118 protein-coding genes, 1 tRNA gene, 4 pseudogenes and 1 riboswitch (2 of these 124 cut by a window edge) are annotated in these 113,648 nt (G+C 52.0%); of the genes and pseudogenes, 68 read left to right on the forward strand and 55 right to left on the reverse strand.

Features of this window, described 5'->3' with window-relative positions; translation table 11 throughout:
- Positions 1-86, forward strand: the final stretch of a protein-coding gene (locus KKH3_RS06900) for a hypothetical protein (RefSeq protein ID WP_039357356.1). Its footprint begins 340 nt before the window's first position; 86 of the gene's 426 nt are visible here — the last part of the coding sequence; its start codon lies off the left edge, out of view; it ends in the stop codon at positions 84-86.
- On the opposite strand, the gene KKH3_RS22215 is transcribed toward KKH3_RS06900, so the two are convergent.
- Positions 72-254 carry a hypothetical protein gene (locus KKH3_RS22215; protein ID WP_139338626.1) on the reverse strand — a complete coding sequence of 61 codons (183 nt, stop codon included), beginning with the start codon at positions 252-254 and terminating at the stop codon, positions 72-74. The two genes, KKH3_RS06900 and KKH3_RS22215, sit on opposite strands and share 15 nt — an antisense overlap.
- Before the next feature lie 596 nt (positions 255-850).
- Between KKH3_RS22215 and uvrB the strand changes: the two genes are divergently transcribed.
- From uvrB to KKH3_RS06915, 3 genes are all read left to right on the forward strand, one after another.
- A complete protein-coding gene (gene uvrB, locus KKH3_RS06905; RefSeq protein ID WP_039357360.1) occupies positions 851-2,863 on the forward strand; it encodes an excinuclease ABC subunit UvrB in 2,013 nt (670 codons plus the stop codon).
- A 28-nt stretch (positions 2,864-2,891) separates the two neighbouring features.
- On the forward strand, positions 2,892-3,335 hold the full coding sequence (locus KKH3_RS06910; RefSeq protein ID WP_039357363.1) for a VOC family protein: 444 nt from the start codon (positions 2,892-2,894) through the stop codon (positions 3,333-3,335).
- Between the two features lie 107 nt (positions 3,336-3,442).
- Positions 3,443-4,018, forward strand: a complete 576-nt coding sequence (locus KKH3_RS06915; protein WP_039357366.1) for a hypothetical protein — start codon at positions 3,443-3,445, stop codon at positions 4,016-4,018.
- A 4-nt stretch (positions 4,019-4,022) separates the two neighbouring features.
- Here KKH3_RS06915 and yvcK read toward each other — a convergent pair whose 3' ends face one another.
- Positions 4,023-4,931 (reverse strand): uridine diphosphate-N-acetylglucosamine-binding protein YvcK, encoded by a 909-nt coding sequence (yvcK, locus tag KKH3_RS06920; RefSeq protein ID WP_039357368.1) that lies wholly within the window; start codon positions 4,929-4,931, stop codon positions 4,023-4,025.
- A 286-nt stretch (positions 4,932-5,217) separates the two neighbouring features.
- A riboswitch (molybdenum cofactor riboswitch) is annotated at positions 5,218-5,366 on the forward strand.
- Here yvcK and moaA point away from each other — a divergent pair.
- The 6 genes from moaA to KKH3_RS06950 all read left to right on the forward strand — a co-directional run bounded on the left by moaA (position 5,354) and on the right by KKH3_RS06950 (position 8,947).
- Entirely contained in the window at positions 5,354-6,343 is a 990-nt protein-coding gene (gene moaA / locus KKH3_RS06925) for a GTP 3',8-cyclase MoaA (RefSeq protein ID WP_039357371.1), read from the forward strand. Its footprint overlaps the riboswitch before it by 13 nt.
- A 34-nt stretch (positions 6,344-6,377) precedes the next feature.
- Positions 6,378-6,896: a molybdenum cofactor biosynthesis protein B gene (gene moaB, locus KKH3_RS06930; RefSeq protein ID WP_039357374.1), complete on the forward strand. Its 519-nt coding sequence runs from the start codon at positions 6,378-6,380 to the stop codon at positions 6,894-6,896.
- Between the two features lie 18 nt (positions 6,897-6,914).
- Positions 6,915-7,430: a cyclic pyranopterin monophosphate synthase MoaC gene (gene moaC / locus KKH3_RS06935; protein ID WP_052201309.1), complete on the forward strand. Its 516-nt coding sequence runs from the start codon at positions 6,915-6,917 to the stop codon at positions 7,428-7,430.
- A complete protein-coding gene (gene moaD / locus KKH3_RS06940; protein ID WP_039357379.1) occupies positions 7,427-7,672 on the forward strand; it encodes a molybdopterin synthase sulfur carrier subunit in 246 nt (81 codons plus the stop codon). The genes moaC and moaD overlap by 4 nt, the downstream gene beginning before the upstream one ends.
- A gap of 2 nt (positions 7,673-7,674) precedes the next feature.
- Positions 7,675-8,127: a molybdopterin synthase catalytic subunit MoaE gene (gene moaE / locus KKH3_RS06945; protein ID WP_010297660.1), complete on the forward strand. Its 453-nt coding sequence runs from the start codon at positions 7,675-7,677 to the stop codon at positions 8,125-8,127.
- A gap of 112 nt (positions 8,128-8,239) precedes the next feature.
- The gene (locus KKH3_RS06950) at positions 8,240-8,947 is read left to right on the forward strand and encodes a Bax inhibitor-1/YccA family protein (protein WP_010297658.1); all 708 of its coding nucleotides are present in this window, start codon (positions 8,240-8,242) and stop codon (positions 8,945-8,947) included.
- A gap of 395 nt (positions 8,948-9,342) precedes the next feature.
- Here the strand turns inward: KKH3_RS06950 and KKH3_RS06955 are convergent, their stop codons facing one another.
- Genes KKH3_RS06955 through hlyD form a run of 4 tightly spaced genes read right to left on the reverse strand, consistent with a single transcriptional unit; the run spans position 9,343 to position 14,399 of the window.
- Complete coding sequence (locus KKH3_RS06955) at positions 9,343-10,455, reverse strand: ABC transporter permease (RefSeq protein WP_039357384.1); 1,113 nt, start codon at positions 10,453-10,455, stop codon at positions 9,343-9,345.
- Positions 10,456-10,464: 9 nt separating this feature from the next.
- On the reverse strand, positions 10,465-11,640 hold the full coding sequence (locus tag KKH3_RS06960) for an ABC transporter permease (protein WP_039357387.1): 1,176 nt from the start codon (positions 11,638-11,640) through the stop codon (positions 10,465-10,467).
- Entirely contained in the window at positions 11,633-13,375 is a 1,743-nt protein-coding gene (locus KKH3_RS06965) for an ATP-binding cassette domain-containing protein (protein WP_039357389.1), read from the reverse strand. Before KKH3_RS06965 ends, KKH3_RS06960 begins: the two co-directional genes overlap by 8 nt.
- Positions 13,368-14,399, reverse strand: a complete 1,032-nt coding sequence (gene hlyD, locus KKH3_RS06970) for a secretion protein HlyD (RefSeq protein ID WP_039357392.1) — start codon at positions 14,397-14,399, stop codon at positions 13,368-13,370. Before hlyD ends, KKH3_RS06965 begins: the two co-directional genes overlap by 8 nt.
- A gap of 530 nt (positions 14,400-14,929) precedes the next feature.
- Between hlyD and KKH3_RS06975 the strand changes: the two genes are divergently transcribed.
- The 9 genes from KKH3_RS06975 to KKH3_RS07015 all read left to right on the forward strand — a co-directional run bounded on the left by KKH3_RS06975 (position 14,930) and on the right by KKH3_RS07015 (position 24,530).
- Positions 14,930-17,053, forward strand: a complete 2,124-nt coding sequence (locus tag KKH3_RS06975; protein WP_039357394.1) for a TonB-dependent receptor — start codon at positions 14,930-14,932, stop codon at positions 17,051-17,053.
- The gene (locus KKH3_RS06980) at positions 17,043-18,062 is read left to right on the forward strand and encodes an ABC transporter substrate-binding protein (RefSeq protein WP_039357397.1); all 1,020 of its coding nucleotides are present in this window, start codon (positions 17,043-17,045) and stop codon (positions 18,060-18,062) included. The genes KKH3_RS06975 and KKH3_RS06980 overlap by 11 nt, the downstream gene beginning before the upstream one ends.
- On the forward strand, positions 18,059-19,048 hold the full coding sequence (locus tag KKH3_RS06985; protein ID WP_039357399.1) for a FecCD family ABC transporter permease: 990 nt from the start codon (positions 18,059-18,061) through the stop codon (positions 19,046-19,048). The genes KKH3_RS06980 and KKH3_RS06985 overlap by 4 nt, the downstream gene beginning before the upstream one ends.
- Entirely contained in the window at positions 19,041-20,072 is a 1,032-nt protein-coding gene (locus tag KKH3_RS06990) for a FecCD family ABC transporter permease (protein ID WP_039357401.1), read from the forward strand. Before KKH3_RS06985 ends, KKH3_RS06990 begins: the two co-directional genes overlap by 8 nt.
- 12 nt (positions 20,073-20,084) lie before the next feature.
- Positions 20,085-20,936, forward strand: a complete 852-nt coding sequence (locus KKH3_RS06995; RefSeq protein ID WP_052201310.1) for an ABC transporter ATP-binding protein — start codon at positions 20,085-20,087, stop codon at positions 20,934-20,936.
- A complete protein-coding gene (locus tag KKH3_RS07000; RefSeq protein WP_039357403.1) occupies positions 20,926-21,747 on the forward strand; it encodes an IucA/IucC family C-terminal-domain containing protein in 822 nt (273 codons plus the stop codon). Before KKH3_RS06995 ends, KKH3_RS07000 begins: the two co-directional genes overlap by 11 nt.
- Positions 21,748-22,015: 268 nt before the next feature.
- Positions 22,016-23,443: an ATP-dependent RNA helicase RhlE gene (gene rhlE, locus KKH3_RS07005; RefSeq protein WP_039357405.1), complete on the forward strand. Its 1,428-nt coding sequence runs from the start codon at positions 22,016-22,018 to the stop codon at positions 23,441-23,443.
- A gap of 176 nt (positions 23,444-23,619) precedes the next feature.
- Positions 23,620-24,063 (forward strand): Xre family toxin-antitoxin system antitoxin, encoded by a 444-nt coding sequence (parS, locus tag KKH3_RS07010; RefSeq protein WP_039357407.1) that lies wholly within the window; start codon positions 23,620-23,622, stop codon positions 24,061-24,063.
- Positions 24,060-24,530, forward strand: coding sequence for an RES family NAD+ phosphorylase (locus KKH3_RS07015; RefSeq protein ID WP_039357409.1), 471 nt, complete (start codon positions 24,060-24,062; stop codon positions 24,528-24,530). Before parS ends, KKH3_RS07015 begins: the two co-directional genes overlap by 4 nt.
- A 100-nt stretch (positions 24,531-24,630) precedes the next feature.
- Here the strand turns inward: KKH3_RS07015 and pepT are convergent, their stop codons facing one another.
- A complete protein-coding gene (gene pepT, locus KKH3_RS07020) occupies positions 24,631-25,860 on the reverse strand; it encodes a peptidase T (protein ID WP_039357411.1) in 1,230 nt (409 codons plus the stop codon).
- Positions 25,861-26,000: 140 nt separating this feature from the next.
- Here pepT and KKH3_RS07025 point away from each other — a divergent pair, with 140 nt between their 5' ends.
- Positions 26,001-27,596, forward strand: coding sequence for an ABC transporter substrate-binding protein (locus KKH3_RS07025; protein WP_039357412.1), 1,596 nt, complete (start codon positions 26,001-26,003; stop codon positions 27,594-27,596).
- Between the two features lie 50 nt (positions 27,597-27,646).
- On the opposite strand, the gene KKH3_RS07030 is transcribed toward KKH3_RS07025, so the two are convergent.
- The gene (locus KKH3_RS07030) at positions 27,647-28,318 is read right to left on the reverse strand and encodes an epoxyqueuosine reductase QueH (RefSeq protein WP_039357414.1); all 672 of its coding nucleotides are present in this window, start codon (positions 28,316-28,318) and stop codon (positions 27,647-27,649) included.
- Positions 28,319-28,531: 213 nt separating this feature from the next.
- Here KKH3_RS07030 and dusC point away from each other — a divergent pair, with 213 nt between their 5' ends.
- The 8 genes from dusC (at position 28,532) to pbpG (ending at position 35,550) form a co-directional block, all read left to right on the forward strand.
- A complete protein-coding gene (gene dusC, locus KKH3_RS07035) occupies positions 28,532-29,464 on the forward strand; it encodes a tRNA dihydrouridine(16) synthase DusC (RefSeq protein WP_039357417.1) in 933 nt (310 codons plus the stop codon).
- 170 nt (positions 29,465-29,634) lie between these two features.
- Positions 29,635-31,047, forward strand: a complete 1,413-nt coding sequence (gene mmuP / locus KKH3_RS07040; RefSeq protein WP_039357419.1) for an S-methylmethionine permease — start codon at positions 29,635-29,637, stop codon at positions 31,045-31,047.
- Positions 31,040-31,987 (forward strand): homocysteine S-methyltransferase, encoded by a 948-nt coding sequence (mmuM, locus tag KKH3_RS07045; protein ID WP_039357421.1) that lies wholly within the window; start codon positions 31,040-31,042, stop codon positions 31,985-31,987. Before mmuP ends, mmuM begins: the two co-directional genes overlap by 8 nt.
- 14 nt (positions 31,988-32,001) lie before the next feature.
- Positions 32,002-32,550, forward strand: coding sequence for a hypothetical protein (locus KKH3_RS07050; RefSeq protein ID WP_039357423.1), 549 nt, complete (start codon positions 32,002-32,004; stop codon positions 32,548-32,550).
- 369 nt (positions 32,551-32,919) lie between these two features.
- Entirely contained in the window at positions 32,920-33,462 is a 543-nt protein-coding gene (gene cyaB, locus KKH3_RS07055; RefSeq protein ID WP_039357425.1) for a class IV adenylate cyclase, read from the forward strand.
- 60 nt (positions 33,463-33,522) lie between these two features.
- On the forward strand, positions 33,523-33,879 hold the full coding sequence (locus KKH3_RS07060; RefSeq protein ID WP_039357428.1) for an FMN-binding protein: 357 nt from the start codon (positions 33,523-33,525) through the stop codon (positions 33,877-33,879).
- 63 nt (positions 33,880-33,942) lie between these two features.
- Complete coding sequence (locus tag KKH3_RS07065) at positions 33,943-34,470, forward strand: DUF6622 family protein (protein ID WP_039357431.1); 528 nt, start codon at positions 33,943-33,945, stop codon at positions 34,468-34,470.
- 132 nt (positions 34,471-34,602) lie between these two features.
- Positions 34,603-35,550 (forward strand): D-alanyl-D-alanine endopeptidase, encoded by a 948-nt coding sequence (pbpG, locus tag KKH3_RS07070; protein WP_039357434.1) that lies wholly within the window; start codon positions 34,603-34,605, stop codon positions 35,548-35,550.
- Positions 35,551-35,624: 74 nt separating this feature from the next.
- On the opposite strand, the gene KKH3_RS07075 is transcribed toward pbpG, so the two are convergent.
- The 5 genes from KKH3_RS07075 to KKH3_RS07095 form a co-directional block, all read right to left on the reverse strand.
- Complete coding sequence (locus KKH3_RS07075; protein ID WP_039357437.1) at positions 35,625-36,311, reverse strand: glutathione S-transferase family protein; 687 nt, start codon at positions 36,309-36,311, stop codon at positions 35,625-35,627.
- A gap of 148 nt (positions 36,312-36,459) precedes the next feature.
- On the reverse strand, positions 36,460-37,230 hold the full coding sequence (locus KKH3_RS07080) for a DeoR/GlpR family DNA-binding transcription regulator (RefSeq protein ID WP_039357440.1): 771 nt from the start codon (positions 37,228-37,230) through the stop codon (positions 36,460-36,462).
- Between the two features lie 31 nt (positions 37,231-37,261).
- A complete protein-coding gene (locus tag KKH3_RS07085) occupies positions 37,262-38,914 on the reverse strand; it encodes an ABC transporter permease subunit (RefSeq protein ID WP_039357443.1) in 1,653 nt (550 codons plus the stop codon).
- Complete coding sequence (locus tag KKH3_RS07090) at positions 38,911-39,921, reverse strand: ABC transporter ATP-binding protein (protein ID WP_039357447.1); 1,011 nt, start codon at positions 39,919-39,921, stop codon at positions 38,911-38,913. Before KKH3_RS07090 ends, KKH3_RS07085 begins: the two co-directional genes overlap by 4 nt.
- A 77-nt stretch (positions 39,922-39,998) precedes the next feature.
- Entirely contained in the window at positions 39,999-41,018 is a 1,020-nt protein-coding gene (locus tag KKH3_RS07095; protein WP_039357450.1) for an ABC transporter substrate-binding protein, read from the reverse strand.
- A 416-nt stretch (positions 41,019-41,434) separates the two neighbouring features.
- Between KKH3_RS07095 and KKH3_RS07100 the strand changes: the two genes are divergently transcribed.
- The 3 genes from KKH3_RS07100 to idi all read left to right on the forward strand — a co-directional run bounded on the left by KKH3_RS07100 (position 41,435) and on the right by idi (position 46,075).
- On the forward strand, positions 41,435-42,781 hold the full coding sequence (locus KKH3_RS07100) for an aspartate aminotransferase family protein (RefSeq protein WP_039357453.1): 1,347 nt from the start codon (positions 41,435-41,437) through the stop codon (positions 42,779-42,781).
- 349 nt (positions 42,782-43,130) lie between these two features.
- Positions 43,131-45,437 carry a beta-glucosidase BglX gene (gene bglX, locus KKH3_RS07105; protein WP_039357456.1) on the forward strand — a complete coding sequence of 769 codons (2,307 nt, stop codon included), beginning with the start codon at positions 43,131-43,133 and terminating at the stop codon, positions 45,435-45,437.
- 98 nt (positions 45,438-45,535) lie between these two features.
- Positions 45,536-46,075 (forward strand): isopentenyl-diphosphate Delta-isomerase, encoded by a 540-nt coding sequence (idi, locus tag KKH3_RS07110; RefSeq protein WP_039357460.1) that lies wholly within the window; start codon positions 45,536-45,538, stop codon positions 46,073-46,075.
- Between the two features lie 90 nt (positions 46,076-46,165).
- Here idi and KKH3_RS22435 read toward each other — a convergent pair whose 3' ends face one another.
- The 3 genes from KKH3_RS22435 to KKH3_RS07125 all read right to left on the reverse strand — a co-directional run bounded on the left by KKH3_RS22435 (position 46,166) and on the right by KKH3_RS07125 (position 47,910).
- Complete coding sequence (locus tag KKH3_RS22435; RefSeq protein ID WP_010297573.1) at positions 46,166-46,273, reverse strand: membrane protein; 108 nt, start codon at positions 46,271-46,273, stop codon at positions 46,166-46,168.
- A gap of 91 nt (positions 46,274-46,364) precedes the next feature.
- Positions 46,365-47,012, reverse strand: a complete 648-nt coding sequence (locus KKH3_RS07120; RefSeq protein WP_039357464.1) for a LysE family translocator — start codon at positions 47,010-47,012, stop codon at positions 46,365-46,367.
- 52 nt (positions 47,013-47,064) lie between these two features.
- Positions 47,065-47,910 carry a helix-turn-helix domain-containing protein gene (locus KKH3_RS07125; RefSeq protein WP_039357468.1) on the reverse strand — a complete coding sequence of 282 codons (846 nt, stop codon included), beginning with the start codon at positions 47,908-47,910 and terminating at the stop codon, positions 47,065-47,067.
- Positions 47,911-48,090: 180 nt separating this feature from the next.
- Here KKH3_RS07125 and dinG point away from each other — a divergent pair, with 180 nt between their 5' ends.
- From dinG to KKH3_RS07265, 29 genes and pseudogenes are all read left to right on the forward strand, one after another.
- The gene (dinG, locus tag KKH3_RS07130) at positions 48,091-50,190 is read left to right on the forward strand and encodes an ATP-dependent DNA helicase DinG (protein ID WP_039357471.1); all 2,100 of its coding nucleotides are present in this window, start codon (positions 48,091-48,093) and stop codon (positions 50,188-50,190) included.
- A 542-nt stretch (positions 50,191-50,732) separates the two neighbouring features.
- A complete protein-coding gene (locus KKH3_RS07135) occupies positions 50,733-52,172 on the forward strand; it encodes a serralysin family metalloprotease (protein WP_039357474.1) in 1,440 nt (479 codons plus the stop codon).
- Positions 52,173-52,277: 105 nt separating this feature from the next.
- Positions 52,278-52,589, forward strand: a complete 312-nt coding sequence (locus KKH3_RS07140; protein ID WP_039357477.1) for a protease inhibitor Inh/omp19 family protein — start codon at positions 52,278-52,280, stop codon at positions 52,587-52,589.
- 17 nt (positions 52,590-52,606) lie between these two features.
- Positions 52,607-54,334, forward strand: coding sequence for a type I secretion system permease/ATPase (locus KKH3_RS07145; RefSeq protein ID WP_039357480.1), 1,728 nt, complete (start codon positions 52,607-52,609; stop codon positions 54,332-54,334).
- A gap of 27 nt (positions 54,335-54,361) precedes the next feature.
- The gene (locus KKH3_RS07150; protein ID WP_039357483.1) at positions 54,362-55,690 is read left to right on the forward strand and encodes an HlyD family type I secretion periplasmic adaptor subunit; all 1,329 of its coding nucleotides are present in this window, start codon (positions 54,362-54,364) and stop codon (positions 55,688-55,690) included.
- A 2-nt stretch (positions 55,691-55,692) separates the two neighbouring features.
- Positions 55,693-57,069, forward strand: a complete 1,377-nt coding sequence (locus KKH3_RS07155; protein ID WP_039357485.1) for a TolC family outer membrane protein — start codon at positions 55,693-55,695, stop codon at positions 57,067-57,069.
- A gap of 194 nt (positions 57,070-57,263) precedes the next feature.
- Positions 57,264-57,593, forward strand: coding sequence for a putative holin (locus tag KKH3_RS07160; RefSeq protein ID WP_010281025.1), 330 nt, complete (start codon positions 57,264-57,266; stop codon positions 57,591-57,593).
- A 1-nt stretch (position 57,594) separates the two neighbouring features.
- Positions 57,595-58,206, forward strand: coding sequence for a transglycosylase SLT domain-containing protein (locus KKH3_RS07165; protein WP_039357487.1), 612 nt, complete (start codon positions 57,595-57,597; stop codon positions 58,204-58,206).
- Positions 58,196-58,870 (forward strand): hypothetical protein, encoded by a 675-nt coding sequence (locus KKH3_RS07170; protein ID WP_039357491.1) that lies wholly within the window; start codon positions 58,196-58,198, stop codon positions 58,868-58,870. Before KKH3_RS07165 ends, KKH3_RS07170 begins: the two co-directional genes overlap by 11 nt.
- Positions 58,860-59,189 (forward strand): hypothetical protein, encoded by a 330-nt coding sequence (locus KKH3_RS07175; protein WP_010294923.1) that lies wholly within the window; start codon positions 58,860-58,862, stop codon positions 59,187-59,189. Before KKH3_RS07170 ends, KKH3_RS07175 begins: the two co-directional genes overlap by 11 nt.
- A complete protein-coding gene (locus tag KKH3_RS07180) occupies positions 59,182-59,493 on the forward strand; it encodes a hypothetical protein (RefSeq protein ID WP_039357494.1) in 312 nt (103 codons plus the stop codon). The genes KKH3_RS07175 and KKH3_RS07180 overlap by 8 nt, the downstream gene beginning before the upstream one ends.
- 228 nt (positions 59,494-59,721) lie before the next feature.
- Complete coding sequence (locus KKH3_RS07185) at positions 59,722-60,189, forward strand: Gp37 family protein (protein WP_039357497.1); 468 nt, start codon at positions 59,722-59,724, stop codon at positions 60,187-60,189.
- Complete coding sequence (locus KKH3_RS07190) at positions 60,186-60,383, forward strand: hypothetical protein (RefSeq protein ID WP_010281040.1); 198 nt, start codon at positions 60,186-60,188, stop codon at positions 60,381-60,383. Before KKH3_RS07185 ends, KKH3_RS07190 begins: the two co-directional genes overlap by 4 nt.
- Complete coding sequence (locus KKH3_RS07195; protein WP_039357499.1) at positions 60,373-61,800, forward strand: phage tail sheath subtilisin-like domain-containing protein; 1,428 nt, start codon at positions 60,373-60,375, stop codon at positions 61,798-61,800. The genes KKH3_RS07190 and KKH3_RS07195 overlap by 11 nt, the downstream gene beginning before the upstream one ends.
- Positions 61,800-62,324 (forward strand): phage major tail tube protein, encoded by a 525-nt coding sequence (locus KKH3_RS07200; RefSeq protein WP_005972713.1) that lies wholly within the window; start codon positions 61,800-61,802, stop codon positions 62,322-62,324. The genes KKH3_RS07195 and KKH3_RS07200 overlap by 1 nt, the downstream gene beginning before the upstream one ends.
- A gap of 56 nt (positions 62,325-62,380) precedes the next feature.
- Positions 62,381-62,677, forward strand: coding sequence for a 2Fe-2S iron-sulfur cluster-binding protein (locus tag KKH3_RS07205; RefSeq protein ID WP_039357502.1), 297 nt, complete (start codon positions 62,381-62,383; stop codon positions 62,675-62,677).
- 136 nt (positions 62,678-62,813) lie between these two features.
- Complete coding sequence (locus tag KKH3_RS22385; protein ID WP_039357505.1) at positions 62,814-63,134, forward strand: phage tail assembly protein; 321 nt, start codon at positions 62,814-62,816, stop codon at positions 63,132-63,134.
- Positions 63,079-63,222, forward strand: a complete 144-nt coding sequence (locus KKH3_RS22560; protein WP_094431851.1) for a GpE family phage tail protein — start codon at positions 63,079-63,081, stop codon at positions 63,220-63,222. The genes KKH3_RS22385 and KKH3_RS22560 overlap by 56 nt, the downstream gene beginning before the upstream one ends.
- Positions 63,223-63,442: 220 nt before the next feature.
- Entirely contained in the window at positions 63,443-65,905 is a 2,463-nt protein-coding gene (locus tag KKH3_RS07215) for a phage tail tape measure protein (RefSeq protein WP_039362235.1), read from the forward strand.
- Positions 65,905-66,834 carry a phage tail protein gene (locus KKH3_RS07220; RefSeq protein WP_039357509.1) on the forward strand — a complete coding sequence of 310 codons (930 nt, stop codon included), beginning with the start codon at positions 65,905-65,907 and terminating at the stop codon, positions 66,832-66,834. Before KKH3_RS07215 ends, KKH3_RS07220 begins: the two co-directional genes overlap by 1 nt.
- A complete protein-coding gene (locus KKH3_RS07225; protein ID WP_039357512.1) occupies positions 66,824-67,036 on the forward strand; it encodes a tail protein X in 213 nt (70 codons plus the stop codon). Before KKH3_RS07220 ends, KKH3_RS07225 begins: the two co-directional genes overlap by 11 nt.
- Positions 67,024-68,184: a phage late control D family protein gene (locus tag KKH3_RS07230; protein WP_052201311.1), complete on the forward strand. Its 1,161-nt coding sequence runs from the start codon at positions 67,024-67,026 to the stop codon at positions 68,182-68,184. The genes KKH3_RS07225 and KKH3_RS07230 overlap by 13 nt, the downstream gene beginning before the upstream one ends.
- The gene (locus KKH3_RS07235; RefSeq protein ID WP_039357514.1) at positions 68,181-68,762 is read left to right on the forward strand and encodes a phage baseplate assembly protein V; all 582 of its coding nucleotides are present in this window, start codon (positions 68,181-68,183) and stop codon (positions 68,760-68,762) included. The genes KKH3_RS07230 and KKH3_RS07235 overlap by 4 nt, the downstream gene beginning before the upstream one ends.
- Before the next feature lie 58 nt (positions 68,763-68,820).
- Complete coding sequence (locus KKH3_RS07240; RefSeq protein ID WP_025918624.1) at positions 68,821-69,168, forward strand: GPW/gp25 family protein; 348 nt, start codon at positions 68,821-68,823, stop codon at positions 69,166-69,168.
- Entirely contained in the window at positions 69,159-70,262 is a 1,104-nt protein-coding gene (locus tag KKH3_RS07245; RefSeq protein WP_039357518.1) for a baseplate assembly protein, read from the forward strand. Before KKH3_RS07240 ends, KKH3_RS07245 begins: the two co-directional genes overlap by 10 nt.
- A complete protein-coding gene (locus tag KKH3_RS07250; RefSeq protein WP_039357521.1) occupies positions 70,255-70,836 on the forward strand; it encodes a phage tail protein I in 582 nt (193 codons plus the stop codon). The genes KKH3_RS07245 and KKH3_RS07250 overlap by 8 nt, the downstream gene beginning before the upstream one ends.
- A 2-nt stretch (positions 70,837-70,838) precedes the next feature.
- Positions 70,839-71,333, forward strand: a pseudogene (locus tag KKH3_RS22440) (phage tail protein); the annotation flags it as partial.
- A gap of 2,226 nt (positions 71,334-73,559) precedes the next feature.
- Positions 73,560-74,528 (forward strand): DNA-binding protein YbiB, encoded by a 969-nt coding sequence (ybiB, locus tag KKH3_RS07260; protein ID WP_039357523.1) that lies wholly within the window; start codon positions 73,560-73,562, stop codon positions 74,526-74,528.
- An 85-nt stretch (positions 74,529-74,613) separates the two neighbouring features.
- The gene (locus KKH3_RS07265) at positions 74,614-76,473 is read left to right on the forward strand and encodes a M3 family metallopeptidase (protein ID WP_039357526.1); all 1,860 of its coding nucleotides are present in this window, start codon (positions 74,614-74,616) and stop codon (positions 76,471-76,473) included.
- Positions 76,474-76,532: 59 nt separating this feature from the next.
- Here KKH3_RS07265 and glnQ read toward each other — a convergent pair whose 3' ends face one another.
- From glnQ to dps, 4 genes are all read right to left on the reverse strand, one after another.
- Positions 76,533-77,255, reverse strand: coding sequence for a glutamine ABC transporter ATP-binding protein GlnQ (gene glnQ, locus KKH3_RS07270; protein ID WP_039357529.1), 723 nt, complete (start codon positions 77,253-77,255; stop codon positions 76,533-76,535).
- A complete protein-coding gene (gene glnP / locus KKH3_RS07275) occupies positions 77,252-77,911 on the reverse strand; it encodes a glutamine ABC transporter permease GlnP (RefSeq protein WP_039357532.1) in 660 nt (219 codons plus the stop codon). Before glnP ends, glnQ begins: the two co-directional genes overlap by 4 nt.
- 26 nt (positions 77,912-77,937) lie before the next feature.
- Entirely contained in the window at positions 77,938-78,684 is a 747-nt protein-coding gene (gene glnH / locus KKH3_RS07280) for a glutamine ABC transporter substrate-binding protein GlnH (RefSeq protein WP_039357536.1), read from the reverse strand.
- 391 nt (positions 78,685-79,075) lie between these two features.
- A complete protein-coding gene (gene dps / locus KKH3_RS07285; RefSeq protein ID WP_039357541.1) occupies positions 79,076-79,579 on the reverse strand; it encodes a DNA starvation/stationary phase protection protein Dps in 504 nt (167 codons plus the stop codon).
- 342 nt (positions 79,580-79,921) lie between these two features.
- Here dps and KKH3_RS07290 point away from each other — a divergent pair, with 342 nt between their 5' ends.
- Positions 79,922-80,473, forward strand: a complete 552-nt coding sequence (locus KKH3_RS07290) for a P-loop NTPase family protein (protein WP_039357547.1) — start codon at positions 79,922-79,924, stop codon at positions 80,471-80,473.
- Here the strand turns inward: KKH3_RS07290 and rhtA are convergent.
- Positions 80,461-81,348, reverse strand: a complete 888-nt coding sequence (rhtA, locus tag KKH3_RS07295) for a threonine/homoserine exporter RhtA (RefSeq protein WP_039357551.1) — start codon at positions 81,346-81,348, stop codon at positions 80,461-80,463. The genes KKH3_RS07290 and rhtA overlap by 13 nt on opposite strands.
- A gap of 376 nt (positions 81,349-81,724) precedes the next feature.
- On the opposite strand from rhtA, the gene ompX reads away from it, so the two are divergent.
- Both ompX and KKH3_RS07305 read left to right on the forward strand, forming a co-directional pair.
- On the forward strand, positions 81,725-82,240 hold the full coding sequence (ompX, locus tag KKH3_RS07300; RefSeq protein WP_039357554.1) for an outer membrane protein OmpX: 516 nt from the start codon (positions 81,725-81,727) through the stop codon (positions 82,238-82,240).
- Between the two features lie 285 nt (positions 82,241-82,525).
- Complete coding sequence (locus tag KKH3_RS07305; protein WP_039357557.1) at positions 82,526-83,695, forward strand: MFS transporter; 1,170 nt, start codon at positions 82,526-82,528, stop codon at positions 83,693-83,695.
- A 43-nt stretch (positions 83,696-83,738) separates the two neighbouring features.
- On the opposite strand, the gene KKH3_RS07310 is transcribed toward KKH3_RS07305, so the two are convergent.
- Positions 83,739-85,139, reverse strand: a complete 1,401-nt coding sequence (locus tag KKH3_RS07310; RefSeq protein WP_039357559.1) for an EmmdR/YeeO family multidrug/toxin efflux MATE transporter — start codon at positions 85,137-85,139, stop codon at positions 83,739-83,741.
- Between the two features lie 406 nt (positions 85,140-85,545).
- Between KKH3_RS07310 and KKH3_RS07315 the strand changes: the two genes are divergently transcribed.
- Together KKH3_RS07315 and KKH3_RS07320 are read left to right on the forward strand one after the other, a co-directional pair.
- Positions 85,546-86,082, forward strand: a complete 537-nt coding sequence (locus KKH3_RS07315; RefSeq protein WP_039357561.1) for a rhodanese family protein — start codon at positions 85,546-85,548, stop codon at positions 86,080-86,082.
- Between the two features lie 65 nt (positions 86,083-86,147).
- Positions 86,148-86,477, forward strand: a complete 330-nt coding sequence (locus tag KKH3_RS07320) for a DHCW motif cupin fold protein (protein ID WP_039357564.1) — start codon at positions 86,148-86,150, stop codon at positions 86,475-86,477.
- A gap of 214 nt (positions 86,478-86,691) precedes the next feature.
- Here the strand turns inward: KKH3_RS07320 and KKH3_RS07325 are convergent, their stop codons facing one another.
- The gene (locus KKH3_RS07325) at positions 86,692-87,582 is read right to left on the reverse strand and encodes an oxidoreductase (RefSeq protein ID WP_039357567.1); all 891 of its coding nucleotides are present in this window, start codon (positions 87,580-87,582) and stop codon (positions 86,692-86,694) included.
- A 575-nt stretch (positions 87,583-88,157) separates the two neighbouring features.
- On the opposite strand from KKH3_RS07325, the pseudogene KKH3_RS22595 reads away from it, so the two are divergent.
- Positions 88,158-88,226, forward strand: a pseudogene (locus tag KKH3_RS22595) (tail fiber/spike domain-containing protein); the annotation flags it as partial.
- A gap of 99 nt (positions 88,227-88,325) precedes the next feature.
- A complete protein-coding gene (locus tag KKH3_RS07330) occupies positions 88,326-89,843 on the forward strand; it encodes a hypothetical protein (protein WP_039357571.1) in 1,518 nt (505 codons plus the stop codon).
- A gap of 76 nt (positions 89,844-89,919) precedes the next feature.
- Here KKH3_RS07330 and KKH3_RS07335 read toward each other — a convergent pair whose 3' ends face one another.
- The 31 genes and pseudogenes from KKH3_RS07335 to KKH3_RS07475 all read right to left on the reverse strand — a co-directional run bounded on the left by KKH3_RS07335 (position 89,920) and on the right by KKH3_RS07475 (position 111,643).
- Positions 89,920-90,204: a type II toxin-antitoxin system RelE/ParE family toxin gene (locus tag KKH3_RS07335; protein WP_039357573.1), complete on the reverse strand. Its 285-nt coding sequence runs from the start codon at positions 90,202-90,204 to the stop codon at positions 89,920-89,922.
- Positions 90,194-90,439, reverse strand: coding sequence for a type II toxin-antitoxin system RelB family antitoxin (gene relB / locus KKH3_RS07340; protein ID WP_010286544.1), 246 nt, complete (start codon positions 90,437-90,439; stop codon positions 90,194-90,196). The genes KKH3_RS07335 and relB overlap by 11 nt, the downstream gene beginning before the upstream one ends.
- Before the next feature lie 226 nt (positions 90,440-90,665).
- Positions 90,666-90,980 (reverse strand): annotated as a pseudogene (locus KKH3_RS07345) (integrase arm-type DNA-binding domain-containing protein); the annotation flags it as partial.
- 283 nt (positions 90,981-91,263) lie between these two features.
- On the reverse strand, positions 91,264-91,554 hold the full coding sequence (locus KKH3_RS22230) for a hypothetical protein (protein WP_139338628.1): 291 nt from the start codon (positions 91,552-91,554) through the stop codon (positions 91,264-91,266).
- A 75-nt stretch (positions 91,555-91,629) separates the two neighbouring features.
- Complete coding sequence (locus tag KKH3_RS07350; RefSeq protein WP_039357578.1) at positions 91,630-92,376, reverse strand: hypothetical protein; 747 nt, start codon at positions 92,374-92,376, stop codon at positions 91,630-91,632.
- Between the two features lie 276 nt (positions 92,377-92,652).
- The gene (locus tag KKH3_RS07355) at positions 92,653-92,943 is read right to left on the reverse strand and encodes a hypothetical protein (RefSeq protein WP_039357581.1); all 291 of its coding nucleotides are present in this window, start codon (positions 92,941-92,943) and stop codon (positions 92,653-92,655) included.
- A gap of 237 nt (positions 92,944-93,180) precedes the next feature.
- The gene (locus KKH3_RS07360) at positions 93,181-93,672 is read right to left on the reverse strand and encodes a hypothetical protein (protein WP_039357585.1); all 492 of its coding nucleotides are present in this window, start codon (positions 93,670-93,672) and stop codon (positions 93,181-93,183) included.
- 130 nt (positions 93,673-93,802) lie between these two features.
- Complete coding sequence (locus KKH3_RS07365; protein WP_052201372.1) at positions 93,803-94,279, reverse strand: terminase small subunit-like protein; 477 nt, start codon at positions 94,277-94,279, stop codon at positions 93,803-93,805.
- Between the two features lie 270 nt (positions 94,280-94,549).
- Positions 94,550-95,215: a Gp138 family membrane-puncturing spike protein gene (locus KKH3_RS07370; RefSeq protein ID WP_240560675.1), complete on the reverse strand. Its 666-nt coding sequence runs from the start codon at positions 95,213-95,215 to the stop codon at positions 94,550-94,552.
- Positions 95,215-96,120 (reverse strand): phage protein, encoded by a 906-nt coding sequence (locus tag KKH3_RS07375; protein WP_039357588.1) that lies wholly within the window; start codon positions 96,118-96,120, stop codon positions 95,215-95,217. The genes KKH3_RS07370 and KKH3_RS07375 overlap by 1 nt, the downstream gene beginning before the upstream one ends.
- Entirely contained in the window at positions 96,107-97,807 is a 1,701-nt protein-coding gene (locus tag KKH3_RS21340; protein WP_052201312.1) for a lytic transglycosylase domain-containing protein, read from the reverse strand. Before KKH3_RS21340 ends, KKH3_RS07375 begins: the two co-directional genes overlap by 14 nt.
- Positions 97,800-97,979: a hypothetical protein gene (locus KKH3_RS07385; RefSeq protein WP_039357591.1), complete on the reverse strand. Its 180-nt coding sequence runs from the start codon at positions 97,977-97,979 to the stop codon at positions 97,800-97,802. Before KKH3_RS07385 ends, KKH3_RS21340 begins: the two co-directional genes overlap by 8 nt.
- A gap of 489 nt (positions 97,980-98,468) precedes the next feature.
- Entirely contained in the window at positions 98,469-99,452 is a 984-nt protein-coding gene (locus tag KKH3_RS07395) for a helix-turn-helix domain-containing protein (RefSeq protein WP_039357598.1), read from the reverse strand.
- Complete coding sequence (locus tag KKH3_RS07400; RefSeq protein WP_080756522.1) at positions 99,443-99,895, reverse strand: ProQ/FINO family protein; 453 nt, start codon at positions 99,893-99,895, stop codon at positions 99,443-99,445. Before KKH3_RS07400 ends, KKH3_RS07395 begins: the two co-directional genes overlap by 10 nt.
- A gap of 11 nt (positions 99,896-99,906) precedes the next feature.
- Positions 99,907-100,344, reverse strand: coding sequence for a single-stranded DNA-binding protein (locus KKH3_RS07405; RefSeq protein ID WP_039357601.1), 438 nt, complete (start codon positions 100,342-100,344; stop codon positions 99,907-99,909).
- Between the two features lie 169 nt (positions 100,345-100,513).
- Complete coding sequence (locus KKH3_RS07410; protein ID WP_039357604.1) at positions 100,514-103,198, reverse strand: TOPRIM and DUF927 domain-containing protein; 2,685 nt, start codon at positions 103,196-103,198, stop codon at positions 100,514-100,516.
- A 10-nt stretch (positions 103,199-103,208) separates the two neighbouring features.
- Positions 103,209-103,841 (reverse strand): hypothetical protein, encoded by a 633-nt coding sequence (locus KKH3_RS07415; protein WP_052201313.1) that lies wholly within the window; start codon positions 103,839-103,841, stop codon positions 103,209-103,211.
- Positions 103,838-104,065: a hypothetical protein gene (locus tag KKH3_RS07420; RefSeq protein WP_039357607.1), complete on the reverse strand. Its 228-nt coding sequence runs from the start codon at positions 104,063-104,065 to the stop codon at positions 103,838-103,840. Before KKH3_RS07420 ends, KKH3_RS07415 begins: the two co-directional genes overlap by 4 nt.
- Positions 104,062-104,271, reverse strand: coding sequence for a hypothetical protein (locus tag KKH3_RS07425; protein ID WP_052201314.1), 210 nt, complete (start codon positions 104,269-104,271; stop codon positions 104,062-104,064). Before KKH3_RS07425 ends, KKH3_RS07420 begins: the two co-directional genes overlap by 4 nt.
- Positions 104,264-104,470: a hypothetical protein gene (locus tag KKH3_RS07430; protein WP_039357613.1), complete on the reverse strand. Its 207-nt coding sequence runs from the start codon at positions 104,468-104,470 to the stop codon at positions 104,264-104,266. Before KKH3_RS07430 ends, KKH3_RS07425 begins: the two co-directional genes overlap by 8 nt.
- Positions 104,463-104,699: a hypothetical protein gene (locus tag KKH3_RS07435; protein ID WP_039357614.1), complete on the reverse strand. Its 237-nt coding sequence runs from the start codon at positions 104,697-104,699 to the stop codon at positions 104,463-104,465. Before KKH3_RS07435 ends, KKH3_RS07430 begins: the two co-directional genes overlap by 8 nt.
- Positions 104,689-104,880, reverse strand: a complete 192-nt coding sequence (locus tag KKH3_RS21645; protein WP_072034512.1) for a hypothetical protein — start codon at positions 104,878-104,880, stop codon at positions 104,689-104,691. The genes KKH3_RS07435 and KKH3_RS21645 overlap by 11 nt, the downstream gene beginning before the upstream one ends.
- Positions 104,881-105,096: 216 nt before the next feature.
- Positions 105,097-105,444, reverse strand: a pseudogene (locus KKH3_RS21650) (ash family protein); the annotation flags it as partial.
- Positions 105,437-106,279 carry an antA/AntB antirepressor family protein gene (locus KKH3_RS07445; protein WP_039357615.1) on the reverse strand — a complete coding sequence of 281 codons (843 nt, stop codon included), beginning with the start codon at positions 106,277-106,279 and terminating at the stop codon, positions 105,437-105,439. The gene KKH3_RS07445 and the pseudogene KKH3_RS21650, both read right to left, overlap by 8 nt.
- A 14-nt stretch (positions 106,280-106,293) precedes the next feature.
- Complete coding sequence (locus tag KKH3_RS07450) at positions 106,294-106,740, reverse strand: PM1773 family protein (RefSeq protein ID WP_039357617.1); 447 nt, start codon at positions 106,738-106,740, stop codon at positions 106,294-106,296.
- Between the two features lies 1 nt (position 106,741).
- Positions 106,742-106,954, reverse strand: coding sequence for a helix-turn-helix transcriptional regulator (locus tag KKH3_RS07455; RefSeq protein ID WP_039357620.1), 213 nt, complete (start codon positions 106,952-106,954; stop codon positions 106,742-106,744).
- Between the two features lie 129 nt (positions 106,955-107,083).
- Positions 107,084-107,881, reverse strand: a complete 798-nt coding sequence (locus KKH3_RS22240; protein WP_139338629.1) for a hypothetical protein — start codon at positions 107,879-107,881, stop codon at positions 107,084-107,086.
- Between the two features lie 162 nt (positions 107,882-108,043).
- Positions 108,044-109,297, reverse strand: coding sequence for an integrase domain-containing protein (locus KKH3_RS07460; protein WP_039357623.1), 1,254 nt, complete (start codon positions 109,295-109,297; stop codon positions 108,044-108,046).
- Between the two features lie 197 nt (positions 109,298-109,494).
- Positions 109,495-109,571 (reverse strand) — tRNA-Pro (locus KKH3_RS07465).
- A 78-nt stretch (positions 109,572-109,649) separates the two neighbouring features.
- The gene (gene yejM / locus KKH3_RS07470) at positions 109,650-111,398 is read right to left on the reverse strand and encodes an LPS biosynthesis-modulating metalloenzyme YejM (RefSeq protein WP_039357626.1); all 1,749 of its coding nucleotides are present in this window, start codon (positions 111,396-111,398) and stop codon (positions 109,650-109,652) included.
- Positions 111,399-111,412: 14 nt separating this feature from the next.
- The gene (locus KKH3_RS07475; RefSeq protein ID WP_005967239.1) at positions 111,413-111,643 is read right to left on the reverse strand and encodes a YejL family protein; all 231 of its coding nucleotides are present in this window, start codon (positions 111,641-111,643) and stop codon (positions 111,413-111,415) included.
- Positions 111,644-111,863: 220 nt separating this feature from the next.
- On the opposite strand from KKH3_RS07475, the gene yejK reads away from it, so the two are divergent.
- The gene (gene yejK, locus KKH3_RS07480; protein ID WP_039357629.1) at positions 111,864-112,871 is read left to right on the forward strand and encodes a nucleoid-associated protein YejK; all 1,008 of its coding nucleotides are present in this window, start codon (positions 111,864-111,866) and stop codon (positions 112,869-112,871) included.
- A gap of 77 nt (positions 112,872-112,948) precedes the next feature.
- Here yejK and KKH3_RS07485 read toward each other — a convergent pair whose 3' ends face one another.
- Positions 112,949-113,648: the 3' portion of an acetyltransferase domain-containing protein gene (locus tag KKH3_RS07485; protein WP_039357632.1), read on the reverse strand. The gene runs 449 nt beyond the window's last position; 700 of the gene's 1,149 nt are visible here — the last part of the coding sequence; its start codon lies off the right edge, out of view; its stop codon occupies positions 112,949-112,951.

The raw sequence follows: 113,648 nt of genomic DNA on the forward strand, positions 1-113,648 counted from the left end.
AGGATAAAACAAAAACGGTAGTGATTTTTGTCGACGCTAAGGGAAAAAGGGTTGGTATGGAAGTTGTACTGTCAAGACAACTGTGATGGTGACTGTTGGCAAACCCTTCGCCTGCGTTTAATCAAGCGACGGTTTTTGTTGCTTTTTACTAACATTCCTTTTGTGAGTGGAAAACCTGCGTTTTCACGCAGATCAATAGATAAAATCTTCTTGAATTTTTCTCCAATCCCCCGCCATACCTGAATTGTTGCCATTTAGCTCCCTGCTGTTTTTAGTCTTTTTCCGTCTAATACTTATGCGATAAATCACAGAAAGAGTGTGAAGAAAATCCATATCAGAGGGAATCGTGAATGAAGCGGGTATTTCTCTAACTCAGTGCTGATGCGGGGTTGTGGGAGTTATCCACCATTTCTGTGGATAACTATGTGTATTATGGATAGACAACACGCCCTAACCGAGAGCTGGCGCGGGTTCTCGCCGGGTTGGCGCTATTCTCCACGGTTTTGCTAATCTATTTGTTATCATATGCTTAAGTAAAATCAAGCGTCTTGAACATCAATGGAGCGTAGTTGCATAAATTAACGTCACCGGTCATCCCCGCATGTTATATTTTACCAAATCTGGGGATAAATCACGATGATTTTATCTGGTAGATTGCAGATGGATGTGCTAGCAAATTCATTTGTCGATTAATCATCCAATCCAGCGATAATTTCCTTGATGCTGTTTTTATATCCAGTATCATTGCGGTGGCGAATTTCATCATTGGCATTCAGAATAAAGTTCCGATCACCCATCCACGAACGTCGCATTGAGCGATGGTTAATAACGATAAGTAGCGTGCTTAACGATGAGTAAAGTATTTACACTGAATTCCGACTTTAAACCGGCAGGCGATCAGCCTGAGGCCATTCGTCGTTTAAAAGAAGGTCTGGAAGACGGGTTAGCGCATCAAACGCTGCTCGGGGTAACGGGCTCAGGTAAGACGTTCACGATCGCCAATGTGATTGCCGACCTCAATCGGCCGACGATGATGCTGGCGCCAAACAAAACGCTCGCAGCCCAGCTGTACGGCGAAATGAAAGAATTCTTTCCCGATAATGCCGTCGAGTACTTCGTTTCGTATTACGACTATTATCAGCCAGAGGCCTACGTTCCCAGCTCGGACACCTTTATTGAAAAAGATGCGTCGGTTAACGAACATATCGAACAGATGCGTCTTTCCGCGACAAAAGCGCTGCTGGAGCGTCGCGATGTCATCGTCGTGGCCTCGGTATCCGCGATCTACGGTCTGGGCGATCCCGATCTCTACCTGAAAATGATGCTGCACCTGACGCAAGGGATGCTGATTGACCAGCGTGCGATTTTGCGGCGTCTGGCCGAATTACAGTATGCCCGTAACGATCAGGCGTTTCAGCGTGGTACGTTCCGCGTGCGCGGTGAAGTGATCGATATTTTCCCTGCGGAATCTGACGAAATCGCGCTGCGCGTTGAATTGTTCGATGAGGAGGTGGAACGGCTGTCGCTATTTGACCCGCTGACGGGCCACGTTCTCCAAACGGTGCCGCGCTACACCATCTATCCAAAAACGCACTACGTCACGCCACGTGAGCGTATTTTGCAGGCGATGGAAGACATCAAGGTTGAACTGGCCGACCGTAAAAAGGTGCTGCTGGCCAATGACAAACTGGTGGAAGAGCAGCGGCTGAGTCAACGCACGCAGTTTGATCTGGAGATGATGAACGAACTGGGTTACTGCTCCGGCATCGAAAACTACTCACGCTACCTTTCCGGTCGTGGCCCCGGTGAGCCGCCGCCGACGCTGTTTGATTATTTGCCTGCGGACGGGCTGCTGGTCATTGATGAATCCCACGTTACCGTTCCCCAGATTGGCGGTATGTATCGCGGTGACCGTGCGCGTAAAGAGACGCTGGTCGAATACGGTTTCCGGCTGCCTTCAGCGCTGGATAACCGACCGATGAAATTTGAAGAATTTGAAGCGTTAGCTCCACAGACGATCTACGTATCTGCGACGCCGGGTAACTATGAACTGGAAAAATCGGGCGGTGAAGTGATCGATCAGGTGGTGCGCCCCACTGGGCTACTCGATCCGATTATTGAAGTACGGCCTGTTGCGACACAGGTGGACGATCTGCTTTCCGAAATTCGTCTGCGTGCGGCGATTAATGAGCGGGTACTGGTGACCACGCTGACCAAGCGAATGGCGGAAGATCTGACGGAATATCTGGAAGAACACGGCGAGCGTGTACGTTATCTGCACTCGGATATTGATACCGTCGAACGCGTGGAAATCATCCGTGATTTACGTCTTGGCGAGTTCGACGTGTTGGTTGGCATCAACCTGCTGCGTGAAGGGCTGGATATGCCAGAAGTGTCGCTGGTGGCGATTCTGGATGCCGATAAAGAGGGGTTCCTGCGTTCTGAACGTTCCCTGATCCAGACGATTGGCCGCGCCGCGCGTAATCTGCGTGGTAAAGCCATTCTGTACGGTGACCGGATTACGGCATCGATGGCGAAAGCGATTGGTGAAACGGAGCGCCGTCGCGAGAAGCAGGAAGCCTACAACACCGAGCACGGCATTGTGCCACAGGGCATCAATAAGAAAATTTCCGATATCCTGCAACTGGGACAGCCGACGAACAAAGGCAAAGGGCGTGGCAATCGTAAAGCGGCAGAACCCACAACACGTTATGAACTCATGACGCCGAAGGCGCTGGAGCTGAAAATTCGCGAGCTGGAAAGCAAGATGTTGACGCACGCGCAGAACCTTGAATTTGAAGAGGCTGCTGCTCTGCGCGATGAGGTACAGGCACTGCGTGCACAATTTATCGCAGTATCCTAACGATGCAAGCGTTCACTGAGGATCAATGATGGATCACTCTATACCGGGTGTTGAGGTGTTGTTTGTGGCAGGTTTCGGGCCGATTGTGAAATCACGTTCTGCCAGCCATGCGCTCTATGTTGATACGCTGAGGTTGCCGCTGAAGCCCGTTGCGGAAGGGAGCGATTATCTGGTGACCGATGTGATGGATGGTGTGAAGCATTTCGCGCTGTGGCCGCTGTCACAGGCTAGTGAATCCTGTTTCGGGCAGGAAAATTGGCCAGCACAACACCCTGAGCCACAAAGCTGGCTGGAGTTCGAAGTGGCTGACATGGTGGAAGCGACCAGCACGCTGAAAGCGCAAGGCTATGTGTTGCTGGTGGAAAACCGTCTTGAACCTTGGGGACAGCAGGTCACACGTTTCCTGAGTCCCGAAGGTATTCTGGTTGGCGTGACTTATACGCCGTGGTTACGAGATGGACGGGATGTGTAATAACGTCACCTTTTCTCTATGAAAAAAGGTGTTAGGGAAAACACGGCAGTTACGAATGAAATTTGTGAACGACTGGTTTTTGCAGCAGAACGAGGTTTTTTTGTCGGATGATTGATCGGGAATTCATCAAAAATAACGCTAAAACATTCATTATTGTGGTGGTGGCGCTGTCTGGTTGGACGCTGTACAACTATCAGCAAAAATTACAGTTTGAAGATTATCGTAATGAACAACTCAATCAGATTCGCGAAAGAGAGCTGGTGCTCGTGAAGCAAACGTCGATTACGGACTTTCGCGAACAGCAGTTGGCCGCACGCGAAGAGGGAGTAAACCAGCAAATTCAACGACTCACCGAGCGTGAAAGATTGCTCGATCAGCGCGCGGAAGGTATTGAGCTTTCGGTAAAATCACTGGATCCTGAGGTGAGAATCAACAAGGTGCGCGATGAACTTTCTGCATTGATGAGTAAATTTTCCGATTTGGGTGTAAATCTCTCATACCTTCCACCGTGCAACGACGTCGATATGTTGAAACGTCATTTTCAGGCTAAAGCCATTCTCAATGAGATTGGCAGCCGTGCTCAGGCTGCGAAGATATACGAAGAATACCGTCCGTTTATCAGTATGAATACCCCAACTCTGGTAAGTAGTGAACGCTGCCAAAGCCCACCCCTGCCACGTTAGATCGTTAGCCCAGCAGCTGTAGCGCCCGATCGATGGCCTGACGCAGTAACTCACGGTCATGATGGTGAGGAACATCTTCTGCTGCCAGTGCCTGCTGTACGATCAGACGGTCGCCGATCTGGCTGATATCGACTTTTGGACCGACAACCGCGGCATCAACCACGGGTTTCCCTACCTTGTGTTCAATCCAGGATAGTTTCTCCGCCAGCGTCAGGCGGGCGGCGGGATTACTCTGCTCATTGCCCAGGTTGCCGATGTACACCATGGGTGCGGGTGTGCGGCGGATCGCCTGTGTCAGATCTTTCAGCAGCAACAACGGCATCAGACTGGTCAGAAAGCTGCCGGGACCAATCAAAATCAGGTCGGCTTTTGCAATGGCATCAATCGCCTCGCGCGTGGCTTTTACAGCCGGGTACAGCATCAAATCCTGCGGCAAGGTTGCCAGCTGATCGATCTCGACTTCACCATAAACGGGGTTGCCCTGTTCATCAATCGCCATTAAATCGACAGGATGCTCGGACATCGGAATTAAAAAAGCGTCCACCTTGAGCAGGTTGCGAATCAGATTGATGGCTTCCAGCGGACGCACGCTCAGGTGGTCGAGCGCTTTTAGCATCAGGTTACCCAGATTGTGTCCGGCAAGTTCACCGTTACCGTTAAACCGGTACTCAAACATTGCGGATGCCACGCTGGGCGTTGTAATCAGTTGATTCAGACAGTTGCGGGTATCGCCCCAGGCAATGCCGCCTTCAGAACGACGGATGCGGCCAGTTGAGCCGCCGTTATCTGTCGTCGTGACAATGCCGGTTAGCCGTGAACCCAGGGAAGAGAGCGAAGACATCACACGACCTAAACCGTGCCCGCCTCCGAGTGCGACAACCCTATCGAGGTCGGCCAACGTGCGATTGCGCATAGAAAACCTTATGAATGAGCCAGAGAAATATTAACTACGTGTGACGATCGTCGCTAAGGTAGCTGATTTCCACTTAAAAGGCGAAAAATCCTCACGCAGGCATGACCTGAGACAATTTCTGTCGCATATTTTTCCGTATGCTGTGCATCATAAGATATTGAAAATTCGCTATATATTTAATTATATACCGATTTTGAGAGTGGTTGGCTGTGCTTTTTCGCAGTAGACTGCTTAATGAAATCACGATTCTTGAACGATTATCTCGTTGCTGTTTAACGGATAACTGATAGGAATCAAACTCCTAGCCTTGGTGCCTAAGTGATGCGCGTGTTGCGCGTGATACGGTGCCCTGGCCGTGGCCTTCGTGGTCACCAGGGTGCGAGGCAGAAATGCCTGCATCTCCCGTATTTGGAAAGGTGTTTATGGTGAGTCAACTGACTGATGCGTTTGCGCGCAAGTTCTACTATTTGCGTCTGTCTATCACAGACGTCTGCAATTTTCGCTGTACCTACTGTCTGCCGGATGGCTATCAGGCCAATGGTAAGAATCCACATCGCTTTTTATCGCTCGATGAAATTCGTCGCGTCAGCCGCGCCTTTGCCGAATTAGGGACGGAAAAAGTCCGCCTCACCGGTGGTGAACCGTCTTTGCGCCGTGACTTTGTCGATATCATCGCGGCGATCCGTGAAAACCCTGCTATCCGCACGCTGGCGGTAACCACTAACGGCTACCGTTTGGCACGCGACGTTGCTCAATGGCGAGATGCTGGCCTGACGGCGCTGAATGTCAGCGTCGACAGCCTGGATGCACGCCAGTTTCACGCGATTACCGGGCAGGACAAATTCCGCCAGGTAATGGATGGCATTGATGCGGCCTTTGACTGTGGCTTTGCCAAGGTCAAAGTCAACACGGTGCTGATGCGTGATGTAAACGCAGGCAGCCTGCAAACTTTCCTCGACTGGATTAAACACCGCCCGATTCAACTGCGCTTTATTGAATTGATGGAAACCGGGGAAGGGGGCGACGTGTTCCGCCGTCACCATGTCTCTGGCGAGGTGATCCGTCAGCAACTGCTGCAACAAGGCTGGCAGCAGCAACAACGCGCACGCAGCGACGGCCCTGCTCAGGTGTTTAGCCACCCTGACTATCAGGGAGAAATCGGGCTGATTATGCCGTATGAAAAAGATTTCTGCCTGAGCTGTAACCGTCTGCGCGTATCCGCTGTAGGGAATCTTCATCTGTGCCTCTTTGGTGAACAGGGTATTCCACTGCGTGATTTGCTGGCCGACGATGATCATCTTGATGATTTGAAAATGCGTATCTCGGGTGGATTGTCGACGAAGAAGCAGACGCACTTTCTGCATGAAGGCAACAGCGGCATCACGCAAAATCTGTCATTTATCGGCGGTTAATCCGCGACATCACTGATTCTTAAAGGAGCCTGACATGAGCAAAGTCAGCAGCGAATTCGTTTCTCTCAATCTTGCGGTTTTGACCGTTTCCGAACGTCGTAGCGCGGAAGATGACACATCCGGCGACTATCTGCGCGAAGCGGCACAGTCCTCAGGGCATCGCATTGTCGATAGCGCTATTGTGAAAGAGAATCTGTACCAGATTCGGGCACAGGTTTCGGCGTGGATTGCCAGCGATGAGGTGCAGGGCATTTTGATTAATGGCGGCACGGGCTTTACCGCAGGGGATGTGGTGCCGGAAGCCATTGGCGTCTTGTTCGATCGGGAAATTGAAGGTTTCGGCGAGCTGTTTCGTATGGTGTCGTACGAAGATATAGGGACGGCGACGCTGCAATCCCGTGCGCTTGCCGGTCTGGCTAACCAGACGGTGATTTTTGCCATGCCGGGTTCGACTCGTGCCTGTCGGACCGCATGGGAACGCATCATTCAGGAACAGTTGGATGCGCGCCAGAAGCCGTGCAATTTTTACCCGCACTTGAAAAAATCCTCTTAACGGTAAGCCTTATTCACTATGTCATCATCTAAATCTATGGCGTCATCACTGACGCCACAATTGACCCACATTAACGCCGCTGGCGAAGCCGCAATGGTGGATGTTTCCGCCAAAGTTGAAACCGTGCGTGAAGCCCGCGCGGAAGCGTTTGTTGAAATGGCACCGCAGACGCTGGCGATGATTATTGCTGGCAGCCACCACAAGGGCGACGTGTTCGCTACTGCACGCATCGCCGGGATTCAGGCGGCGAAACGCACCTGGGAACTGATTCCGCTTTGTCATCCTCTGCTGCTGAGCAAAGTTGCTGTCGAGCTGGAGGCGCAGCCGGAGCACAATCGGGTTCGTATCGAATCCGTGTGTCGCCTGACGGGGAAAACGGGCGTGGAGATGGAGGCGCTGACGGCGGCTTCCGTCGCCGCCCTGACCATCTATGACATGTGCAAGGCCGTGCAGAAAGACATGGTGATTGGTCCCGTGCGCCTGCTGGCGAAAAGCGGCGGCAAATCCGGCGACTTTACGGCGGAGGGCGCATGATTACGATTCTGTTTTTTGCACAAGTCCGTGAACTGATCGAGACAGACAGCCTGTCGCTGCCTGCTGAGTATGCCACCGTAGAGGATGTCCGACAGGCGCTTTGCCAACGCGGCGCACGCTGGGCGCTGGCACTGGAATCCGGCAAGCTGCTGGCCGCGGTGAATCAGTCGCTGGTTGAGCTCACGCACCCGTTACAGGATGGCGATGAAGTGGCGTTTTTCCCTCCGGTAACAGGAGGTTAATCGTGGCAGACACGCGTATTCTGGTCGGCGAAGAGAACTTCAATGTAGGTGATGAATATCAGTGGCTGGCGCAGTGTGATGAGGACGGCGCGGTGGTGACGTTTACCGGCAAGGTGCGTAACCACAATCTGGCGAAAAATGTTAGCGCATTGACGCTGGAACATTACCCCGGCATGACGGAAAAGGCGCTAGCGGAGATTGTCGAGCTGGCACGCGAGCGCTGGGAACTGCCGCGCGTCAGTGTGATTCATCGGGTGGGTGCACTCTATCCAGGAGATGAAATTGTGTTCGTTGGCGTCAGTGCCGCTCACCGTAGCGCGGCGTTCGATGCTGCCCAGTTCATCATGGATTACCTGAAAACCCGCGCGCCGTTCTGGAAGCGAGAAGCGACGCCGGAGGGTGAACGCTGGGTAGAATCACGCGACAGTGATAAACAGGCCGCGCAGCGCTGGTAGTCCATTTCTGTGTTAGGATAAAAGGATGGCGGGGAGAGAATATTCAGTCTCGATCCCCCAAACGGGCGGTTTGCGCCGCGTTAATCAGATAACTTTATGCAAAGGTAACATCATGGACAGATATCCACGCTCGGGTTCAATCGTTGAACGCTCGCAGTCTGGTCTTCAAGCCTATATGGCGCAGGTTTATGGCTGGATGACCTGTGGCCTGCTGTTGACGGCGTTTGTCTCCTGGTATGCGGCGAATACGCCTGCCGTACTGAATTTCGTTTTCTCCAGCCAGATCACGTTCTTCGGCCTGATCATTGCCCAACTGGGGCTGGTCTTTGTGATTTCTGGCATGGTGCAGCGCCTGAGCGGCACGGTCGCCACGTCGCTGTTTATGCTTTATTCCGCGCTGACGGGGCTGACGCTCTCCAGCATTTTCATCATGTACTCCGGTGAATCCATCGCCAGCACCTTCGTGATTACGGCGGGGATGTTTGGGGCGATGAGCCTGTATGGCTACACCACGAAGCGTGATCTGAGCGGCTTTGGCAGCATGTTGTTCATGGCGCTGATCGGGATTGTGCTGGCTTCGCTGGTGAACCTGTGGCTGAAAAGCGAAGCGCTGATGTGGGCTGTCACCTATATCGGTGTGGTGGTGTTTGTCGGTCTGACCGCGTATGACACCCAGAAGCTGAAAAACATCGGCGAACAGTTGTCCGTTGATGACAAAGACAGCTTCCGTAAATACTCCATCGTGGGCGCGTTGACGCTGTACCTCGACTTCATCAATCTGTTCCTGATGCTGCTGCGTATTTTCGGTAACCGTCGTTAAGGGCAAAGCTGTAACCTAAATGTTTCACTGCGTTATGTGAATCCGTGCAAAGGTTTCGGGCGTGTCAAACATAGCGTTTTTTGTGACTCATCACACGCCCGACAAGGAGCGCTCAGCTGCCGCAGCTCCTTGACCTATGGCTGTTTGGCGCTAATTGTGCCGCTACGCGGTGCCTTCGGCGCTCGTGACCGCTATTCGTGCCGCCAGTGACGCGTTTACTCGCCCCATAAATGGGGCTCGCCCTTCGGGCCAGCACAAGTGCTGTTCAAAAACGTCTCTGACGTTTTTGTCCGACGCGGCACTGGCTTTCGCGGCGTCCTGCCGCTCACACGGCGGTCACGCCACCTCAGCACAATTTTTTACGCCACTTGGTTATCTTTTTCCCTTATCTGCTATTACGCAATATTCCGTCTAAAAATGGCGTAGGCTGCCGAGCCGGTGGTCAGCGTGATGATGAACAGCGGCCACAGACTTCCCCAGATAATGCTGAAATCTGCATCCTTAAGGTAAATTTGCTTGGTGATGTCGGTGAAGTGACGAATCGGGTTAATCCAGGTGATGTGCTGTAACCAGATCGGCATATTCTCAACCGGCGACACATAGCCGGAAAGCAGGATCGCTGGCATCAGGAAGACGAACACGCCGATAAACGCCTGCTGTTGCGTTGAACAGAGCGAGGAAATCAGCAGGCCAAAGCCCACCAGCGACAGGCCATAGATCAGCATTGTGGTGTAAAACAGCAGCAGCGATCCGGCGAAAGGAATATGGAAAATCAGTATGCCCGCCAGCAGCACGATGGTGGCCTGAAACGTGGCGACAATTAGCGCGGGGATGGCTTTGCCGATGAAGATCTGGCTGGTGGACAGCGGCGAAACCAGCAGTTGTTCCAGCGTGCCTTGTTCCCGCTCACGCGCCACCGACAGCGCCGTAACAATCAGCACGCCGATAGTAGCGATCATGGCAATCAGCGACGGCACCACAAACCATTTGTAGTCCAGATTCGGGTTATACCAGTGGCGCACTACCAGTTCACTGTTGTTGTGCGCTGTATCGTTGCCGGTTGCCAGCAGTGCCAACTGATAATCCCGTACGATGTGCTGCACGTCGTTGGCGGCAATCTGCGCGCTGTTGGAACGTCTGCCATCCAGAATAAGCTGGAGCGATGTACTGTTTCCGCTAGCGATATCACGCGAAAACTGCGGTGGGAAGCGCAGGATGAGAAGCGCACGCTGATTATCCAGCGTAGCAGCGACGTCCTGTGGACTGTGCAACATCTGCACATGTGAAAAGGATTTCGCTTTGGCAAAGCGCTGCGTCAGCTCTATCGCATGCGGCCCGCTGTCCTCGCTGTAAATCGCAATGGTCGCATTGGTGACGTCGAGCGTCGCAGCGAAAGGGAACAGGGAAACCTGAAGAATGACGGGCAACACCAGAATGGAGCGTGTTTGCGGATCGCGCAGCAGTGATTGCAGTTCCTTGATAATCAACGTCCATAGACGATGTAGCATAGTCGCTTCCTAATCCAGCCTGCGCCGGGTTTTCCAGGCCGTCAGGCCAATAAAGACCATCGCGGACAGGATGAGAAACAGCAGGTTAGTCATCAGCACCGTACCGATATTTCCCGCGAGAAACAGCGTTTGCAGCGTACTGACAAAATAGCGTGCCGGGATGAAGTACGACACGCCGCGGACAAATTCCGGCATGCTGTCGATTTCAAAAATAAAGCCGGACAGCATGATGGCCGGTAGAAATGCGGCATTCAGCGCTACCATCGCGGCGTTGAACTGATTGCGGGTGAGGGTGGAGATCAGCAGCCCCATGCCCAGCGTGCTGGCAAGAAACAGGCTGCTGATAACAAACAACAAAATCAGCGAACCGCGGTAGGGCACCTGCATAATGAAGGTTGACACCAGAATACACAGCGTCATGGCGATCATGCCGAGAAAGTAATAAGGGATGAGTTTGGACAGCAGCAGCTCGGCGCGGGTGACCTGCGTGGAGAGCAGTGCCTCCATCGTCCCGCGTTCCCATTCGCGGGCGATGACCAGCGAGGTGAGGATGGCGCCAATCACCGTCATGATGATGGTAATCGCGCCGGGAATGATGAAGTGCTGACTGATGGCGGCTGGATTAAACCAGTAGCGCGATTGCACCTCGATAAGTTGCTCGAACGTGTCGCCGCGATCTTCCGCCCGTTGCTGTTGCCACAGCAGCCAGATGCCTTCCGCGTATCCCTGAACAAAATTGGCCGTGTTGGGTTCGCTGCCGTCGGTGATGATCTGGATCGGCGCGCGATCGCCCGGTCGTGCCAGCCGTTCGGCAAAGTCGGTCGGGATCACGATCAGCCCGCGAATGCGGCCGGCCTGCATCTGTTGAATCAGGAGTTGACGATTATTGCTGACGGTCGGCTCGATAAACGGCGACGCCGCGAAGGTATTCGCCAAATCGCGTGCGTCTTCGCTCTGTTGCTCCATCAGGATACCGACATGCAGGCGGCTGGAATCCAGATTGATGCCGTAGCCAAAGATAAACAGCAGTAGCAGCGGAATCACGAAGGCAATCAGGCCACTGCTAGGGTCACGCAAGATTTGGCGCGTCTCTTTTAGGCACAGCGCCCGCAGGCGGCGTGCAGAAAGGTGCGTGCTACCGTGTTGGCTCGCGCTATCCTGTTTAGCTCCATTCTGCTCAACCATGTTCCGCCTCCCCATCGTAAGCCTGAATCAGCGTGATAAACGCTTCTTCCATCGTCGGCGAGGGCGTCTGTGGGCTGGCCGCCTGATGCTTTAGTTCGTCCGGCGTACCGCTGGCGATCAGCTTGCCGCGATACACCAATCCGATACGATCGCAGTATTCGGCTTCGTCCATGAAGTGGGTGGTGACCATCACCGTGACACCGCGATTGACCATGCCGTTGATGTGTATCCAGAACTCGCGTCGAGTGAGCGGATCGACGCCGGAGGTCGGTTCATCGAGAAACAGAATATCGGGCTCATGCATCAGCGCGCAGGCCAGCGCCAGTCGCTGTTTGAACCCTAGCGGTAGGGCATCCGGCGTTTGGCGGTAAATTGGCTGGAAGTTGAAGGCCTCGGTCATGCTCGCCATTTTATCGCGCTGTGCTTTGCCCGTTAGTCCATAGACGCCAGAGAAAAATCGCAGATTCTGTTCGACGGTCAGGTTGCCGTAGAGCGAGAACTTCTGCGCCATGTAACCTAAATGCTGGCGGGCTTTGCCGGAGCTGGTTTTCAGATCCATATCGAGCACCAGCGCCTTACCGTCAGTCGGCACCAGCAGGCCGCACATCATCTTGAAGGTAGTCGATTTTCCCGCACCGTTTGGGCCGAGCAGGCCGAAAATTTCGCCCCGTTTTACCTGAAAACTGACGTGATCCGTTGCTGCGAAATCACCAAATTTTTTCGTCAGCGCCTGGGCTTCAATCACCGTTTCACCGCCGCTAATGTCAATCTGTGGCATGATGCTTGCCAGCGATGAATCGCTGGCTGGGCCACCGCCCAACAGATCGATAAAGGCATCTTCAAAACGCGGATCGGTGTCGTTCAGGCTACCTGCTTCCAGATGCAAGGCGGAGAGTAACGATGCCCGATCCGCATCGGGTTTCAGCATCAACCGAACGTATTGCCCCTGAATCACACCGTCGCTGACCTGTGGCAGACGTAGCGCTTCCTGTAATACATCCCGATGTCGGCGATCGCCCGTATCAATCAGGATACAGCGTCCCGCCATGCGTGCAGTCAGATCGCGTGGCGCACCGCGATACAGCAGTTCACCTTCGTTCAGCAGCAGCACATCCCGGCACTGCTCCGCTTCATCGAGGTAAGAGGTACTCCAGAGGATTAACATGCCGTCGTCAGCCAGTTCGTGCACCATGTGCCACAATTCACGGCGAGAGATTGGGTCGACGCCCACGCCCGGTTCATCCAGCAGGAGTACCTTAGGCTGTCCCAGCAGCGTACAGGCCAACCCCAGTTTCTGTTTCATACCGCCAGACAGTTTGCCCGCGAGCCTGTCGGTAAAGCGGGTCAGATCGGTAAACGACAGCAGGCGCGCAAAGGTTTCTTTGCGCACAGCGCCAGTAATACCGCGTAGGTCGGCGTATAGCGTCAGGTTTTCCATCACCGTCAGATCTTCATACAGCCCGAATTTTTGCGGCATATAGCCCAAAATGGCATGGAGCTGACGATCTTCTTTGATGGGATCCAGATTCGCCACGCGCAGCGTACCGTGGCTGGGGGTTAATAACCCCGCCAGCATGCGCAGCAGGGTGGTTTTCCCCGCGCCGTCTGGGCCAACTAATCCGGTTACCGCGCCGCTGCGTATCTCGGCGCTGAGGCTGGCAAGTGCAGGTTTTTCCTGTCCGGCAAAGTGTTTTTCCAGCCCATCCAGCGCGATCTGCGTGGGCATGTTAGTCATGGCGAACGGGCTCTTGATTATTGCGGTTGCCATCCTCCGCAGGCACATCTTCAAAACGCAGCGTCACAGGCATCCCTTGGCGTAAACCGTCATCAGGGGCGTTGACGACAATACGCAGGCGGTAAACGAGATCGGTGCGTAAATCTTCCGTTTCGACACTTTTCGGTGTGAATTCGGCACTGGGTGAAACAAAACCGATTTTGCCATGATAAGGCTGGTTAGGTCGGCCATCGGTATAAATCAGCATGTGGCTGCCGGGAACGACACGACCGAGATCTTTTTCACTCACGTAGGCGCGTACCCAGACAGGGCGAGTGAGGGAGAGGGTGAAAACGGTACTGCCAGCCGCCAGCATGCTACCTTTCTCTACGGCACGGGTGAGGATTACGCCGGGAGAGGGAGCCAGCAGTACGGTATCCTGCTTATCCAACTCGGCTTGTGCCAGTCCGGCTTCGGCCTGTGCCACTACGGCCTGTGCAGCGGCGATTTCCTGCGGCCGATTGCCGCGCTCAAACTGGCTCAGTTTGTCTTTCGCTGCCTGTAGCGTCGCAAGCGCTTGATTGCGCGTCGTTCTGGCGTCATCCAGCATGTTGGCAGAAATAACACGTTTATCCCACAGTCCTTGCTGGCGCAGATAGAAGCTGTTGGCATAATCATAGGCCGCCTGACTCTGGACAACCTGAGAGCGCACCTGTGCGATCTCTTCCTGCCGGTAGCCTTCCTGCGCAAGCTGAAGCTGGGCTTGCGCACTGGCGAGGTTCGCCTGTGCCTGGTTTTGTGCGTTCAGATAAGGCACGGCGTCGAGCGTTGCCAGCGGCTGACCTGCCTGTACGGCATCACCTTCATCTACATTTAACTCTGCCGTTCTGCCGCCGACGCGAAAGGCCAGATTGACGGTGCGGATATCGACATTGCCGTAGAGCGTGAGCGGTTTTTCCTGCTGCTTCTGATGGTGATAAAAGCCGTAACCCGCACCGAGCAGGATAAGGACGAGGGCGGCGAACGCCAGTTTTCTCTTGTTCATCACGCATAGTTCCTTGTTTATCAAACATAGTTCCTTGTTTATCAGCGGTGCGTTTGTCGGCGGTAGCGATCCCGCAGGCCGTTAAGAGGGGAGGTCGTTTCTAATTTCTGGAAATGATTAATCATATGACGAGTTACAAGGGTTGATGGTGATTTAGTGTGATCGAGTTCACAAAAATACGTTGCATCCGGTCGAGATTCTCACGTAATACCACCTATATCTGGTGTAACACCTTTATTTTGCTAAAGAAATGGAAAGATTTTGAAAGAATTGTAATTTATTTCATTGGATGATAATAATTGTTATTAGCAATTACATAGCGATCTGGTTGCATTGATGCCTACGACGGGTGATATCCCCTCTCTCAATGCTTGACCAGTCATCACTGCCAAAGTGTTTCGCGTGAAACGAAGCATTTTGGCATTTTTTTGTCCATGTCGCGGTGCCTGTTTTTAGTTAAGTCACCGTCACGGATAGTGATTTGCATTCACGATTGGATACATAACCAAAGGGGAAGGACAGTGAACCAGATGCGCACTTTACTCGCATTGACACCATGCGTGCTGATTGCTCCGGCGTATGCACAGGATGACACGACTAAAAAGGATGTGGCGAGCGGCGATGAGATGGTCATTACCGCCTCACGCTCGAATATCCAGCAGCAGAAAGCGCCGCAGGTGGTCACGGTGATTACCAAAGAGCAAATTGAGCAGCAGATGCAGGTCACTTCCGACTCGTCGCAAATTCTGAGCAATTTGCTGCCCTCGTTCTCCCCTAGCCGTCAGAAAATGAGCGGCAGCGGTGAAACTTTCCGTGGTCGTGCCGCGCTGGTCATGGTCGACGGTATTCCGCAATCCAACCCGTTGCGCCCCACTGGGCGTGAGATGCACACGATAGATTACTCGATGGTCGAGCGTATCGAAGTCATTCACGGCGCGAACGCCACCAACGGAATGGGAGCAACAGGTGGGGTGATTAACATCATTACCCGTCGCCCGGAAAACGGCTCATTTAATCAGCACATCAATGTGCAAACCACGATCCCGACGGAAAAGATTCGCGGCGAAACCGCCAGCTATAAGACGACTTATCGGGTCGACGGACGTGAAGATTATCTCGACTACCTGTTCGCGATTGGCTATGAGAATCAGGGGCTGTATCTGGACGGTAACAATCGTCCTGTCGGCGTGGATAACACGCAGGGCGATACGATGGACTCCCGCTCCTATGACCTGTTAGCGAAAGTTGGATACTGGCTGGATGACTATCAGCGCGTTCAACTGAGCGTGAACCGCTACCATATCAAAGGTGACAATGACTACCTTAGCGTCGACGGCGTGCGCAGGCTCGGTATTCCTACCACGTCGGTACGCGGTACACCGCCGGGTGAGGCACCGAATAACAGCATTTGGACAACGGGCTTAACCTATGAACACCACGATCTGGCAGGGATGAAGCTGTCCGCGTTGGTGTTTAATCAGCGCTATGAGGCACTGTTTGGTGCAACCTTGTCGGATACCTTCCAGGATACGTCCATTGCTCCCCGTGGTACGCTTTACGATCAGTCCCGCTCCGTTGCCAATAAGTACGGTACTAAGCTGGCGTTGACCAAAGACGATCTGCTGGATGACACGCTGAAAGTCACAGTAGGTTTCGATACGTTATACGATAAGGGCAAGCAAGATCTCTACCTGACCAAGCGCACCTATGTGCCGGAGATGGAATACACCAACTATTCACCGTTTGTTCAGGCTGAATATCAACTGCTGGATAACGTCACGTTACACGCGGGCGTACGCCATGAAATCGCCAAACTTCAGGTTAATGATTATCGAACGCTGGCATCCAGTACGGCCTCTCAGGCAGATAATAGTGTATCCGTAGCAGGGGGGAGTCCGAAATTTAATGAGACACTGTATAACGCTGGTATTGTTTATGCGGCGACGGATTCCCTCAGCCTGTTTGCCAACTACTCGGAAGGGTTTGGCATGCCGGATGTGGGTCGTGCGTTGCGTGCCATTGATCAACCCGGTATTAGCCTGAAAAATTTTGACGGCTTTAAGCCGATTGTGACGGATAACGTAGAGACGGGTTTCCGCTTTAAACGTGATAAGTTTGACTTTGAAGCCAGCTACTATGAGTCCAAATCAAAACTGGGCGAACGCGTTCTGGCACAAGGTGATGTCTTTGTGTCCCAGCGTCAGCGTACCCAGATCCGTGGGGTAGAAGTCAGTGCCGGCTACCAGATTAACGAGCAGCATAAAATCAATGCCTCTTACGCCCATAGCGAGGGGAAATATGACAGCAATGGTGATGGCAAGGTGGATAAGAAATTCAACGGCTTGAATATCGCACCGGATCGCCTCATCACCAGCTGGTCAGCGAATTGGAATGACCAATGGAGCTCATTCGTGCAGGCGAATTATGCCTTTGGCCGCAGCTTTGACGATGCGGGCATGGCGTTTGACGGCTATCTGCTGATGGATGCGGCGGTGGGATACAAACTGCCTTATGGTCGCCTCAATGTTGCGGTGGCTAACCTGCTGGATAAGCAATACATCACGTATTACTCACAGGCTGCACTGAATAACAACACGCGCTATTTCTCCGGGCGTGGACGCACGGTGACGCTGGGTTATTCGATTGATTTCTAAGATTAAACGATTTAACACCGTCTTTAATTCAGCAGCACGGCAGCGTTTTACGCTGGCCGTGTTGTTGTCTTTTCTGCTGGTGACTTTGGCGCAGGCGGTGGAACCACCGCGTCAGATTCGGCATGCGATGGGCGTGACGACTGTGACAGGGACGCCGCTGCGTATCGTGACGCTGTTTCAGGGCGCGACGGACTCCGCCGTGGCGCTGGGAATTAAGCCGATTGGCGTAGTGGAATCGTGGACGGAGAAGCCGATTTATCGCTACCTTCGCCCCGCCTTGCAGGGCGTAACGCTGGTTGGGCTGGAAACGCAGCCCAGTCTGGAAACCATCGCGCTACTTAAACCTGACCTCATCGTGGCGTCTACGTTTCGGCATGAGAAAATCTACGGTCTGCTGTCGCAGATCGCGCCGACGATTGCGCTGGACAAGGTGTCTGAATTTAAAGAAACGGTGCAGATGATGGGCGTAGCGCTGAACAGGGAAGATAAGGCGAACGCGATTCTATCCAATTGGGATTGGCGCGTGGATTCGCTGCGTGATCGGTTGAAAGCCCGGTTCGGTGAACGCTGGCCGCTTAGCGTGTCTATTCTTGAATTCCGTGAAGATCACATGCGTAGCTATCTGCCTGCCAGCTTTGCCGGATCGGTGCTATCGGAAATCGGTTTTGTTTGGTCGCGGCCGGAAAGCTATACGGCGGGTGTGATGCAAAAGCTTACGAGCAAAGAGAGCATTCCGGTGGTGGATGCCGATCTGTTCTTTGTGCTGCTGCGTTCAGGTAAGCCAGCGGTTGAGCAGAATTTCCGGGATTGGCAGGCGCACCCGCTCTGGCAGCGACTGCATGCGCCTCAGCAGCAACAGGTGTATCCGGTGGATAACGTAGCCTGGAGCCTGTCTGGCGGTATTTTAGGTGCGAATAACATGCTGGATGATATCGAAAGGCAGTTTGCTGGCAACATGGAGCCTGCTGGCACAAAAAGCGATAGTACAAAGGAGAGTCAGACGCGATGAGAAAATGCATCGTGACGGCAGTGGGAGTTGTATTGCTGCTGCTGAGTATCGTCGCCAGCCTGATGCTGGGACAAACCACCATTTCTCTGGGTGCCGTGTTCAGTTCCCTGTTCCATTACGATCCACAGCAAATCGATCACATTCTGGTGTTGACGACCCGCCTGTCGCGGACGGTGATTGCCATCGTTGTCGGCGCCAGCCTTGCCGTTGCCGGGGCGTTAATGCAGGCGTTGACGCGTAATCCGCTGGCCTCGCCGGGGATATTTGGCATTAATGCGGGAGCCATGTTTGCCATCGTCCTGCTGTCTTCGTTATTTACCTTTTCCTCGCAGATCGCGCTGGCGTGGACGGCCTATCTGGGGGCGGCCGTTGCTGGCATCATGGTGTACGTGCTGGGAACGCTAGGCAACGCTCGTTCTAGCCACTTACGCATTGTGCTGGCCGGAGCCGCCATTAGCGCGCTGTTTATTTCGTTTACGCAGGCGCTGCTGGTGATCAATCAGGATGGGCTGGACAGTATGCTGTTCTGGCTGGCTGGTTCGGTATCCGGCCGCAGCCTGTCGATGCTGTTACCACTCCTGCCATACTTTCTTATTACGTTATTTCTCGCGTTGTTGCTGGCGCGTCACCTGAATATTCTGGTGGCAGGCGATGAGATTGCCAAAGGGCTGGGACAGCGAACCGCGCTCGTGCGTGCGCTGTCCGGGCTGTGCGTGATAGGACTGGCGGGCGGCGCGGTAGCGATAGCCGGAAATATCGGTTTTGTCGGGCTGATCGTGCCGCATATTGTGCGTCGCGTGCTGTCTGCCGATCACCGCTGGCTGCTGCCCGGCTGCGCTATTTTCGGTGCCACGCTGTTGCTGCTGGCCGATGTCGCCTCGCGTTTGCTGATCGTGCCGCAGGAAGTGCCGATCGGCGCAATGACCGCGCTGCTGGGGGCACCTTTCTTCATTTATCTGGCAAGAAGGGGAATGCGGCATGGGTAAGGTGTATACCGTGCGCGTGGGAAGGGTATCGCGCCAGATTGATTGCCGCACGTCTGCGGTGGCGTTGTCGCTCCTGCTGGTGCTGTTAGCCGTCGTGTTCCTCTCGCTGTCTCTGGGCGAGGTGCTGCTGTCGCCCGCGCAGGTGATGTCGGCGCTGCTGGGAAAAGCAGACAGCGGCGTGCACTTTATCGTCAACGATCTGCGTTTGCCGCGTGCGCTACTGGCGTTACTGGTGGGTGGCGCGCTGGCGATATCCGGCTTGATTCTGCAAAGCATTGTGCGTAACCCGCTGGCGTCGCCGGATATTCTGGGGATTACCAGCGGCGCATCGGCAGCCGCCGTATTCTTTCTCTCGTTTCTGGCGACGGCGATAAGCCAGCGCTGGCTCCCTGTGGCAGCGATGGGCGGAGCGTGGATCACCGCCGTCGCCATTTATCTGTTGGCCTGGAAGCAGGGCGCATCGCCGCTGCGGCTGGTGTTGGTCGGCGTTGGGTTGTCCGCCATTATGGGCGCGGCGGTGACCATGATGCTGGTGTTTAGCCCGATAGGCACCACGCTGACGGCCTACGTGTGGCTGACGGGCAGTATTTATGGCGCGCAGTGGCAGCATGTATCGGCGCTGGCGGGCTGGTTGCTGCTTGGCGCACCGTTTCTGGTGGGGCTGGCGCGGCATGTTAATGTCCATGAGCTGGATGATGCGCTGGCCTGCGGGGTCGGGCAATCTGTCGGGCGTATGCGGCTTGCACTACTGACGCTAAGCGTTGCGCTGGCAGGCGCGGCGATTGCCTATGCGGGGGCGATGGCGTTTGTCGGCCTGTTGGCTCCGCATATCGCGAAAAAGCTGGCGAGCCGCTCATTCCCCGGTTTGGCGCTGGTGTCGGCGCTGACGGGCGGATTACTGGTGATGGTGGCCGATTTGATTGGCCGCACGGCGTTCTTACCGCTGGATCTGCCTGCCGGTATTTTTATCTCCGTGCTTGGGACGCCTTTCTTTATCTATTTACTGCTTCGGCAACGTTACTGAGATCGCAAGATTATGCTAGAGAATGTGTTGCCAACACCTATCCCCCCAACTGACCGAGAAGCGATTGCCAGCCAGTCGCTGACGTTGAGTTACGAAAAACAGGTTGTGATTGATACGCTGGATATTACGCTGCCCGCCCAGAAAATCTCGGTACTGGTAGGCAGTAACGGCTGCGGTAAGAGCACGTTATTGAAGTCATTTGCCCGCCTGCTGAAACCCACGAGTGGGACGATTATTGTCAACGGGGCGGATATTCATCGGCAATCCACCGTTGACGTGGCGAAGTCGCTGGCGATTCTTCCGCAAACGCCGACCGCGCCGGAAGGCCTGACGGTCTATCAACTGGTGAAGATGGGGCGTTACCCGCATCAGTCATGGTTGAAGCAGTGGTCGACAACGGATGAAGAAAAAGTGCTTCAGGCGTTGCGCAGCACTGGCGTGCTGGCATTAAAGGATCGTGCGGTGGATTCGCTGTCCGGCGGGCAGCGCCAGCGCGTCTGGATCGCGATGACGCTGGCGCAGGATACCGATATCGTCCTGCTGGATGAACCGACGACCTATCTCGATCTGGCGCATCAGATGGAGGTGCTGGATTTGTTGCGGGAACTGAACGCTCAGCAGCACAAAACCATCGTGATGGTGCTGCATGATTTGAATCTGGCGTGTCGCTACGCGCACCACATGGTGGCCGTACATAATCGAACGGTGTTTGCGCAGGGCAATCCGCGCGACATTCTCACCGAAGCCATGGTAAAGACGGTGTTTAACCTGAATTGTCGCATCATTGACGATCCGTTTTTCGGCACGCCGCTGTGTATTCCGTTTGGACGTGAAGTGGCGGAGCACGCTGCCGATGTTGGCTAACCGTCTGACGGCACAGCAGTGGGCGATGCTCTCCGGCACGCTGCAATTAACCGATGCCTCACTGCGGGCAGGGCAGGATAGTTGCCCGAGCAGCCGGGTGCTGGATCCTGAATATTGCCGCTGGCTGCTGGAAACGCTGACGCCGCCGTTGCTGTCTCCATCGATCAAGATTACCGCCTCGCTGCTGGCGAAACGGATTGGATTCTTAACTACGGCCGCCAGCCTGTACGCCATGTCAGTGTATAACAAAGGGCTGAACATGACGCTGGATAACAGCGTGCTGGAATTCGGACATAACCGCCTGTGGACGTCGACGATGCCGCTGTACGATCTGACGGTGTCCCAGCCGGATCAGGGGCAACGAGACGTGTGGCGCGATAGCCTGTTCGACACGCTGTTTGCTCAACACCTGTCGCCGATCCTACAGACGCTGTCTACGGTGTCGGGTGCGCCGCTGCGCATTCTGTGGGAAAACGTCGCGGTACGGGTGTTTTCGTTATACGAGCAGCGCATTGAGTGGGACGATCCGGCGGCGGCATGTTCACCGGGAATGACGCTGGCACAACAGGTGCAGCAGGATTTTGCCGCTTTGCTGGCTGCGCCCGGCGAGCGTTTTGGTTGTGATGACAACCCGCTGAAACCGTTCTTTCGTGCGAAAACGCAGGTTCCCGTCGCGGGGCGTTCGGTAAGCTTCCGTGACGTGCGTTTTCGTCGTACCTGCTGTTTTTATTACAAGGCCTCGCAGCCGCAGGAATATTGTCAAAATTGCCCCTTATTGCGCCCAGGGAAACGCGGGGAAAAACGTATTTAACGCGCTCACTCGCACTCTTGCCGCGGCGATGGACTGCCGATAGCGAAAAAGCGCACTATCGTAGATAAAAATCCCTTAGCGCTCATAATCTCTGCTACAATCATCGACAGTCATGCACCGTAGTTGTGCTCGTTCATCGTGGTTGTTGCGTATGTTGTTGTTGCGTGAGTTGTTGCGTTAATAGTGGCCCGCCAAACCCGTCTTATTGACCCTCTGAAAACTACACCGGCTGCTGTCCGGTCAGAGCGGATCTGGAGTTGTTCTTTTTATGTCATTTGATTCTCTCGGCCTGAGTGCCGATATTCTGCGCGCGATTGACGAGCAGGGTTATCGCGATCCTACTCCCGTTCAGCGTCAGGCGATTCCTGTCGTGCTGGAAGGGCGCGATTTAATGGCCAGCGCACAAACGGGTACGGGCAAAACGGCGGGCTTTACGCTGCCGTTATTACAATTGCTGACCAGCCGTGAAGTGCAGCACAAAGGGAAAGGTCGCCGTCCGGTGCGTGCGCTGATCCTGACGCCAACTCGTGAACTGGCCGCACAGATTGATGAAAATGTGAAGGCGTACAGCAAGTATCTGAGCCTGCGTTCACTGGTCGTATTCGGTGGGGTGAGCATTAACCCACAGATGATGAAACTGCGCGGTGGCGTAGATATTCTGGTGGCAACGCCGGGACGTCTGCTCGATCTGGAACACCAGAACGCCGTTGACCTGTCACAGATTGAAATTCTGGTGCTGGATGAAGCGGACCGTATGCTGGATATGGGCTTCATTCACGATATTCGCCGTGTGCTGGCGAAGCTGCCTGCTAAACGCCAAAATCTGCTGTTCTCCGCCACCTTCTCTGATGAGATCAAAGCGCTGGCGAACAAATTGCTGACCAATCCTGCTTCGGTTGAAGTTGTGCGTCGTAATACGCCGTCTGAACTGGTTACGCAACATGTGCATTTTGTTGATAAGCGCCGCAAGCGTGAACTGCTGTCGCAGTTGATTGGTGAAAATAACTGGCAGCAGGTGCTGGTCTTTACCCGCACCAAACACGGCGCTAACCACCTGGCCGAGCTGCTGGAAAAAGACGGTATTACTGCCGCTGCTATCCACGGTAATAAAAGTCAGGGAGCGCGTACTCGTGCGCTGGCGAACTTTAAAGATGGCAGCATTCGCGTACTGGTCGCAACGGATATCGCTGCGCGTGGTCTGGATATCGATCAGCTGCCGCATGTGGTGAACTATGAGCTGCCAAACGTGCCGGAAGATTACGTTCACCGTATCGGCCGTACCGGTCGTGCGGAAGCCACGGGTGAAGCGCTGTCGCTGGTCTGTGTGGATGAACACAAACTGCTGCGTGATATCGAACGCCTGTTGAAGCGCGAGATTCCGCGTATCGCTATTGAAGGCTACGAGCCGGATCCATCCATTAAGGCGGAACCGATCGTGAATGGTCGTCAGGGCAACCGTGGCGGCGGTGGTGCACGTAACGGGGCACCTCGCGCGCAGTCTGGTGCGCCGCGCGGTCAGTCCGAGCGCAGTCAGGGCGAACGCCGTCCAGCCGATGGCAATCGCCAGCCGCGTAAAGCGGGCGGTAATAGCGATAGCCCTTGGGGGGGGAATAAAGGCAATAGCGGGAAAGGCAGTGGCGAAGGCCAGCGCCGCGCACCGCGTCCGCAAAACCGCAGTAAGCCAGCGGACAAGTAAAATCGATAGGGAGCCATTGGCTCCCTTTTTTATCGCGTTATTTTGCTGTTGCGGGTTGTGCCGTTTGACGGCGTGGACGATAGAACATCGCTGCGCCAGATCATGGCAAGTCGATGCCCACTATTTGCGCGAAATTACCATTTGGTTATAATAAAAATTCCAAATGGAGGTTTGTCATGAAAACATTTAGCTTATCGACGACGCAGACTCGGCCGCCCCGTTTATGGCAGGTGGCCGGATTACACCATTCCGATGGTGTAGCGCTTCTGGGACAGATTCGCGAAGGCCTTGAGGGCAATGTTGCTAACCTTATCGCTGACTGGGCGAAGATAACGCAAAGCGACCTGCGTAAAATGTCCGGTATTCCGTCAACGACGTTTAGCCGCAGCGTCAAAGCAAGATTTAACGCCGATCAAAGCGAACGGCTAGTGCGTATCATCCGTGTTATCGATCGGGCGGTAGAGCTGTTCGAAGGTGATAAAGACGACGCTCAAAAATGGTTGAATGAACCTAACAGGGCGCTTGGCGGAAAAATACCAACAGAACTGATGGTATCCGAAACCGGGGCTTATGAAGTTATGAAATTGCTCACGCGTCTGGAGCATGGTGTGTACTCTTGATCCTCTATCGGCTGACAAAGACAAAGTATCTTTCTACAGCCTGGACGGGATACGGAGCAAAAGAGGCGGGAGGGCGCTGGAACAGTGTCGGCACCTCGATGGTTTATGTCTCAGAAACCGCATCGCTGACTATGCTGGAGACGCTGGTACACCTGCACGCAGCGCAGATCCTGGATTATTACACGCTAATGCGTATCGATGTGCCTGAAGATCAGATTCAGAGTGCCAATATGGCCGAATTGCCAGACAACTGGGCTGCTGAGGAAGCACCGCCGGATCTGGCGGTGTACGGTGATGCGTGGATCTTTACCCAAAGTTCTATCGCGTTGCGAGTCCCCAGCGCCCTCTCGCCCGTAGAATATAACTACCTGTTAAACCCTGAACACCCGGATTTCTACGGGATTATTCAGAGAGTAGAGGTTATACCGTTCCAGTTTGATCGTCGGCTAAAGCCCGAACGTAAATAAGGCATACGGCCTGACGAAACCAGCGCTGCGGCTGGCGCAGAAGTCGATGATGTTTTACCGAGGCGGACGGATGTCCGCCTTTCTCGTTTTCTGAACGCGACTATTTCGCCGCCAGCAGGCATAAATTCAGCGCCACTTCATACGATTTTACAAACGACGGCACGGGTAAAAATTCAAAGCGCGAGTGGAAATTGTGCGCGCCAGTGAAGAAGTTCGGCGTCAGTAACCCCTTGGCAGACAGCGCGGCACCGTCTGTACCGCCACGCATCGGCGTCACTTTGGGGTCAATACCCAGCGTGTCCAGTGCGGCAAATAGCAGGTCGATGGCTCGGCGATCGTCAGTGATGGCGTTGCTGATGTTGCTGTAGATGTCGGTGAGGGTGTAGGTCACGCTGCCTGTTGGGTACTGCGCGCCAATCTTCTCTGCGATCGCGGCGATTTGCTGCTTCCGCTGTTCAAACGTGGTTAAATCAAAATCGCGGATGGAGACTTTGAGTGTCGCTTCATTGGCGTTCGCCGTCAGATCGTTAAACCAGACATAGCCCTCGCGTCCCTCCGTGTGCTCTGGCGTCTGATGGCGATCGAACTGGCTGATAAAGTCATGTGCCATGAGCAACGGGTTAACCAGCACGCCTTTCGCCGACATCGGGTGAGCTGGCACACCGGTAAAGCGAATTTCCGCGGAAGCCGCATTGAAGTTCTCATACACCACTTCACCCAGTTCGCAGCAGTCGATGGTGTAGGCGAAATCGACATCAAAGCGTTTGAGATCGAGCGCTTTCGCACCACGCAGCCCAATCTCTTCATCCGGCACGAAGGCCACGACAATATCGCCGTGCGGCGTCGCGTCGCTCAGGTTTTCCATGAGCGTCATCACCACGGTAACGGCAGCCTTGTTGTCCGCGCCGAGTACGCTGGTGCCGTCGCTAAAAATAATGTCCTGCCCGACATACGGTAGAATTTCCGGGTGTTCCGCCGTGCGCAGCCAGATGTCCTGTTCGGCGTTCAGACACAGATCTTCACCGGTGAAGCGCAACGTTTGCGGGTGAATGTGCGGTGACAGGCCGACGTCAACCGTATCGATATGGGTAATAAAACCGATGCGCGGTGCGGATGGACAGTTACCCGGCTTCACGGCTGTCACGGTGGCGTGCTCATCGATCACGACATCCTGTAGGCCCAGCGCACGCAGTTCGTCCGCCAGTAGACGCGCCATTTCATGCTGTTCTGGCGTGCTAGGCAACGTTGTCGAACGGGCATCACTTTGGCTGGTGACGGCGAGGTAACGATAAAAACGCGTGCTGAGCTGATGAGCCAGACTAGCTGTCATAACGAATCCTTTTTATTCAGTAAAAGCCATAATCGTTATCCTAACGTAGAAATTATTTCATTTGAGGGTTTTATTTGTCATTTTATCGTCATGATTTTTATAACGGTGTGGTGGAACATAAATAACAAGCGAGGACAGGAATGAAAAAAGCAGGAATACGATTGACTCTGGCCACGTTGACGCTGGCGGTCGCCTCTGCGGCCTCGGCGAATACGTTGGTGTACTGCTCGGAAGGATCGCCAGAAAACTTTAACCCGCAGCTTTACACCTCTGGCACCAGTGTGGATGCCAGCGCCGTGCCAATCTATAACCGTCTGGTGGATTTCAAAGTTGGCACCACGGAGCTGGTGCCCAGTCTGGCGGAACGCTGGGACATCAGCGCGGATGGGCGCATCTATACCTTCCATTTACGCAAAGGCGTGAAATTCCAGAGCAATAAATACTTCAAACCTTCACGTGATTTTACCGCCGACGACGTTATTTTCTCCTTCATGCGGCAAAAAGATCCGCAGCACCCTTACCACAGCGTCTCGAAAGGAACCTATGCCAATTTTGAAAGTTTGTCCTTTGGCTCGCTGATCCAGAGCATCGAGAAAGTGGATGACCACACGGTGCGCTTTACGCTCTCCCATGCGGAAGCCCCATTTCTGGCCGATTTAGCCTGGTACTTCGCGTCTATCCTCTCTGCGGAATATGCCGATGCCATGCTCAAAGCCGGGACGCCGGAGCGCGTGGATATGGAGCCGATTGGCACCGGACCGTTTGAATTAGCGCAGTATCAGAAAGATTCCCGCATTCTGTTTAAGGCGTTCCCCGCTTATTGGGAAGGCAAGGCCAAACTGGACCGGCTGATTTTCACCATCACGCCGGATGCCTCCGTGCGGTACGCCAAGCTGGAAAAGAATGAGTGTCAGGTTATGCCGTTCCCTAATCCTGCCGACCTGCCGCGTATGAAAGAGAACAAGGATATCGTGCTGATGCAGAAGCCTGGGTTGAACACCGGTTTCCTGTCGTTCAATACCCAGAAGGCGCCGACGGATAATGTGAAAGTGCGTCAGGCGTTGACGATGGCGATTAACAAGCCAGCGATTATCGAAGCGGTTTTTCAGGGAACCGGAACGGCGGCGAAAAACCTGCTGCCGCCAGGTGTCTGGAGTGCCGACAGTGACCTGAAGGATTATGACTACGATCCCGAGAAGGCGAAGGCGTTACTGAAAGAAGCTGGCTTGGCGGAAGGCACCACTATCGAATTGTGGGCGATGCCAGTGCAGCGTCCGTATAACCCGAACGCCCGTCGGATGTCGGAGATGATTCAGGCCGACTGGGCGAAAGTGGGCGTGCAGGCCAAAATTGTCACCTTCGAGTGGGGAGAATATCTGAAAAGGGTGAAAGGCGGTGAACATCAGGCCGCATTGATGGGCTGGACAACGGCAACGGGCGATCCTGATAACTTCTTCGGGCCGCTCTTTACCTGTACGGCGGCTAACGGCGGCTCCAACTCGGCGAAATGGTGTTATGCACCGTTTGATAAACTCATTATCGAAGCGCGCGCTTCACAGGATCACGAACAGCGTATTGCCCTGTACAAGCAGGCGCAGCAGATGATGCACGATCAGGCACCGGCCGTCATGATTGCGCATTCCACCATCTTTGAACCGGTGCGCAAAGAAGTGACGGGATATGAGGTCGACCCGTTCGGTAAGCATATTTTCTATCAGGTCGATGTGAAGAAATAAGACGCAATGAAAACGGCACGCCGTAGGGCGTGCCTGACTCTGACGTAGCGTTACTCGGTTTCATCGCCGTAATACAGCTTACCGATGCGGATAATATCGCGCCCCTGTGATTTGCGATGCTTATTGGAATCGCGCAGGGAGTAAATGCAGCCGCAATATTCCTGCTGATAGAAACGTTCGCGCTTGCTGATTTCGATCATCCGTGATGAACCGCCGCCTTTGCGCCAGTTGTAATCCCAGTAAGCGACGCCAGGATATTTCTGCGCGGCGTTATGGCCACATTCGTTAATCTGCTGCATGTTTTTCCAGCGTGAAATCCCCAGCGAACTGGAAATGACGCTAAAGCCGTTTTCGGCGGCGTACAGTGCCGTGCGCTCGAAGCGCATATCAAAGCACATGGTGCAACGAATGCCGCGTTCGGGCTCCCATTCCATGCCTTTGGCACGTTCGAACCAGTTATCCGTGTCGTAATCCGCATCGATGAACGGCACGTTATGCTGTTCGGCGAAGCGGATATTTTCTTCTTTACGGATCAGGTATTCACGCTGTGGGTGGATATTCGGATTATAAAAGAAAATGGTGTAGTCGATGCCTGAAGCGGTGATGGCTTCCATGACTTCACCCGAGCAGGGCGCACAGCAGGAGTGCAGCAGCAGTTTGTCGGCATTATTTGGCAAAGAAAGCTGTGGACGTTGCAGCGCGGCGGTTTTGACATTCGACATAAATAGACTCGTCATACTTCGTTGTGGTCCGCAAGGACGGTGTAGGCACAAATTCGTCACGAATTATTGATGATATGCTCACAAGAGGCAACCTCATGGCTCGTCCAGCGTTATCTTTCCCGTTGCGTTCCCCGTACAATACCCCCTAAGATTGCCTGCTTTTTTTGGCCTGACTGGCTGTGATTAACGATCGAATGGTTACCGAGTAGCGTTATGCGTGTTCTGCTTGCCCCGATGGAAGGGGTTCTCGACTCATTAGTGCGAGAACTGCTGACTGAAGTAAATGATTATGACCTGTGCATCACTGAATTTTTACGCGTGGTGGATCAGTGCCTGCCGGTTAAATCCTTTTATCGCCTTTGCCCGGAATTGCACCATGCCAGCCGCACGCCGTCCGGTACGCTGGTGCGTGTTCAGCTACTGGGGCAATATCCACAGTGGCTGGCGGAAAATGCGGCGCGGGCGGTCGAGCTGGGCTCGTATGGTGTCGATCTCAACTGTGGTTGCCCGTCTAAACTGGTGAACGGGAGCGGGGGCGGGGCAACGCTGTTAAAAGATCCTGAGCTGATTTATCAAGGCGCAAAAGCGATGCGTGAGGCGGTGCCTGCGCATTTGCCGGTCACGGTGAAAATCCGGCTGGGCTGGGATTCTGGCGCTCGCCAGTTTGAAATAGCCGACGCGGTGCAGCAGGCGGGCGCAAGCGAACTGGCCGTGCATGGCCGCACGAAGGAAGACGGTTACAAGGCGGAATGCATCAACTGGCAGGCGATAGGAGAAATCCGCCAGCGTCTGCGGATTCCGGTGATCGCCAATGGCGAAATCTGGGACTGGCAAAGCGCACAGGACTGTATGGCGACAACGGGCTGTGACTCGGTGATGATAGGGCGGGGCGCGCTGAACGTGCCGAATCTTAGCCGCGTGATTAAGTATAACGAACCGCGTATGCCGTGGCCGGAAGTCATGCTGCTGCTACAAAAATATGTGCGGCTGGAAAAGCAGGGCGACACGGGGATGTATCACGTCGCACGCATCAAACAGTGGCTCGGCTATTTGCGTAAAGAATACGACGATGCCACTGAATTATTCAGCGAGATCCGCACGTTGAAGACCTCGGCGGACATCGCACGTGTGATTGGTGAGCCATAAAGGTTCACCGTTTCTTCACTTCTCTTTTCCACTCTCGTGTTTTCATCACGCTGTTCAGATTTAACGCATCTCACCGCTTTCCCTCCAGCCTGTCCTTTACTTTACGAATCGGTTGACGGTATAACACACCATCTATCTGGAAGTTTAGACGTCTATAATGAAAGGTCATCATGGAACAACACGCATCAGGCACGGAAGGGCAGTTTAAGCGCACCATGAAAGCTCGCCACTTGGTGATGCTTTCTCTCGGTGGGGTCATCGGTACCGGCCTGTTTTTCAATACGGGCTACATTATTTCGACGACGGGTGCGGCCGGAACGCTCTTGGCGTATCTGATCGGCGCGCTGGTGGTGTATCTGGTGATGTTGAGTCTGGGCGAGCTGTCCGTTGCCATGCCGGAAACTGGCGCGTTCCATGTGTATGCTTCCCGCTATCTCAGTCCGGCAACGGGCTATACCGTAGCGTGGCTATATTGGCTGACGTGGACGGTTGCGTTGGGCTCTAGCCTGACCGCTGCCGGTTTTTGCATGCAGTATTGGTTCCCGCAGGTGCCGGTCTGGACCTGGTGTTTGCTGTTTTGTGTGCTGATCTATCTGCTGAATATTGTGTCATCCCGCTTCTTTGCCGAAGGGGAGTTCTGGTTCTCTATTGTTAAAGTCGTCACGATTCTTGCCTTTATTGTGCTCGGTGCTGGCGCGATGTTTGGCTTTATTCCGATGCAGGACGGTTCACCTGCGCCGTTCTTCCAGAACATGACTGCGTCTGGCTGGTTTCCACACGGCGGCCTGCCGATTCTGATGACGATGGTGGCGGTGAACTTCGCCTTCTCCGGTACGGAGCTAATCGGCATCGCGGCTGGCGAAACCGAGAATCCGCAGAAGGTGGTGCCAATGGCGATTCGTACTACCGTCGCGCGGCTGGTGATCTTCTTTCTGGGGACGGTGCTTGTACTGGCGGCGATCATCCCGATGGAAGAAGCGGGTATTGCCAAAAGCCCGTTTGTACTGGTGTTTGAAAAGATTGGTATTCCTTACGCTGCCGACATTTTTAATTTCGTGATTTTGACGGCGATCCTGTCGGCGGCTAACTCAGGGCTGTATGCCTCGGGGCGTATGCTGTGGTCGTTGTCTAACGAAGGCACACTACCGCGCCGTTTTTCTCGCCTGACGCGTCGTGGCATTCCGCTCTTTGCCATTTCTATCAGTATGCTGGGCGGGCTGTTGGCGCTGTTCTCCAGCGTGGTTGCACCGGATACCGTTTACGTGGCGCTGTCCGCAATTTCCGGCTTTGCTGTCGTGGCGGTGTGGCTGAGCATCTGCGCATCGCACTATATGTTCCGCCGTCACCATGTCCGCGCGGGAAAACCGCTTTCCGAGCTGCAATATCGTGCCCCTTGGTTCCCGATCACGCCAATTCTTGGCTTCTTGCTGTGCCTGCTGGCCTGCGTCGGGCTGGCGTTTGACCCAAGCCAGCGAATTGCGCTGTGGTGTGGAATTCCGTTTGTCGCGCTGTGCTACGGTGCTTATTATTTCACGCAGTCAATGAAGAAACGTCGATTAACGGGAGTAGAAGACATTGCGTAAAAATACGGTTACCGAAATGCTGGCGACGGCCTCAACGATTGTGCTGGACGGTGCGTTGGCAACCGAACTGGAAACGCGCGGCTGTGACTTAACGGATCCGCTGTGGTCGGCGAAAGTGCTGGTTGAAAATCCGGCGCTGATTTATCAGGTTCATCTCGACTATTTCAACGCCGGGGCGCAGTGTGCGATTACGGCCAGCTATCAGGCGACGCCGCAAGGGTTTGCGGCGCGCGGGTATAGCGAAGTGGAATCACTGGCGCTGATTGCCAAGAGCGTACAACTGGCTGCGCAGGCGCGGGAGGATTACCGGCGCGATAATCCGCAGGCTGGCACGCTGCTGGTCGCGGGGTCGGTGGGGCCGTACGGTGCCTATCTGGCGGATGGTTCGGAGTATCGCGGTGATTATCAACTGCCGCAGGCTGAGATGATGGCGTTTCATCGTCCTCGTATTGCCGCGCTGCATGAGGCGGGAGCCGATCTACTGGCCTGTGAGACGCTGCCGTCTTTTGCCGAGATAGAGGCGCTGATTGCGCTACTGGCCGAGTTCCCTCAGGCGCAGGCCTGGTTCTCCTTTACGCTGCGTGATAGCGAGCATCTCAGCGACGGCACGCCATTGCGCACGGTGCTGGCGCGGGTCAACGCCTGTTCGCAGGTGGTCGCTGTGGGGATCAACTGCATCGCGCTGGAAAATGTCACGCCTGCGCTGACGCATCTGTCCTCGCTGACAGATTTGCCGTTGGTGGTTTATCCCAATTCCGGCGAGCAGTATGATGCGGTAACGAAAACCTGGAGCAGCGCTCACAATGACGTCTGCTCGTTGACCGCGTATTTGCCCGAGTGGCAGGACGCAGGCGCACGCCTGATTGGCGGCTGTTGCCGAACCACGCCTGCGGATATCGCTGGTATTGCACGCTGCTGCCAACACGAGAGCCAGCACTAAATAAAGGGGCCGTGATGGAAAATGAGGTGAATCTGCAACAGGCGTACTCGCTTGCCAGACAGCGCGTTGCGCCGGATGTACCGGTAACGGTACTGTGCATTGGCGAACGGCAGACGACCGTCGTCTGTGGGACGGCATCACAACCGTCGGCAACCCTGCAATTAGCCATCGGTTTTGACAAAACGGCAGCGGCGTTTTTCAAGCATCTTCCCCCAACGCCGGACGAAATGGAGCTGGCAATCATGGCGGTAGAGGATGAAGTGACGCGTATTCGCCACGACATCCCTGCGGATTCTGTTCTGTTTTCTTTCGACCCCGCGTTGGTCACGATCGCACAGATTTCGGGAGTAGAAGAAGAGGACGCAGGCTGGCGGTTGCCGCAGGATGACATGGAGCGAACCTTTAAACGTCTGGAGCGCGTCATGCTGGGGAGTCCGGCGACATGGGAAGCGATTCCGCTAGAGAACGCTTTCTCCGCCCGATTGCTGATTTTGCGTGAATTTATGCACCATCACGGCTTCGATTCTGCACTGATTTTGCTATTACCTGGGGTTACTGCGTGAAGAACTAGCGGTTTTCCCCTTCTGAGCTACTATTAACGGCGGTCAGCGTCCAGCAAGGGTTCTGACCGCATTTTTTTAATGGGACGTCGCTAATGGCATTTATTGCCAAAAAGCTGTGCAGGGGACAGCTGATATCGTAAAGCAATCACGCCGTAATATGCTCGCGGTGACCGGATGTGACAGGACGTAGGGTGTTAATCAAGGAGGATAAAGGACGGCCATTGGGCCATATTATGTTACCTGTATGATCTATTTTGCGGATGACTGAATCATTATTATCTTGAATTTCCGTATGACAGCGTAATAAAACGCTGCTCGATATGGTGGAGAGTCAATTTTATTTCAGGGAATCTAGTGAGGGGAAAGAACATGGTTGAACATTTCACAGGGAAATATGAAGTAGAGCTTAAATTTCGCATCGACGATATAGCTGTTTTCAGGAATACGCTTTTTAGCCTTCATCCCGAGGCTTTCGTCTTTGAAAATAAAGAACATGATGTTTATTACGATGATGCAGAGAATCGCCTGCAACAGCAGCATATCAAAATGCTGGTACGCCGCATGGAACCATCGGGGATAAAACTCTGGATTGTTAAAGGGCCGGGAGCCGATCGCTGCGAAGCGGTTAACGTCGAAGCCTTTGAAAAAACCGACAGCATGCTACAAACGTTAGGGTATAAGCCCCTTTTTGAAATTCATAAAATCCGCAGCATCTACTTTTTAAATTCCTTCCATATTACGCTCGATTATATTGAATCCCTTGGTTATTTCGTGGAAATATCAGTGATGACCGATGATGAAACTCAGTTGAAAGCACTCAGAGATCGGTGTATAGAATGTGCGCTACGGCTTCAATTGTCATTGGATCATATTGAGACGAAATCTTATTATCAATTATTAGGTTTTAATTAATTGTTCTTTTTTGGTTATTGAATTGTTGTTTTTATTATTCTATTTACACACGGGGAAATAATGAAAAAATCTATTTCGGCGGTGATGGTCACGTTAGTGATGGCTTTTTCTCTGTCCGTTCATGGCAGCGATGTGGCGCACTATAAAGACGGCACCTACATCGGTAAAGCGCAGGGTAAGGCCGCAGAGGTTGAGGTCACGGTTAGCATTAAAGACGGGAAGATCGCCAATGCTGAAGTGCTGAAGCATGGCGATACCGAAGCGATGATGCTGAGTGCGACGGATCAAATCGTGCCGGATCTTATTGAGAAGCAGGATATCAACAAGGTGGATGCGGTAACGGGCGCAACGTTATCGAGTCAGGGGGTGATTAACGCGGTGAAACAGGCGTTGGAACAGGCCAAAATCACCCCGTAGTCGCACCGGTTGTTGGCTATCACCGTTGATGAAGGCCACATTGATCAAGGAAATAGTACAGCCGTGGAAAACCTGCTGATTATTCTGCGTCACACGCCTTATTGGGTGTGGATCGTGTTGGGTTACCTGATTTATGCTGGCGTAAAAGCCAGCCAGCCGCGACAGCAATCGCTGGTACGCATGCTAGTTGTGCCGATGGTTTTCATCGTGTGGGGTATCAGCGCGATTTTTCATACGCTGATGCTCCCGCTTGCGGCGGCGGGAGGATTTCTGCTGGCGTTGCTCATTGGGCTGGGCATCGGATGGGCGTGGGGGAAGAGGTCAGGAACCTATCTGCCGGAATTGCGCTGTTTTCAACGCACTGGTTCGTGGTGGCCGCTGATCTTGATGCTGTCGACGTTTTGTTCTCGTTTCTACTTTTCCGTCCAGTTGGCTCGGTTTCCGGCACTGGCGCATGATCCCGTATTTTGCCTGCTGTCCGGTGCGGCAAGTGGGATTACTGCGGGGATATTCAGCGGCATCAGCCTGTATTTGCTTAACCACATGCGCAAAATAAGACCGTCTCTGGCGCAATACGATAGAAAACAGTAGGTTACTATAATCGTTTGTCAAAATTTGTCACAAAGCTTTTTCTGCTGCATGAGTGCGTGGGAAAGGGCGGTAAATTATAATGCCGGTGCCCATCCCTTTCATTTAACAGAATACTGTTTAAGTTATTGAAGAATGACTAAAAATTTTAAGCTTTCTCTTTTTGGCCTGTTGTTGCTGTCAACCCATGCTGTGATGTTGCCTCAGGCTGTGGCGAAAGCGCCAACGTATTCCGCTGGCACTGCGCATCAGGAAATTGCTTCCGGTAGCGCGATGGTGGTGGATTTACGTGATAACCACATCCTGTATTCCAGTAATCCTGATGTGGTGGTGCCGATTGCTTCGGTGACAAAACTGATGACGGCGCTGGTGGTGCTGGATGCCAATCAGCCGCTGGATGAAATCATCTCTGTCGATATCAGCCAGACGAAAGAAATGAAAGGGGTCTACTCGCGCGTTCGTCTGAACAGTGAGATCAGCCGCCGCGACATGCTGCTACTGGCGCTGATGTCATCCGAGAACCGTGCGGCGGCTAGCCTGGCACACCACTACCCAGGCGGCTATCAGGCCTTTATCCGCGCGATGAATGCGAAAGCGCGCGCGTTGGGTATGGCCCACACGCGTTATGTGGAGCCGACCGGGTTGTCCATCAATAATGTCTCGACCGCCCGCGACCTTACCAAGCTTTTGATTGCCAGCAAACAATATCCGCTGCTGGGTCAGCTCAGTACCACACAGGAGAAAACGGCGACGTTCTCTCATCCGGCGTACAGCCAACCGTTCAGAAATACGAACCACCTGGTCTATAAAGCGGACTGGAGCATTCAACTGACTAAAACGGGCTTCACGAATCAGGCGGGACACTGTCTGGTGATGCGTACGGTCATTAATCAGCGACCTGTTGCGCTGGTGGTGTTGGATGCCTTCGGTAAATATACGCACTTTGCGGATGCTAACCGCCTGCGTAAGTGGATGGAAACCGGTAAGGTCAGCGAGGTGCCTGCTGCCGCGTTGAGCTATAAGAAACAAAAATCGCTGGCTTCTCGTCAACCGCAGAGCATAGCGAGTATCGAAACGGAATAATCAATCCCCCCTTCCTGATGTTTGGGAAGGGGATGTTTTGACGGTGGTCAAACGTGCCACCGCCTGCATCCCTATCACGCGCAAGCGCGTAAATCTTCAATCACTTCACCCGCTTTTTTCACTTCTTCTTCATGCTCGTCTTCACGCCAGGTTTCCGCTAAGGCATCCTCTAGCCAACGCTGCATGGCGGGCTGCGCTAACAGATGATCGCAATAGGCGGCGGCTTCCGGTGAAACGGGAAGCTGGTAGGTGTGGATACGGAAGACAACCGGCGCAAAGAAGGCATCTACCGCCGAAAACTGTTTCCCTGCCAGAAACGGCCCGCCAAAACGTGTCAATCCTTCCTGCCATAGTTCGCCAATGCGGTTAATGTCGCTGCTGAGCGCTGGGGGGATATCGCTCATTTTGACGCGCACCCCGCAGCTCATGGCGCAGATGTTACGCAGTGCGGTATAGCCAGAATGCATCTCGGCTGCGGCACAGCGTGCCCAGGCTCGGGGTTTGGCATCGGCAGGCCAGACGCCAGGGTGTTGCTCAGCCAGATATTCGGTAATCGCCAAGGAATCCCATACCGTGATCTCGCCGTCGATCAGACAGGGGACTTTTGCCGTCGGCGAAAAGGCCTTAAATGCTGGCTGTGCCATACCCGGCGCAAAGGCAACCTGCTTCTCTTCGAAAGGAATCGACAGTGTTTTCAACAGCACCCACGGACGCAGTGACCAGGACGAATAGTTTTTATTGGCGATGTACAACTGATACATGTCTGATGCTCCTTGTGTTAACGAAGCGTTAGCATTAGCACGAAAGTTGACAGAAATCATCTCTCATCTCGCTGTCAGCACGCGGTGTTTGCCGGTCTGGAAAGGCTGTGGGCGATGAACGGCGGTAGGAACCGTTCATCGCCTGTCGTCAGACGATAATGACCTGTTGGCAATGCGTCTGTAGTAATGACAGCTCCGGTTTATCTGCACTGGAAAGATCGGTCACGACGATGTCGATTTCCGGTATGGTGGCGTAGACAACCCGACTGGTGACGCCGACCTTGCTATGGTCTGCGAGAATAATTCGCGTTCGGGCATGTTGCACCATGGCTCTGGCGATGGCGGCTTCATGATGCGCAAAACTGCTGGCACCGGAGGCCGCATCCACACCGACCGGAGAAAGGAGTGCCACGTCAGCACGATAGCGCTGTAGTTCATTGACCGTGATATCGCCGCTGGTTGCCTGTGCTGACGCACCCATGTATCCGCCGAGTAATATCACGCTATGTTGGGCGACCGATTCTGTCGCGGTGAGTTTCTGTGCCACGGTCAGACTATTGGTAATGACCGTCATCCCCGGCATGGAGAGCAACTCGTCGGCGAGCAGAGAGGTGGTGCTCCCCGAGTCAATAAACAGCGTTTGCCCGGCTTTTAACTGCTGCACCGCGGCACGGGCAATGGCCTGCTTCTCTTTTTCTCGCACGGTATTGCGAATGGACAACGGCAGTTCTGGTTCCTGCGTGGTTGCCACAATCCCACCGTGGACGCGTCGCAACGCGCCTGCGGCTTCCAACTTCAGGATATCGCGCCGTACCGTTTCCCGTGACACACCGAGATGTTGAATGATTTTCTCGGTGCTCACCCGGTTTAATGTCGAGAGCAGGGCCTGTATACGATGTAAGCGCGTTTCTTCTAACATAGCTGTCCATTTTTTGGGGTTCTGACGCTGGCTAAACTGATTGCCGTTTCACTGTCACAAGATGCAGAAGGAGTGCAGTCATCGCCACAATGCCCATGATACAGGTCGAAAAGGCGGCAGCCTGTGACGTGAAGCCTGCTTCATCCAGACGCATAACGCTGACGGCACCTAAAGGCAACGACGGTGTGACCAAAAAAATCACCGCTGACAGTGTAACCATTGAGCGCATGAATAAAAACATGGCGACCGAAATCAGCGTGACGCGCATGGCTGGCAGATAAACATCACGTAGAATACGGACGACACCGCCGCCTAATACGGTGGTGGCATCTTCCATCGCGTGCGGAACGTTGCGTATGCCCATCATCATCGTGGTATAGCCTTGTGTGTGATAGTGGTAATAATTGCAGAGTGCCACCAGCAGTGCAGATCCGTAGAGCATACCCCAGGGTAGATCGGCCGTATTGAACGTAAACACGTAAGATAATCCCAATACCAGACCAGGAACGGCAACAGGCAGGGCGCTGAGCAGCACGGCGGCGTTGGCAACTTTTCCCGGCTGGCGGTGAATACCGAAGGTGAGCAGGAAGAGCAGTGCGGTGCCAACCACTGCCGCCAGTGCAGAAATCCAGACCGATGTCCAAAGCGGCGTGTAGCCACCTGCGAGATCGATGTCGTAATGTTTGAGTGTCAAATCCAGACGATACGGCCAGAGGCGTATCATGCTGGCGATAATGACGGTGCCAATCACGGCGACAATTGTGAGGGCGATTGTCATGGCTGCCAGATAGAACGACATATCGCGGATGCGCAGCGGCTGTGGAACATGCGGAATGGCCGCTTGTGTTCCTATCGCTTTTTGTCGTCTGGCGGTCGCGCGTTCTATCCAGATAGAAGCGGCTGCGGGCAGCAAGAGTAAAATCCCGACGACGGCTCCCATGCCGAATTTCATCTGGCCGCTGACCTGACTGTAGATCTCCGTCGCCAGTACCGAAAAGTTGCCGCCGATGACAATCGCGTTGCCGAAATCCGTGATCGTGATGGTAAAGATGACAAACGCGGCGCTCAGCAGGCCGTATCGTAGTCCGGGGAGGGTGATGTCCAGAAACTGTCGCCAGTCGGATGCGCCCAGAACGTTAGCCGCCTCATACTGGCGGGTATCGCTATGGCGTAGCGTGGTGCGGATGATCAAAATTGCCTGTGGCAGCGCGTACAGAACGTTGGCGATCAATAGCCCCCAAAAGCCATAAATATCCAATCGCATACCGAGAAGGTTGCCAATAATGCCATTTCTGCCCAGCAGAAAAATCAATCCCAGTCCCAACACCAGCGAAGGCGCAAGAATAGGAAGCGCGCTCGCAAAAGCGATAAAACGCTTCGCGGGCATCGCTGTACACTCCAGCCCGTAGGCGACAATGAATCCCAACAGCAGGGTAACCAGCGTTGTAACAATACCGAGCAGCAGGCTGTTTGCTGTCGCACGCCAGATGCCTGGCGAGTCCATCAGCGCCAGATAGTTTGCTAATCCCACGGTGCCATTTCTGTCGTCGAGAAGGCTATGCCAGACGATGCTTAGCATCGGTATACCGAAAAACATCAGCAGTGCCAGCAGCGGGATCCACAGGCACAGGCGTGAAAGCCAACGATCGCTGGCCGTTTGTGGCGGGAGAATGGATTGATTCATGCTTGCACCCAGGCACAGTCTTCTGCGCGAATAGAGAGATGAATAGCGTCACCAGGGGACCAGTTGACGGCGCTGCTGGTCTCGACTAATAGTGGTTGCGACTTCCACATCACCTGCACGCGCTGAATGCTGCCGAGGAAGCTGGTATTGATGACCCGGCCTTCTGCGCCTTCTGCTTTATGGAGGGCGATCCGTTCCGGTCGGATAAATAATTCGGCGTCTTCCGGTAGCGTAGGATCCTGTGCTACCGCGAGCAGTTCCGGCATACAGGCGTTGACGACATCGCGCGATAATAAATTACTGTGTCCCATGAATTCGGCAACGAAACGCGTACGTGGGCTGGTATAAAGCTCGTACGGTGTTCCTTCCTGCACAATCCGACCACCGTGCATACAAATGATCTTGTCCGCCATGCTCATCGCTTCTTCCTGATCGTGGGTGACCATCAGCGTGGGAATGCCCAGCCGTTGTTGCACGTCGCGCAGTTCTTGACGCAGTCCGGCACGTACGCGCGCATCCAGTGCTGAAAGGGGTTCGTCCAGCAAGAGCAAGGAAGGGTTGACGGCCAGCGCGCGCGCAATCGCCACGCGCTGCTGTTGCCCTCCAGACAGTTGATTAGGGTAACGATCGCCAAATCCACTCAGGCGCACGGTATCCAGCAAGTCACTCACGCGAGCGGCGATTTCCTCTGCCGGGGTCTGGCGGATTTTTAGGCCATAACCAATATTTTGTGCAATCGTCATGTGGGGAAAGAGTGAGTAGGACTGAAATACGATGCCAAAGCCCCGTTCTTTCGCCGGCACGTTAACCAGATCGCGGTCGTCCAGCGTGATTTTCCCCCCATCGCAGCTTAGCAATCCGGCAATGATGCGCAGCAATGTTGTTTTGCCACAGCCGCTTGGCCCAAGGAGGCAGACAAATTCGGCATTTTCGATCGACAAATTGATACGGTCGAGAGCGACATAACCCTCAAAGCTTTTATAAAGATTTTGAATAACCAGTGCCATGAATGCGACCTCTTAATTACGTCTGCCGCGCAGGCGGAAGTGTGCGACGCGGCAGTTTCTGGAGCGAATACAGACCACTATCGGCCGATGGATTTTTGCCAGGTTGCCAGTGTGGCATCACGATCATTGGCGCTTTTGGTGAAATCCACAGGGTAGAGTACGTGGGTGAGATCGGCGGGCAGACCGGCCATTTGCGCGGCTTTAGACTGCTCAACGCCAGGTATTGTCACGATCTCTTTGTATTTGGTGTATAGCGCGGCAGCATTGCTAGAAAGCGTCCAGTCAAGGAAGCGTTTAGCATCCGGTTTGTTCTTTGCCGAGGCCATCAGGGCGGAGGCTTCCAGTTCATAGCCTGCACCATCGTTTGGGATCACCATCTTGACGGGGTAGCCTTCTTCAATGGATTGCATGGCGGCGAAGGCCAGCGATACGCCAATAGCATATTCACCTGTACGTGCGGCTTTACACGGACGCGAGCCTGACTTGGTGTATTGGGCGATGTTGCCATCCAGCGATTTCAGAAAGGCCCAGCCGTTTTGTTCCCCTTTCGCTTGCAGCAGTGCGGCGATTTGCAGATAGCCGGTGCCGGATGACACCGGGTTTGGCATCACAATTTCGCCCTTATAGACAGGATTGGTCAGATCCTGCCAGGACGCGGGGACAGGAAGATTCTTGGCCTTGAGCGCTTCGGTATTGACACAAAAGGCGGCCATATAGCCCGTTGCCGCAAACCACTTGTGATCGGGGGAGCGATAGGTCGCAGCGAGGTTGTCACTGCCTTTGGCATCGTAGGGTTCCAATAATGCAGACAGACGCGGATCCATCACGCTGGTGACTGCCCAGCCCCAAATAACGTCATGTTGCGGATTTTTGGATTCGGCCAAAATGCGCGGGCCGAGATCGCCAGTGGACAAGCGCAGCACGTTAATGGTCACATCGGGCAAATCTTTCTTGGCCTGCGCGACGTAATCTTTAATCTCATCTTCTTCCAACGAGGTGTAGACCGTGATGGTACCAGCGTGTGCCACTGCGTTAACCAGTGTGGCACCGGTAAGCGCAGCGATCAGACTGATACGGCGCAATGAAAATCGGTTCATAAACGTTCCCCTACGGTTTTAGAAAAGGTTGGCATCGGTTTTCCCCTCGCTTCGAATCAGTTGGTTACCTGTTCTGTGTATTTTTGTGTTTATTGCGAGTGGTCTGAGGTTTTAGCACTAATCGTGCCATTTTCTGATCTGACAGCGAGTGTCATTTAAATTGTTTTATTTCTTAAATGCTTATTGGGTTTTATTCGCAGTCACCCATCAGGGGGTATCTGCGTTGAGGTCGTTAATGTGTTTTTGTGACAGGTTTATTGCACTTTTTTGGTGTTTTTGTGCATCAAGAAAGTGCATTTTTTTGTATTTGTGTATTTTATTGCTTTTGGTGTAGTGTGGACGTTATCTGAACATACCGATGCGTTTTATTCAGGTGATACGCCGTCGGGCCACAACCTTGTATATCAGGAGTCATTATGGCGACACGCTCAACCATCATGGATACCAATAGCTTTCGCGCTGAACATGCGGAGACGCTGGATGAAGACACGCGTAAACTAACCAACAAACGCGCCCAGGTGTTAGGGGACTCCTATCGTTTGTTCTACCGTAATCCGGTACATCTGGTTCGGGGGGAGGGGCAATACTTGTGGGATGCCAGCGGACATAAGTATCTGGATGTCTACAATAATGTTGCCAGTATTGGGCATTGTCACCCTGCGGTCATCGAGGCCGTTAACGAACAAATGCGTCTGCTCAACACGCATACCCGCTATTTACATGAACGTATTCTGGATTACTCTGCGGATATTCTTAGCACGGTGCCTTCTGCCATCAACAAAGCGATGTATATGTGTACCGGGTCGGAGGCTAACGATCTGGCGATCCGGGTGGCTCGAGCCTACAGCGGTGGGACAGGCATTATTGTGAGCCGTGAAGCCTATCACGGGACGAGCGAACTGACGTCTGGCGCCTCACCCGCGCTCGGAAGCGGGCAGCCTCTGGCGGCGACAACGCGTCTTGTACCCGCGCCCGACCGCTATCGGGTCAACGCGCCCGATCTAGGCGCGTGGTTTGCACAGCAGATACAACTGCAAATTGATGATATGGCGGCGAACGGCATTAAATTCGCCGGTTTTATGGCTGATTCCATTTTTTCCTCAGATGGCGTGTTGCCTGGGCCAGCTGGCTACCTGAAAGCGGCGATTGACGTGGTTCATGCCAATGGTGGGATTTTCATCGCGGATGAGGTTCAGCCTGGTTTTGCCCGCACAGGCGAGCATTTCTGGGGATTTGGACGGCATGGCATCGTGCCTGATGTTGTCACGTTGGGTAAACCAATGGGTAACGGCATACCGGTGTCGGCACTGTTGGCAAAAGCGGACGTATTGGCGGCATTCAGCGACGAGATTCCTTATTTTAATACCTTTGGTGGAAATCCGGTGTCGATCGCGGCAGCGCAGGCGGTGTTACGCGTTATTCGCGAGGAAGGTTTGCAAGAGCATAGCCGTACTGTCGGGGATAAATTGCAGCGGGAATTGGCGCTGTTGTCCGATCGTCATGCGTGTGTTGGCGATGTCCGCGGCGCGGGGTTGTTTATCGGCTTTGAGCTGGTCAGCGATCGAGAAACAAAAACGCCGGATAAAGCGCTGGCACTGGATGTTGTTGAACATCTTCGCGCTGAACGGGTGCTCACGTCGGTTGCGGGTCCGCATGGAAATGTACTGAAGTTACGCCCACCTTTGGCCTTTCAGGAACATGATATCGACTGGCTGGTTGGGGCGCTCGACCGGGCTTTACGCGCACAATCACCTCGACGCTAATTCTCCCTGATGCGCATGCGTCGGCAGTTGTCCGCCGCATGTGCTTTCACGCTGTTCGCTTATTTCCCTGTCACCGCCCAGGTTGAATGTCAGTTTTGCGCATTGTCTAGCATAATTCTTGCAGTTTTTATTAAATGAAACCTCAATAAATGCACTATATTACGCGCTGTGCATTTGAGTGCGTCGGTGCGGCAACCATTATCGGGAAGCCTTATTTGCTTAAGGCAGGAGAAGGTGTTTTACGCCTTGTCAGAGAAGGGATGTGACCGTCGGAATCTTCAACCTGTCTTGTGCTTCAGCATGCTGTTCTAACGCTCTGACGCCTGGATTGACTGGGTCTTTATAACGAATGAAATGGCTTACTTCACTGACTATAGCAATTGGACTTGCTTGTAATCCGGCGTTTGCGCAGGAGTTGACGTCTGCGCCGGCATCAATATCGCCTTCACATCAGCAACGCGATGCGTTCGTCACGGATCTGCTGAAGAAAATGACGCTGGAAGAGAAGATCGGTCAGCTCCGATTAATCAGCGTCGGGACGGATAATCCGAAAGAAGCCATTCGGGAAATGATCAGAAACGGCCAGGTTGGCGCGATTTTTAATACGGTAACCCGCCCAGACATTCGAGCGATGCAGGATCAGGTCATGCAGCTCAGCCGCCTGAAGATTCCCCTGTTTTTTGCCTACGATGTGGTACACGGGCAGCGCACTATTTTTCCTATCGCACTGGGGCTGGCCTCTAGCTGGGATATGGACGCGATTGCGAAAAGCGCACGCGTAGCGGCCTACGAGGCGACAGAAGACGGTCTGAACATGACCTGGGCGCCGATGGTGGATATCACCCGCGATCCGCGCTGGGGTCGCGTGTCGGAAGGCTTCGGTGAAGACACCTGGCTGACCAGCAAAATTGCTGGTGTAGTCGTCAAATCGTTTCAGGGTGATGACGTCACTGCGCGCCACTCGCTGATGACCAGCGTAAAACACTACGCACTCTACGGTGCGGTGGAAGGCGGACGCGACTATAACACCGTGGACATGAGCCCTCAGCGTATGTTCCAGGACTATATGCCGCCTTACAAAGCGGCGATTGACGCAGGCAGCAGCGGCGTGATGGTCGCATTGAACTCAATCAACGGTACGCCAGCCACCTCAAATAGCTGGCTGCTGAAAGAGGTTCTGCGCGATCAGTGGAATTTCAAAGGCATCACCATCACCGATCACGGTGCGATTAAAGAGCTGATTAAGCACGGCGTTGCCAGCGATCCGCGTGATGCATCGCGTCTGGCGGTGAAGTCCGGTATTGGCATGAGCATGAGCGACGAGTATTTCGTGCGCTATCTGCCTGAACTGGTGAAAAGCGGGGCGGTGAGCGTGCAGGAGATCGACGATGCCTGCCGTCAGGTGCTGAACGTGAAATATGATATGGGGCTGTTTGAAGATCCTTATCGTCACTTGGGGCCAGTCGGTTCCGATCCGGTAGATACTAATGCGGAAAGTCGCTTACACCGTCTGGATGCGCGTGATGTGGCGCGTAAAAGTCTGGTGCTGTTGAAAAACCGTCTGCAAACGCTGCCGCTGAAGAAAGAAGGCACCATTGCCGTGGTGGGACCATTGGCCGACAGCCAGCGCGATACAATGGGAAGCTGGTCTGCCGCTGGCGTCACGAAACAGACGATTACCGTCTATCAGGGCTTGAAGAATGCCGTCGGCGATAAAGCCACCATTCTCTATGCTAAAGGTGCCAACGTCAGTAATCACAAAGGGATTATCGATTTCCTCAATCAGTATGAAGATGCGGTTCAGGTGGATAAGCGTCCGCCACAGGTGATGATTGATGAAGCGGTCGCAGCAGCTAAGAAGGCCGATGTCGTCGTCGCCGTTGTTGGTGAAGCAGCCGGGATGGCACATGAAGCGTCCAGCCGTTCGAACATCGACCTGCCGCAGGGTCAGCGCGATCTGATTGCGGCGCTGAAAGCTACGGGTAAACCACTGGTTCTGGTGCTAATGAACGGACGTCCTCTGGCGTTGGTGCGTGAAGATCAGCAGGCCGATGCGATACTGGAAACCTGGTTCAGCGGTACGGAAGGCGGCAACGCGATCGCTGATGTGTTGTTTGGCGACTATAACCCATCTGGCAAGCTGCCGATGTCCTTCCCACGTTCCGTCGGCCAGATCCCGATTTATTACAATCACCTGCCGTCAGGCCGTCCTTACACGCCGGAGAATCCAGGCAAGTATACGTCTCACTATTACGACGAGGCTAATGGGCCGCTCTATCCGTTCGGTTACGGCCTGAGCTACACCACTTTCAGCGTGTCAGATGTGCGTTTATCCAGCCAGACGATGAAGCGTAATGGAACGATCAACGCCAGCGTGACGGTGAAAAACACCGGCAGTCGTGCAGGGGAAACGGTAGTTCAACTGTATGTGCATGATGTGGTGGCTTCTATCAGCCGCCCACTGAAAGAGCTGCGTGGCTTTGAGAAAGTGATGTTACAGCCGGGAGAATCCCGTACTGTCACCTTCACGCTCGATCAGGACGCTCTGAAGTTCTACAATGCTCGTATGCAGCAGGTGGTGGAACCTGGCAAATTCGATGTGATGATTGGGTTGGATTCACAGCGCGTGAAGAGCGACAGCTTCACCCTGCTATAATGATGTTCGTCTCGCCGCCAAAAACTCCGGCGGCGAGATGAATGACGATGATCGTAATACAGATATGGCCGGAGAATCAGGTATTGCAGGAGAAAGGTATGCCGTTGACTGAAGTCGTGCTGGTTGATGAAAATGACAGGCCAACGGGCGTAATGGAGAAGCAGGAAGCGCATGTAAAAGGTGTATTACATCGTGCGATTACCGTCTATATCTTTAACTCTCGCCAGCAGTTGTTATTACAGCAGCGTGCGGAGGGGAAGTATCACAGTGGCGGTCTATGGAGCAATACCTGCTGTAGCCATCCAGCACCCGGTGAAGACACGTTGCAGGCGGCACATCGCCGTTTGTATGAAGAGATGGGATTGCGCTGTGCGCTGACGCCGATGTTTACCCTGACCTATCGTTTACCGCTGGATAACGGGCTGATTGAGCATGAACTGGGACATGTGTATTTTGGCGTGACGGACGACGTTCCGCAGATGAATCCCGATGAAGTGTCGAGCTATGAATACCAGTCGATAGACGACATTGCACAGCGGATGGTGATGACGCCCGAACAGTTTACCGCCTGGTTCCAACTGACCTTCGCACGTATTCCTGATTACTGGCAGACGTTTCAGTCTGAGCAATCGTATTAGTCTGAAGAGCCGCGCGAATTGCCGCGTTTTCGTGCGGCACAATTTGCGTGATGGGGCGAGTCGCGTAATCGGGTTAGTGGTACGAAAGCCTCAGCCCGCGTGCTCGATAATAATGTAGCCCACCAGCATCATGCCAGACATACCGCCTAAGGCGAGTAGGGCAAAAAGACCGATAATGCCGATTTTTTGAAGAGTCATCAGGTTATCCTTTTGTTAACTGCTCCGAATTATAATGCCTTCAGCCTGTGAAACAAGGCCGAAACGCTCCCCGTTTTTTAAATACACCGCATTACCGAAATAAAAGCAGCAGGCCAAAAAACATCAGAATGACACCAGCTCCGCGCTCAATCGGGTTCAACCAGCGCGTTAAACGCTGTTGTATCAGCGGGCGAGCAATCAGCACGGCTATCAAGAGATCCCACACCAGAACCACAGAAAACATCCAGCTACCGCTGACGAATTGCTGCGTAGGCGTGACGTGTTGCCCAAGAATACTGGTCATCAGGCTGATGTAGAACAGCATATTTTTGGGGTTTAACAGCGCTGAACCGAGTCCCAGTAGGATCTGCTTGCGTAGCGTCGGACAACGATCTGACGGCTGTTCCGCCTGTAGCGATAGCACAGAACGACTTTTCACTAACTGGTAGCCAACCCAGAGCAGATACCCCGCCCCGGCTAATTCGATGAGGGTAAAAAGCGTGGGTGAATGTTGGATGCCTGCCCAGCCGAACGCAGCCAGAAGAATGTAAATGCCGTTGCCCAGCGCGATGCCCAGACAAATTCCCGCACTGCCGCGCAGTCGGTAGCGAATGGCGTAGGCCGTCAGCAGGAAGAAGTCTGGACCCGGGCTCAGTAGCGCCACAAAATGCGCCAGCGCCAGAGCAGGAAAGTGGGGCGGAAAGAGAGAATCGGCGGAAAAAAGGGTATTAATGAACATGCTATTTCTGACCTCGATAAGTAATCGAGGTCAGTCTAGACAAGGTGTTCGGCTATTTATTGTCAAATATTGATCGCGCGTACTGACCGGGTGTCGCGGCGGTGTATTGCACAAACGTTTTGTGGAAATGGCTTTGATCGCAGAAGCCGCTTTGATAGCTGGCATCAACCAGCGTTGTGCCCTGTTTCAGCAGCGATTTGGCATATTCAATGCGGGCATTATTTAGGTATGCCATCGGTGTGAGGCCGGTATCGTGACGAAACTGTCGCACGATGGTTTCACGTCGCAGGTTCAACTCCTTCGCCAGCGTTTCCAGCGAGGGCGATTCTTGCAAATTATTCAGCAGACGCTCGCGTACGTGGTGCGTCGTGGTTTGCGACACCTGATGGGGTGATGTAGATAAACAGGACGCGGCAGGCTGACAATATTGCCGCCAAATCGGCTCCAGCATCGCGTTGAGATGATTTTCTGCCGACGCTATTTCTCCCCGATACAACAGTGTTACTACGTGCTGATAGTGCATAAACAGTGTGGGATCGCGCAGGATAACGCGGTTACAACGCAAGGTATCCGCCTGATAACCACAGTGAGTCGCGATCTGATCGAGACACCATTCGGTATCCAGATAAAGCATGTGATAACTGCGCGTTCTGCCAGGAAGTGGGTTACAGCTGTGCGGCTGTTGAGGATCGATGAAAATCAGATCGCCAACCTGTAAGTGGTGGGTTTCGTTGCGGTAATGGCAAAGTGTTTCGCCGTGTTCTATCGCCCCAATCGAGAATTGTGCATGGCTGTGTGTTTTATAGGCGTGGCTACTATTGCGTGTGCTACGGCTTTCAACATGCGGTAACCGTGGCGAAAACCAGTACGATTGGTTAATGGCGTGGACTGAAGACATAATTTACCGAAGCTATTGTTTACGAAAATAGCGTTTACCGCTCGCGGCACAGATAGGGTTTTACACTAATCGCTGGGCGGAAGATTGTCGAGATCGGAATTGCCGCGAGCGTGATATCGGCTGACGCCGCCGGGCGTCTGTGGGACAATGGCGGCCAGATTACACAGATATAGAGTATGCATGGCGCTGTCCCCCGCAATAAAATTGCAGATTGGTCAATGGTATAAGGCCCTGCAAGAGCAAATCCCGGATTTTATTTCCCGCGTTCCCCAGCGACAGATGATTGCCGAAGTGGCGAAAACGCTAGCGGGCGATTACCCGCGTCATCTGGCTATAGAAGCGCCAACTGGCGTCGGGAAAACGCTTTCTTACCTGATTCCGGGTATTGCGGTAGGGCGTGCGGAGGACAAAACGCTGGTGGTCAGCACCGCGAATGTGGCGTTGCAGGATCAGATTTACAGCAAAGATTTGCCGCTATTGCAGAAGTTTATTCCCGAACTGAAATTTACCGCTGCATTTGGCCGTCGTCGTTATATTTGCCCACGTAATCTGGCGATGCTGGCAACCGATCCCGACGCGCAGGGGGATTTACCGCTCTTTCTGGATGATGAACTGATGTCCGCCAGCAAGGAGGAAAAACGCACCTGTGTACGGCTTGAGAAAGCACTGCAAGGTCATGCCTGGGATGGGCTGCGCGATCATTATCAGGATTCACTTGACGATAGCCTGTGGCAGAAGCTGAGTACCGACAAAGCGAACTGCCTCGCGCACAACTGTCATTACTACCGTGAGTGCCCATTCTTCATCGCACGACGTGAGATTGAACAGGCCGATGTGGTTGTGACCAACCATGCGTTGGTGATGGCGGCGATGGAAAGCGAATCGGTACTTCCTCCCCCTAAAAATCTCCTGCTGGTGCTCGACGAAGGACACCACATTCCCGATGTTGCCCGCGATACGTTGGAGATGTCTGGCGACATTCATCCGGCTTATATGATGGCGCAACTGGAACAGCTAGTGCAGCTTATCGGGCAATGTATGGCGCAGTTTGCGCCTAAATCGCCGCCGCGACTCGCTAACAGCGAACGGTTAACCAGCCACTGTGAGGAGATCCGCGAGTGCGTGCTGTCTTTCTCGCAAATGTGCGGGCTGTTTCTTCCGCATGACGGACTGGAAACCGAATACCGTTTTGCGATGGGCAAAATGCCGGATGAAATGCGTGAACTCTGTGTGCGGTTGTTCAAATTGACGGACACGCTGCGGGCGTTGGCAGAGTATATGCTTAACGATCTCAGCGAGAAAACTGGCAAGCATGACGTGGTGCGGGTCTATCAGGCACTGCTGAAAATGAGTCGCCAGCAGGGTTATCTTGAGTCCATGAGCAAGCTGTGGCGGTTGGCGGCGATGGAGAAATCGTCGAACGCGCCAGTTTCCAAGTGGGTCACGCGGGAAATGCGCGATAACCAGCCGCATCTTCATCTTCACTGTGCGGGAATTCGCGTCTGCGATCAGCTTGAAAGGCTGCTGTGGGGGAAGGTGTCGCACGTCGTGATGACCTCGGCAACGCTGCGTTCATTGAACAGTTTTGCGCGTATTCAGGAGCTTTCTGGCCTAAGCGAGCAGGAAGGGGACACCTTCATCGCGCTGGATTCACCGTTCAATCATCGCGAGCAGGGACGTCTGGTGATTCCCAAAATGCGTTATGAACCGTTAATGGAGTCAGAAGCGCAGCATATTGCTGAAATGGCACAGTTTTTCCGGGCTGAGTTAAAACAGGATAAGCATAAAGGGATGCTGATGCTGTTTGCCAGCCAGCGTGCTATGCAACTCTTTCTGACGCAGGTTACCGATTTACGTCTGATGCTGCTGGTTCAGGGAGATAAACCGCGTTACAGGTTGGTCGAGCTACATCGTCAGCGGGTACAGGAAGGTCAGACTAGCGTGTTGATTGGCTTACAGTCCTTTGCGGAAGGGTTGGACCTGAAAGGGGAACTGCTTTCTCAGGTGCATATCCATAAAATCGCGTTTCCGCCCATCGACAGCCCGGTGATTCTGACGGAAGGCGAATGGTTAAAAAGCCTCAAGCGGCACCCGTTTATCGTACAAAGTTTGCCCAGCGCCTCGTTTAACCTCATCCAGCAGGTTGGGCGCCTTATTCGTAGCCATGACTGCTTTGGAGAGATTGTCATTTACGATCGTCGTCTGTTGACTAAAGGCTATGGCGCACAGCTGTTGGCAGCATTGCCCGTCTTTCCGATTGAACAGCGGGATATGCCATAACAAATTCCTCTGTACCCTTCGCCCGAATAAGGGGGTAATGAGTCCCTATTTAGCGCTATATTTTTTTATTCTTATTTGTTAGATTTGTCTCGGAACAGCAAGGATGCCGTTAATGTGTGTGACGATAGTGGTAATGTTTGTAATAAAATATGTCATTACGCAGCGCGGTTTTTATCAACCAGGGACAGGTGCCATGATGAAAATTAACGCAGTGAATAAAAATTCCTTCCTTTTCAAAAATGAATGCTGTCTGGCATCCGTTTGTCTTGCTGTCCATATCAATACCAATAATAAAAATTAGTCACTGCAACCTTATTATTTATCATTTGATAATAACGATAATAATTGGCGTTCTTTCTTAATTATTTCCTTATAGAGATAATTTTTATTTATATGTGTTTTTTGGATATACATATTTTTAGTGAGCGTTATCTACCCAGGAGACGATTAGACCGCAGCCATGTGCGGTACATGCAACTCCACTATTGCATGAAGGGATTTAGGATTCTGATCATCCCGATCAGACTTATGGAGAAGAAAAGATGGCTTTACGAGATTTACATGACGAAGATACCGTAACATCTGCATTGGATGCGACTGGTACGGGATTTAGCGATGTCGCCCCGCTGTTTTACAACCATGTTCGCGGTGGTGACTTGGTGTTGAAGGGGATTCCTTCTTTCACCAGCGATCAGGCTGCCCGTGAAATTACGCGCGACGGCCTGACCTGGAATGCGAATGAATTTGGTAAATCCGCTAATTTGACTTATTCGTTCTTGCAAAATGTGAGAACAATCCCTTCTGGCGATCAGGGGTTTGTGAAATTTAACGATGCTCAGATTCAGCAGGCTAAACTGTCTCTGCAATCGTGGGCTGATGTTGCTAACCTGACGTTCACCGAGGTGAATCCTGCTAACCAGAAAGCCACCATCACGTTTGGTAACTATACCCGTGATTCAAGCGGTCGGATTGATAACGATACGCAAGCCTATGGCTATATGCCGGGTAATTACTCCGCGGCAGGTAGCACCTGGTACAACTACAACGTTGATAACATTCGTAGCCCGGATACCATGGAATACGGTCGCCAGACGCTGACGCATGAAATCGGCCATGCGCTGGGCCTGAATCACCCAGGTGATTACAATGCAGGCGAAGGTAACCCGACTTACCGTGATGTAACCTACGCAGAAGATACGCGCCAATATAGCCTGATGAGCTATTGGAGCGAGCAGAATACTGGCGGCGACTTCCAGGGGCATTATGCTGCGGGTCCGTTGATTGATGATATTTCTGCGATTCAACTCCTTTACGGCGCAAATATGACCACTCGCACCGGTGACACGGTATACGGCTTTAATTCCAACACTGGTCGTGATTTCTATACCGCGACCAGCAGCAGCCAAAAACTGATCTTCTCCGCTTGGGATGTCGGCGGTAACGACACGTTTGATTTCTCTGGTTACCGAAACAATCAGACTATTGATTTGAACGAAGGTCGTTTTTCTGATGTTGGCGGCCTGAAAGGTAACGTTTCCATTGCTCACGGCGTGACCATCGAAAACGCCATCGGCGGTTCCGGCAACGATACGATCATCGGTAACGATGCAAACAATATTTTGCAAGGTGGCGCAGGGAATGACGTCATTTACGGTGGCGGCGGGGCAGACACGCTTACCGGTGGGGCAGGCAGAGATACTTTCGTCTACACCAGTGCAAGCGATTCTTCCTACACATCAGGCTTTGACACGATCACGGATTTCCAGAGCGGCATCGACAAAATCGACCTGTCAGCGCTGAATTCAAAAGGTGATTTTCAGTTCGTCGAGTCTTTTACCGGAAATGGCAATGAAATCCTGCTTGACTGGGATGCGGGTAGCAACGCGACTAATCTCTGGCTGAACTTTGCCGACCAGACTACACCAGATTTTTTGGTGCACATCGTTGGTCAGCCTTCTGCGGCAACCGATTTTATCGTGTGATGTAGCAAGGACGGGGTAACCCCCGTCCTTTTCTGTTATCGACTTGGGGCCACTATGAAAAAGTTAATCATCGCGGCGCTGTTAAGTGCAATAAGCGGAGGATGTATGGCGAGTAGTTTGAAGTTGCCTTCAGCAAGTGAGCTAAGCGGCGTATGGCAGTTGCGTGGCGGGGAACAGCAGTGTGAGGTTGTGCTACATAATACGCCGTTAGTGGATAATACCTGGCGCTTTGAGGGGAACGCGCCGTGTTTACAAGCGCTGCTGTCGGACGTACCTGCTGGGTGGCGGCCGACGCCGGACGGTATTACGCTGACAAAAGAACAGGGCCAGTCCGTGGCGTTCTTTAGCAAGGAAAAAGAGGGCTATACGTTGATATTGCCTGATGGCAGTGCACGTACGTTGCATAAACAGCCCTGACAGGAGAGGCAAACGCAGTGAGTCAACTAGCAAATAAGGAACGTTCGTTGTTGAGCATACTGCGTCCTTTCCGGCGCAGCTTTTGGAGTATTGGGATTTTCAGCGCCATCGTTAATCTACTGATGCTGTCGCCTTCGATTTATATGCTTCAGGTTTACGATCGCGTATTGGCGTCGGGGAATGGCACCACGTTACTGATGCTCACCCTGCTGATTGCCGGTCTGGGGATATTCATGGCGGCGCTCGAATGGGTGCGAAGTCTGGTGGTCGTGAGACTCGGCACTCGTATCGATCTACAGCTGAATCAGCAGGTCTTCAACGCCGCGTTTGAACGCAATCTGGAAGTTGGTGAGGCCAAAGCCGGTCAGGCGCTGAACGATCTCACGCTATTACGGCAGTTTATTACGGGCAACTCACTGTTTGCCTTCTTCGATATTCCTTGGTTTCCCTTCTTTTTACTGGTGCTGTTTCTGATCCATCCGGTTCTCGGCCTGCTGGCACTGGGAGGAACGGTGGTGCTGGTGCTGCTGGCATGGCTGAATCAGTATCTCACCACGTCGCCTTTGGAAGAAGCAAACCATGAAGCGCTACAAGCGACCCATCTTGCGGACACGCAACTGCGTAATGCTGAAGTCATTGAATCGATGGGGATGCTACCTAATTTGCGCCGCCGTTGGTTGGGGCAACACTATCGCTTTATTACGCTGCAAAATTTAGCGAGTGAACGAGCTGCGGTTGTCGGTGCGGCATCAAAGCATGCGCGTATTTTTTTACAGTCGCTAATGCTTGGCGTGGGCGCGATGCTGGCGATTAAGGGCGAAATCACGCCGGGGATGATGATTGCGGGGTCAATTCTTGTCGGGCGTGTGCTGAGCCCTATCGATCAGTTTATCGGTATTTGGAAGCCGCTGAGCAGCGCGCGACAAGCCTGGTATCGACTCAGCCGTATTATGACGGCTTATCCACCCAAAGCGGAGGCGATGGCGTTACCAGCACCGGTTGGCCAACTGAGCGTCGAGAATGTGCTGTTGCAGACGCCGCAAGGGGCGTCACGATTGCAGGATATTCATTTCTCGCTTCAGGCGGGAGAAACGCTGGCGATTCTGGGCGCATCGGGTTCAGGTAAATCAACGCTGGCACGTTTGCTGGTTGCGACACAAACACCGACGCGTGGCAAGGTTCGATTGGATGGCGCCGATCTTAATCTGGTGGATAAAACGGCGTTTGGCCCGGCAATGGGCTACCTGCCACAGGATGTGCAGCTCTTTAAAGGCACGCTGGCGGAGAATATTTCCCGCTTTGGCGAGCATGATGCGGAAAAAATTGTCGCAGCGGCGAAGCTGGCTGGCGTCCACGAAATGATTCTTAGCCAGCCGCAGGGATATGACACACCGCTTGGCGCTGATGGAAACGGGCTGTCGGGCGGACAGCGGCAGCGTATTGCTCTGGCGCGAGCGGTGTATGGCGATCCCTGCCTGCTGGTACTCGATGAACCGAACGCCAGCCTCGACAACGAAGGTGAAATGGCACTGGCGCAGGCGATCTCGCAGCTCCAGAAGCGAGGCGCGACGGTGGTACTTATTACGCATCGTCCTGCATTAACCACGCTGGCGCATAAAATTCTGGTGCTCAATCAGGGTAAGCAACAGCGTTTTGGGCCCGCGCGCGATATTCTGAACGAATTGCAGCCGCGTCGTGCTGCCAATCAAGCACAAATGACACCTGCTGCCGCTGTCCAGCAGTAACAGGGAATGACGAATACAGGGAAAGACATGTTCGCATCAGAAATAAGTGAAGAGAGTATGAACCAGACGGCGCGGCGTGATGAAAAACGTGCTGTGCGTTTGGGATGGTTGCTGGTGCTCGCTGGGTTCGGTGGTTTTCTCCTGTGGGCGCTGTTTGCACCGTTGGACAAGGGCGTCATGGTGAATGGTAGCGTCGTGATTTCCGGCAACCGCAAGGTTGTGCAGCACAACCAGGGTGGCATTGTCGATAAAATCCAGGTGAAAGACGGCGACAGGGTTGAAGCTGGTCAGATTCTGCTCACGCTGAATGAGGTCGATGCGCGTTCGGCGAGTGAAGGGTTGGATGGTCAGTATTTACAGTTGGTCGCGCGGGAGGGGCGGCTGCTTGCCGAGCAGCAGCGCCTGAGTGACATGGTGATGACGCCTCGCCTGCGACCGCTAGCGGAAAAGTCGGAGATGAGCGTGATTACAGCATTACAGCGTGATTTACTGCACAGCCGTCAGCAGTCGCTCAAGCTTGAGGCAGAAGGAATGCGATCGAGCATCGCGGGTATGGAGGCGTCACTCAGCGCCCAGCGTCAGGTAATGACCAGTAAGCAGAAGCAACGGGAGACGCTGGAACAACAGCTGCAAGGGCTGCGTTCATTGGCGGCGGAAAACTATGTACCGCGCAACAAAATGCTGGAGAACGAACGCCTGCTGGCGCAGCTTAACGGCGATATCGCCCAACTGGCGGGGGATATCAATCGTAACCGTCGTGATATTGAACAACAAACGCTGCTGATCGCCCAGCGCCAGCAGGAATACGACAAAGAAGTGAACAGCGAGCTGGCGGAGGTGCGGGCGATGCTGAGCGATGTGGGCAGCAAGAAGGAAAAAGCCGATTTCAATCTGGCGAATATCCAGATGCGCGCGCCGGTCTCCGGTACGGTGGTCGGGCTGAAAGTGTTTACGGAAGGTGGAGTGATTGCGCCGGGTCAGACGCTTCTGGAGATTGTACCGGACGATCAGCCTTTATTCGTGGATGCGCGTCTTCCCGTGGAACTGGTGGATAAAGTCTGGGCGGGATTACCCGTTGAACTCCAGTTCGTCGCGTTTAATCAAAGCACGACGCCGCGCGTGGCGGGAACGGTCGAACTGCTGTCCGCCGACCGCCTGCTGGATGAGCGTGACGGTTCACCTTATTACAGCCTGCGCGTTCAGGTGGATGACGCAGGGAAACGTGCGCTGGAGGGACTGGAAGTCAAGCCGGGTATGCCGGTACAAGGATTTGTTCGTACCGGAGAGCGGTCGTTCGTCAATTATCTCTTTAAACCTTTAATGGATCGCCTGCATCTGGCATTAACGGAAGAGTAATCATGCAAAGGATCGCGATAATCGTGCTGTTTGGGCTACTTTCTTCAGGTGCCAACGCATTAGGACTGCTTGATGCGTGGGAATTGGCGCTGCGTAATGACGCGCAGTTTCGCGCGGCAGGGTTTGAGCATGCAGCCGGTCAGGAAGAGGAGACGATCGGGCGTGCCAATCTGCTTCCCAATCTCCAGTATGGCTATAACGCTAACCGTAGCCATTCCAAAGTTACCCAAACGGATAGCTCCACGGGTAACACGCTAAAACGCGATTATGACAGCTACACGTCAACGCTATCGTTGCGCCAGCCGTTGCTGGACTATGCGGCCTGGGCGCGTTATCAGCAGGGCGTTGCCCGCACGCTGATGGCCGATCAGCGTTTTCGCGATCGCAGTCAGGATTTGATGGTGCGGTTATATCAAGCCTGGAGCAGCGCGCTGCTGGCGCAGGAAAAGCTGCAATTGCTGGATGCGCAGCAGCGGGCTTATCGGGAACAACTGGCGCTGAATAAACGCCTGCTGCTGGCGGGTGAAGGCACGCTAACGGATGTGCGGGAAACGGAAGCGCGTTTTACGCTGATCGACGCGCAGCGCATTGAGCAGCAGGACAATCTGGATGCTGCGATCACCGATTTGGAAAATATGACGGGGACGGTGCTGGATATCACGACGCTGTATCCTATGACGCTTACCCAACTGCCCTCTGCGGAATCCGATAAGCAGACGCTGGCGCAGTGGCGCGATCTTGCTGTGCAGCACAATGCCAAACTGGCGACGCAGCGCGAGGGGCTGGCGGTCAGCCGTTATGAAATTGAACGCAGCCGTGCCGGTCATTTACCTACGCTGTCGCTGGTGGCATCGTCGCGCAATAGTCGTTCGGAAAGTGAATACAACTACAACCAAAAATACGACACACAGAGCGTCGGTTTGCAGTTGAATGTCCCGCTTTACGCGGGTGGTTCCGTCTCGGCATCCATGCGGCAGGCCGCAGCGGAATATCAGCAAAGTCAGGCGGAGCTGGACGATCAAACCAAGCAAACGCTGGCGGAATTGAAAAAGTACTACAATCTGTACAATAACGGCTCGGCGAAAATTAAGGCTTGGCAAATGACGGCCTCATCCGCGCAAGACGCGGTGAATGCCACACGGTTGAGTGTTGCCGGAGGCGAACGCATCAATCTGGATATTTTGCTGGCCGAGCAGGATTGGTATAACGCTCGACGAGAGCTGGCGGAAGCGAAATACAGCTGGCTTCAGGCGTGGCTATTACTGCGCTATACCGCAGGTACGCTGAATGAGAAAGATATTCTGGAACTGGCGGCCTGGTTTCAGCCTGCAACAACGTCATTAGCCAACCACAAGATCAGCAGAAACGAAAACAGATGATAAAAATCATATACGGATAATCGGCTATGATTTTGATCAGTAGGGAAGTTTATGCAGGTGTAACGTGAAGCATGAAGAATAGAAATGGTTTAATTCTGTGGGATCTTGTGCCTTAGTCATACTTAAACTCCTTTAAAATCATAAAACCCCCTCATTTTGCATAATGGCCTCCATTCTTATCAGGAGGCTTTATCGTGAAAAAAATCAAAAAACCGCGTCTTACCGGCTGGATTGTGACATCCGCTTTTCTCTTTGCTGTTATCGGGCTGATTTCGCCGCAACAGCTTCCCGTCACCGTCTATAAGCTCTCGCTTATCTCACTCGCTGCGGTATTAGGCTATTGGCTGGATCGCTCGCTGTTTCCTAAAGCGCGCCCCGGTCTGTTCCTCGAACAAGGCGATGAGCCTGTACCGCGGGGACGTTTCCCGGTTCGGGACGGTCACCACACCGTATTTGCCGCCGCGATGTTACGACGTGCGCTGATTGTGTCAGCCGTTTGCATCGGCGTAGCGATGGGGTTGTGATATGCGACACCTCCTCATCATGCTGTTTTTTAGCCCGATGCTTTTTAGCGCGACGGTCTGCGCCGACGCGATCCCTCGTGCGGCGCAGGCATATCGCAGTGATGTGATACGTAGCGCACGACTGGATTGGGGCATGAATGCCCCGATTGCTGACTTTGCAGCGCAGTTGCATCAGGAAAGTGGCTGGAATCCACGCGCAGTGTCGCCTGTCGGTGCGCAGGGGCTGGCGCAGTTTATGCCGACAACTGCCGATTGGTTTAGCGGCATTGTCCCTGAACTTCGCGCTAATCAACCGTTTAACCCTGCCTGGGCTATCCGCGCGCTGACAGGCTATGACCGCTGGCTGTGGACACGAATTAACGCCCGCAACGACTGCGAGCGCATGGCAATGACCCTGTCGTCCTACAACGGCGGACTGGGGTGGTTACAGCGTGATAAGCAACGCGCGAAAATCGCTGAGAAAGACATCCTGCGTTGGTTTGGCCATGTAGAAACCGTCAATGCCGGGCGCAGTGCCGCCAACTGGCGTGAGAACCGCCATTATCCCGATCGTATTTTGCATCAGTTGGCACCACGGTATTTGAGCTGGGGGAGGGCGAGCTGTGTGGAATAGTCTGTTTATCAATAGCCTGAAATCCTTTCTTTCGCCACGCGTGGTCGCTGTCCTGCTTGTGGTTGTGTTGCTACTCGCGGTTTATCTGACCGGTCGTCATCAGGGGTATCAACTGGCAGAAGCTCTGGGCGATGCCGCGCTGGCGAAACAACAAGCTGCATTTAATGTGTTACAGCAGCAGCAGGCTGAAACCCAAAATCAGTTATTACGTGCAGCGGCGGAGCAATATCAGCAGCAGGTAGAGCGTGGAAATCAACTCGAACAGCGCTATGTCGCAGCGCGTCAAAAACTGGCGGCGGATAACGCCGCTCTGCAACGGAAAATTGACTATGTTACTCAGCAATACATTGACGAAAAAGGCAAAGTTCAGCCTGTGCAGTGCGTGTTTACTCGTGGCTTCGTGCAGTACTACAACGCCGCTTTCGGTCTGCCCGCCAACGGTGCCTCGGACGCTACCGCCGCTGCCCGCCGCACTGGCACAGCGTCCGGTGCCAGCGCAACCACTGACGCCGAATTACAGCCTTCAGGCGTCTCCCAGCGCGACATTCTCGCCAACATCAGTGACAACGGAGAGCGCTATCAGGCGCTGAGTGCGCAGGTTAACGCGCTGCTGGATTACATCGAAACGTTACAACAGGCAGGGGAGGTGACACGTGAAGATTGAAGTGGAATTCTGGTCGTTGGTCGGCCTGTTGTTGTCGTTTATGAGCTTCCTGTTTGCCGCCGGGCGGATTTTGCTCACGCAGATTGAAAAGCGGCTGAACGAGCGTTTCGCCGCCCTGGAAAATGCTCGCCAGAAGAGCGAGCAAGGGTGGACGCGATTGGAACGTGAGTTTTTGGAGTTCCGCGCCGATTTACCGCTGGTTTATGTCCGACGTGAGGATTACATCCGTGGTCAGACGGTCATCGAAGCCAAACTGGATGCACTTTACAACAAACTGGAGCTAGTGCAGCAGCGGTATTCGGGAGGCAATCATGGCTGATACGCAGTGTATTCGACAGGAATCGATGCGCTGGCACTTGCTTATCGCATTAAATAAAACGCGGCCTTACACCGCGAATGAAATGTTCCTGCTAGCGCTGATGCAGCGGCTGTATGCCGATGCCTCAGAGCCGGAGCTGCGTCACGCACTGGATTATCTGGCTGAGCGCAAGATGGCGGTATTGACCAAGGAGGTCGGCGGCGTCTGGCTGGCGAATCTCACTCGTCTTGGTGTGGATGTCGTCGAATATGCGGTTGATTGTATGGTTGGCATTGCCCGGCCGGAAAAATATTGGGATCGGTAATCCCGTTACATTGCTTTCACTTCTGTCTTTGCGCATTATCAGTCTCTCAATATTTCTTTGCGCCAGCACGATTGTGCTGGCGTTTTTTTTAGAAAAATAAACATATTTTTCATGTGATTAGAAATTTTTATCAATAAGTCATTTCGCTGTTTTTTTCTAAAACAGATTAAAAGCCGCAGCCAGCCATTACCCGGATACTAGTGCCATCAACACAGCGGGTGAACGGATATGAATACCAAACCAATTATCGATGCGGTGATAGCCCGCCTCCAGCAGCACTTACCGGCACGGCGGATTGCGTCCTGTCCAGAAAACATTCTGATCGGGCCTGATCTCCTGACACCTGGTGATGTGCTGGTGGGGTATCGCGGTTCCGAATTTTCCGCACCGGAAGATGCGGATTCTCCGGTTCAGACGCAGCGACCACAGCTGGTGGTTGCCGTGCTGTTACCGGAGCTGGATGGCGAAGACGGCGTGCTGGCCACGCTCGATACCGTCCGTCAGGCGCTGGGAGGATACCGACTGCCTGACTGTCATCGCGGTATTCGGCTAGTGCGTGACCGCTACGTTGGTCACACCGAAGGACGCTGGCATTACGCCATCGATTGCACCACAGAAACCCTTTTTATCGAAGACCGCGAGCAGACGGATGGTCCGTTGCTTACCACGGTTAATTATGAGGAGAAAGACGCATGAAATACCGCTACACCGGCCCCGCCAGCGGCGTCACGCTGGCAGATGGTCAGGAAATTCTGCTTTGGCCCGCTCAGGTGACTGAACTGCCAGCAGATCATGAGTACGTGAAAACGCTGATCGCGCTGGGCTATTTGCTGCCTGTCGCGGATCAGGTTCTGGCTGATAGCGCAACGGAGGTGACCCTTGGCCGCTAATTATTTACACGGTGTAGAAACCATTGAAGTTGAAACCGGTGCGCGCCCGGTGAAAACCGTCAAATCTGCGGTGATTGGGCTGATTGGTACGGCACCGCAGGGAGCGGTAAATGACGTCACGCTGTGCCTTTCTGAAAAAGACGCGGCGCAGTTTGGTAGCCCGTTCGACGGTTACACCATCCCGCAGGCGCTGGATGCGATTTACGATCATGGCGCAGGTACGGTGCTGGTGATCAACGTGCTGGATCCGGCGAAACACAAATCGTCGGTAAGTGCAGAACAAGTCACGTTTGACAAAGCCACCAGCACGGCGCAATTGGCAAAGCGCGTGGTTGCCAAGCTGGTGTTGACGGCGGCAGAAGGCGGTGAGCCGTTTGTGGAAGGCCAGGACTATACGTTGGATGCGCAAAGCGGCGTCCTGAAAAACCTGGGGAAAAACATCGATGTTGCCGCTGTGGTTAGCGCGTCTTATGACTTTGCTGATGTCACGAAAGTGACCGCCGCCGACATCATCGGCAGCATCAACGCCGCGGGCAAACGCACTGGTATGAAGCTGCTGAATGATACCTACAATCTGTACGGCTTCTTCGCCAAGATTCTGATTTCTCCGGTGTTCTGTACGCAAAACAGCGTAACGACCGAACTGATCTCGCTGGCCGACAAACTGGGCGCGATTGCCTACATCGATGCGCCAATCGGCACCACTTTTGCGCAGGCGCTGAGCGGCCGTGGCCCGGAAGGCACGATCAACTTCAACACCAGCTCTGAACGCGCTCGTCTGTGCTATCCGCACGTAAAAGTGTACGACGCGGAAACCAACAGCGAACGTCTGGAGCCACTGTCGGCGCGTGCCGCTGGCTTGCGTGCCAAAGTCGATCTGGAGAAAGGTTTCTGGTGGTCGTCGTCCAATCAGGAAATCAAAGGGATCACCGGCGTAGAGCGCCAGCTGTCTGCGATGATTGACGATCCGCAAAGTGAAGTGAACCTGCTGAACGAGCAGGGCATCAGCACCATTTTCAACAGCTATGGTTCTGGCCTGCGTCTGTGGGGCAATCGCACCGCGGCCTGGCCGACAGTGACGCACATGAAGAACTTCGAAAACGTGCGTCGTACTGGCGATGTGATTAACGAATCCATCCGCTATTTCAGCCAGCAGTACATCGATATGCCGATCAATCAGGCACTGATCGATGCGCTGGTGGAATCCGTCAACGCCTACGGCCGCAAGCTGATCGGTGACGGCGCGCTGCTGGGCTTCAAGTGCTGGTTCGATGCCGCACGTAACGAACAAACCGAGCTGGCGGCAGGGCACCTGTTGCTGAACTACAAATTCACTCCGCCACCGCCGCTTGAGCGTCTGACCTTTGAGACGGAGATCACCTCGGAATACCTGGTAACGCTGGAGGGTACTAACTGATGGCCGGGAAAATTGAAGTAAACCGTATTACCAACGCCAACATCTATATCAACGGCACCAACCTGCTGGGGCGTGCGCAGGAAATCAAACTGCCGGATGTCTCCATGATCATGCAGGAGCACAAAGCGCTGGGTATGGTCGGCAAAATTGAACTGCCTGCGGGTTTCGACAAGCTGGAAGGCGAGATCAAATGGAACTCCTTCTACCGTGAAGCGATGCTGGCGGCGGCAAACCCGTATCAATCGCTGGCGTTACAGTGTCGCTCCAGCGTGGAACGCTACGGCTCCCAAGGCCGTATCGAAGAAGTACCACTGGTGACGTACATGACCATCATGTTCAAAAAGAATCCGCTGGGCACGTTCAAACAGCACGAAAACCCGGATTTCAGTAGCGCGTTCAACTGCACTTATATCAAGCAAGTGATGAACGGTGAAGACCTGCTGGAGCTGGATTATATGTCCAACATCTTCATGGTGGGCGGCGTGGATCAACTGAACAGCTACCGCGCCAATATCGGCGGTTAATTTATCTTCCAAGCCCGCCAGTGGGGCGGGCGTTTACATCAATCAGTGAGGTGGTTATGACTGCATATGTTTTTGATATTATTGACCTCGAGCATGATATTCATTTTCAATGTCCCGAAGATGTTTACATCTTGGATGCAGCAGAAGAAGCGGGTTTTACTTTACCCTATTCTAGTCGTGCTGGGGCTGACTCGTCATCGGTGGCTCGATTGATTTCTGGTCAGGTTGATCAAAGTGATGGTTCCTATTTGGATGAAGACCAGAAAGCGGCAGGATTCTTTCTGACGGATACATCTTATCCACTGAGTAACTGCGTTGTTCGCTTCTTTGCGGAAGATGAGCTGCATCGTTAATTATCTCTCTGTGATCGTAATGAAAAGGGGCTTCGGCCCCTTTCTTATGCCCGCCATTTTCGTTTTCTAATTCGCTTTAAAATCGTTATTCCTCGCCGCACGCGATACTGCTCCCGACATTTACTAAGGAGCTGTTATGCACACTGAAACCTATTCTCTGCAATTCCCTTACACCACCTCTGCCGGTCAGCGCGTGGAGTCCATTTCGCTCAAGCGTCTGAAAGTCAAAGATATCAAAGCAGTGAAAAAAATCAGCGATGACCCAAGCAATTGGGACGACGCGCTGCTGTCGCGCATGACCGGTCTGGTGCCGGAAGACATCGATGAGATGGACGCGCAGGACTACATGGCGCTGCAAAAACGATTTCAGCAGCTACTTGGGTTGGATAACGCAACCGGCGCTGCTGTGGAAAGCACAGGCTCTGCTGGCGAGGTGGTTTCGCTTTCAACCGAGTGAGATTGATGCGCTGGAACTGGACGATTTTGAACGCTGGCTAGATGAAGCCAGCGAACAGATAAAACGTGAGAACGGTGAGGAAGACTGATTACTGACAGGATTAATGAATCTACTATTCACCCTAACCCGGCCAGCGACAGGACGCTGGCCGTTTTGCTCCCTCACCACCTGTCTTCTCCCGATTATCACCCGTCCTTTTCCTCGTTTTATCCCCTGTTTGTGATGGGGAAACCAAGCTGGAGCGGCGCAAGCCGCCGTCTCCGAACCGTCCCACAAGGGGCTTTTCTGAATGAGAGTGAACCGTGGATATGCTTTTAAACGGTGTCATGCTGGGCAGGGCGTTTGGTGCCACGCTGGATGACACAAAAAAATCGCTGCAGCCACTTAGCGATAAACTCAAACAAGCTGAGGAGTGGCAGCGTCTGTTTAATCAGTCGCTAGAACGCTTTGGCAACGTCAGTTTGCGCAGCACACAAGTGACGTCCCGACTGAGCCAGTCACTAAGTAAATTGGTAACCAATCAGGAACGGCTGGAGAGTAGCCAGTCACGTCAAGAAACGCTACGTAGCCGTCGGGGTGAACTCGCCGAGGATTTTCAGACTAAGCGTGCGCAGTTTGGTTCTGTCATGAAGCCAATTGTGGCGTCGGTCACATACTATGCCTCATTTGAGGCGCAGTTGCGCGACATCAGCGTTGCACATGGGATATCGACTGAGCAGGAAAAGTTGATGGGGCAGCGTCTGCGTCAAGATTCTCAACGCGTAAACCAAATGCCGGATGCATTGCTCGGGAGTGCCGGGCAATTGCTTGCTCGCGGTATGTCGCTGGATCAGGCAACGGATGTTGCAGCGGTGCTGGGGAAAACCTCAACGGCCTCTGGTGCGGCGTTGTCCGATCTTACCGCACTCTCAGCCACGTTGGATGACGTGTTTAACCTGAAAGGGGCGAAGGCGCAGGAGGAATCCTTCTCCCGCATGCTGGCGGGTACTAAACAGGGATTCTCCATGGCGTCGATGGCGCAATACGCGACGGCGCTGGCTCCAGGATTTACGGCGATGGGAGCGACGGGTAATCAGGCGCTGAGTCAGTTGGTTTCCAGCCTGAGCGCCACGAAAGGCGCGGATACGGAAGTGAACACGGCTGCTCGGCTGGGCAGCTTTATGAATGCTGTGGGGCGAACCGACATTGCCGATAGTTACTACAACGCAGGCGTAGATTACAACGCGTCACTAAAAAGCTATATGAAAGGTGGGTATTCGCAGTACGACGCGGCCGTTCAGATTAGTAACCGATTCATCGACAGTAAGGGCAGCCAATTCCAGCAACTGTGGGATAAGGCCAGCAAAGCGGGCAATGTAGACGCGCAGCAAAGCTTGATGCAGCGCTACGGCTTGCAGGAGGTGTTCCGCACACCAGAAGCGGTAAATCATGCGCTGTCGATGAAGCAGAATTGGCAGAGCTATCAAGCGAACCAACAGCGGATGAACAGCCCGGCGGCTACACAAACGCTGGAGCTCGACTTCGCCCGTCAGAATGACACATTAACTGCGCGCTGGAACCGAATGACAACGTCAGTGATGAATATTGCGCTCAATGTGGGTGAAGCGTTGACGCCAGTATTGGTTTCTCTGAGTGATGCGCTGATCCCTATTTTGGATCAATTGGTGACCTGGACGGCCGCGAACCCTGAACTGGTTCGCGGGATCGTGATGGCGGTTGCCGGTTTCTTCGCGTTCAGAATGGCATTGAGCGGTGCGAAGCTGGGGATTACCACGTTGTTATCACCTTTGCAGAGCGTTTGGATCGGTATTTTGCAGGTTCAGCGCGGCTGGCAATTGTTCAATGCGGGATTAAGAACGACGGGTATATTGCAAGGTGTGGGAGCGGCGCTGAACCGGCTGGTTGGTGGGGCTGGATCTCTGGCTCGCATGCTTGGCGGAGCGTTACGTAGCGGCTTGATGATTGTGGGGCGAACGGTTTTGTTTCTGGGGCGTATGCTGCTGATGAATCCGATTGGTTTGGCAATAACGGCAATTGCGGGAGCCGCTTACCTGATTTACCGATACTGGGAGCCGATTAGCGCGTTCTTTAAAAACCTCTGGTCACACGTTAGCCAGGCGTTTAATGCGGGGTGGGAGGCGCTCAATAATGCGGTATCCGGTGGCGTAGTAGGTATTACAGCTTTACTGCTCGATTGGTCGCCATATGGAGTAATCTATTCAGTATTTTCCAATGCTTTCAATGAGCTGGGTATTCAGCTTCCCGGCAGTCTAAGTGAGCTCGGTGGTGTGATTATTGACGGACTGGTTAATGGTCTGACTAGCGCTTTCCCTGAGTTAAAGGGCGTCCTGAAAACGATCGACGAATTTATTCCTGATAGTGTTAAAGACTTTTTGGGCATTGGTTCGAAAACCGTGTCTATCGAAGCTAGCGGTCAATCTGTGGCTGCCAGTGCTGTAGCCCCGCCAGTTCTAAAACCTACGCCGATATCTGCATTGTCGCTACATGAACCTATTGCTGAAAAGGGCACTGCGCCAACGCCGCAACAACGTGTCGCAATGACCTCCCCAGCCGGAGGAGCGAAAGGCAAGCTCGTTAGTGCGGCTTCTTCCGAGCGTGTTCAGGTTGCTTTCTCTCCCACCATTTATCTCAACGGCCAGAAGGCCGCGCCAACGCCTGAAATGACGAAGACGCTGACGCTTAGCATGAATGAACTGGAAAATATGTTGAACAAGCTGTTCGCTCAGCGTGAGCGCAGGGGGTACGCCTGATGTTTGCGGTATTAGGGAATATTGAATTTAAAGTGACCGCCTACTGGGACGGCTTTAATACGTCATTCGGGGCAGATTATGCCGAGCATAGTCGTATTGAAGGTAAACCCGGTCTGCAATTCATCGGTGCGAAGCTGGACGAGATTCATATTAGCCTGGTGTTTCACCAACAGTATTGCACGCCGGATGTCGAACTGATGCGGTTGAATGAAGCGATGCGGGCGCATCAGGCGATGGCGCTGGTCTTCGGTAATGGGGATTATCGCGGCTGGTTTGTGATTACCGCATTGACCTCGACCAGCCAGCATACCGACGCGAAAGGCAACGTGTTGGCAATGAATGCCGAGCTGACGCTGCGCGAATACATTGGCGATCCGAAGAATCCACTCAAGCCGCCGGCGATACAGACACCTGTTCCTAACGTCAGTGCCATCACGAAAGCCATCGAGAAAGTGAGCGATTTTGCGACCTCGCTACGTACGGCTGTCACGTATGCCAAGAAGGCGCAATCAGCCTTTAAGGCGGTGAAAACCACGGTGCAGATTGTTAAACGGATGAAGAAAAATCCCGAAACGGCGCTGTTGCAAATTCCCGGGCTGCTAACGCAAGTCGGGAATGTATTGACGCCGTTAAGTGAGGTGGAACCGGCGTTTAAAAAAGCGGCAGAGGCCATATCTGATACGGCGGTTCAGGCAGAGAAGATGATGCCTGAAATTACAGCGGTTAATAAAGCGGCGAATGAAATGCTGAAACAGGTCAAGCAAGTTGCCACCTTGTTGCAGGACGTCGACAGCAAAAATGTTATCGAGAAGCTGGAAGCCATCAGTAAGCATGTTGATGCCGCTAGCGACACGTTTAAAGGCGCGGAGCCTGCGCTGAGCAAATTGACTGCGGAAATTGTGAAGAGGGTTAAACAATATGCACCTTGAACATATCACCACACAGGGCGAGCGGTGGGATACCTTGTCCTACCGGTATTATGGCGATCCGCTCGGCTATCCGCGAATCATTGCCGCTAATCCGCAGATCCCCATTGTGCCGCTGTTGCCATCGGGTCTGGTGGTGCTGATTCCGATCATTGAACAGGCAGAGGCCAGCAACGCGGAGGACACCCCACCATGGTTGCGTTAACGGAAGAACTCACGTTGCTCTCTCCCGCTGTGTCAGACGTGCTGCAACCCGCGTTCACCCTGTGGTATCAGCAGAAAGACATCACCAATGATATCGCGCCGTATGTCACCAGCGTGACGTATACCGACAGCATCAAGAATGAATCGGATTCGATAGAAGTCAGGCTCGACGATACCGATGGCCGTTGGATGGATAAGTGGTATCCCGGTACGGGCGATACGTTATCGCTCAAGCTAGGTTATCGCGGCGAAACGCTGTTTAACTGCGGTACGTTCTCGATTGATGAGATTGAGGTTAGCGCACCGCCCAGCGAAGTGATGATTCGCGGCGTTGCGACATCGGTCAACCGTGCGCTGCGAACCAAGTCAAACCGCGGTTTTGAGGACACGACGCTAGCCGCCATTGCGACACGTATCGCGAAAAAGCATCAGTTGATGCTGGTAGGGAAGATTCAAATCATCAAGATTGATCGTGTGACGCAATATGCGGAAACCGATGTCGCTTTTCTAAAGCGGCTCGCCAGCGAATATGGCTATGTCGTGAAAGTGGTTAATGACCAGCTGATTTTTTCCCATCTGGCAACGCTGCGCAGTCAGGCGCCTGTTCGACAAATCAAGCCAACGGATGTCGCGCGTTTTTCACTGCGTGACACCATCAGCCATGTCTATAAAAACGCCAAGACCAAATACCAGAAAGGGAGTGAAAAGAAACTGATGGTTTATGAAGCCAACGGTGGCGTGAAAAACGAAATGAAGTCTGCTGGTGCTGAAACCAGCGCAGATACGCTGAAAGTTAACACGCGTGCGGCGGATGCCTCTGGTGTGCGGATGAAAACCGATGCCGCATTGGATGCACACAACGAAAAGCAACAAATGGGATCGATGACGCTGATGGGCAGCCCACAGTTGGCGGCGGGGAATAAAGTTGAACTGGTGTCGTTCGGCCAGCTTTCCGGTCAGTGGCTGATCGACTCGGCTCGTCATGTTCTGGAACGGGGCAGTGGTTATACCACCGAGATCGGTGTGACGCGTGGACCGATTACGGCAGGCAAGCGTAAGTCGGACAGCGGAAAAACGCTGGTGACGTACCACCCGAATGGTAGTCAGACAACACAAACGGTTAAGAGTAAAAAGGATGTGGGGTTATGAGTTTATCTCGTCGAATTGGCACGATAAGCGCGGTGGACGAGGCTCGCGTGATGGTGCGCGTTCGTCTACCAGAGTGCGACAATCTGCGTACGGCCTGGCTACCGGTATTACAGCGCAATACGCAGAATAATAAGGATTATTGGTTGCCGGATATTGGCGAACAGGTTGAGGTTCTGCTGGATGGCAACGGCGAAGACGGCCTGGTACTGGGAGCCATTTATTCTGCCGCCGATGTGCCAACGCTGGCAGATAAGGACAAAAGGGCGGTGACGTTCGCTGACGGTGCGCATATTGAATACGATCGCCGAACGCATACGTTAACGATCAACGGCGGCGTGCAGCATATTGCGATTAGTAGCGGCGCTGATGTGGTGATCAACGCCCAGAAAGTCACTATCGATGCGCCAGAAACCACCGTGGCTGGCAAACTCGTAGTACAGGGACAACTCACTTACGAGAGCGGGATTTCCGGTTCTGGCGGTGCCAGTCTTAGCGGCGATGTCAGTATCTCCGGTAACGTCAGCGCTAGCGGAAGCGTCATGGATGCGGGGGGCAATTCCAACCACCACTCGCATTAGCGTTTTCCTAAACCGCTTTACAATTCTTTCTTCTCACCGGGGGCGACAATAGCCCCCTATGAAAACTCAATCTGTTTTTTGGCAACCGGCGCTGCAACGTTCTGGCGACATCGTCGAAGGAACGGCAGATATCATGCAGGCGATTCATATCATCCTGCGGACACCCTGCGGCAGCGACCCACATCGGCCTGACTTTGGTAGCAATCTACATCTGTATCTCGATTATCCGATCGATCGTGCGATCCCGCATGTCGTCAGGGAGTCGGTAGAAGCGATCAAACGATGGGAACCTCGCTGCCAGTTACTGGCGGTTAAACCTTCTGTGAATGGGGCTCACCTGACGCTGCTCGTTAGCTGGAAAACCGCTAACGGCGCGACACAGACCACGGAGTTGTTATGGCGCTGACAGAACCCAATTTTATTGAACGCGACGCGGCGAAGATTACCGCCGAAATGATCGCGAAATATGAAGCTGACTCAGGGAAAACACTCTACCCAGCGCAGGCTGAACGCTTGCTGATTAACCTCTTTGCCTACCGGGAAACCTTAGTGCGTAGTGCGGTTCAGGAAGCCGCCAAGCAGAACCTGGTCGCGTTTGCTCGTGCACCGATGCTGGATTATCTGGCAGAGCTGGTTGGCGTCTACCGTTTGGCGGCGCAACCGGCAAGAGCAGAGCTTCGCTTTACCCCCGAGACGCCGCTAGTCAGCGATTTGCTGATTCCGGCAGGCACCCGCGTCAGCGCATCGGACAGCGTGATTTTCACTACCGATAGCGATGCACTTTTGAAAGTAAACGGCAGTGGCGTCACGGTGCTGGCGACCTGTACTGAAAGTGGTGAGGTGGGCAATGACTGGCTACCTGCGCAGATCAGTACGTTGCTGGATGAGATTGGCGATAGCGATTTACGTGTCGTCAATATCACCAAAAGCAGCGGCGGCTCCACAGAAGAAGAGGACGATCGCCTGCGTGAGCGTATCCAACTGGCACCGGAATCGTTCAGTACGGCGGGATCAAAACTGGCATATCGCTTCCATGCGATGCGAGCACACCAAAACATTGTTGATGTTGCGGTAATGTCGCCCGAACCGGGCGAAGTGGTGCTGTATCCGTTGCTCAGCACGGGCCTGCCGGACAGCAGCATGCTCTCGCTGGTGGAAAGTTTTTGCTCTGACGAACAGGTGCGCCCGCTGACGGATTTTGTCTCCGCTAAATCACCCACACAGGTGGATTACACCATCAGTGCCAAATTGACGCTGTTTAACGGCGAACAGGCTGGCGTCGTTCAAGCGGCGGCGGAGAAAGCGGTGCAGAGCTGGGTTGAGACTCGAACTGCAACGCTGGGACGCGACATTGTTCCAAGCCAGATTATCGCCACGCTCTCCATTCCCGGCGTGTATCAGGTGGAACTCGTTTCGCCATCATTGATGGTGCTTGATGACAGTGAATGGGCGAACTGCACGGGCATCAATATCAGCGTCGTCGGGGTGTCGAATGGCTGATTCATTGCAACTGCTGCCCCCTCCGTTGGCTGCCGATGCCCGTTTCCGCTCGCTGGCGGAGCTGGCCGACCGTTTTGATGACATCGACCTGAATACTCTGCTGGTTTATCTGATCGATATCGCTGACGGCAGCGCCTTGCCTTGGCTGGCTGAACAGTTCTCGTTGTTTGGCGACGGCTGGGAATTGGCGGAATCGGATGACTCCAAACGTGCGCTGATTAAGGCCGCTATCGATCTGCATCGCAGCAAAGGGACGCCCTGGAGCATTAAAGAAATCATCCGCCGTTTTGGTTTCGGCGAGAGCACGCTGATCGAAAATATTGGCCGCCTGAGTTACGACGGGGAAACCACCTACAACAATTTTTATGTACACGGTGATAAAGCGGCATGGGCGGTTTATCGCGTGCTGCTAAAACAACCGGTTACCAACGATCAGGCCAGAATGCTGCGCAGTGCTATCGGGCTTTTTGCCCCGGCACGGTGCCATCTGGCCAGCATCGAATATTGGGAAGTGCCTATCCGCTACAACCGGACGGCAATACACAACAGTAACTACAATCATGGGAGCGCTTAAATATGGCAAATTTGTCAGAGAACCCGCAATGGGTTGACGGCATTTATCAAATCGAAACGTCGGATCCGGTCGTAGGTGGACCGGACGGCGTTTCAAACCGACAGGCTAAAGAACTGGCCAGTCGTACCCGCTATTTGAAAGAGGAGCAGGAAAAAACAGGTAGCGATCTAGCAACACATGTCGCCGCCGCCGATCCACATACGCAATATGCACCAAAGGTGAATCCATCCTTCACTGGCACGCCGAAAGCACCAACGCCAGCTACTGACAGTAATAGCCAGCAGGTTGCAACGACAGCATTTGTTCGTTCTGCTCTAGCGGGATTAGTAGGATCGGCTCCTGCATCACTTGATACATTAAATGAATTAGCAGCAGCACTGAACAATGATCCCAATTTTTCTACCACGGTAATTAATCTATTGTCTGAAAAGTTGTCGGCAGAAAAAAATGGGGAAGATATTCTAGATAAGAATGCATTTGTTAGAAATTTGGGACTAGATTCAGCAAAAAATAATGCGGTGGTTGTAAAGAATATACATGATTTTGGCGCCCGCGATGATTGTGTTGAAGCAAAACAAGCCATTGCAACTAATAACTACAATGCTTTTTTATTAGCAATAAAAAACCGACCTTGTCGTGTTTTTTTTCCATACACAAACACAGGATGTTATAAATTTGATGGTGTATCCGCAGATCTTGACCTTGAAGGCGTAGAGATTGTTGTTGACCCTGGTGTGTATTTTTATACACCGAACGATAACAATCGCAATATTATTCGTCGTCCTGGGGGGAAGATTAATCGGTTCACAAAGATTCAAGTTGATGGTGAGTCTCGATTTGTACACGGAATTGGTCCACATGCGGAACGCCATCCAGCAGAAAAAGAACTGGCAGATTCGGTTAACTCAGGGGAATCACATATTCCTCAGGCATTGAATTTTATAAATGATTCAGCAACAACCTTTAAGCTTAATGGAGTATGGCCTAAAGTAGCACTACTCCCCACGACTGATGAGTTTAGCATCGCGGAAAATAGTACGATTTTTCCTTCTCCAGATGCGACATTCTGGGGAAGTATGTTCCCAGCAGTTGTTGGTGATACAGTACTTGCATCATGTCGAGATGGGGGGAAATATAGCTGTGTTTTCATTGAGACAGTAAATGGATGGGTGTTAGTCAGATACACTCGTGAGACGAGAAGTGTCACCGTCTCACGTAGTAATAATGGGGTATTTTCCGAGACAAATCATATTTGGGATGACGGTATAGTTCCCTCGTATTATTTTGATAACGCGATAATCGGAGGGCATATCATTGGTGAAACATCTGTTGGAATTATTGTTAACGGCACAGTAATACTACGTGTTGATACAGATTCTGCGATCTTGTCTGTTGGTTGGGCGAATGGTTATGGACAGAATAACCTCTGCACCATCTCTGATCCAATAATGATGCGAGGTAAAAAATTACATGGCTTGCCTCTGATTAATATTATCTGTATCGGCGATAGTACAGGCGATCGTAATGTCACTATTTATTCGCAGTTTGACTATGCCATGAAATATTATGCTGGATTGGGCGGAGGGCAGGTTGCAAAATTAACAAACCTTGCATCATCAGGTGATACTTCCTCTCAGCAGGCTCAACGACTATTGGCTACTGACATTAGTGGTTACACGTTTTGCTTGATTCAAGTTGGTATTAATAATATTCAACAGCAAAAGGGAGTGTCGAGTTTTCTAGCTGATATAGAGTCTATGATTGATTATTGTAGACGATTCAAAGTTGAACCTATTGTTGGTATACCAGCCATGTTTTACACTCGTAACGATATAAGAACCGCTGGCATCTCTACCGACCATCTTGGACAGCCAAGTGCAAAATCAGAATTGGGTTCACTTTATCGATTGGGCTTAATACGACTCTGTGCGAATAAAAATGTCATGCTATCGTCAAGTGGAGACTCGAACGGTGTTGTGTCACCACGACTTTTGGGTCTTGAGGGCGTTGATCCTATGATGATGGACAATATTCATCAAACCGCGTTTGGAAGCATGCTGATGGGGATGGCTTGGGCACGTACAATGGCTTCGTATTTTATTAAAAATGGGCGCGAGACAAAGCGTAAAGATAGTTTAATTGGCCCTCGCTCAGCCTCAGTAGCCCGGTTGTCTGCCCGTTATTTCTCGGCGGGTGGTGGGGGGGACGTTCCTCAAACCCCGCTGTATTCGATATCCGATGATGGGAAACTAATTACGTTATCATATTATCTATCGCGTGGTACTGCTGATTGGTCTGGTGATGTAATTGTTGGAAAATTGCCAGCTCGCTTGCGACCAATGACTGATCAACGATTTCTAACACAAGGAACAAATAGTGGGATTATTCCTGTTGGAGGTCTAGTTAGTGTTGTAATTACACGAAATGGAGATATTAGATTACTCGGTGCAACAAATGATTGTTATTTTGTTCCATTTAACATTACTTATTCAATTTGATTAATGTGATGTTTTTATTCATACCTTATTGCATATTTTAATATGTCTCCTATTTTTTATTGATGAGGTGAAGTTATAATCCTCGCTAAAGTCCACTGACATATAGTTAGTGGGCTTTTTTTATGTTTTTTACCAAGATAATGGTAATTAGTTAACATTTATGCAGTATTTTAGTTAAACGTGATATTTTGGTTTAGAAAGATGTATGAGCAATGAGAGGCCAGCATGGATTACACCAAAATTATCAAAGAAGTGGGGCGCGGGAAAAACCATGCGCGTGATGTCGATCAGGCAACGGCTTATGAACTGTATAGCGCAATGCTGCGTGGTGACGTGCCGGATCTGGAACTCGGTGGGCTGCTGATTGCGTTTCGCATCAAAGGCGAATCCGAAGCTGAGATGCTGGGTTTTTATCAGGCAATGAACGAGCATGTGTTGCGCCTGACGCCGCCAGCGGGCTTTCCTATGCCAGTTGTACTTCCTAGCTATAATGGGGCGCGCAAGCAGGCGAACCTGACCCCGCTGTTAGTACTGCTGCTGGCAAAACTGGGTTTTCCGGTTGTGGTACATGGTGTCAGCGAGGATCCAACTCGTGTTACTAGCGCCGAGATTTTGCGTAACCTCGGTGTGACGATTGCAGAGAATGCCGAACAGGCTCAGCGCGAGCTTGATAACGGTAGTCCGGTATTTATCCCTGTTTCGACGTTATGCCCAGCCATCGATCGTCAGTTACAGCTGCGCTGGCGCATGGGCGTGCGCAACAGCAGCCACACGCTGGCTAAGGTGGCAACACCTTTTGGTGAAAGCGAAGCACTACGGGTCGCCAGTGTTTCTCACCCTGAGTATGTTTCCCGCGTGGGGACGTTTTTTAAGGATATCAACGGACGCGCACTTCTGATGCACGGCACGGAAGGCGAGGTTTACGCTAACCCTCAGCGCTGCCCGGAAATTCATTTTATCCATCAGCAAAATACCAACGTGTTGCAACTTCGGCAGGATATCAGCGTTGCAGCCGATGCGTTGCCGATTGCGAAGGATGCCGCAACCACGGCGCGCTGGACGGTACAGTGCCTGACGGGTGAGATTGCCATACCGCAGGCGATCCGTCTGCAATTGGCGTGCTGTTTAGTTGCTGCCGGCGAAGCGGCGACAATGGAACAAGCTGTCGCCACGATTAAGAAACGCCTTGGCTGATTGGTTTGCCGGAGCGCATTCGGACGCGTTTATCGCGCCACTTCACGTAGCCAGACGGCTGTCATTTGAAGAGAGAAGGAATAGCATGCAACAGGTAGCGGACTATTTTAACGCCTTGAATCGCGACTATCTTGCGGTTCATCAGGCGAAAGAAGAACTGTTTTGGCAACTGTATATGGGAACGGGCAACGATGAGGTGTCTGAGCGTTTCTCTGCCGCAGAAAGTGCCTATAAGCGATTTATTTCGCAGCCGCAGCGTCTGGGTGAACTCAGAACCCATCTTGCGACACTGGAAAACTGCCCGCGTGATGAGCAACAGCAGGCACTGTTACACGGTTTGCAAGGCTGGTACCGGTTTTTTGACTGCAATGTGATTGAAGATCCGCAGGCTCAGGCGCTGATGGATGAGATTATTGCGGCTGAAAGTGCGCTATATGCCAAGCGTAAAACCTATGAAATGACGCATCTGGATGCCAAAGGGGAACGTGTTCCTGCCTCGCTCGGGGAGCTGCTGACCAATCAAGCGACTAATGATACGGAAGCCTATCGTCAGAGCTCTCAGGAGGCGCTGCGAGCTTTGGAACAGTGGCTGTTGCAGAATGGCTTTCCTGAGTTGATTTCATTGCGTAACCGCTTCGCCCGTCAGATGGGCTACCGCAACTATTTTGACTATAAGGTCAACAAGACGGAGCGGATGACGCCGGAGCAGCTTTTTGCCATCCTCGATCCTTTTGAAGAACAGACCCGCGAAGCGAATGCTCGCAGCCTGAAAAATCTGGCGGATGAAAAGGGCGAAGAGGCTCTGCAACCGTGGAATATTCGCTATGCCAGCGCGGGCGATGTGACGCGCCAGCTCGATCCCTACTTCCCTTTCTCTGCGTCGCTGGAGCGTTGGGTCAACAGCTTTAAGCGTTTGCGCATTGGGTTTAATGGTGCAGAAATGCAGCTCGATTTGCTGGTGCGAAAGGGTAAATACGAGAACGGCTTTATGCACGGGCCGGTGCCGCCGTTTGTACAGGAAGGAAAATGGGTATCGGCACGGATTAACTTCACCAGTCTGGCAAAACCGGATCAAATTGGCAGCGGATCGAGCGGTATCAATACATTATTTCATGAGGGAGGACACGCCGCGCATTTTGCCAATATCCGGCAGAACGCGCCCTGTTTTTCACAGGAGTTTCCTCCCACCTCAATGGCATATGCGGAAACACAGTCCATGTTCTGCGATAGTCTGCTGGGCGACGCCGACTGGTTAAAACGCTATGCAAAAAATGCGCAGGGAGAGACGATTCCTGATGAATTGATTCGCGCGGATATCAGTACGCAGCAGCCGATGCGCGCTTTCAATGAGCGACACATCTTGCTGGTGCCGTATTTTGAGTGGCAACTTTATTCGTGGGACGACGAAGCGCGCACGCCGGAAGCGATGACAAAATTGGCACGTGACATCGAGCAGCGTATTTTGGGCATCAGCGGCAGCCCGCGTCCGACGCTGGCGATCCCTCATCTGCTGTCGATGGAGTCGGCGTGCTCTTATCAGGGATACCTGCTGGCACTGATGGCGGTGGAGCAGACGCGTAGCTACTTCCTGCAACGTGATGGTTATCTGACGGATAATCCCGCTATTGGCCCTGATTTGGCACAACACTATTGGCATCCGGGCAATAGCGTCAGTCATGACGATACGCTGCGCAGCCTGACCGGTGAGGGCTTCAATCCAGCTTATCTGGCAAAGGCCTGCAATCTAACGGTCGATGAAGCCTGGCAACAGGCGGAAATCACCATGGCGGAGGCTGCGGTGCGTCCTCAGCCTGCTGCGGATTTCGATCTGGGCGCTCACATTCGTGTGGTCGATGGCAGTCGCGTGCTGGCGGATAATGAACAGAGTGATGAGAAGATGTGTCAGGATTTTGCGGCGTTTATTGAACGGGAATATCCGCGTTAGCAGGAACAACGTTTGTTAACGCTATTGTAAGAGTAAGGGGGCGAAAGCCCCCTTGTTGATCAAGATACGTGTTGCAGGAACTCACGCAGACGGTCGCTGGGTGGATTCGTAATCAGCGTTTCCGGGTCGCCATCTTCTGCAATGCGGCCTTTATCAATAAAGATCAGACGTGAAGCCACTTTGTGGGCAAAGCCTACCTCATGGGTGACGATGACCATCGTCATGCCTTCTTCGGCCAGATCTTTCATTACGGTCAGCACTTCATGACGCAGTTCTGGGTCAAGTGCGGAGGTCGGCTCATCAAACAGCATCAGTTTCGGTTTAACCGCTAACGCGCGGGCGATGGCGACACGCTGCTGTTGACCACCCGAAAGCTCGGAAGGGTAGTGGTGAGCACGTTCTGACAGACCTACCTTCGCCAGCAGTTCCAGCGCCAGCTTCTCGGCATCGGCCTTACTCGCACCGCGCACCCGAATAGGGCCGAACGCGACGTTTTCCAGCGCGGTAAGATGCGGGAACAGATAAAACTGCTGGAATACCATCCCTGCTTCCTGACGGATTAAACGCTCGTCAACGCGCGGATCGTTTACTTTGAGACCGTCAACAATCAATTCACCGCTGGTAATGTCTTCCAGCTTATTGATGCAGCGCAGCAGGGTGGATTTCCCCGAGCCAGAAGGCCCGATAATAACCACTACCTCACCCTGGCCGATGGTGAGATCGATATTATGTAAGACCTGTGTCTTGCCAAAGTGTTTGGATACGTTTTTAAATTCAATCATATAATCTTAAGTCTTCTTTCCAGACGACGCAGAATAAAGCTGAGGATCAGCGTGATGCACAGGTAAATAACGGCAACCGCAGTCCAGATTTCCAGCGCACGGAAGTTACCCGCGATGATTTCTTGCCCGGAACGCGTCAATTCAGCCACACCGATGACAATAAACAGCGAGGTATCTTTGATGCTGATAATCCACTGGTTACCCAACGGCGGCAGCATGCGGCGCAGAGCCAGCGGGGCAATCACATGGCGTAGCGTCGCGCGACGGGACAGCCCAAGCGCCAGACCCGCTTCGCGGAAGCCGTTGTGAATGGACAATACCGAACCACGCGTAATTTCCGCGATGTAAGCACCGGAGTTAATCATGATGGTCACCACGGCGGCGGCAAAAGGGTCAATCCGCACGGACGTGAAAATCATCGGCAAAGCGAAGTAGATAAACATCACCTGCACAACAATCGGGGTACCGCGAATAATTTCAATAAAAACGAGCGAAATGCGGCTGGAAAACCAGCCGCCGTAGGCGCGGGCAAAACCCGCGACCACGCCAATCACCAGGCCACCAAGCAGACCCAGAACAGAAATCAACAACGTCATTTTTGCCCCTTCCATCAGGAGGGGCAGAGAAGGCCAAATGGCGCTCCAATCAAACTGCATGGAATATCTCCAGATTAAATCGGCAATTACTTAGGTTCTACGCCAAACCACTTCTTGTAGATTTCAGCATAAGTGCCGTTTTCACGCAGTGTTTTCAGGGCACCATTCACTTTTTCACGCAGATCGTTGCTGCCTTTCGGGAACGCGATGCCGTATTGCTGGGCTTTAATGGAATCACCTACCGCTTTAAACTGGCCGTTGCCTGCGGTTTTGATGAAATAGAGGATATTTGGCGTGTCGTGCAGCACGGCGTCAGCACGGTTGGTGCCCAGTTCCATGTAGGCGTTATCGATGTTCGGGAACTGGCGCAGATCTTTGGTTTTGATATTGGCTTTTGCGTAATCAACGGAACCTGTGCCGCTCTTCACCGCAAGCACTTTACCCGCCAAATCCTGCTCGCCTTTGATGTCGTTGTTGTCTGCTTTGACCATCACCAGCAGGCCGCTGTTGTAGTAGCCATCAGAGAAATCGATTGCTTTTTTGCGCTCTTCGGTAATCGTAATACCTGCAAGCGCCAGATCGATGTTACGCGTTTGCAGTGCAGGAATAATGCCGCCGAAGTCCATTGGCTTCAAGGTGTACTTCAGGTTGAGTTGTTTAGCGATGGCATCCCAGAGGTCGATGTCAAAACCGACGTACTTGTCGCCTTGTTTGAATTCAAAAGGGACGAAAGCGGTGTCTGTGGCGACAATCAGTTCTTTCTCAGCAGCATAGCTAGATACGCTCATCATCAGCGTCAGTGCAGCCAAAGAGGCCTTAAGTAGTGATTTCATCAAACCCTTCCTATTAGCAGTTGTGGGAGCTTTTTGTTTTACAGGCGTTTTAATCATAGTACATCGTACGAAGTGAAACGTAGGTCAGTGACTCTGCATTGTGCTTAACCTGTTGCTTTTATTCATTGCCCTGCCAGCGGTGAAATTTTCACCTCCGATTCGCTCAGGCAAGGCGTTGTTATGATTAACTGATTTACAGAAGGGAAACAACCGTTGATTACCGTTGTGGCCAATTAATACGGGCAAAAGCTAATTTTTTGAGCGTCTTAATGGATAAAATGCGTAGTTTGTGCGGATGAAGTTAGGACGTCGGGTGGTTTGAGCCGTGGGGACGGGCGACAAAAAGGCTGCCTAAGCAGCCTTGGAAGCGTTTGTGTGACGATAACGCCGATTATTCAATGTTTGATTCAATGAACCACAAGAACTGATCCAGATCGCGTGATGCGGCAGTCAGGATATCCGCAGAGGCCTCATCTTCCGTTTTACCAATTGCTTTGCGTACGTTATTGGCGACAATAGCATAACGTTCTGCCAGCGCCTTCAGGTGATCCTGAACATTATGGATGTTGGTTGGGTAGCTTTTCAGGGAGGTTTGTTTCCCCACAATTTGCACCGTACCCAGCGCAACACCACCTAACTGCACCACGCGCTCGGCGATGGTATCCTGATGGTCAATAATCGAGGTGCGGAAGCCATCCAGCATTTCATGAACGGCGATAAAGTTTGCACCGCGCATGTTCCAGTGCGCCTGTTTGGTAATCAATGACAGGTCGATGAAATCAACAACCAGTTGGTTTAACAGCGCGATCGTCGAGGTCTTAACGCTATCATCCAAATCATTGCGAGTGTAAAGCAGTGCGGACGGTGCTGATTTCACGAGTTTGGCGGTAGACATAATAGTTATCCTCTCTTTAATTATTCATAGGCTTACTGTTCAATGTGATTAATTATAGCAGTGATAAAAATTAATATTGAAAAGAATCACCTATTAAATGGATAGTTAGAGCATAACGATAGTGTGGGTATTTGTAGTCAGGATTTATCTGATATCAATAATCTGGTGGCGGTGATGTGAATGTAATATTTCAACTACCATTGAAATATCATGTCATATATTGATGAATATCATCATCGGTTAGATGGGAATAATTATTATTCTCCGCTATTGCTTAAATAGAATAACAGCGTCGTTTTCCTCTTAAAATATAATGTGCGCGAGTAAAAGGAGTCGTGGCGAATGAGAGTGAATATTATTGGCACCAGTGGAAGCGGTAAATCTACGCTCGCTCGCCGTTTGTCTGAAAAGCTGGCTATTCCGTACATTGAAATGGATGCATTATTTTGGCTGAAGAACTGGCAAGAACGGACGGATGCCGATTTTTTTCAACGGCTTGAAAGTGCGCTGGAGCCTGAAAGCTGGGTATTGGATGGCAACTACAATCGAACGCGAGATATCAAATGGCGCAATGTTGATGTCGTGATTTGGGTTGACTATTGTTTCACCCGCACGCTTTTTCAGGCGGTGCGGCGTGCGTATCTTCGGGCGTGGCACAAAGAGGAACTCTGGAGCGGCACGGGTAATAAAGAGTCTTTTCTCCGTAGTTTCTTTAGTCGGGATTCAATTATCCTCTGGACAATGAAAACCTATTCAAGAAACCGGAAACGGTATTTGGCGGATTTAGCCGATCCTCGCTATCACCATATCCGTTTTGTGACTTTGCGTTCTCCTAGGGAATGTGACACGTTTCTGCAACACTTCCCCAAGGAAATACGCACTCATTCTGCTTGAGTCGTCACTTTGGTCGCACTCGCGGGTTTTATTGTCAACGTTGCGCCGATTGACGCGATGATAATAAAGATAAGCGCCATCCACTGCATGAACGATAAATGTTCGCCAAGAAACAGGATCCCGGAGAGGGCGGCAATAGCGGGTTCCATACTCATTAGCGTGCTGAACGTTCTGGCAGGCAGACGCGTTAATGCCACCATTTCCAGAGAATAGGGTAGTGCGGTGGACAGGATAGCGACGGCAATGCCGAGTGGGAGTATTGAGAGCGAAAACAGCGTGCTTTCGGCGTAATATGCCCCAACAGGGCAGAAGATGAGCGCAGCAATACAGGAGCCGATAGCGACGGTTCCCGGCCCATGATTTGCTCCCGCCTTTTGCCCAAACAGAATATAGAACGCCCAGCAAGCACCTGCACCCACGGCGCAAGCGGCACCTGTCAAGTCAACATTGCCGATATTGTGGCCCAGCGGTAGTAAGAACCACAGGCCAGCAACGGCCAGAAAAACCCATAAAAAATCAATTGGTCTGCGCGAGGCCAGCATGGCAACGGCAAGCGGGCCGGTGAACTCCAGTGCGACAGCAATACCGAGCGGCACTGTCTGCAACGAGAGGTAGAACAGAAAGTTCATCCCACCCAACGTAATACCATACACCAGTAGTGGCAGACGGTTACTGCTAAAGCGCATACGCCACGGCTTGAAGATGATGCACAGAATGATCGTACCAATTCCCAGACGCAGTGCTGTGACGCCAGTGGCTCCAATGAGTGGAAACAAACTTTTGGCCAGAGCGGCACCGCTTTGGATAGAAAGCATCGAGATAATGATGAGCAATACTGGGACGAATGATGACGAACGGTGAGAGAATAAGGTCATTCTTTTGGCCTTAAAGCAGGTATAGCATTCCGTTGCTATTATATCCAATTGTAAACAATTTGTCTGGTATGAATTGACTTTTATTGACCTTTATTTACGCATCATTTAACTGATTTATTTTTGAACAATACTATTAGCGTACAAATTGAGCGGGTGATTCGGAATTTTCTGCATTTCCGCCTTGTTGTGAATTTATTTTTAATCTAACTGTCACAATAAAAAACTCAATGTAATTAGTGTGATAGATTGGGTTTGACAATATTTGTTACATCTAAAGTCTAATTGATAAATATTTATAGGGCGGCAAGTTTCAAACTTCTTTGTTATATTTACTGCGTTAGTTAGTCTTTCATAAAATGAATTTGAGGCTGTAAATATGAAAAAAATCGCGTGTCTTTCAGCTCTGGCTTGTGTATTAGCCGTTGGCGCAGGTTCTGCATTCGCAGGTCAAAGTACTGTCACTGCAGGCTATGCTCAAGGTGATGCTCAGGGCGTACAAAATAAAGTTAAAGGTTTTAACCTGAAATATCGTTATGAGCAAGATAATAACCCACTGGGCGTTATTAGCTCATTCACCTACCTGGAAAAAAATGGTAGCGCTGACGGTTTCTACAACAAAGGCCAATACATGGGCTTTACCGCTGGTCCTGCTTACCGTTTGAATGACTGGGCAAGCCTGTACGGCGTTGTTGGTTTCAGCCATGGTAAAGTAGTCAGCAACAACACCAATGGTCAGGATAATGCTAGCAACGACGATTACGGTTTCACCTACGGTGCTGGTGTTCAGTTCAACCCAGTTGAGGACGTTGCTCTGGATGTAGGCTACGAACAAAGCCGTATCCGCAGTGTTGACGTCGGTGCCTGGGCTGTTGGCGTAGGCTACCGTTTCTAATCTGACCCTGTAGGGGTTACTTACCCTCAGCGTTGGTTGTTAGATGTGTCGGAAAAATCCGCTCTTTCAGAGCGGATTTTTTTATGGTGCAAAATCAACGACGAGTTTCGCCAATCATTTATCCAGTAACTTTCCAGTCGGTCGATATCCCGTCGTTCTTGCCAGCCTTGATCAAATGCATGCGGTATCGGTCTGTCATAAGATTTTATCTTGACGTTAAGATTCTTTATGTGAAGATAATGTTCATCAAGTCGTAGTGATTTACTCAAGCTATTGAGGTTATGCATGGTAGTGACATCAACGGCCCGCACGCGGGCTTTTCTGTTCTTCACGATTATCCTGTTGGGGCTGAATTTGCGCCCTGTTCTGGCGGGGATCGGTCCGCTGTTGAATCAGATTCAGGCTGCAACAGGTCTGGATGACAGCATGGCGGGGATGTTAACCACGCTCCCGGTGTTCGCTATGGGATGGTGTGCGTTATATGGCGGTCAGTTACAGGCCCGTCTCGGTGAATTCCGGGGGATCACGCTGGGCATTGTAGTGATTGCCCTGGCGTGTAGCGCCCGCTGGTGGCTGAATAGCGGTATTGCGCTGCTGGTTAGTGCTGCGCTTGCCGGAATCGGGATTGCCTTGATTCAGGCTCTGGTGCCGTCTTTTATCAAACTTCATTTTGGTCGCCATAGCAGTCTCCTCATGGGTTTTTATACCACGGCAATTATGACTGGTGCTGCGTTTGCGGCTTCATCGGTTTCTCCGCTGGCAAATGTGTGGGGCTGGCAAAGTGCGCTGGCATGTTGGGGAATGCTTGCGTTGATCGCCACGCTAGCCTGGCGGTGTATCCCTAAAGCGTATACCGCGAAACAGGATACGGTGGCTGTCGTCGCAACGCGCCGAAGCGGAATGGACTGGCTGCTGATGGTGTTCTTTGGCATTGGTACGGGTGCGTATACGCTGGTGCTGGCATGGCTGCCGCCGTATTACATTCAACTGGGGCTAGATGCGACGCAAAGCGGCCTGATGTTGGGGGGATTAACGCTGACGGAAGTGATTTCCGGCCTGCTGGTGTCAACGTTTATCAATCATTTTCCCGATAGACGCAAGCTGCTGCTTCCTATCCTGGTCGTAATGCTGGTGGGGATGATTGGATTGATTGTTGCACCGCTGACATTTACGTATCCCATCATTATCATGCTGGGGATTGGCATTGGTGCGCTGTTCCCGCTTTCGCTGATTGTGGCGTTGGATCAGGTGACCGAATCACATAAAACGGGGTCACTGATGGGTTTTGTGCAAGGCGGTGGCTATATCCTTGCCAGCCTGATGCCTTTGCTGGCTGGTTTTATACGTCAGCATACGGCGGGTCTGGAGCAGGCCTGGATGATTATGACCGCCGGTGTAGTCGTGTTGATTATCATGGCGACCCGTTTTGCTCCGGTGAAAAGCCCGAATCGCTAGCCGTTTGTTGTGTCATAAGCGAGCGGAATATCGCTCGCTATCATTAATTTGTCGGTGGACGATAGCGCCATAGCCAGCGGCCGCTCATCAGGCGACGGTAATAGAAGAACCCGCGAACAATCCAGTCAAAGAACATCCCCATCCACACGCCGATCACGCCAAAACCGAGCATCACGCCGAGGATATATCCCGCGATGACGCGACATCCCCACATCCCCGCCATTGCCACCCACATGGTGTAGCTGGCGTCTTTCGCGCCTTTCAACCCGGCGGGAAGTACCCAGGATGCGGCCCAGATTGGCATAAATAGCGCGTTGAGCCACAGGAGATGTTTTGCCACTTCAATAACTTCCGGCTCATTAGTATAAAACGATGCCAAAAAGCTGGCGCTGGGAACCGACAGTACGGCCAGTACGCACAGCCCAATATTGGACAGCCAGAAGATGAACTTCAACTGGCGGGTAGACTGCATGATCTGGCCTTTCCCTAGCCGTGTGCCAACGATAATCGTGGCGGCGGCACCAAGTGAATTACCGGGAAGGTTGATTAACGTTGAGATGGAGAAAGCAATAAAGTTTCCGGCAATGACCTCGGTTCCCATATCTGCCACAAAACGCTGTGTGATGAGCTTGCCGATGTTAAACATCACAGATTCAATACTGGCGGGAATACCGATACTGAGCACTTCATAGAGGATCGTCAGGGTAAAAGGCGCAAAGTAAGACTTGAAAGGAATACGCAGCGCACCGTTAAAACCGTGCATCAGCGTCAGAATCACGAATACCGCGCCGATATAGCGCGAAATGGTAATACCAATGCCCGCGCCAACAAAGCCAAGGCCATCCCAGGAAAATGCACCGTAAATCAGCAGGCTACTGATGGCAATATTGAGAATGTTCATCCCAATATTGATGACCATCGGCAACTTGGTGTTGCCCGCCCCCCGTAACGCGCCACAGCCTACCAGCGCGATGGCGACCGCCGGATATCCCCACACTGTCCAGCGAAGGAACGTGAGGGCAAGGGCTTTAACCTGTATGTCGGCCTGTCCTGCGATCAGATCGATAATCGCTGAACCTGCGAATTCAACCAGCGCGACCAACAGAAATGATGACAGAACCAGTAATGACATCGATTGACGAGCGGCAGATCGCGCCTGCTTTCTGTTGCGCTGTCCCAGACTGAAAGCAACAACAACGGCGGTTCCTAATGCGACGGCGGTAAAGAACGCGATGATGACCATATTGAAGCTATCGGCCAGACCGACGGCTGCCATGGCTTCTTTCCCCAGCCAACTGACCAGGAAGGTGCTGAAAACCCCCATCAACACGACGCAAAGCCCTTCAATAAAGATCGGGAAGGCGAGCGGTGAGATTTCTCTCCAGAAGAGAACGCGGTTGGAGTAACGCTTTTTATACCAGTCTGTATCTTTTAATTTTTTCATGAAACGATCTTGGCGGTATCTCAAGTTTCCCAGTCAGCACGGTAAACGGAGCCACAAGGTGGCTCGTAAATAGCATTATTTTTGCACGGTACTTATTTCATACAGTGACTTATCCATACCGTTACTGATCCATTTTGTGCGATCGCGGCAGCATGGCTGTTTTTTAAAATAGCGTTTCTATTTACAGAGTATCAGTCGCTAAATTGATGTCCAGTCTGGATTGCTTTCCCAGCGTGGAAAGTTGTTGCGTGTGCGTATTATTTAATTTAGATTTTACTTTATTAGATTTATCTAAATTAATGGTGAGCCGCAGATAATCAGCGATATCACCTTCCTTGCTGACTGAATGTCACGTTGAATGATGCATTATGACGGGATTCAGCGGCGCAAAAAGAGGATCATAATCATGCCAACACCCGTTGCTATCCCACCCGCTCAAGCCCGCAAGTTGTTAGATGGAGGGGCGGTACTCATTGATATTCGCCAGCCAGAAGAATATGCCCGCGAGCACATCGCACAGGCAAGATTGCACCCTCTGAATTCCGCTGTCGGGTATGTTATTCCTGCTGATGAGAGTGAAGGAAAGGTGGTGATTTTCCATTGTTTGTCTGGCATGCGCTCGGAACAGAATGCTGACTTGCTGGCGCAGGCGGTTTCACCCGCAACGGCATTTCTTCTGGAAGGGGGAATGGCCGCATGGAAAAAAGCAGGATTTCCGACGGAGGTAAATCGTAAGCAGCCGATTGAACTCATGCGGCAGGTTCAAATCGCCGCTGGCGTACTTATTCTTGGTGGTGTATTACTGGGCTACAGCGTAAACAGCGCTTTCTTCTTGTTCTCTGGTTTTGTCGGGGCAGGGCTGCTGTTTGCTGGGGTGACGGGTTTTTGCGGCATGGCAAAGCTATTAATGAAAATGCCGTGGAACCGTGCCGCCAAACGCTGATGTACCGGGATAGCTTGCCGTTAGCGGAGTGTTAACTGATAACGTTAAAGAATTGGGGCAGTATTATGGACATGAAAAACATTCCGTTTGGTACGACTGACTGGTCGCAAATAGAGCCCACCGAACATCGGGGGGAAACAGGGGTCGCCTACTGGCGTACACAGCATTTTGATAATATTAGGGTTCGTATTGTTGAGTACACGCCTGGCTATCTGGCCGATCACTGGTGCTCTAAAGGACATATCTTGCTGTGCCTTGAAGGTGAACTTCATACAGAATTAGACGACGGTCGTGTTTTTGTCCTCAAACCGGGAATGAGCTACCAGGTTGCAGATAAGGCGGAAGCGCACCGTTCCTACAGCGAGACGGGCGCTAAGCTGTTCGTTGTCGATTGATGCTAGAGGGCTAACGCTGAATCGCGATTAGCCCTTGATTTTAGTTAGCCTCATTCTACCCATTCTTTTATCGGTGATAATTGGCTTGTTAAACCTATTGTTCGAAAAACTTATTGATGGACTTTATGATTAAAACTCGCGTTACTCTGGTTAACCGTTTATTGGATCTTATCTAAACAGCATGTTGTCGTCTTACCCCCCTTAAATTAACGAATTAACCTGGCCCTTCACTTCCTGCCGCCAGCAGCGGCACCAACACATCACTAATCGGCGTAGGAATACCATGTGAACGGCCATAGCGCTGCACCACACCGTTGCGGATATCCCATTCCAGTGGGCGGTTGGCCTGACGATCGGCGAGAATGGAGGTGCCAAGATCCGCTGGCGCATGATGAAAACCAGTAATGATCTCCTGTGGAACGTTATCGTTCAGTACTGCTCCTTCCGCACGTGCTACCGTTAGACACTCACTCAGATAAGCTTGTGCCAGTTCAGTAATATCCACGCGTGAGAACATTCCGGCACGACGATTTGCAAGTACCATCAGACCAGCGACAGCATTCTGTAACAGCTTTCGCCAGGCTAGGGAGATAAAATCGGCCGAAAGCTCAACGTCGCAGAGCGTGCCGCTGAGCGCATCGACTACCTGCATTGCTTGCGGCACATCCGGCAGCGTCAAGCGCGGTTTGGCACGGAGCCAGACGGAGGCATCCGGTTCACGCTGAGCCGGAAACCATACTATTGAAGGTAATATCGTTGCGCCGTTGACATAGGGTTCTAGCTGTTTTTTTTGCTCGACACCATTTTGCAGTGCGCATACTACGGTATGTTCATCGCACAGCGCGGCCAGCCAGTTAGCACTGTCAGCGACTTGAGTGGTTTTTACCGCGATAAACACCAGATCGTACGGGTGGTTAATCGCCGTCGGATAATGCAATACCGGACCTTGCACCACAATTTCACCGTGGTCGTGACGCAGAATTAACTGTGGATGCGCGGTGCGCCCGCAAAGGATCGGTGTGCGGTTAACTTCATGTAGTGCAGCAGCGATAGTAGTCCCGATAGCGCCCGGACCAATCAGAGCAATCGTAGTAAGGGTAGACATGCCGTATTCTCCTTATTTGATAACCCATTATCAGTGTGCCAGTGGCAGTCATCATACACGGCAGCATGGTTCTTCGCGTTAACGTTTGGCTCTTGCGGAACTGGGGCTTCTGTAGCAGCGTACACACCGTAGGCCAAATCGTGAAAATGGCTCATGCCTGATGAATTATAAGATCTGGAAGCCTTCGCAACACAACAAATAGCTTCAGTTTTTATATAGCGCCTTTATCTATAGCCAACTATCCCAAACCTCAACCGGATTTAGTCGGCTAACAATGTTTCCCCCTGAAACGACTTGTTATACCCACGATGATGTGATTAATTCTGCGATTACGAAAATCGGTTAAATAATGCACAGATTATTGATGGGGCTGTAAATTCTCGTGACGAATTTTAGATTGAACATCTGGGTATTCGTCATCGTACACTGTTGGCATCAATATGAATGTCAACAGGGCGATGATGACTTATGGCGATATCACGAAGAAGTCTTTTGAATTGGGTAATTCCGTCTGTAATTCTAACGAAGCTCTCTTCAGCGAAAGCGATGGGGAACGTTACTGATGGGACGGACCGCTGCCCAAAGTCGCTCCCGCCAGTTCGACACCTGAGTCAACTGGCGGTGTAGGTAGCAACGCCTGGAAGAACGCCGGAGATACAGCACTCAGGCATGCTCTGGCAAGCCCGGGTGAAGGAGTCGGGGCCGCTCTTGTAAATACCCCATTCGACGGGAGTGTTCAACAGGTGATTGGCTTATCACCATTTAAACGTGTCGGTAGCATTGGCTCTGGTATTTTAATCGAGAACAAAACTGATGCCGTTAAATTCAATGATATGTATTACATCTATGAAGGAACACTGCCACATACCACATTAGAAACGTCCCCTGATGATAATTATCGGTGCATCGGGCTGTTAAATGGTTGGCCAATCACACATACCCGCAACTGGGGTATTCATTCGGATGGTAAGGATCAAACGGCAGCAGTCGAGTTTATGCTGGATAATTTGCCGCCGGATTCAACAGTGCTCAGCGACATGAAAGCAATTTATGTCGCTGCATTACAACTGACTACCGATCGTACATCTGCAAAATTTAAAGGGGTGAGATTCGCCCCATTCTTTGCCGCAGGTGAAGTTGTTTTGCCGCTGATGTTTAATTGCACCTTGTCAGGTTTGGTTTTTGAAGACTGTGCATTCGATAAGCCTCCGCGGCATAAGTCTGTAACGTCCGTTTTTAAGATGACAAACACATTAAATTGCCGATTTAATAGAAATGTGAGCACCGGGACGGCGGGCACCATCGGTAAATTTTGGGAAATGTATAACGTTAAAGAATCATCGTGGTCGAATAATCGTATTGACATCGATCCTGAAGGAGAAACAGGGATTGTTTGGGATTTTAACTACTGTGTAAATAACACCATTGATGGCGGTTATTATGCTTACGCGGCAACGCTGCTAAATTTTTCCAATATCCCACACCCCAAGAACAGATATCACACGGAAGGGGTGTATGTGACGAACATTGATACTGCAAATATCGCATTGCCGATAAAAGGAATTTGGGTTACTGCACTGTTTATTAGCAACTTCCAGTTCGATTTTTGCTCAGAGCGCTTCTTCGAGTTCACCAATGGTGGTCATTGTGCGTTATCGAATGGTTGGTTCGCCAATAAATCAACATCAACACAGACTCTCTTCGCCGTTGTTGCTGCATCGGCGTTTACCGGCCTGACGCTTTCAAATATCCACTTTATCAATAACTCGGGTGATAATAAGAGGCAGTTATTTAGTGTAAGCCCCAGCTCCGACTATGGCATTCGTGTAATGAATTGTGTCGCAACAAATTTCTCGCTAGGTACTGTGCTTGGCTCGGGGTCTCAATTACAGGGACTGACGTTGGTCAACGAAGGGGCGACGGTTGGTGTTAATAACGCTATTTCACGTATGCGGGGGCTTGGCCTGGAAATACTGAATAAAAATGCGTGGAAGGCTAATGCTCATTCTGCATACATCGCATTGGGAAATGCGTACGGTGCTGCCATGATTCGTACCGAAAACGGCAGTCATACAAACAGGATTGGTATGTCACTCAACGTGCTATATGACGGAAGCGAAGTACAGTCAGTATACTTATCCGACTATACGATTCGCTTACCCGTGTTACCTGACACGGCGGAAGCGGCCGGAGCCAACGGCCTATATGCAGGTTCGGATGGCATTGTTCGTATCAACCGCAGCGCAACCAGACGATCTTGATTGTTGGTTATGCTTTTTGCCGTTTTTCATGGCTGTGTGGCGATTAGTTGGTGGATGAATGTTCGTTAAAGGTTGTTCACCATTTTGCGGGTAAACGCCTGTGCGTATGAAAGACGCGTAGAATCTGGAGCATATTATCTTTCATGCGGTAGGGGATGATGTAGAGATAGTGCGTTAACACCAGTTCACGCGTTCCAGGTACACGGCCAGGTCTTCCGATTGCTGGCTGTTGCGGTAGTAATTCCGTTAATCTTTGGACTTCATCTACGAACTGACTGGCAGCCTGAGGATCGTCTTGCGCGATGTAAAGGTACTCGGCTTCCAAATTGGCCGCGGCTTTACGCAGCCATTTAATTTCCATGTCTTGCCGTACCTAATTTTTTAAAGAGATTGTTCATCTCATCTGATGAGACAAAATCGCCCGCATCGGCTTCTTTAATGGCTTGCTCGATCTCTGCTATCTGCCAGGCTTCCCGTGCAAGATAGTCTTCAATAGCTTGCCCAGCCAGAAAAGAGCGGGTACGCCCCGTGGCTTTAGCCAGCGCATCAAGCTGCGCGGTTGTTTCATCATTTAATCGAACAGACATGACGCCCATACTGCCACCTCACTACATTGTATGCTTTGTATACATTGTAGTTGCTGGGGATATAGGAGGCAAGCGACTACTTAATGGTATTCGGGATGTTGTACTCAGTGCTGAAGTGGGTTGGTCGCTGACTGCCTGTTAACAGTAAAGCGGAAGTTCGAAATTGTTCTCACTATCCAGGATTTATTACTAACATTGCAGCGTGTTAAGCAATTGGAGCAGGTCACAGCGGCGCATTCAGGTTGATGGCTTGCTCTTGTTCATGCAGCTGTTGCTGGTGGAATTGTGGATCGATGCTTTTTTCTAAGAGAGCTTTGGCTGCTTCCCGCATTTGTCTGGCATCAGCCAAAGAAATTGCCGGATAGCTGCCAAACGTCAACGTAGTGCGCTTTTTAGTCTGTGGGTGGTAATAGCGAAAACGCCATGTCTTTGTGCCGGAAGGTTTGACGAACAATAGCAGCCCGCCACCATCATGTAGCGACAATTCTTTGTCTATTGCTTTAGCGGCTTTGACTTCCGTGTTTGTGAGGGGCTTTGCCTGAATTGCCATGATCGTTACCTTTGGGACTACGGTTTTATGGGACTATGTTGATTTAGTCCCAAATGTAGTCCCAAACTTTCCGGCTGTAAACGGGGTATGCCGATAGATAACAGGCAACAAAAAACCCGCAAACTCAGTGAAAATGCGGGTTTCTGTGGGGTTTCCGGTAGTAAACGATACTTACCGAATAGCACGAGAGAAATTGAATTAAACCCCCTAATTATTGTTATTAATTGTATTTTTTTAATTTGTTTTTCTTTTGTATGCCTATCTGTATGCCTAAAGCGAAAAGTCACTCTGGAAAGGCAGGGTAGGGAGCCACTTCGCCTGGTGGGATAGTGAACCAATCGCCCAGCAGATCTGATAACGCGGGTGGGATTACTTCACTACTATGCGTGCAAGCGAATGACACAACAAACACCCAACAAAAAAACACGTATATATAAGCAAAAGTATGTTGGTTCAGTCGGTTCAGTTGGTTCAATTTGTAAAGGCGGTTGTTTTCATTAATTATTTTTTCAAAAACTGAACCGACATAGGGGCGTTTTGAACCAACACGAACCCCTGATTGAACCAACATCATGATCCGCTGTTGTCGCTCACCGTCTGATTGGGTACAAAAAACCGGCTCTGTAGCCGGTTCGTATAGCGGTTAGCCCTATTGAGCACGCTTGTACTGCCAAAGGAAAAGCGCCCACTCTCCAAAATCTACCCGGTCCGCATAAAATAGATATGAGCGAAATGTTTCGTCTGAGATGGATTTATCGCGTGTCATCGCAGCCCACATACGCAGCCCTTTAGCCAGATAAGCCACGCAATTGTTATATTCCATCCCTCGCGCATTCGACGCCACTCCATCGGGCTGGCAATCCATTACTTGGTTGTATATGAGCCCAGGAATCCCATCCTCACCTAAATAAAAAGACTCTCTTCCATTAACTCGTACACCGTACTGATACTCTCGAAAACCAGATGGCCATAACGGTGTTACCTTGACGGGAACTCGATCAGGGCGACATGTGACATTCTCCCGATTGATAATATCGAGCAACTTCTTAACGGTTTGGTCGCCATCAGGTGATTGCAGGTAGCATCTTTGGCGGGGTATTGAGGCTATGCGTGCCTCTTCCTTCTCACGCTTTGCTATTTCTTCCCTTTCTGCTCGCTCCTGATCTGCCTGCATTTTTTTGTTTCTTTCTTCCGTCATGGTGTTCCATTTTTTATCTTGCTCAATTTTTTGATTGGAAATACCAGATGAACAGCCAGTAATAAAAAACGGCAATAACGCCGCCAGCAGTACCACGTTCCATCGCATAAAATTACCTCTCATAAATAGATACACAGGGATGATATCGGCATTCATGGCTGAGTCTGTACAGTTGTTTGTGTCCGTTGCTGGTGGCATAGCTCCACCAGCGTGTAACGCTCACAACGTTACTATATCCTTATAGATAGCCAGCGTCAGTTTGTAGAAAAAGGATGTTGTGATGATCGATTTGTTGTTTTACATACCATGAGAACAAATTGCCGTTAAAGCCGGTAGTGGCGCGGGGTAGGCTCAAAAGCCATGTTCAATTATGTAAAAGTAAATAAAACTATCTCGGCTTTTTGGTGATGCGGATTTGTAGCTGTTGGAGTTATATAACCCCTTGCTGATTGCAAGGGATTGTTATCTTTAATATCAAATCGGCGATATACCAGATTTGATTATCTCATTTTCAACATCGAATCTGTCCAAATCTTCATTAGAAGCAATGAAGTAATGTCGACCATCCGCCGTAATGAATTCTGTTACTTGATGAGAAATTGTGTCATTTGGTGTAACTTCTGCCGGAACATGTTGTGCATACATTTTTCCTAATCGGTCGGTTTTTTGCGGGACTTCCAACACTTGAGTGAGCGTATGGGTAAATGACTGCCCATGACATTCCCCACCGATAACAAGATAATCGTAATACTTTTCTTCAGTCATAATCATTCCGTAGTAAATAGTTCACGATTCACTGTGGCACACACATAACCGATATGCATCATCACTTGTGCCCAGTTGTTTCCTGCGGTATTAAGTACCTTTCTGCTTTCGCGTTGATACTATCTTGAAACCTTACAGTAAGGTGCTACCTTGTGCCCGTTTCGTTTTTAATGTCTTCAAAAAACTAAAAACTCTTATCATCTTTCAGATGAGCAAACAAAATCAGTGACTGGATGACTACAATTTACAACTTGTCTTGACTTGAGCTAACATTTTACCAAAGCGACATATCCGAACCTCTTGCTTTATCGATAAGACTGTATTTATTGGTGCTAATAATTCATTTTTTTTTCTGCCCCCAAAGAGATAACCATTTGCACTATTGGATAATGTTTCCCAAGCATGAGATTGCTCTTGTGTCGCTGAGTATATCTCATACCCAATCCAAGCAACTTGGCATTTTGCAAACGCTCTTATCGCATCAGGCCTTAAAGGATCTGAACCGCTGTAAGTGCTATGACTATTTTTATTTGAAAAGCTATCGGAGAGTATATTTAATTCGGCCTTAAAGCCCTCAATTGACATTTTGTATTTCTGATATGCTTTTGTTTTTTCTTGTTTTTTCCATGATTTCATTGCGAGGATCGCGACAATGGCAGCAAAAAAAGTTGCCAGCGCAGCCAAACATGAACCAATGGCACCAAGCATAACCCATGTATCATCACTCATATATTCTTACCTAAAGGGTAACTGCGACTAAGCTAAATATTACCTATACAATAAGATAACTTTACCTCTATAACAAATAGCATTTTTCCTAGTGTATATCGCTCATCGCTTTGGAATATATCAGGAAAAGCTAATCCAAATCGGGGAGTAGTTTTTCTAACGCAGCTTGTGCCTTTGCGTAATCCTCTGGTGTGTAATTCACCTGGTTGATCGGGCCACCATCTTTACCGGTGATCTCTTGGGTGAGGCGTTCCCCGTATTTCTTCGGTGCCATACGCGATAACACCCATTTTCTAGCATCTATTTTTAGCCTGGCTTTTGCCACTTCGGACGCATCGGCTTTAACCCCATCAGCGATATCCATTATTTCATCAAAAATCACATCAGCGCGAACATCGGTTGCTTTCGCGTACTGGTCGCGAAATCCTTCGTTTTCAGCCAGCCAGCGAAACACCGTCGCCTTATTTGGCATACCGGGACGGAGGCATACATCACGTAGGCTTTCACCTTCCGCCAACAATGTACAAATGTCGTCCGCAACCTCTTGCATGTAGTCAGAAGGGCGCCCTACGCGGTTTTTCTTAGCAGATTGATTGTTGTTTTTCATTTGCGGGCAATTTGAATCAATTTGATTTTCAATTTGAGGAATTGATTTTTTCGGCTTGGTACGCGGGTTCGCGATAGCTGCGTTTAGCGAATCCCGCGAACGGCTGGTTTCCGGTTTTTCCCATCCCTGTAATTTTGCCCTTTTGCGGATGGTAGCATCGCTAATGCCATGCTCTCGCGCTAATGCCCGAATTGATAACGCCCCTTCACGATATTTACGCTCTATGGTTTCCCAGTCAGTGGCATGATTATTATCCATCGTTTTCACCTTTTATCGCGGCCGCTGCGTGCTGCCTGTACCCGTTTCCACGCCGTCATGAACGTGATCGCTAAATTCGATATCCCCTACTGACAGGCCACCAGCGGTAACCGCTGTCCGTCCGTCTAGCGTTGTTTTACCGCTGTGTGTTATCCCTTCAGGCGAAACCGTCAACGAAACGCCGCCGCACGTCAGAGTTATGCCGCTATCGGTCAGGTGGATGCGCACAGAGCCGTCACGATTGCTAATGCCCACACCTGAAGTGGGAAGATCAGGAATAGCGGTTTTCAAAGATCGATAGCCGGGGGAGAAAAACGCATCGTCAGCGGAGAATTGACGTTCGTCAGCAGGCGCAACAATACCTCCCTGATCGATCCACGCATCGATAGACTGCTTGGCAAAATGGATAAGCCCTTCGGTGCCTGCTGGCAGTTCGTGAAAAACTGCCCACTCCGCAGTACTAGAGAAGCGCACCGGCACATTGATAATAATGGGCACATCAACGTAGCGACCGGCTAACTTGCGCTGAATACCGCATTGTACCTGTGCGCGTTGGGTCGTTGGATTGTAGGCCATGACATGACCGGGGATTGTTGTCATCACATCCCGGATTGCGGAGGTCTTCACCGCTTCCATTGCGCGGTATAGCGGGTTCACTTGTGAATTGCTCATTGCCATTATCGAATAACCTCATTGCTCCGCATACGGGCGGTAATAGTCGTTGTCCAGTCATCGCGCCAGAAATTGCCAATGTGATCGACGCTTTCCACCACCAGCCGGCTTTTGTTTCGGAATGCCCGTGAATAGGCTTGCATGTTAGTGCGATACATCTCGCTAAAGCCCAATTGTTCATGCTCGGAATAAACCTGAATTACGTCACCGGGAGTAATGACATGATCCAATCTGACATCGACCTCGACATAATTCATATAGATGCGCGGTATGCCTTCCATGCCGTGGTTTATGTCGATCACTCTCGGCTTGCCGGGCTTTTCTGCGCCATTACGGATGATGGCTACGCCGTCCGTTTTCAGCCACCATTTAAAATCATAAATACGCTCTAGGGCGTCCATCGCGTCTTTGGTCATTGCCATCAGGGTTTTGCCTTGAATGGCGGGGGGCAGATCGGAGAAGTCGCCGATGATTTCCATTGGCAGGCCAAAGGTGGCAGCAGTCCCCCGGATAATCTCAATAGCAGGCGTGTTCTCACCCCATGTGTGTGCGATGAAGGCGCTGGACATTTTCTTACCATTACAGAAGCAGTACAGCGTCAGCGTGGTGGCCACACCTTCACGTTGCGTTGAGCGGTTAAATATCTGCCCCCGATAAATCAGCCCGCAATTGCCCTGATAACCGGCTTTTATCTCTACCGTGTCGTATTTATTAAAAATATCCCAGCGCGTACCTTTTGATGTGCCATAGATCGTGATTTTTGCTTTACCGGTCTTGTTACCCGGTGTGTGGGACACACTGAAAATAACCTGCATCGGTGGGGCAAACGTGAGGGTTCCCCTGCTGCTACTGCTTGAAATGGTTATCAGGTAATCTCGACCAAACTGATAATTTACGTTATCGACCATCATCTTTTGTCAGCTCCACATATTCACGCGACTGCTCATCCATCACACGACGAACGGCGCGTTCGGTTTCTTCTACGCCCGCCACGCCGCTAATGGTGATCTGGTTGGATATCGTTACCGGACGTGATGAGCGGGAGCTGCTGCCATATTCACCGTCATCATCGTTATAGCTGCTGCGTGGGCGGGGATAAGATGGCGACGTATTATAGGGTGCCATCAGTTCATTAAAGGTAGGGCTGGTGGGCATGTGACCTGTCACCTTGCCGATGTATTTCCTCGTTTCCGCTGGCATGGCGTTCATGCCGTACTCGTCCACGTTCCCCATGCCCCAGTTATACGACGCCAGCGCTTTGGGCAGATTGCCGTTGTGCCTGTCCATCAACTGGCGCATATAGCGTGCGGCCGCATCAGCGGATTTCTCCAGATTGAAAACATCAGAGCCGTACAGCCCCATGTCTTTGGCTGTGCCGGGCATAAACTGGAATGGTCCCAATGCGCCTTTGGGGGAGATCAGATTTTTGCCACCAGAGGATTCAGTCTGGTAAAGGCCATTGAGTACGCCGGGCGGTAAGCCGTATTTGCCTTCTAAGGAGGAAAACAGTGATTGCTCACCGCTGCGTGGCATCGTTGGGCTGGTGGCGGGGCTATTGTTGGGGGAAATCCAGCGGCCATTTTCATAGTGGCCTTTACCGTTACCGAGTAGTGCCTGTCCGAAATCGCCCCAGCTCGGTGCTGTGCGGATATTCTGGAAGTATTCAGACTCGCCAAAAATGCTATTCAACGCACCATCAATAAATGGCTCGGCAGTCACCGCCGCCGCAACGGGTAAACCCAGTTTGTGTAAGCCGGGGATACCCAGCGCCTTAGTCGTTTTTGCCGCCGCCAGCACCGCTACACCCGCCGCGATCCCTTTGATATAGGGCAGGCTTTCACGGATAGACGAAACAATATCGGTTTTGTTCGCCAGCAGCCATTCATCGGTTTTCTGGATAAGTTTGGTGATTTCCGGCGTCAGCAGTGCGCCAATAGAGTTATTCAGATCCATCATGTTGGTGGCAAGGTCAGTGACCGCAGTACGGTATTCCGTACCGATTTTTACGTCATCGTCGCTGACGCCGGTACTGCGCTTATTGAATTCGGCAAAATATCGATCAATGCCTGCACGCCCCATACGAAAGAGCTTTTCATCATCTTCATTGATGTTCATCCCTTCCCGGAAGTTTTGCAGGCCATCAAAGCCGGACGCCGCCGCTTGGTTATAGTAATCGGCCATCGTCTTGATCACTTCCACGCTGTCCTTGCCTTGCAGGTCATGAGGGTTAACGCCCGCGTTATTCATAAAGGCTTTATCGCTGAACGTGCCATAGGTGGCGGTGAGCGCCCATGAGTTGGCCTTATCAATAAGGCTGTTGGCGCTGGTGCGTTTCCCCCCGGCCTGCTCCATCGCATAACTCAGCCGCAGTACATCATTACGGGCAATGTTGGCGTGCTTACTGAATGCTTCTAAATCCGTCACCATGCGGGAAAAGCCTGCCGTCATCGCATTCAGGCCAGTGATACCACCCGCAGCAGAGAACAGCAGCAGGGCAGTATCCTTGACGCCCTTTAGGGCATCGTTGGCGTCCTTGAAAGATTTTTGATCGACATCCAGCCCCAGCGATACCAGCAGCGAATCAATGGTTTCAGCCATGTGCTACCTCAATATCTTTTAGCGCTTTATCCATCAGGCTACGTGCAATCACATGGATGGTGGGCGCAACGCCCAGCGGTGACTTGCTGCGCTCCTGCTCCTGAAGACGGCGAATTGTGCTGACCTGTTCTTTACTGAGTAATACCGGTACCACTTTCCCGCGTGCGGTCATATAACACCCCATACATGATATTTATACAGTGGTTATTATTGCATAAATTAAAACGATATCAATTAACGTTGCAATTTATGGGACGAAAGGGCGTAAAAAAACCGGATTGCTCCGGTTGGTGGGTGTCTTCAGCCTTTAACTAAATAGGTAAGACATTGCCCTGTAAACTAAAGCGTCTGACATATAAACCCTATTGATGCGAAAAAGGCGGCAAATCGATTCCATTTCGCTTGGGTTTGCATACTTAATACCAAGTTATGCATGTCTACTGGCTTCTTACCTTCTCCCATAGAGAGTATTACCGCATTGGGCTTTGTTCTTGATGTGTAAAGACTGGAAATTAACCAACATATGGCAGATAGGAAGGTAAAAATAGAATCCAATCGGTATTCTTTAATCCAAATTACTATCTCATTCATTATCAATCACATCCTCTATCAATATTGGTGAAGTGTATTCGATTCAGAATATAGCCGTTCATCAGAGTTTTTACCCGTCCAGCCCACCACCCAGCAGATTGAGATACACCGCATCATTATCCCCGCCACGGTCTTGGTGCCGGTCGCATTTCAGGAACCATTTCAGCACGGCGAGTGCCTCCTGCTGGTGGATCGGGCTGATAGTGGCTAGATTGCCGCTCAGCCAATCTTCCCGATCACAGACGCATGGATTGTGTTCATAGGACGTATCCCCCAGTTCTTTGCTGGCGGCGTTGCGCATTGCATAAAGCCAACGCCAGTATTCAAACTCACGCACCACATCCGAAAGCGTGTGCGGCTCCGGCAGAACGTCACAAAAGCCCCGGTGAGCGACTGAACGGGCATCAGCTACATCCACGCAGCGTAGCCCTTTCAATTCTCCACTCGTTACCTCGTCCGGTGTCATACCGTAGTGCTTATCCACCAGCAAGCCGGATTGTTCAATCAGACGCTCTGGCTCGGTTGGCTCCATCGCGGCTTCATAGCTGCCGTAATACGCCCGTACCTGGCTGGCGGTATCAATGGCTTTCCTCGCGTTCTCAATACAGCGTTGCGGATTATCCATCCCGATGGTACTGAATGCCGCAATAAACAATTCTTGCCCCTGCGACACCATCCAGTTGCGGTAGCGTTTTTCAGCCTCCTTCGGCGTAATGGTGAGTTTTTGCAGGGCGATTTCCGCCGCTGGCAGGTGGGCAGGCTCATCCAGCTTGATAACTTCCAGTACCCACAGATACGCATCTGTCTGGCGGTATCCGGTAATCACCCGTTGTGGGGGTAACGGTTTGACGGTCGCCAGCGCGGTGCTGTAGCGCAGTTCAGGGATGGAGAACATCGCCCTATGCGCCGGATTGTCCGCAAACAGTCCGCTTCGCTGGCAGACACTGCGCACGGTCGGGTGTTTCATCCCCATATGTGTGGCTATCGTGCGGTAGCCCATCCCGCCACGTTTGAGGCGGATAATCTCCGCCTTCTGTTCTGCTGTCAGGCGCATTTTGCATCCTCTGTGCGCAGGGCGGTTTTCTGCTTGCGCTGCGCTCTGGCACGCTCCTGCTGTTCGGCGGTGACTTCCCCCTGAGGCTTGCCGTTCAGGTCGTAGCGTTGCCCACCAGCGGCCAGCGCTTTGATGTAGGCAGAACGATGGATATACAGCCCCAGCGAAAAACGCAGCGAACCCGCGCCGGATAATTGGCGACGTTCAATATCTGCCCCCAGCGCCTTATCGATCCCGATAGCCAGCGGTCTGGGGTTTTCCAGACTGAACGCATCCGGCCAGAGTAAAACCAGCCGTTCGAGCTTTTTCCGGTTCTTGCGGTGCTGCTTACTGCCTGCTTTTTCTGTCGCTTGTGCGGGTGACGCTGTGACATGTCCCGGCGTTGTTACCTTGTTCACGGTGGCTCGCTTCAGACGCAATACGGTACGTGTGTTCTCTGTCATCGTGCTATTCCTCAAAATGGCGCGTCATCGCTGAAATCAGATGCGTGACGGTCGTCAGCCTGTGCGCTTTGTTCGTGTGCGCGGCGTAGCGCGTCAGTGGGTTGGCCTGCGGCACCTTTACGGCCTCCGGGTCGCACCGTTCGGGCGCTTACCACGCTGTCGGCAATCACCTGGTAGCCGGTTTGTGCGTTACCGTGGCCGTCTGTCCACTGGGTGATCTGCATGTTGCCCGATACGCTCATCAGGTCGCCTTTCTGGTGTTTCGCCAGCGCGTCAGCCTGTTTGCCAAAGGCCGTCACCGCCAGCCAGAAAGTGGCTTCGCCGCTCTCTGCCTTCTGACAGGGCAGCGGCACTGCCATACGGGTGAAACTCATGGTGTTACCGTTGCTGGTGGTGCGGCTCTGCACGTCCACCACCAGACGGCCATAAGCGGAAATCTGTGCTGTCATGGTTGTTTTCCTCCCTTCAGCCGTTTATCGCTGTTGGTTCAAAATGCCCGTTTGTTGGTTCAGTGTTGGTTCAAAATGAAAAATATTTTCCTTACATAACAATCATCTTTACACATTGAACCAACTGAACTAACTGAACCAACACACTTTCTACGTGTGTGAAGCAATCCTATTCTGGCTGGTCGTCTTCCGGGCGATACTGAAGGACGTAGACGTTTATCTGTCGCCCATCAATACGCGGAGACTTACGCTGATAGCCGCGCCCGCTGGTGGGCGGGGTCAACATGCCCGCACCGCGCAGGATTTCGGCAAACTGTTTGGCGTTAAACCCTTTGGCAATTTCGCCCTCAAACGCGGCGGGGAAGGTGTAGAACACCATCGGTGAATCGTCGTGTTTGCCGCGGTCACGGTATCCGGCTAAATCCCGAATAGGCAGGCTGGCACTATCGTAAGGCAATGGCGCGAACCGGCTTAACCCACACGCATTCAGGAACGCTTCGCACTGTTCGATAATCTGCTGGTGTTCTTTGTTGCCGGTACCGAATTCACGCACCCAGGCATTGAAGCTGTGCTGTATCGCGTCGCGGCACGTTTGCTCATCCCAGCCAGTGATAACCTTACCCAGCGATAGCGCGGCCTCCATCACGGCAAAGCGTGCGGCCACGCGGTGAACCTGTTCGCCATAGTCAGATGGAATTAACCCACGCCAGCGCATTTCGGCGGCTCTCACGGCCTCGATAGCCTGTTGCGGGTGGTCGGCAAGGTACTTGATCCATTCTCGACCGGCTGCGCCGTAGTGCTGCTGGTAGGCATCTTTCAGCGCATCGGCGTGTTGTTTGCCGTTGCTGTGTTCATGAAAGCGTATAGCCTTGCTTAACGGGATATTCAGCAGGCGTACCAGTTGCCCGGCTTTAGTCTTTCTGCCCACACTGGCAATGAAGGTTTCCAAATCCATTTCGCCGGTACTGATCGCCACCGTGCGCCAGCGTTTTAAATCCCGGTTGCCGCCTTCTTTGGCTCCCTGTAGCTTGCCCACGCCGTTAAACAGGGCATAGGCGGCTTGTGCCACGCTCACCGGGTCAGCGCCTTGTCCCACTTCATCCAGTGGCATCAGGCCATCATTGTGGGCGGCGGCTTCGTTCGCCAGCCCCAGCGCAGTGCCGTACCACGTCAGGCGCAGTAAATCGGGGTTGCCGTACAGACTGGCGGAGACATTCGCTGCCGTGGTCTTACCGGCACTGGATTGCTCATAGAAATGGATACCGAACCCGTCCGAACCCGATAGCCCAATAAGCGGAGCGGATAACGCCGCCGCTATGCCGGTCATCATGGAATAGTTGCCGTCCACCAGCCGCGCAATGCTGTGACGCCAGCTTTCAGCGGTGCCTTTGACGGTGTAGCCCGCCGCCGCAGAGCTGCGACCGTTGAACAGTACCGGCCTGTCGGGTTGTCCGATAATTTCACCGTCGGGCATGATGTAGGCACCACACTGCCAGCCTGTGGCATGGGCGATATGCCAAATCTCATGCACGGCGCTGCGCTGGAGCCAGTCGGCCAGTATCGCCCTCAGGCTGTTTTTGGTGGTGACATTCACGCCGCCGTTTTTCAGCGTTCGCCAGCCTTCGCGTTCACCGATATCAGCCAGAGGAATAGCCTGCGTGGTATCCACGTTTGCGCCGATTGCCCGCCAGCGCAGTATCAGATACTGGTCTTTTTCATCCCGACCAATGCCCACCACGTTTAGTGCGGAGCATAGCCAGCTTTCGTTGTTGATCACCTCGCCGCTGTCTTTGTCTACTTTGGGCGTCAGCCAGAAAACGCCATCTTTGCGGCTCTCAACACGCGGCTTTAACGGGTCGTCACGTGTCGGTTTATCACCGCTAGGCACCGGATAGAGCGAATCGGCAAACGCCTGTGTCGCGGCGGTCAGTCCGTGTTGCTGGCGGTAATCGTCCCAGTCGGCTTTTTCGCTGGTGGGCGGTAGGGCTACCCAGCCGTTCACCTCACGGGCGGCTTTCTCTGCCCAGTCTTTCCCCGCGTTCGGCTTACCTGCCACGATGTCGTTATCCGCGGCAAAGATGATTTGCGCATTGGGATACAGAGCACGCATCGTCTTTGCGACCGGCACCATGTTGCCTGCATCGATAGCGGCGATGGTCAGCGCATCAGGGCGCATCAGGTGAGCACTTAACGCAGTCGCCAGTCCCTCACCAATAATCACCGTATCGGGCTGTTCTGAGGCATTAACAACGTGATATGCCCCACGTTTGGCGGAATCCGTCATCAGCCGCTTATTACCATCGGGTTTTATTGTCTGTGCGGCGATGGCGGCACCGTTCGCGTCCTGTAACACCAGCAGCAGGGAGCCATCAGACAGCAGCGAATAAGAAAACCCGGTTAACCCTTTCCCAGCCAGATAAGCAGACTCCCCCGGCTGTGCCTGTGCAGTCAGCGTCGCCAGCCGTGCGGCAAAGCGCTGGGCTTTTTCGTCAACGGAAGAAGAACGCCCGTTATTTTCCGCTGGCGGTTCACTCTGGCGGGTGGGTTGTTCCCATGTTCGGGCATCGATACCCAACACCTCCGCCACCAGTTGCGCCGCATCCATTGCGGCACACTGGCGAACGTTCATCACCAGCGCCAGCCCGTCACCGGCTTCCGGCTCACAGTGGCGGCAATGCCATGTCCCGCGCCCTTCCAGATTATCGAACTGAAAGCGATCGGTACCGCCACAGGCCGGGCAAGGGGTTAGCGTTGTTGGATGACGGGGAACCTCGATCCCCAATTGAGAAAGCACATCAGGCCAGCGTCCACCAGCAGCGGCGGATACCTTGCGAATAAAATCGATATTACGCATTCACTCGCCCTCAGTGCGCCGTCAGTGTTGGGGGAACGCCACCCAGTTTGATGGTCTGTATGGCGCCGTCATGCAACTTTGCCATCACCCCGCGTCCGATATCGGTTAGCCCGTCAGCGGCAAAGTCAATCATGGCGACATAGAACGTCAGCGCGTGGCGTAATCCTTCCTCTTCGCCATAACACTCCACCAGCCCGCGCTCTACAGTGCTGGCGATAGCAGAACGTTCGGCATGGGGATAAATAGGGATATCTCCGTATTTGCCGCGATACAGTACGGCGGTCGTCTGGCGTCCCTGCTCATCGAATACAGTGATATGGCCATTTGCCGCTTCCTGTTCAAGCACGAATTTCACCGAGACGAACCAGCGCCATAGAATCAATTGCTGCCTGTCACTGGGCTGGAAGTAACCCAGCACAACGGCGTCAGTGAGTGCGCGGATCATGTGAATACCGGTTAATAAGGCATGGTCGTAAGCATCGCTATCCAGACGAGCAACGCCTTCATCAAAGGATATCAGCAGCACCTCACTGCCTTGTGTGGCGGCGTTTTGAAGCGTAATACGGATACCTTCGGGCAGCGCCTCGATGTGGTCACTTGTGGATTGCGTCGCCAGCGTGGAAAAGGAAAGTATCCGGTTCATTTTGTGCCTCCTGTCTTAATCGCACCCATATCTTCCGCCTTTTTCAGACAGGAAATGGCTTCGATAACCTGATCCATCACGATAGCAACACGGATAGATTCACCCTCGCGGGCTTCGTCGTCCGGGATGAGGTTCAGCCACATATCAAGGATCTCTTGCGATTTTTTGACGTGGTGTAACGCTTCCTCAACCTGGCAACAAATCTCATAAACCTGTCTGCTCATGCTGCCGCTCCTGTGTCTGGTGAAATCACCTGATAACCCGCACGGGTTGCCAGTTCCAGAAAGGTATCGAGTCCCGCCACCAGCTCATCATCGAATAGTCGGCGGTCGCTGGTGGCTCTGCCGTTCTTCACGTACACCAGCACGCGCCCTGTGAAATCAGGGGTAACTTGCAGCGTGGCGGTAATGGTTGGAGTCTGGTTAGGCATGGCTACCCCCTTTAGAAACTTCACAGGCGTAATCATGAGCAATATCGATTAACTCAATGCCTACGCTACGGTGGCGCTCGGTGTTCATCAGAAACATGCCCGCATTCAGCAATCCGGCAATATTAGTGATCGCATCCTCGGCATTCATCGCCATGCCTTTGAACGGGTTAGCGGCTGCGTTTTGCGCATTATTAGCCACGGGGCACCTCCGTTTTTTCAGGGGTATCACCTTCACGGCATCGGCTTTGCTTTTGTTGCTCATCCAGCAGCCATAAAGCAGGGTTGGCTGATAAATCACGGGCAAGCCCTAACGCCGTAGCCATATCGACTTCACTTAATCGTTCGTGAGTCTGTTCAAGTAACAGCAGTAGAACGCACAACTGATCGGCCTGCTGTGTTGCCTGAGACAACGTAGCGTCACGCAACATGGGACACCTCCGCTTGTGCAGGTTCTTTCTGGCTGGTGCGGTACAGGTGATCGATACGCTCTTGCAGGACAAACAGCAGAATTTCACGCGCTTGAGGCTCATCGGTATTAACAGCGGCGTAGGCCAGTGCGCGGCATTGGTCGATAATTTCTTCCAGTTCTAACGGGGTGTTATCGAACATGGCGCATCTCCTGAACGGGCAGGCGTCCAGCGAAAAAGCAGACATGATCACGAACCAATACGCGGCGGGCTTCATGCTCAGAAACAGCAGGGATATGGTGGATAACAGGGGTGATCGTCGCACCGTCACGACGAACGGCGGCAATAAGCCAAACAAATTGCGGTTTTTGGGTAGGGGTAGTAGCCGACATGTAGCAGCCTCCTGTAACTGGGATGTAATCCCACCACCGGAAACGCCAATTTCACTGGTGGTGAGCTGAACAGGGTTGGCGTAACCGGCGTTACAGGAAACCGGCGCGGATTGCTCCGCCCCCATCCAGCCCACCATTACTCTGTGAGCGCCGCGAATTATAACCGCAACGCTGAAAAAAGGGTGTGCAGATGTGAGGACACAAAAAAAGACGCTAGGCGCGTCATGTGTCGCCTGTAACATTACCGGGACGCCAATCCCGGCACCAGATTTTGCTGGTGCCATATGACCATAGCCCATATTCGCCGCAAACGGCAAGCGGTTTTTGCGTACAGTGTGCGCAGTGTTGATTAACAGCATGGAAGCATTACGCATGGTTCACCCCCAAACGTTTTGCCATCCAGCGTTGAGACAGTCGGGTTAACTCAGCCTTTCGTTGGTGATAATCCTGCCCCAGTTCGATCAGCGTAATGTTGGTCTGTTCAAGGTAGGAAAGGTGTTCCAACTGATCCGCGCTCATGCTGTCGCGTGGCTCTCCTGCAATACCATTAACCCGCGCCCAATCCTTTGCCGTTAGGCCACCCAATACCAGGCGAGCGATCATGTTGCTCTCGGTGGTGTAGTGGTGCGGTAGCGTTTTTTTGCCCAGTTCAGAGCGGGCGATTTCCAATGCGGCACACATCGGCTTGAAGTAATTCGCAGCGGTCAGACGAGCTTTTAGCTGACGGCGGAAACGTGCGGCCACTTCCGGTACGCTATGCTGTAGCGCTTCTTCGCACTGAATGAAGTAACGACGAACGGCACGGCCTTGCTCGTTGCGCTCGACCATTGCCAATTCTTTTGCCATGTTTAGTGACAACACATAATCCTTGCTGCGGCGATCACCACCCCTGCCTGTTTTCCATTTTTGGTCTGACAGGCTACTATCGATACATTGATTCACCAGAATGGGGGAATCAAAGGTCAAAAAATCAACATTATCGATAAAGTCATATTCTTCAATACGGCCTTTAATCCAGGTGGCAAAATCGCGCCCTACACCTAACACAATATGTAATGCTTTGGCACTCACAATACTGGTTTCATTTCCCCCAATTCGACCAGAAATAACAGGGACGATCGCGGCAAAGTCATTACTGAAAATATCGCTCTGGCTGTTTTCAGGGTGAGCGAATCCCTGACCGTTAAGGTCATTATTTTTTGATGTCATAAAATCAGGCTCCGTTAGCTGGCGGCGTAATCCGGGTACAGGCTCAGGATATGGTTAATTTCTTGCTGGGTAATCGGCTGGTGGCCGTTAATATCGGCATTGTTATTTACCAGTCGAATGACACGGGAAATATCATCACGCTTTGCAAACCGATAACGGTAGTGACTGCCGATCCCGTCTGCGTTTGGTTCATCAATACGCTCTAACTGAATATCAAGCAGGCGTTCTAATTCGGTAGCGTAATTCCGGCCAGAGGAAAGGCGGCAATGCCTGAGAATGTCATTCTCAGTAAACCCACCAGTACCGGAACGCAGCATGAAAACCCGTGCGCGATGCTTCTTAGGGACTGGCCTTATCCGCTCTGGCTGGCTATTATGTCCACCAGCAATATTAGTTTGCGCAGCAGGTTTTATTTGTTCAAGTTGACGCTCGGTAGCACGGGCGTTTTTCATTTGTGACATATCATGCCCCCGTCATCTGATCGCGTTCTGCAATACGTTGATTCAACCAGGCATTAACTTCATCCTCAAACCAGCCAACGCGACGCATACCAATACGGAAGCCTTTGGGAAACTCTCCAGCGTTTATCATGTCCTGAAATGCGCTATCAGATTTAAGACGCAGAATCGCCTTAACTTCTTTTTTCAGTAGGATTTTTCTTTCTGCTGGTGCCATGCGATAAATCTCCATCAATACCGGAGGATTCCGGCGTTGTGGGGATATTGACTGGATTGATAAATTTAAGGAAGAGTGGCTTTTTTCATTAGAGCGTTAATGAAAAAATTCACTCTTAATGAAAAGGGGTTATTTTTCCGACCTTTTACCTAATAAAGAAGCTTCGCCACTGTCACACCAACGCGATGTAGTTGCTGGGCTATGTCTTATGGAATAGCCATGTTTCTCTGCTATCGCATCAAGGTTGCTAGCTACTGCTGATGGTGAACTAACATTGATGCCCGCATCTTTCAGAAGTAGTACCAATGCCATCTTTAAGCTGGCGGATTCTCTTTCTGAGTTTTTTTGAAGTGAATTAATTGTTGATGGCTTATGATGAATAATTCCGTGAATTCGTTCGAGTTCTGCGCCTGTAAGTAATAAATCACTTTCTTTAGAAATTGGGGGCTTTGGGATTGTCACGCAAAGATCTTTTACCCATTCGTGGCAACTCACTGGAAATAATAATCTAGGTGTTACGCTACGGCTTATTTCCGGCACAGTCCACAGTCCACACAAAATAGCTTGAGTATTAAAATATCCATTATGGGGGCCAGCAAATGATTTTGATCCAGAATAAATCTCGGTCTTAATCGTGGTTTCTTCTAGGGATTCAGGAATAAAATTGGCTATAGATTCGCCAAGCCCTAAATCTAACTCGCGGCGTTCATTGAAAGCTTCTATAAATTCTTTGCTCGGAGTATCAACACGAAATCGTACCACTCCAACAACTGGTCCCCATGGAATGTTGACACAAAGCCGAATGATTCCTTGTTCACTCCAATGCCAAATATCATCAATCTCGCAACCAAGTAGTTTCGCCGCACGTCCAATTGACAAATATTCAAGAGGTAAAATTTTGTTTTCCTGCCAAATAGTTTTTGTCATTTATTTTCTCCTCTTGCTGCTATGAAAACCAATACTCACCTTGTGACGAATTTGGAACTACCCTAGACGCGGCTTTATTCGGTTTCTATCGGTTATCACCGGAGCGCACATAATAACGTCATTTTTTCTACTTGGGGGTGATTTTTACTGTAATTTTATCCACTATTCCCCAACCACCCGTAAACCGCGTACCCCTTCAGATGCTAACGTCTTGCCAGTAGCAGCGCTTTCCACAAACTCGCCCCACCAGCACATCAATACCTTGCGCTGTTCCAGATAGGTGGAACGGTTATAGGCGCGGCGTACTTCGTTGGCGTCTACGTGAGCTAGGGCGGCTTCGATCACGTCTGGCGAGAAGCCTTCTTCATTGGCTGCTGTACTAAATATGGCGCGTAGGCCGTGAGATACCAGTACGCCTTTGTAACCCATACGGCGCAGTGCGGCGTTAGCGGTCTGGCTGTTCATCGGCTGCTTAGGGTCTTTACTGGAAGGAAACAGGTATTCCCGGTGGCCGCTGATAGGCTTCATGGCGTCCAGAATAGCTAATGCCTGCGGGGGGAGGGGAATAACATGCTCACGGCGCATCTTCATGCGGCCAGCGGGGATCGTCCAGGTGTTATCTGTAAAATTTATCTCGCTCCAGCGGGTTTCAGCGGCTTCGGCGGGGCGGGTAACGGTGAGTAACTGCCATTCAATCAATAAACGGGTCTGTAACTCAATGCTGGCGACCGATAGCGTTTTCATCAAGCCAGGTAATGCCTCTGGCCGAATGGTCGGCATATGAGTTTTCACCGGCGTCTGAAATGCTTTGCGGATCTTGGCGGCAGGATTCGCAGGAATTAGCCCGGAGTTAACCGCATAATCCATCACCTCGTTAATTCGCTGACTTACCCGTTTGACGGTTTCCAGTTTGCCACTGGCCTGTATCGGTTCCAGTGCGGTGATGAAGTGACGAGCGGTAAGCTGTGTGATCGGTAAGGTTCCGATGAACGGGAACACGTATTTTTCCAACGAACGCCAGATATCTTTAATGGTGTTCTCGGCCAGTGGTTGTGATTTCTTTACTTCGTACCAATCAGCGGAGACTTTCTGGAAAGTGTTGCCTTTGGTCATTTCATCTCGTAGACGTTCATTTTCACGATTGGCGAGAGGATCGATACCATTCGCCAATAGCTGGCGTGTTTCATCTCTCATGCGTCGAGCATCCGCAAGAGAAACAGTAGGGTAGGCACCAAATGCCATCATAGCGCGTTTTTTGGTGGTGGGTTTGTAGTAGCGAAAACGCCAGAGCTTTGCATTGCTGGTGGGTTTAATCAGTAGCTCTAGTCCGTCACCATCGTAAAGCACTACTGGCTTGTCGTCCGCTTTAGCTGCTTTAACTTCAGTATTGGTTAATGGTCTGGTTTGTCGTGCCATGATTAATCCCCACAATCCGGTTTAGGCATACGTGGTTTAGGCATATAGGCATTGTATGCCCAATCGTATGCCTAAACTTTCCGGCTGGAAACGTAGCAAACCGATAGATAACAGGCAACAAAAAACCCGCAAACTCAGTGAGAATGCGGGTTTCTGTGGGGTTTCCGGTAGTAAACGATACTAACCGAATATGTATTTGGTCGGCACGAGAGGATTTGAACCTCCGACCCCCGACACCCCATGACGGTGCGCTACCAGGCTGCGCTACGTGCCGATGCTATGGGCATTTATACTACCTTTTCCTGACCTTATTGCAATAGCCTGATGGAACGACTGCTTTAGATTTAGGCAGTTAGTTGGCAATAAAGCGTCTTTCGTTCGTTAGTACCTGCAAGAGTAGGGCAAGCTGCGGTTTTTCATCATTCAGCCGATTTCCTTCCATATCGTAAGCCCGGTAGTTTCCGTTGCTTTCCAATATGATGAGCTGATCCGGTGTCGTGATGAGCAGTGTGCCGCCGTCGCCGTTAATCAACCACGGATAGCGTCGCTGAGCAGAGAACAGGTCTTCACCCTGTGAATAATCATCCGTACTGTTTTTAACATGGAGCAGGCGCTGCATCAGCGTGGTCATGACGTCTTTGTTGTCCGTCATTTTGGTAATGGTCTGCGCAGGCGTGTTCGGCCAATGAACAATGAGCGGCGTTTGCCACTGGGTTCGGGCAAAACGTGCCGAGTTGCTAGTATCGGCATTCTGGTTTTGTGCCGTTGTCACGATGACGACCGTCTTATCCAGAATGTTTTTTTCCTCCAACGTGCGAATGATTTGGCCAATCTGCCGGTCAACGTCCTGAATATTTACTCGACTGTTTGAATCAGCCTCTTTGCCCGCTGCACTTTTCGGCGTGCTGCTCAGTTCAACGTAAGAGAACCAAGGGGCTGGAGTATTATCACGATTAAGCCATTCCTGCCATTGTGTAATGATCGCATCGCCGCCTTGCTGCTGCGGCGCAGGTAAGGAGAAATCAGAAAGCAGCGCCTGACGATAGAGCGGGCTATTGAAGCCGTTCGCCGAAAATAGCCCGAACTGATAACCCTGTTGGCTTAATGCGGTGATTAAGGCAGAAGGTTTACGCGCGCCCAGAATACCATCCATATAGGTCGTCGAGAGGCCGTAAAACAGGTTAAATAAGGCCGCGTCTGGCTGAGAACCTGAATCGTAATGGTCGCTGAAGCGCACGTTTTCTGCGGCGAAACGCGAGAGGTTCGGCATTCGGTTTTGTATCGCGTCGGGTTGTGTATCGTCAATCATCACCATCAGCAGGTTGTAGCCGCTACCGCTATCGCGGAAGGTAATGTTATTGAGCGGATATTCCACCGTCATGGCTTCAGGATTACCTTGCTGCGTCAGGCGACGCTGATATTCCTGTGCATCCAGCAGACCATGTTTTTCCAGGAATCGACGTGCCGTCATCGGATAAGACAGTGGCAAATTGGCGCGCTGCATGGTAATCGGGCGATAGAAATTCGCATCGGCCCAAATGTACATCAGGTGCGACGCGAAGAACGCAGAGATGAAAACACCCGCCAGCGGTTTGCCAAAATGGCGGCGATTCAGACTGCGTAATTTTTGCCAGCTCCACGTGCCAAACAGCATTTCCGCCATGAAAATCAAAGGAATGCCGATAAACATCCACTGCCAGTCGCGGGCGATTTCACCCTGTCCTGGGTTAACGACGAGTTCCCAAACGGTGCTGTTGAGGTGCAGGTGAAAACGCGTAAAGACTTCAACATCGACTAACAGTATCGTTAGCCCGGCTGTTGCCAGCGCCGCAGACAGGAACCGTAGCAGGCGCTGTGACATCACAATAAACGTGAGTGGGAAGATGACCAGCAGATAGGCGGCAAAGACGATAAAGCTAAAATGACCAAGCCAGCTAACCAGCGCGTAAAGCCGACCGAACAGGGAGGTCGGCCAATCGGCAACAAACAGGTAGCGGCTACCCAGCCCCAAAGTGAGCAAAATGTTGAATAAGGCGAACCAGTGTCCCCAACTGATCATCTGGGAGACTTTTTCGCGGTAGCGCTGACGGTTGGTTACCATACGTTGGTCAAAACTTAGTGAGCTTTATCGGCTTTTTTAATCGAAGCCTGTAGGGCTTCAGCGAAAGAACGCGCCAGAACCTGACGTTGTGCAGGCGCGATGCTGGTGTTAATCAGGTTCGTCACCATGTTACCGAGCACCATCAAAGCAAGATCGGTTGGGGCGTGGTGCTTTTCCAGAACATTGACCATCTCAGAAAGCAGTTGTTCAACGTGTTCGTCACTATAACGGGATGATTGTGGCATAAAATGGCGTATCTCAAGCTGGTAAAGTCGCTTATCTTACCGTATAGGCTTATGCTTTTCTGCACTTTTATCATTAACGTACTTTTATCACCGGCGTCCTTTTATCAATAAGTAGTGTAGACGCTTAGCACGCGTACAGATGTAAAGTGGCCGCTTTAATGTGTTGCGGGCTGTTCGCATCAGTGTTTGAATACGCGCCTTGCCAAAAGGAGAGTTTATCATGAGTCTGGATATCGCCCAGATTGCCCTGCATCAGCTAATTAAACGTGACGAACAAACGCTGGAAATGGTGTTGCGTGATTCCCTGTTGTCGACCAATGCGGCAGTAGAGGAGATGATGGCTGAATTGCATCGCGTCTACAGCGCCAAGAGTAAGGCCTATGGGTTGTTTAATGAGCAAAGCGAGCTGGCGGATGCGCTGCGGGCTTGTCGCAAAGGGGATGAGGACTTTCTGAGTTTCTCACGCGCCGCGACCGGACGCTTGCGTGATGAGCTGGCGAAGTACCCGTTTGCCGAAGGCGGTATCGTGTTGTTCTGCCAGTATCGTTATCTGGCGGTCGAGTATTTACTGATATCGGTGCTCAATAGCTGCAACAGTATGCGAGTTAATGAACAGCTGGATATCAGCACCACGCACTATCTGGATATCAATCATGCCGATATCGTTGCGCGTATCGATTTGACGGAATGGGAAACCAATCCAGAATCGACGCGCTATCTGACGTTCCTCAAAGGCCGCGTCGGGCGCAAAGTATCTGACTTCTTCATGGATTTTCTGGCCGCGTCAGAAGGGCTGGACACCAAAGCACAAAATCGTTGCTTGCTGAAAGCGGTCGATGAGTATTGTGACGACGCGCAGTTAGATAAAAACGAGCGCCAGAATTATCGTCAACAGGTCTATAGCTACTGCAATGAGCAATTGCAATCCGGCGAGGAAATCGAGCTGGCGTCGCTGTCGCAGGAGTTGCCACCGCTGGGCGAGAAGACTTTCCAGCAGTTTTCTGCCGATCAGGGTTATGAACTGGAAGATAGCTTCCCAGCCGATCGCGGGACATTGCGCCAGTTGACCAAATTTGCGGGTAGCGGCGGCGGCATCAGCCTGAATTTTGATGCGCTATTGCTCGGTGAGCGCATTTTCTGGGATCCGGCGACGGATACGTTGACGATTAAAGGCACGCCGCCGAATCTGCGCGATCAGTTACAGCGCCGGACGAGTAGCGGTAAGTAGTCGGTGCCAGACGAGACTGCCCTTTTTCTTACTTCAGGAAAAGGGCAGTGGTGGATAACGGTTTGAAACGATAGCGATTAAAAGTATTTAAGCCAGCGGATGTCTCTGCGGCGTGCTTTTAGGCGGGCAAACGCGCGAACGGGCGAAAATAGCACGACCATCAGCACCAGAGTACACACCCACAATTGCCAGACGGCGGAAAAGCCGAACCACTCTCCCTGATTTTTCCCCCATATCGCGACAGCGGTTAAATACATACCTTTTAAAACATACAGATGCAGTAGATAGAAAAACATCGGCGCTGCACCGAAGCTCGCTAGCATCACAAGCCAGCGCTTTTGCTGCTGACGCTCGAATACGGCAAGCAGGTAAAGCCCGATGCCAAGCGTCAGACAGAGGAACAGCAGCGATGGCGGGTATTTTGTGATGTTGAAATAGCTCATGAGCGTCTGCGTGATGACATCACTCTGCTGCCAGGGCTTTTCGCCATACCGATTGATACTACGCAGAACGAAGAACAGTGCTAGCGTGATCCCAGACAGAACGAGCAGGGCTTTCTGACGCTGAAGTGGAAATATCTCTTTTCGATATAACGCGCCAGCCGTATAGCCAAGTGAAATGACACCAACCCAGGGAAGTACCGGATATGACGTACGCATACGGAAGGTTTCGCTGATGTCTATCCAACCGCGATCGTGCAGAATCGCCCAGGGAATGGACCAGATGGAGTCTGCGGAAACCTGTAGAGGATCCAGCAGGTTATGTCCGCCCACAATA

The sequence above is a fragment of the Pectobacterium actinidiae genome (assembly GCF_000803315.1).
Taxonomy (GTDB): domain Bacteria; phylum Pseudomonadota; class Gammaproteobacteria; order Enterobacterales; family Enterobacteriaceae; genus Pectobacterium; species Pectobacterium actinidiae.

Excerpts from the sequence above, each read along its gene's own strand:
- KKH3_RS22215 (WP_139338626.1), bottom strand. The coding sequence starts at position 254 with ATGGCAACAATTCAGGTATGGCGGGGGATTGGAGAAAAATTCAAGAAG.
- uvrB (WP_039357360.1), top strand. The coding sequence starts at position 851 with ATGAGTAAAGTATTTACACTGAATTCCGACTTTAAACCGGCAGGCGAT.
- KKH3_RS06910 (WP_039357363.1), top strand. The coding sequence starts at position 2,892 with ATGGATCACTCTATACCGGGTGTTGAGGTGTTGTTTGTGGCAGGTTTC.
- KKH3_RS06915 (WP_039357366.1), top strand. The coding sequence starts at position 3,443 with ATGATTGATCGGGAATTCATCAAAAATAACGCTAAAACATTCATTATT.
- yvcK (WP_039357368.1), bottom strand. The coding sequence starts at position 4,931 with ATGCGCAATCGCACGTTGGCCGACCTCGATAGGGTTGTCGCACTCGGA.
- moaA (WP_039357371.1), top strand. The coding sequence starts at position 5,354 with ATGGTGAGTCAACTGACTGATGCGTTTGCGCGCAAGTTCTACTATTTG.
- moaB (WP_039357374.1), top strand. The coding sequence starts at position 6,378 with ATGAGCAAAGTCAGCAGCGAATTCGTTTCTCTCAATCTTGCGGTTTTG.
- moaC (WP_052201309.1), top strand. The coding sequence starts at position 6,915 with ATGTCATCATCTAAATCTATGGCGTCATCACTGACGCCACAATTGACC.
- moaD (WP_039357379.1), top strand. The coding sequence starts at position 7,427 with ATGATTACGATTCTGTTTTTTGCACAAGTCCGTGAACTGATCGAGACA.
- KKH3_RS06950 (WP_010297658.1), top strand. The coding sequence starts at position 8,240 with ATGGACAGATATCCACGCTCGGGTTCAATCGTTGAACGCTCGCAGTCT.
- KKH3_RS06955 (WP_039357384.1), bottom strand. The coding sequence starts at position 10,455 with ATGCTACATCGTCTATGGACGTTGATTATCAAGGAACTGCAATCACTG.
- KKH3_RS06960 (WP_039357387.1), bottom strand. The coding sequence starts at position 11,640 with ATGGTTGAGCAGAATGGAGCTAAACAGGATAGCGCGAGCCAACACGGT.
- KKH3_RS06965 (WP_039357389.1), bottom strand. The coding sequence starts at position 13,375 with ATGACTAACATGCCCACGCAGATCGCGCTGGATGGGCTGGAAAAACAC.
- hlyD (WP_039357392.1), bottom strand. The coding sequence starts at position 14,399 with ATGAACAAGAGAAAACTGGCGTTCGCCGCCCTCGTCCTTATCCTGCTC.
- KKH3_RS06975 (WP_039357394.1), top strand. The coding sequence starts at position 14,930 with ATGCGCACTTTACTCGCATTGACACCATGCGTGCTGATTGCTCCGGCG.
- KKH3_RS06985 (WP_039357399.1), top strand. The coding sequence starts at position 18,059 with ATGAGAAAATGCATCGTGACGGCAGTGGGAGTTGTATTGCTGCTGCTG.
- KKH3_RS06990 (WP_039357401.1), top strand. The coding sequence starts at position 19,041 with ATGGGTAAGGTGTATACCGTGCGCGTGGGAAGGGTATCGCGCCAGATT.
- KKH3_RS06995 (WP_052201310.1), top strand. The coding sequence starts at position 20,085 with ATGCTAGAGAATGTGTTGCCAACACCTATCCCCCCAACTGACCGAGAA.
- KKH3_RS07000 (WP_039357403.1), top strand. The coding sequence starts at position 20,926 with ATGTTGGCTAACCGTCTGACGGCACAGCAGTGGGCGATGCTCTCCGGC.
- rhlE (WP_039357405.1), top strand. The coding sequence starts at position 22,016 with ATGTCATTTGATTCTCTCGGCCTGAGTGCCGATATTCTGCGCGCGATT.
- parS (WP_039357407.1), top strand. The coding sequence starts at position 23,620 with ATGAAAACATTTAGCTTATCGACGACGCAGACTCGGCCGCCCCGTTTA.
- pepT (WP_039357411.1), bottom strand. The coding sequence starts at position 25,860 with ATGACAGCTAGTCTGGCTCATCAGCTCAGCACGCGTTTTTATCGTTAC.
- KKH3_RS07025 (WP_039357412.1), top strand. The coding sequence starts at position 26,001 with ATGAAAAAAGCAGGAATACGATTGACTCTGGCCACGTTGACGCTGGCG.
- KKH3_RS07030 (WP_039357414.1), bottom strand. The coding sequence starts at position 28,318 with ATGTCGAATGTCAAAACCGCCGCGCTGCAACGTCCACAGCTTTCTTTG.
- dusC (WP_039357417.1), top strand. The coding sequence starts at position 28,532 with ATGCGTGTTCTGCTTGCCCCGATGGAAGGGGTTCTCGACTCATTAGTG.
- mmuP (WP_039357419.1), top strand. The coding sequence starts at position 29,635 with ATGGAACAACACGCATCAGGCACGGAAGGGCAGTTTAAGCGCACCATG.
- KKH3_RS07050 (WP_039357423.1), top strand. The coding sequence starts at position 32,002 with ATGGAAAATGAGGTGAATCTGCAACAGGCGTACTCGCTTGCCAGACAG.
- cyaB (WP_039357425.1), top strand. The coding sequence starts at position 32,920 with ATGGTTGAACATTTCACAGGGAAATATGAAGTAGAGCTTAAATTTCGC.
- KKH3_RS07060 (WP_039357428.1), top strand. The coding sequence starts at position 33,523 with ATGAAAAAATCTATTTCGGCGGTGATGGTCACGTTAGTGATGGCTTTT.
- pbpG (WP_039357434.1), top strand. The coding sequence starts at position 34,603 with ATGACTAAAAATTTTAAGCTTTCTCTTTTTGGCCTGTTGTTGCTGTCA.
- KKH3_RS07075 (WP_039357437.1), bottom strand. The coding sequence starts at position 36,311 with ATGTATCAGTTGTACATCGCCAATAAAAACTATTCGTCCTGGTCACTG.
- KKH3_RS07080 (WP_039357440.1), bottom strand. The coding sequence starts at position 37,230 with ATGTTAGAAGAAACGCGCTTACATCGTATACAGGCCCTGCTCTCGACA.
- KKH3_RS07085 (WP_039357443.1), bottom strand. The coding sequence starts at position 38,914 with ATGAATCAATCCATTCTCCCGCCACAAACGGCCAGCGATCGTTGGCTT.
- KKH3_RS07090 (WP_039357447.1), bottom strand. The coding sequence starts at position 39,921 with ATGGCACTGGTTATTCAAAATCTTTATAAAAGCTTTGAGGGTTATGTC.
- KKH3_RS07095 (WP_039357450.1), bottom strand. The coding sequence starts at position 41,018 with ATGAACCGATTTTCATTGCGCCGTATCAGTCTGATCGCTGCGCTTACC.
- KKH3_RS07100 (WP_039357453.1), top strand. The coding sequence starts at position 41,435 with ATGGCGACACGCTCAACCATCATGGATACCAATAGCTTTCGCGCTGAA.
- bglX (WP_039357456.1), top strand. The coding sequence starts at position 43,131 with ATGAAATGGCTTACTTCACTGACTATAGCAATTGGACTTGCTTGTAAT.
- idi (WP_039357460.1), top strand. The coding sequence starts at position 45,536 with ATGCCGTTGACTGAAGTCGTGCTGGTTGATGAAAATGACAGGCCAACG.
- KKH3_RS22435 (WP_010297573.1), bottom strand. The coding sequence starts at position 46,273 with ATGACTCTTCAAAAAATCGGCATTATCGGTCTTTTTGCCCTACTCGCC.
- KKH3_RS07120 (WP_039357464.1), bottom strand. The coding sequence starts at position 47,012 with ATGTTCATTAATACCCTTTTTTCCGCCGATTCTCTCTTTCCGCCCCAC.
- KKH3_RS07125 (WP_039357468.1), bottom strand. The coding sequence starts at position 47,910 with ATGTCTTCAGTCCACGCCATTAACCAATCGTACTGGTTTTCGCCACGG.
- dinG (WP_039357471.1), top strand. The coding sequence starts at position 48,091 with ATGGCGCTGTCCCCCGCAATAAAATTGCAGATTGGTCAATGGTATAAG.
- KKH3_RS07135 (WP_039357474.1), top strand. The coding sequence starts at position 50,733 with ATGGCTTTACGAGATTTACATGACGAAGATACCGTAACATCTGCATTG.
- KKH3_RS07140 (WP_039357477.1), top strand. The coding sequence starts at position 52,278 with ATGGCGAGTAGTTTGAAGTTGCCTTCAGCAAGTGAGCTAAGCGGCGTA.
- KKH3_RS07150 (WP_039357483.1), top strand. The coding sequence starts at position 54,362 with ATGTTCGCATCAGAAATAAGTGAAGAGAGTATGAACCAGACGGCGCGG.
- KKH3_RS07155 (WP_039357485.1), top strand. The coding sequence starts at position 55,693 with ATGCAAAGGATCGCGATAATCGTGCTGTTTGGGCTACTTTCTTCAGGT.
- KKH3_RS07165 (WP_039357487.1), top strand. The coding sequence starts at position 57,595 with ATGCGACACCTCCTCATCATGCTGTTTTTTAGCCCGATGCTTTTTAGC.
- KKH3_RS07180 (WP_039357494.1), top strand. The coding sequence starts at position 59,182 with ATGGCTGATACGCAGTGTATTCGACAGGAATCGATGCGCTGGCACTTG.
- KKH3_RS07185 (WP_039357497.1), top strand. The coding sequence starts at position 59,722 with ATGAATACCAAACCAATTATCGATGCGGTGATAGCCCGCCTCCAGCAG.
- KKH3_RS07190 (WP_010281040.1), top strand. The coding sequence starts at position 60,186 with ATGAAATACCGCTACACCGGCCCCGCCAGCGGCGTCACGCTGGCAGAT.
- KKH3_RS07200 (WP_005972713.1), top strand. The coding sequence starts at position 61,800 with ATGGCCGGGAAAATTGAAGTAAACCGTATTACCAACGCCAACATCTAT.
- KKH3_RS07205 (WP_039357502.1), top strand. The coding sequence starts at position 62,381 with ATGACTGCATATGTTTTTGATATTATTGACCTCGAGCATGATATTCAT.
- KKH3_RS22385 (WP_039357505.1), top strand. The coding sequence starts at position 62,814 with ATGCACACTGAAACCTATTCTCTGCAATTCCCTTACACCACCTCTGCC.
- KKH3_RS07215 (WP_039362235.1), top strand. The coding sequence starts at position 63,443 with ATGCTTTTAAACGGTGTCATGCTGGGCAGGGCGTTTGGTGCCACGCTG.
- KKH3_RS07220 (WP_039357509.1), top strand. The coding sequence starts at position 65,905 with ATGTTTGCGGTATTAGGGAATATTGAATTTAAAGTGACCGCCTACTGG.
- KKH3_RS07225 (WP_039357512.1), top strand. The coding sequence starts at position 66,824 with ATGCACCTTGAACATATCACCACACAGGGCGAGCGGTGGGATACCTTG.
- KKH3_RS07230 (WP_052201311.1), top strand. The coding sequence starts at position 67,024 with ATGGTTGCGTTAACGGAAGAACTCACGTTGCTCTCTCCCGCTGTGTCA.
- KKH3_RS07235 (WP_039357514.1), top strand. The coding sequence starts at position 68,181 with ATGAGTTTATCTCGTCGAATTGGCACGATAAGCGCGGTGGACGAGGCT.
- KKH3_RS07240 (WP_025918624.1), top strand. The coding sequence starts at position 68,821 with ATGAAAACTCAATCTGTTTTTTGGCAACCGGCGCTGCAACGTTCTGGC.
- KKH3_RS07245 (WP_039357518.1), top strand. The coding sequence starts at position 69,159 with ATGGCGCTGACAGAACCCAATTTTATTGAACGCGACGCGGCGAAGATT.
- KKH3_RS07250 (WP_039357521.1), top strand. The coding sequence starts at position 70,255 with ATGGCTGATTCATTGCAACTGCTGCCCCCTCCGTTGGCTGCCGATGCC.
- ybiB (WP_039357523.1), top strand. The coding sequence starts at position 73,560 with ATGGATTACACCAAAATTATCAAAGAAGTGGGGCGCGGGAAAAACCAT.
- KKH3_RS07265 (WP_039357526.1), top strand. The coding sequence starts at position 74,614 with ATGCAACAGGTAGCGGACTATTTTAACGCCTTGAATCGCGACTATCTT.
- glnQ (WP_039357529.1), bottom strand. The coding sequence starts at position 77,255 with ATGATTGAATTTAAAAACGTATCCAAACACTTTGGCAAGACACAGGTC.
- glnP (WP_039357532.1), bottom strand. The coding sequence starts at position 77,911 with ATGCAGTTTGATTGGAGCGCCATTTGGCCTTCTCTGCCCCTCCTGATG.
- glnH (WP_039357536.1), bottom strand. The coding sequence starts at position 78,684 with ATGAAATCACTACTTAAGGCCTCTTTGGCTGCACTGACGCTGATGATG.
- dps (WP_039357541.1), bottom strand. The coding sequence starts at position 79,579 with ATGTCTACCGCCAAACTCGTGAAATCAGCACCGTCCGCACTGCTTTAC.
- KKH3_RS07290 (WP_039357547.1), top strand. The coding sequence starts at position 79,922 with ATGAGAGTGAATATTATTGGCACCAGTGGAAGCGGTAAATCTACGCTC.
- rhtA (WP_039357551.1), bottom strand. The coding sequence starts at position 81,348 with ATGACCTTATTCTCTCACCGTTCGTCATCATTCGTCCCAGTATTGCTC.
- ompX (WP_039357554.1), top strand. The coding sequence starts at position 81,725 with ATGAAAAAAATCGCGTGTCTTTCAGCTCTGGCTTGTGTATTAGCCGTT.
- KKH3_RS07305 (WP_039357557.1), top strand. The coding sequence starts at position 82,526 with ATGGTAGTGACATCAACGGCCCGCACGCGGGCTTTTCTGTTCTTCACG.
- KKH3_RS07310 (WP_039357559.1), bottom strand. The coding sequence starts at position 85,139 with ATGAAAAAATTAAAAGATACAGACTGGTATAAAAAGCGTTACTCCAAC.
- KKH3_RS07315 (WP_039357561.1), top strand. The coding sequence starts at position 85,546 with ATGCCAACACCCGTTGCTATCCCACCCGCTCAAGCCCGCAAGTTGTTA.
- KKH3_RS07320 (WP_039357564.1), top strand. The coding sequence starts at position 86,148 with ATGGACATGAAAAACATTCCGTTTGGTACGACTGACTGGTCGCAAATA.
- KKH3_RS07325 (WP_039357567.1), bottom strand. The coding sequence starts at position 87,582 with ATGTCTACCCTTACTACGATTGCTCTGATTGGTCCGGGCGCTATCGGG.
- KKH3_RS07335 (WP_039357573.1), bottom strand. The coding sequence starts at position 90,204 with ATGGAAATTAAATGGCTGCGTAAAGCCGCGGCCAATTTGGAAGCCGAG.
- relB (WP_010286544.1), bottom strand. The coding sequence starts at position 90,439 with ATGGGCGTCATGTCTGTTCGATTAAATGATGAAACAACCGCGCAGCTT.
- KKH3_RS22230 (WP_139338628.1), bottom strand. The coding sequence starts at position 91,554 with ATGATGTTGGTTCAATCAGGGGTTCGTGTTGGTTCAAAACGCCCCTAT.
- KKH3_RS07350 (WP_039357578.1), bottom strand. The coding sequence starts at position 92,376 with ATGCCACCAGCAACGGACACAAACAACTGTACAGACTCAGCCATGAAT.
- KKH3_RS07355 (WP_039357581.1), bottom strand. The coding sequence starts at position 92,943 with ATGACTGAAGAAAAGTATTACGATTATCTTGTTATCGGTGGGGAATGT.
- KKH3_RS07360 (WP_039357585.1), bottom strand. The coding sequence starts at position 93,672 with ATGAGTGATGATACATGGGTTATGCTTGGTGCCATTGGTTCATGTTTG.
- KKH3_RS07365 (WP_052201372.1), bottom strand. The coding sequence starts at position 94,279 with ATGAAAAACAACAATCAATCTGCTAAGAAAAACCGCGTAGGGCGCCCT.
- KKH3_RS07370 (WP_240560675.1), bottom strand. The coding sequence starts at position 95,215 with ATGGCAATGAGCAATTCACAAGTGAACCCGCTATACCGCGCAATGGAA.
- KKH3_RS07375 (WP_039357588.1), bottom strand. The coding sequence starts at position 96,120 with ATGATGGTCGATAACGTAAATTATCAGTTTGGTCGAGATTACCTGATA.
- KKH3_RS21340 (WP_052201312.1), bottom strand. The coding sequence starts at position 97,807 with ATGGCTGAAACCATTGATTCGCTGCTGGTATCGCTGGGGCTGGATGTC.
- KKH3_RS07385 (WP_039357591.1), bottom strand. The coding sequence starts at position 97,979 with ATGACCGCACGCGGGAAAGTGGTACCGGTATTACTCAGTAAAGAACAG.
- KKH3_RS07395 (WP_039357598.1), bottom strand. The coding sequence starts at position 99,452 with ATGCGCCTGACAGCAGAACAGAAGGCGGAGATTATCCGCCTCAAACGT.
- KKH3_RS07400 (WP_080756522.1), bottom strand. The coding sequence starts at position 99,895 with ATGACAGAGAACACACGTACCGTATTGCGTCTGAAGCGAGCCACCGTG.
- KKH3_RS07405 (WP_039357601.1), bottom strand. The coding sequence starts at position 100,344 with ATGACAGCACAGATTTCCGCTTATGGCCGTCTGGTGGTGGACGTGCAG.
- KKH3_RS07410 (WP_039357604.1), bottom strand. The coding sequence starts at position 103,198 with ATGCGTAATATCGATTTTATTCGCAAGGTATCCGCCGCTGCTGGTGGA.
- KKH3_RS07415 (WP_052201313.1), bottom strand. The coding sequence starts at position 103,841 with ATGAACCGGATACTTTCCTTTTCCACGCTGGCGACGCAATCCACAAGT.
- KKH3_RS07420 (WP_039357607.1), bottom strand. The coding sequence starts at position 104,065 with ATGAGCAGACAGGTTTATGAGATTTGTTGCCAGGTTGAGGAAGCGTTA.
- KKH3_RS07425 (WP_052201314.1), bottom strand. The coding sequence starts at position 104,271 with ATGCCTAACCAGACTCCAACCATTACCGCCACGCTGCAAGTTACCCCT.
- KKH3_RS07435 (WP_039357614.1), bottom strand. The coding sequence starts at position 104,699 with ATGTTGCGTGACGCTACGTTGTCTCAGGCAACACAGCAGGCCGATCAG.
- KKH3_RS21645 (WP_072034512.1), bottom strand. The coding sequence starts at position 104,880 with ATGTTCGATAACACCCCGTTAGAACTGGAAGAAATTATCGACCAATGC.
- KKH3_RS07445 (WP_039357615.1), bottom strand. The coding sequence starts at position 106,279 with ATGACATCAAAAAATAATGACCTTAACGGTCAGGGATTCGCTCACCCT.
- KKH3_RS07450 (WP_039357617.1), bottom strand. The coding sequence starts at position 106,740 with ATGTCACAAATGAAAAACGCCCGTGCTACCGAGCGTCAACTTGAACAA.
- KKH3_RS07455 (WP_039357620.1), bottom strand. The coding sequence starts at position 106,954 with ATGGCACCAGCAGAAAGAAAAATCCTACTGAAAAAAGAAGTTAAGGCG.
- KKH3_RS22240 (WP_139338629.1), bottom strand. The coding sequence starts at position 107,881 with ATGACAAAAACTATTTGGCAGGAAAACAAAATTTTACCTCTTGAATAT.
- KKH3_RS07460 (WP_039357623.1), bottom strand. The coding sequence starts at position 109,297 with ATGGCACGACAAACCAGACCATTAACCAATACTGAAGTTAAAGCAGCT.
- yejM (WP_039357626.1), bottom strand. The coding sequence starts at position 111,398 with ATGGTAACCAACCGTCAGCGCTACCGCGAAAAAGTCTCCCAGATGATC.
- KKH3_RS07475 (WP_005967239.1), bottom strand. The coding sequence starts at position 111,643 with ATGCCACAATCATCCCGTTATAGTGACGAACACGTTGAACAACTGCTT.
- yejK (WP_039357629.1), top strand. The coding sequence starts at position 111,864 with ATGAGTCTGGATATCGCCCAGATTGCCCTGCATCAGCTAATTAAACGT.